The sequence below is a fragment of the Streptomyces sp. NPDC034086 genome (assembly GCF_055575515.1).
Genome location: NZ_JBVISM010000003.1, coordinates 1 through 113,842, shown reverse-complemented (window position 1 = coordinate 113,842; position 113,842 = coordinate 1). Strand labels below are relative to the sequence as shown.

At 73.4% G+C, this 113,842-nt stretch carries 104 protein-coding genes, 1 tRNA gene and 1 pseudogene (1 of these 106 cut by a window edge); 72 read left to right on the top strand and 34 right to left on the bottom strand.

The annotated features are described in order from the left end of the window. The 8 genes from ACZ514_RS10400 to ACZ514_RS10365 all read left to right on the top strand — a co-directional run. Positions 1-316 carry the final stretch of a DUF7059 domain-containing protein gene (locus ACZ514_RS10400; RefSeq protein ID WP_469124524.1) on the top strand. 1,199 nt of this gene lie to the left of the window's left edge, so 316 of the gene's 1,515 nt are visible here — the last part of the coding sequence; its start codon lies off the left edge, out of view; the stop codon is at positions 314-316. Positions 317-442: 126 nt separating this feature from the next. Next, positions 443-640: a hypothetical protein gene (locus ACZ514_RS10395; RefSeq protein ID WP_468163492.1), complete on the top strand. Its 198-nt coding sequence runs from the start codon at positions 443-445 to the stop codon at positions 638-640. Between the two features lie 267 nt (positions 641-907). Then, positions 908-3,766, top strand: coding sequence for a type I DNA topoisomerase (gene topA / locus ACZ514_RS10390; RefSeq protein ID WP_468163490.1), 2,859 nt, complete (start codon positions 908-910; stop codon positions 3,764-3,766). 194 nt (positions 3,767-3,960) lie between these two features. Then, positions 3,961-7,176: a dTMP kinase gene (tmk, locus tag ACZ514_RS10385; RefSeq protein ID WP_469124523.1), complete on the top strand. Its 3,216-nt coding sequence runs from the start codon at positions 3,961-3,963 to the stop codon at positions 7,174-7,176. Between the two features lie 121 nt (positions 7,177-7,297). Continuing rightward, complete coding sequence (locus ACZ514_RS10380; RefSeq protein WP_468163487.1) at positions 7,298-8,509, top strand: DNA polymerase III subunit delta'; 1,212 nt, start codon at positions 7,298-7,300, stop codon at positions 8,507-8,509. A 166-nt stretch (positions 8,510-8,675) separates the two neighbouring features. Beyond that, positions 8,676-10,208 (top strand): alpha/beta hydrolase, encoded by a 1,533-nt coding sequence (locus ACZ514_RS10375; protein WP_468163486.1) that lies wholly within the window; start codon positions 8,676-8,678, stop codon positions 10,206-10,208. Between the two features lie 105 nt (positions 10,209-10,313). Then, positions 10,314-10,387, top strand: a tRNA-Thr gene (locus ACZ514_RS10370). A 217-nt stretch (positions 10,388-10,604) separates the two neighbouring features. Then, on the top strand, positions 10,605-11,108 hold the full coding sequence (locus ACZ514_RS10365) for a GNAT family N-acetyltransferase (protein WP_468163480.1): 504 nt from the start codon (positions 10,605-10,607) through the stop codon (positions 11,106-11,108). A gap of 25 nt (positions 11,109-11,133) precedes the next feature. Here the strand turns inward: ACZ514_RS10365 and ACZ514_RS10360 are convergent, their stop codons facing one another. Next, positions 11,134-12,837, bottom strand: coding sequence for a bifunctional 3'-5' exonuclease/DNA polymerase (locus ACZ514_RS10360; protein WP_469124522.1), 1,704 nt, complete (start codon positions 12,835-12,837; stop codon positions 11,134-11,136). A gap of 850 nt (positions 12,838-13,687) precedes the next feature. On the opposite strand from ACZ514_RS10360, the gene ACZ514_RS10355 reads away from it, so the two are divergent. The 3 genes from ACZ514_RS10355 (at position 13,688) to ACZ514_RS10345 (ending at position 17,531) form a co-directional block, all read left to right on the top strand. Next, positions 13,688-14,863 (top strand): DUF2786 domain-containing protein, encoded by a 1,176-nt coding sequence (locus tag ACZ514_RS10355; protein WP_468163477.1) that lies wholly within the window; start codon positions 13,688-13,690, stop codon positions 14,861-14,863. Between the two features lie 159 nt (positions 14,864-15,022). Continuing rightward, positions 15,023-17,068: an FUSC family protein gene (locus tag ACZ514_RS10350; protein WP_469124521.1), complete on the top strand. Its 2,046-nt coding sequence runs from the start codon at positions 15,023-15,025 to the stop codon at positions 17,066-17,068. A 217-nt stretch (positions 17,069-17,285) separates the two neighbouring features. Next, on the top strand, positions 17,286-17,531 hold the full coding sequence (locus ACZ514_RS10345) for a DUF397 domain-containing protein (protein ID WP_388933576.1): 246 nt from the start codon (positions 17,286-17,288) through the stop codon (positions 17,529-17,531). 178 nt (positions 17,532-17,709) lie between these two features. On the opposite strand, the gene ACZ514_RS10340 is transcribed toward ACZ514_RS10345, so the two are convergent. Continuing rightward, a complete protein-coding gene (locus tag ACZ514_RS10340; RefSeq protein ID WP_468163473.1) occupies positions 17,710-18,216 on the bottom strand; it encodes an ATP-binding protein in 507 nt (168 codons plus the stop codon). A gap of 339 nt (positions 18,217-18,555) precedes the next feature. On the opposite strand from ACZ514_RS10340, the gene ACZ514_RS10335 reads away from it, so the two are divergent. The 5 genes and pseudogenes from ACZ514_RS10335 to ACZ514_RS10315 all read left to right on the top strand — a co-directional run. Continuing rightward, positions 18,556-19,434 carry a helix-turn-helix domain-containing protein gene (locus ACZ514_RS10335; protein ID WP_468163471.1) on the top strand — a complete coding sequence of 293 codons (879 nt, stop codon included), beginning with the start codon at positions 18,556-18,558 and terminating at the stop codon, positions 19,432-19,434. Between the two features lie 92 nt (positions 19,435-19,526). Next, positions 19,527-20,984 (top strand): aldehyde dehydrogenase family protein, encoded by a 1,458-nt coding sequence (locus ACZ514_RS10330; protein ID WP_469124520.1) that lies wholly within the window; start codon positions 19,527-19,529, stop codon positions 20,982-20,984. Positions 20,985-21,135: 151 nt separating this feature from the next. Continuing rightward, positions 21,136-21,648, top strand: coding sequence for a DinB family protein (locus tag ACZ514_RS10325; RefSeq protein WP_468163467.1), 513 nt, complete (start codon positions 21,136-21,138; stop codon positions 21,646-21,648). A 96-nt stretch (positions 21,649-21,744) separates the two neighbouring features. Continuing rightward, entirely contained in the window at positions 21,745-22,503 is a 759-nt protein-coding gene (locus tag ACZ514_RS10320; RefSeq protein WP_469124519.1) for a MerR family transcriptional regulator, read from the top strand. A 133-nt stretch (positions 22,504-22,636) separates the two neighbouring features. Further along, positions 22,637-23,311 (top strand): annotated as a pseudogene (locus ACZ514_RS10315) (DedA family protein); the annotation flags it as partial. A gap of 128 nt (positions 23,312-23,439) precedes the next feature. On the opposite strand, the gene ACZ514_RS10310 reads toward ACZ514_RS10315, so the two are convergent. After that, the gene (locus ACZ514_RS10310) at positions 23,440-25,080 is read right to left on the bottom strand and encodes a threonine/serine exporter family protein (protein ID WP_468699503.1); all 1,641 of its coding nucleotides are present in this window, start codon (positions 25,078-25,080) and stop codon (positions 23,440-23,442) included. Between the two features lie 212 nt (positions 25,081-25,292). Further along, entirely contained in the window at positions 25,293-25,787 is a 495-nt protein-coding gene (locus ACZ514_RS10305) for an inorganic diphosphatase (protein WP_361600844.1), read from the bottom strand. Between the two features lie 192 nt (positions 25,788-25,979). Between ACZ514_RS10305 and dacB the strand changes: the two genes are divergently transcribed. The 7 genes from dacB to ACZ514_RS10270 all read left to right on the top strand — a co-directional run bounded on the left by dacB (position 25,980) and on the right by ACZ514_RS10270 (position 33,802). Then, complete coding sequence (gene dacB / locus ACZ514_RS10300; RefSeq protein WP_469124518.1) at positions 25,980-27,419, top strand: D-alanyl-D-alanine carboxypeptidase/D-alanyl-D-alanine endopeptidase; 1,440 nt, start codon at positions 25,980-25,982, stop codon at positions 27,417-27,419. Between the two features lie 55 nt (positions 27,420-27,474). Continuing rightward, on the top strand, positions 27,475-28,620 hold the full coding sequence (locus ACZ514_RS10295; RefSeq protein WP_468163459.1) for a zinc-dependent metalloprotease: 1,146 nt from the start codon (positions 27,475-27,477) through the stop codon (positions 28,618-28,620). A 200-nt stretch (positions 28,621-28,820) separates the two neighbouring features. Beyond that, a complete protein-coding gene (gene tilS / locus ACZ514_RS10290) occupies positions 28,821-29,852 on the top strand; it encodes a tRNA lysidine(34) synthetase TilS (RefSeq protein WP_468163458.1) in 1,032 nt (343 codons plus the stop codon). 65 nt (positions 29,853-29,917) lie between these two features. Beyond that, entirely contained in the window at positions 29,918-30,478 is a 561-nt protein-coding gene (gene hpt / locus ACZ514_RS10285; protein ID WP_007264874.1) for a hypoxanthine phosphoribosyltransferase, read from the top strand. A gap of 206 nt (positions 30,479-30,684) precedes the next feature. Beyond that, positions 30,685-32,715, top strand: a complete 2,031-nt coding sequence (ftsH, locus tag ACZ514_RS10280; RefSeq protein WP_468699505.1) for an ATP-dependent zinc metalloprotease FtsH — start codon at positions 30,685-30,687, stop codon at positions 32,713-32,715. Between the two features lie 96 nt (positions 32,716-32,811). Next, on the top strand, positions 32,812-33,420 hold the full coding sequence (gene folE, locus ACZ514_RS10275) for a GTP cyclohydrolase I FolE (RefSeq protein ID WP_468163453.1): 609 nt from the start codon (positions 32,812-32,814) through the stop codon (positions 33,418-33,420). Positions 33,421-33,424: 4 nt separating this feature from the next. Further along, on the top strand, positions 33,425-33,802 hold the full coding sequence (locus ACZ514_RS10270) for a hypothetical protein (protein ID WP_468163451.1): 378 nt from the start codon (positions 33,425-33,427) through the stop codon (positions 33,800-33,802). Positions 33,803-33,810: 8 nt separating this feature from the next. Here ACZ514_RS10270 and ACZ514_RS10265 read toward each other — a convergent pair whose 3' ends face one another. From ACZ514_RS10265 to ACZ514_RS10240, 6 genes are all read right to left on the bottom strand, one after another. Continuing rightward, positions 33,811-34,296 (bottom strand): DUF3180 domain-containing protein, encoded by a 486-nt coding sequence (locus ACZ514_RS10265; protein ID WP_388933612.1) that lies wholly within the window; start codon positions 34,294-34,296, stop codon positions 33,811-33,813. Positions 34,297-34,339: 43 nt separating this feature from the next. Beyond that, positions 34,340-34,948, bottom strand: coding sequence for a 2-amino-4-hydroxy-6-hydroxymethyldihydropteridine diphosphokinase (folK, locus tag ACZ514_RS10260; RefSeq protein WP_468163449.1), 609 nt, complete (start codon positions 34,946-34,948; stop codon positions 34,340-34,342). Continuing rightward, the gene (folB, locus tag ACZ514_RS10255) at positions 34,945-35,304 is read right to left on the bottom strand and encodes a dihydroneopterin aldolase (protein WP_030010912.1); all 360 of its coding nucleotides are present in this window, start codon (positions 35,302-35,304) and stop codon (positions 34,945-34,947) included. The genes folK and folB overlap by 4 nt, the downstream gene beginning before the upstream one ends. Positions 35,305-35,435: 131 nt before the next feature. Beyond that, positions 35,436-35,879, bottom strand: coding sequence for a nuclear transport factor 2 family protein (locus ACZ514_RS10250; protein WP_388933618.1), 444 nt, complete (start codon positions 35,877-35,879; stop codon positions 35,436-35,438). Between the two features lie 43 nt (positions 35,880-35,922). Beyond that, positions 35,923-36,795 carry a dihydropteroate synthase gene (gene folP / locus ACZ514_RS10245; protein ID WP_468163447.1) on the bottom strand — a complete coding sequence of 291 codons (873 nt, stop codon included), beginning with the start codon at positions 36,793-36,795 and terminating at the stop codon, positions 35,923-35,925. Between the two features lie 423 nt (positions 36,796-37,218). After that, complete coding sequence (locus tag ACZ514_RS10240; RefSeq protein WP_468163445.1) at positions 37,219-39,072, bottom strand: phosphatidylglycerol lysyltransferase domain-containing protein; 1,854 nt, start codon at positions 39,070-39,072, stop codon at positions 37,219-37,221. Between the two features lie 152 nt (positions 39,073-39,224). Between ACZ514_RS10240 and ACZ514_RS10235 the strand changes: the two genes are divergently transcribed. Continuing rightward, positions 39,225-40,334: an alpha/beta hydrolase gene (locus ACZ514_RS10235; RefSeq protein ID WP_468163443.1), complete on the top strand. Its 1,110-nt coding sequence runs from the start codon at positions 39,225-39,227 to the stop codon at positions 40,332-40,334. 111 nt (positions 40,335-40,445) lie between these two features. Here ACZ514_RS10235 and ACZ514_RS10230 read toward each other — a convergent pair whose 3' ends face one another. Beyond that, positions 40,446-41,408: an ABC transporter ATP-binding protein gene (locus ACZ514_RS10230; RefSeq protein ID WP_468163441.1), complete on the bottom strand. Its 963-nt coding sequence runs from the start codon at positions 41,406-41,408 to the stop codon at positions 40,446-40,448. 160 nt (positions 41,409-41,568) lie between these two features. Between ACZ514_RS10230 and ACZ514_RS10225 the strand changes: the two genes are divergently transcribed. The 4 genes from ACZ514_RS10225 (at position 41,569) to ACZ514_RS10210 (ending at position 45,082) form a co-directional block, all read left to right on the top strand. Continuing rightward, on the top strand, positions 41,569-42,261 hold the full coding sequence (locus ACZ514_RS10225; RefSeq protein ID WP_468163439.1) for an ABC transporter permease: 693 nt from the start codon (positions 41,569-41,571) through the stop codon (positions 42,259-42,261). 4 nt (positions 42,262-42,265) lie between these two features. Further along, positions 42,266-42,931, top strand: coding sequence for an ABC transporter permease (locus ACZ514_RS10220; protein WP_468163437.1), 666 nt, complete (start codon positions 42,266-42,268; stop codon positions 42,929-42,931). A 64-nt stretch (positions 42,932-42,995) separates the two neighbouring features. Further along, positions 42,996-43,979, top strand: coding sequence for an ABC transporter substrate-binding protein (locus ACZ514_RS10215; protein WP_468699508.1), 984 nt, complete (start codon positions 42,996-42,998; stop codon positions 43,977-43,979). A 95-nt stretch (positions 43,980-44,074) separates the two neighbouring features. Next, positions 44,075-45,082: a hypothetical protein gene (locus ACZ514_RS10210; protein ID WP_469124517.1), complete on the top strand. Its 1,008-nt coding sequence runs from the start codon at positions 44,075-44,077 to the stop codon at positions 45,080-45,082. Between the two features lie 70 nt (positions 45,083-45,152). On the opposite strand, the gene ACZ514_RS10205 is transcribed toward ACZ514_RS10210, so the two are convergent. The 4 genes from ACZ514_RS10205 to ACZ514_RS10190 all read right to left on the bottom strand — a co-directional run bounded on the left by ACZ514_RS10205 (position 45,153) and on the right by ACZ514_RS10190 (position 47,978). Further along, the gene (locus ACZ514_RS10205; protein ID WP_469124516.1) at positions 45,153-45,485 is read right to left on the bottom strand and encodes a hypothetical protein; all 333 of its coding nucleotides are present in this window, start codon (positions 45,483-45,485) and stop codon (positions 45,153-45,155) included. A 127-nt stretch (positions 45,486-45,612) separates the two neighbouring features. Beyond that, positions 45,613-45,828, bottom strand: a complete 216-nt coding sequence (locus tag ACZ514_RS10200; protein ID WP_382637860.1) for a hypothetical protein — start codon at positions 45,826-45,828, stop codon at positions 45,613-45,615. A gap of 37 nt (positions 45,829-45,865) precedes the next feature. Beyond that, positions 45,866-46,744, bottom strand: coding sequence for an arylamine N-acetyltransferase family protein (locus ACZ514_RS10195; RefSeq protein WP_468163429.1), 879 nt, complete (start codon positions 46,742-46,744; stop codon positions 45,866-45,868). Between the two features lie 91 nt (positions 46,745-46,835). Continuing rightward, positions 46,836-47,978, bottom strand: a complete 1,143-nt coding sequence (locus tag ACZ514_RS10190; protein WP_468163427.1) for an NADH-quinone oxidoreductase subunit D — start codon at positions 47,976-47,978, stop codon at positions 46,836-46,838. 31 nt (positions 47,979-48,009) lie between these two features. Here ACZ514_RS10190 and ACZ514_RS10185 point away from each other — a divergent pair, with 31 nt between their 5' ends. The 17 genes from ACZ514_RS10185 (at position 48,010) to ACZ514_RS10105 (ending at position 65,217) form a co-directional block, all read left to right on the top strand. Further along, on the top strand, positions 48,010-48,501 hold the full coding sequence (locus ACZ514_RS10185) for a PH domain-containing protein (protein WP_469124515.1): 492 nt from the start codon (positions 48,010-48,012) through the stop codon (positions 48,499-48,501). Then, positions 48,498-49,871 carry a PH domain-containing protein gene (locus ACZ514_RS10180; RefSeq protein WP_469124514.1) on the top strand — a complete coding sequence of 458 codons (1,374 nt, stop codon included), beginning with the start codon at positions 48,498-48,500 and terminating at the stop codon, positions 49,869-49,871. The genes ACZ514_RS10185 and ACZ514_RS10180 overlap by 4 nt, the downstream gene beginning before the upstream one ends. A gap of 1 nt (position 49,872) precedes the next feature. Beyond that, positions 49,873-50,640: a hypothetical protein gene (locus ACZ514_RS10175; protein WP_469124513.1), complete on the top strand. Its 768-nt coding sequence runs from the start codon at positions 49,873-49,875 to the stop codon at positions 50,638-50,640. 122 nt (positions 50,641-50,762) lie between these two features. Next, entirely contained in the window at positions 50,763-51,095 is a 333-nt protein-coding gene (locus tag ACZ514_RS10170; protein WP_468163419.1) for a hypothetical protein, read from the top strand. Between the two features lie 19 nt (positions 51,096-51,114). After that, positions 51,115-51,423: a pore-forming ESAT-6 family protein gene (locus ACZ514_RS10165; protein ID WP_468699515.1), complete on the top strand. Its 309-nt coding sequence runs from the start codon at positions 51,115-51,117 to the stop codon at positions 51,421-51,423. A gap of 80 nt (positions 51,424-51,503) precedes the next feature. Beyond that, positions 51,504-51,884, top strand: a complete 381-nt coding sequence (locus tag ACZ514_RS10160) for a DUF6507 family protein (protein WP_388933665.1) — start codon at positions 51,504-51,506, stop codon at positions 51,882-51,884. Continuing rightward, positions 51,881-54,151, top strand: coding sequence for a hypothetical protein (locus ACZ514_RS10155; protein ID WP_469124512.1), 2,271 nt, complete (start codon positions 51,881-51,883; stop codon positions 54,149-54,151). Before ACZ514_RS10160 ends, ACZ514_RS10155 begins: the two co-directional genes overlap by 4 nt. Continuing rightward, a complete protein-coding gene (locus tag ACZ514_RS10150) occupies positions 54,132-54,791 on the top strand; it encodes a pentapeptide repeat-containing protein (protein WP_468699517.1) in 660 nt (219 codons plus the stop codon). Before ACZ514_RS10155 ends, ACZ514_RS10150 begins: the two co-directional genes overlap by 20 nt. Positions 54,792-54,795: 4 nt before the next feature. After that, on the top strand, positions 54,796-55,170 hold the full coding sequence (locus tag ACZ514_RS10145) for a hypothetical protein (protein WP_469124511.1): 375 nt from the start codon (positions 54,796-54,798) through the stop codon (positions 55,168-55,170). Further along, positions 55,167-55,898, top strand: a complete 732-nt coding sequence (locus tag ACZ514_RS10140) for a hypothetical protein (RefSeq protein WP_469124510.1) — start codon at positions 55,167-55,169, stop codon at positions 55,896-55,898. The genes ACZ514_RS10145 and ACZ514_RS10140 overlap by 4 nt, the downstream gene beginning before the upstream one ends. After that, the gene (locus ACZ514_RS10135) at positions 55,895-56,152 is read left to right on the top strand and encodes a hypothetical protein (protein ID WP_469124509.1); all 258 of its coding nucleotides are present in this window, start codon (positions 55,895-55,897) and stop codon (positions 56,150-56,152) included. The genes ACZ514_RS10140 and ACZ514_RS10135 overlap by 4 nt, the downstream gene beginning before the upstream one ends. Then, complete coding sequence (locus ACZ514_RS10130; protein WP_469124508.1) at positions 56,140-56,787, top strand: hypothetical protein; 648 nt, start codon at positions 56,140-56,142, stop codon at positions 56,785-56,787. Before ACZ514_RS10135 ends, ACZ514_RS10130 begins: the two co-directional genes overlap by 13 nt. A 127-nt stretch (positions 56,788-56,914) precedes the next feature. Then, entirely contained in the window at positions 56,915-57,157 is a 243-nt protein-coding gene (locus ACZ514_RS10125) for a hypothetical protein (RefSeq protein ID WP_468163402.1), read from the top strand. A gap of 22 nt (positions 57,158-57,179) precedes the next feature. Further along, a complete protein-coding gene (gene eccD, locus ACZ514_RS10120) occupies positions 57,180-58,520 on the top strand; it encodes a type VII secretion integral membrane protein EccD (protein ID WP_469124690.1) in 1,341 nt (446 codons plus the stop codon). Positions 58,521-58,545: 25 nt separating this feature from the next. Beyond that, positions 58,546-59,793 carry a hypothetical protein gene (locus ACZ514_RS10115; protein ID WP_469124507.1) on the top strand — a complete coding sequence of 416 codons (1,248 nt, stop codon included), beginning with the start codon at positions 58,546-58,548 and terminating at the stop codon, positions 59,791-59,793. Then, the gene (eccCa, locus tag ACZ514_RS10110) at positions 59,790-63,800 is read left to right on the top strand and encodes a type VII secretion protein EccCa (protein WP_469124506.1); all 4,011 of its coding nucleotides are present in this window, start codon (positions 59,790-59,792) and stop codon (positions 63,798-63,800) included. Before ACZ514_RS10115 ends, eccCa begins: the two co-directional genes overlap by 4 nt. Positions 63,801-63,804: 4 nt before the next feature. Continuing rightward, positions 63,805-65,217, top strand: coding sequence for a DUF6177 family protein (locus ACZ514_RS10105; RefSeq protein ID WP_469124505.1), 1,413 nt, complete (start codon positions 63,805-63,807; stop codon positions 65,215-65,217). Between the two features lie 10 nt (positions 65,218-65,227). Here the strand turns inward: ACZ514_RS10105 and ACZ514_RS10100 are convergent, their stop codons facing one another. Then, on the bottom strand, positions 65,228-65,905 hold the full coding sequence (locus tag ACZ514_RS10100; RefSeq protein ID WP_468163394.1) for a response regulator transcription factor: 678 nt from the start codon (positions 65,903-65,905) through the stop codon (positions 65,228-65,230). 33 nt (positions 65,906-65,938) lie between these two features. Continuing rightward, positions 65,939-67,141 (bottom strand): sensor histidine kinase, encoded by a 1,203-nt coding sequence (locus tag ACZ514_RS10095; RefSeq protein ID WP_469124504.1) that lies wholly within the window; start codon positions 67,139-67,141, stop codon positions 65,939-65,941. A gap of 107 nt (positions 67,142-67,248) precedes the next feature. Between ACZ514_RS10095 and ACZ514_RS10090 the strand changes: the two genes are divergently transcribed. Further along, the gene (locus ACZ514_RS10090; protein WP_469124503.1) at positions 67,249-68,235 is read left to right on the top strand and encodes an SAM-dependent methyltransferase; all 987 of its coding nucleotides are present in this window, start codon (positions 67,249-67,251) and stop codon (positions 68,233-68,235) included. Positions 68,236-68,318: 83 nt separating this feature from the next. Here the strand turns inward: ACZ514_RS10090 and ACZ514_RS10085 are convergent, their stop codons facing one another. Then, the gene (locus tag ACZ514_RS10085; RefSeq protein WP_469124502.1) at positions 68,319-69,869 is read right to left on the bottom strand and encodes a M28 family metallopeptidase; all 1,551 of its coding nucleotides are present in this window, start codon (positions 69,867-69,869) and stop codon (positions 68,319-68,321) included. Positions 69,870-70,038: 169 nt separating this feature from the next. After that, entirely contained in the window at positions 70,039-71,163 is a 1,125-nt protein-coding gene (locus ACZ514_RS10080) for a DUF5937 family protein (protein ID WP_469124501.1), read from the bottom strand. Positions 71,164-71,390: 227 nt separating this feature from the next. Here ACZ514_RS10080 and ACZ514_RS10075 point away from each other — a divergent pair, with 227 nt between their 5' ends. Then, positions 71,391-71,600 carry a hypothetical protein gene (locus ACZ514_RS10075; protein WP_468163384.1) on the top strand — a complete coding sequence of 70 codons (210 nt, stop codon included), beginning with the start codon at positions 71,391-71,393 and terminating at the stop codon, positions 71,598-71,600. Positions 71,601-72,992: 1,392 nt separating this feature from the next. Here the strand turns inward: ACZ514_RS10075 and ACZ514_RS10070 are convergent. Next, entirely contained in the window at positions 72,993-74,114 is a 1,122-nt protein-coding gene (locus ACZ514_RS10070; RefSeq protein WP_469124500.1) for a threonine aldolase family protein, read from the bottom strand. Between the two features lie 170 nt (positions 74,115-74,284). Here ACZ514_RS10070 and ACZ514_RS10065 point away from each other — a divergent pair, with 170 nt between their 5' ends. From ACZ514_RS10065 to ACZ514_RS10010, 12 genes are all read left to right on the top strand, one after another. Beyond that, positions 74,285-75,199 (top strand): Rossmann-like and DUF2520 domain-containing protein, encoded by a 915-nt coding sequence (locus ACZ514_RS10065; RefSeq protein WP_468175417.1) that lies wholly within the window; start codon positions 74,285-74,287, stop codon positions 75,197-75,199. Beyond that, positions 75,196-76,203 carry a pantoate--beta-alanine ligase gene (panC, locus tag ACZ514_RS10060; protein ID WP_468175414.1) on the top strand — a complete coding sequence of 336 codons (1,008 nt, stop codon included), beginning with the start codon at positions 75,196-75,198 and terminating at the stop codon, positions 76,201-76,203. The genes ACZ514_RS10065 and panC overlap by 4 nt, the downstream gene beginning before the upstream one ends. After that, positions 76,200-77,930 (top strand): L-aspartate oxidase, encoded by a 1,731-nt coding sequence (locus ACZ514_RS10055; RefSeq protein WP_468175411.1) that lies wholly within the window; start codon positions 76,200-76,202, stop codon positions 77,928-77,930. The genes panC and ACZ514_RS10055 overlap by 4 nt, the downstream gene beginning before the upstream one ends. Positions 77,931-77,932: 2 nt before the next feature. Continuing rightward, positions 77,933-78,901, top strand: coding sequence for a carboxylating nicotinate-nucleotide diphosphorylase (gene nadC, locus ACZ514_RS10050; RefSeq protein ID WP_469124499.1), 969 nt, complete (start codon positions 77,933-77,935; stop codon positions 78,899-78,901). Positions 78,902-78,904: 3 nt separating this feature from the next. Further along, positions 78,905-79,714, top strand: a complete 810-nt coding sequence (locus ACZ514_RS10045; RefSeq protein ID WP_467896161.1) for a type III pantothenate kinase — start codon at positions 78,905-78,907, stop codon at positions 79,712-79,714. A 155-nt stretch (positions 79,715-79,869) separates the two neighbouring features. Continuing rightward, positions 79,870-80,622, top strand: a complete 753-nt coding sequence (locus ACZ514_RS10040; RefSeq protein WP_468175409.1) for a GntR family transcriptional regulator — start codon at positions 79,870-79,872, stop codon at positions 80,620-80,622. Positions 80,623-80,759: 137 nt separating this feature from the next. Then, on the top strand, positions 80,760-80,951 hold the full coding sequence (locus ACZ514_RS10035) for a DUF397 domain-containing protein (RefSeq protein WP_468175406.1): 192 nt from the start codon (positions 80,760-80,762) through the stop codon (positions 80,949-80,951). Between the two features lie 87 nt (positions 80,952-81,038). Beyond that, on the top strand, positions 81,039-81,632 hold the full coding sequence (locus ACZ514_RS10030; protein WP_468175403.1) for a hypothetical protein: 594 nt from the start codon (positions 81,039-81,041) through the stop codon (positions 81,630-81,632). Between the two features lie 14 nt (positions 81,633-81,646). Then, a complete protein-coding gene (locus tag ACZ514_RS10025; protein ID WP_467896155.1) occupies positions 81,647-81,814 on the top strand; it encodes a hypothetical protein in 168 nt (55 codons plus the stop codon). A gap of 80 nt (positions 81,815-81,894) precedes the next feature. Next, positions 81,895-82,350 (top strand): BlaI/MecI/CopY family transcriptional regulator, encoded by a 456-nt coding sequence (locus ACZ514_RS10020; RefSeq protein WP_468175400.1) that lies wholly within the window; start codon positions 81,895-81,897, stop codon positions 82,348-82,350. 9 nt (positions 82,351-82,359) lie between these two features. After that, a complete protein-coding gene (locus tag ACZ514_RS10015) occupies positions 82,360-82,893 on the top strand; it encodes an amino-acid N-acetyltransferase (protein ID WP_468175397.1) in 534 nt (177 codons plus the stop codon). Between the two features lie 164 nt (positions 82,894-83,057). Next, complete coding sequence (locus ACZ514_RS10010; protein WP_469124498.1) at positions 83,058-83,396, top strand: histone-like nucleoid-structuring protein Lsr2; 339 nt, start codon at positions 83,058-83,060, stop codon at positions 83,394-83,396. On the opposite strand, the gene ACZ514_RS10005 is transcribed toward ACZ514_RS10010, so the two are convergent. Then, positions 83,375-83,956 (bottom strand): SCO3374 family protein, encoded by a 582-nt coding sequence (locus ACZ514_RS10005; protein ID WP_469124497.1) that lies wholly within the window; start codon positions 83,954-83,956, stop codon positions 83,375-83,377. The two genes, ACZ514_RS10010 and ACZ514_RS10005, sit on opposite strands and share 22 nt — an antisense overlap. 451 nt (positions 83,957-84,407) lie before the next feature. On the opposite strand from ACZ514_RS10005, the gene ACZ514_RS10000 reads away from it, so the two are divergent. Together ACZ514_RS10000 and ACZ514_RS09995 are read left to right on the top strand one after the other, a co-directional pair. Further along, positions 84,408-86,933, top strand: a complete 2,526-nt coding sequence (locus ACZ514_RS10000; protein ID WP_388944829.1) for an ATP-dependent Clp protease ATP-binding subunit — start codon at positions 84,408-84,410, stop codon at positions 86,931-86,933. A gap of 441 nt (positions 86,934-87,374) precedes the next feature. Next, on the top strand, positions 87,375-88,022 hold the full coding sequence (locus tag ACZ514_RS09995; RefSeq protein ID WP_469124496.1) for a M23 family metallopeptidase: 648 nt from the start codon (positions 87,375-87,377) through the stop codon (positions 88,020-88,022). A gap of 6 nt (positions 88,023-88,028) precedes the next feature. On the opposite strand, the gene ACZ514_RS09990 is transcribed toward ACZ514_RS09995, so the two are convergent. The 7 genes from ACZ514_RS09990 to ACZ514_RS09960 all read right to left on the bottom strand — a co-directional run bounded on the left by ACZ514_RS09990 (position 88,029) and on the right by ACZ514_RS09960 (position 94,380). After that, a complete protein-coding gene (locus tag ACZ514_RS09990) occupies positions 88,029-89,153 on the bottom strand; it encodes a LamG-like jellyroll fold domain-containing protein (RefSeq protein WP_468175385.1) in 1,125 nt (374 codons plus the stop codon). Positions 89,154-89,278: 125 nt separating this feature from the next. Next, positions 89,279-90,592, bottom strand: a complete 1,314-nt coding sequence (gene cseC, locus ACZ514_RS09985) for a two-component system sensor histidine kinase CseC (RefSeq protein ID WP_468175382.1) — start codon at positions 90,590-90,592, stop codon at positions 89,279-89,281. Between the two features lie 10 nt (positions 90,593-90,602). Beyond that, positions 90,603-91,316: a two-component system response regulator CseB gene (cseB, locus tag ACZ514_RS09980; protein WP_468175379.1), complete on the bottom strand. Its 714-nt coding sequence runs from the start codon at positions 91,314-91,316 to the stop codon at positions 90,603-90,605. Positions 91,317-91,350: 34 nt separating this feature from the next. After that, a complete protein-coding gene (locus ACZ514_RS09975; RefSeq protein WP_468175376.1) occupies positions 91,351-92,001 on the bottom strand; it encodes a hypothetical protein in 651 nt (216 codons plus the stop codon). Between the two features lie 38 nt (positions 92,002-92,039). Then, positions 92,040-92,600, bottom strand: coding sequence for a SigE family RNA polymerase sigma factor (locus tag ACZ514_RS09970; protein WP_468175373.1), 561 nt, complete (start codon positions 92,598-92,600; stop codon positions 92,040-92,042). Between the two features lie 242 nt (positions 92,601-92,842). Next, positions 92,843-93,748, bottom strand: coding sequence for an HhH-GPD family protein (locus ACZ514_RS09965; RefSeq protein ID WP_468175370.1), 906 nt, complete (start codon positions 93,746-93,748; stop codon positions 92,843-92,845). Between the two features lie 11 nt (positions 93,749-93,759). Then, positions 93,760-94,380, bottom strand: coding sequence for a phosphatase PAP2 family protein (locus ACZ514_RS09960; protein WP_468175367.1), 621 nt, complete (start codon positions 94,378-94,380; stop codon positions 93,760-93,762). Between the two features lie 160 nt (positions 94,381-94,540). Here ACZ514_RS09960 and ACZ514_RS09955 point away from each other — a divergent pair, with 160 nt between their 5' ends. After that, positions 94,541-95,344, top strand: a complete 804-nt coding sequence (locus tag ACZ514_RS09955; protein ID WP_469124495.1) for a hypothetical protein — start codon at positions 94,541-94,543, stop codon at positions 95,342-95,344. 28 nt (positions 95,345-95,372) lie between these two features. On the opposite strand, the gene disA is transcribed toward ACZ514_RS09955, so the two are convergent. Together disA and radA are read right to left on the bottom strand one after the other, a co-directional pair. Further along, entirely contained in the window at positions 95,373-96,497 is a 1,125-nt protein-coding gene (gene disA, locus ACZ514_RS09950) for a DNA integrity scanning diadenylate cyclase DisA (RefSeq protein WP_468175361.1), read from the bottom strand. Positions 96,498-96,796: 299 nt separating this feature from the next. Then, entirely contained in the window at positions 96,797-98,212 is a 1,416-nt protein-coding gene (radA, locus tag ACZ514_RS09945; RefSeq protein WP_388944863.1) for a DNA repair protein RadA, read from the bottom strand. Between the two features lie 548 nt (positions 98,213-98,760). Here radA and ACZ514_RS09940 point away from each other — a divergent pair. Next, entirely contained in the window at positions 98,761-100,314 is a 1,554-nt protein-coding gene (locus ACZ514_RS09940; RefSeq protein WP_469124494.1) for a BACON domain-containing protein, read from the top strand. A 36-nt stretch (positions 100,315-100,350) separates the two neighbouring features. On the opposite strand, the gene ACZ514_RS09935 is transcribed toward ACZ514_RS09940, so the two are convergent. Then, complete coding sequence (locus tag ACZ514_RS09935) at positions 100,351-101,148, bottom strand: DUF3109 family protein (RefSeq protein WP_468175355.1); 798 nt, start codon at positions 101,146-101,148, stop codon at positions 100,351-100,353. Positions 101,149-101,209: 61 nt separating this feature from the next. Between ACZ514_RS09935 and ACZ514_RS09930 the strand changes: the two genes are divergently transcribed. Continuing rightward, positions 101,210-102,136, top strand: a complete 927-nt coding sequence (locus tag ACZ514_RS09930; protein WP_468175352.1) for a Ppx/GppA family phosphatase — start codon at positions 101,210-101,212, stop codon at positions 102,134-102,136. 32 nt (positions 102,137-102,168) lie between these two features. Here ACZ514_RS09930 and ACZ514_RS09925 read toward each other — a convergent pair whose 3' ends face one another. Beyond that, a complete protein-coding gene (locus ACZ514_RS09925; RefSeq protein ID WP_469124493.1) occupies positions 102,169-102,915 on the bottom strand; it encodes a hypothetical protein in 747 nt (248 codons plus the stop codon). Positions 102,916-102,980: 65 nt separating this feature from the next. Here ACZ514_RS09925 and ACZ514_RS09920 point away from each other — a divergent pair, with 65 nt between their 5' ends. The 3 genes from ACZ514_RS09920 (at position 102,981) to ilvD (ending at position 106,392) form a co-directional block, all read left to right on the top strand. Next, entirely contained in the window at positions 102,981-103,805 is an 825-nt protein-coding gene (locus ACZ514_RS09920) for a sugar phosphate isomerase/epimerase family protein (protein ID WP_388944874.1), read from the top strand. An 8-nt stretch (positions 103,806-103,813) separates the two neighbouring features. Further along, positions 103,814-104,419 (top strand): TetR/AcrR family transcriptional regulator, encoded by a 606-nt coding sequence (locus ACZ514_RS09915; RefSeq protein ID WP_469124492.1) that lies wholly within the window; start codon positions 103,814-103,816, stop codon positions 104,417-104,419. A gap of 122 nt (positions 104,420-104,541) precedes the next feature. After that, a complete protein-coding gene (gene ilvD, locus ACZ514_RS09910) occupies positions 104,542-106,392 on the top strand; it encodes a dihydroxy-acid dehydratase (RefSeq protein WP_468175343.1) in 1,851 nt (616 codons plus the stop codon). A gap of 25 nt (positions 106,393-106,417) precedes the next feature. Here the strand turns inward: ilvD and ACZ514_RS09905 are convergent, their stop codons facing one another. Beyond that, a complete protein-coding gene (locus ACZ514_RS09905; protein WP_469124491.1) occupies positions 106,418-108,526 on the bottom strand; it encodes a serine/threonine-protein kinase in 2,109 nt (702 codons plus the stop codon). A gap of 107 nt (positions 108,527-108,633) precedes the next feature. Between ACZ514_RS09905 and ACZ514_RS09900 the strand changes: the two genes are divergently transcribed. The 5 genes from ACZ514_RS09900 (at position 108,634) to proC (ending at position 112,064) form a co-directional block, all read left to right on the top strand. Beyond that, positions 108,634-108,939, top strand: coding sequence for a peptidase (locus tag ACZ514_RS09900; RefSeq protein WP_468175337.1), 306 nt, complete (start codon positions 108,634-108,636; stop codon positions 108,937-108,939). Between the two features lie 91 nt (positions 108,940-109,030). Further along, entirely contained in the window at positions 109,031-109,549 is a 519-nt protein-coding gene (locus ACZ514_RS09895; protein ID WP_469124490.1) for a hypothetical protein, read from the top strand. Positions 109,550-109,622: 73 nt separating this feature from the next. After that, positions 109,623-110,417 (top strand): ABC transporter ATP-binding protein, encoded by a 795-nt coding sequence (locus tag ACZ514_RS09890; protein WP_468175334.1) that lies wholly within the window; start codon positions 109,623-109,625, stop codon positions 110,415-110,417. Then, positions 110,414-111,151, top strand: a complete 738-nt coding sequence (locus ACZ514_RS09885) for an ABC transporter permease (protein WP_468175331.1) — start codon at positions 110,414-110,416, stop codon at positions 111,149-111,151. Before ACZ514_RS09890 ends, ACZ514_RS09885 begins: the two co-directional genes overlap by 4 nt. A gap of 103 nt (positions 111,152-111,254) precedes the next feature. Then, positions 111,255-112,064, top strand: coding sequence for a pyrroline-5-carboxylate reductase (gene proC / locus ACZ514_RS09880; protein WP_468175328.1), 810 nt, complete (start codon positions 111,255-111,257; stop codon positions 112,062-112,064). Between the two features lie 56 nt (positions 112,065-112,120). On the opposite strand, the gene trpS is transcribed toward proC, so the two are convergent. Further along, the gene (gene trpS, locus ACZ514_RS09875; RefSeq protein ID WP_469124489.1) at positions 112,121-113,119 is read right to left on the bottom strand and encodes a tryptophan--tRNA ligase; all 999 of its coding nucleotides are present in this window, start codon (positions 113,117-113,119) and stop codon (positions 112,121-112,123) included. Positions 113,120-113,842 lie beyond the last annotated feature (723 nt).

The following is a 113,842-nucleotide window of genomic DNA, read 5'->3' as shown; positions in this document are numbered from 1 at the left end:
CGCCGCCCTCCTGGCCGGGTACTTCCGGCTGACCGCGGAGGTCGTCCAGGAGCAGGTCGGCGCGCCGGGCGCGGAGGACCCCGAGCACGTCGTGCTCCGGCAGAACCGGGGGATGCGCCGCGCCACCAAGGTGGACACGGTCGGCGCGGGCTTCGCCGGGGTGTGTGACGGCTCACTCAGCGCGGGCCGGATCCTCGACGCGATCGCGCAGCTGGTGGAGGAGGACCCGGTCGTCCTGCGGGACCGGACTCCGGAGGCGATCCGGATGCTGGTGGAGCAGGGGTTCCTGGAGCCCGTGCAGGGTCCGGTCCGGTAGCCGGCGGCCCTCCGGCACCGGGATGTAACCCGGGGTTCGCCCGCCGTACCCCCGCGGCTGGCAGGCTCCCGGGCAGCGGGGATCCGGGGGGATCCCCGGGCGGCCCGGGGGGACGAGGGGAACGGCATGGAACGCGGTCCGGCGATCTTCGCGGCGGCCGTGTTCCTGCTGTTCGGGGCCGCCCTGCTGGCCTGGACGGGGGCGCGTGCGCGGCGCGGCGCGCCGGTGGCCGAAGGCGTGCGCCCTGGGGTGGCCGTACCGGTGGCCGTACTGGCCGGGGCGGGCTCGGTGGCCCTCGGCGTCTGGTGTCTCCAGCGGTTCTGAAGCGGGCGTCGCGGACGATCTCCACCGGGGTGTGAAACCCGACGTCGGGGCGGGTGCGGATGCGGGGCCAGACGGCCCCGCGGCCACCCTGCGCGGTGACCGCGAGGGTCCCGGCGCGGCATCCGGGCGGCAGAAACGGCACTTGTCGGGTTACCGTTCGAGTGGCCGTTGCGGGCTTGTGCCGTTTGACACGGGGGCGGGTTGTACCGTCACACTCCGCAGCGTCGCCGTACCGCGACCGAGTGCCGACCGGAGAGAAGAGCCAAGTTGTCCCCGACTAGCGAGACCGCAAAGGGCGGCCGCCGACTCGTCATCGTCGAGTCCCCTGCCAAGGCGAAGACGATCAAGGGCTACCTCGGCCCGGGATACGTCGTCGAGGCGAGCGTCGGGCACATTCGCGACCTCCCCAACGGCGCGGCCGAGGTCCCCGACAAGTACACGGGTGAGGTGCGCCGTCTCGGCGTGGACGTCGAGCACGACTTCCAGCCGATCTACGTTGTCAATGCGGACAAGAAGGCGCAGGTCAGGAAGCTCAAGGACCTGCTTGCCGAGTCCGACGAACTCTTCCTCGCCACCGATGAGGACCGCGAGGGCGAAGCCATCGCGTGGCACCTCCAGGAAGTCCTCAAGCCCAAGGTCCCCGTCCACCGGATGGTCTTCCACGAGATCACCAAGGACGCGATCCGCGACGCCGTCGCCAACCCGCGCGAACTGAACCAGCGGATGGTCGACGCCCAGGAGACCCGCCGCATCCTCGACCGCCTCTACGGCTACGAGGTCTCGCCGGTGCTGTGGAAGAAGGTCATGCCGCGGCTGTCGGCCGGGCGTGTCCAGTCCGTGGCCACCCGCCTCGTCGTCGAGCGCGAGCGCGAGCGCATCGCCTTCCGCTCCGCCGAGTACTGGGACCTGACCGGAACCTTCGGCACCGGCCGCGCCGGTGACGCGTCCGACCCGTCGACGCTGGTCGCCCGCCTGAACACCGTGGACGGCAAGCGCGTCGCGCAGGGCCGTGACTTCGGCGCGAACGGGCAGCTCAAGAGCGAGGTGCTGCACCTCGACGAGAGCGGTGCGCGGGCGCTCGCCGCCGCGCTGGCCGAGACCTCGTTCGCCGTCCGCTCGGTCGAGTCCAAGCCGTACCGGCGCTCCCCGTACGCCCCGTTCCGCACGACGACGCTCCAGCAGGAGGCCTCGCGCAAGCTCGGCTTCGGCGCGAAGGCGACGATGCAGGTGGCGCAGAAGCTGTACGAGAACGGCTTCATCACCTACATGCGTACGGACTCCACCACGCTTTCCGACACCGCGGTGACGGCGGCGCGGGCGCAGGTCACCCAGCTCTACGGCGCCGACTACCTGCCGGAGAAGCCGCGCGTCTACGCGGGCAAGGTCAAGAACGCGCAGGAGGCGCACGAGGCGATCCGGCCTTCGGGTGATCGTTTCCGCACCCCCGCCGAGACCGGTCTGACCGGCGACCAGTTCCGCCTGTACGAGCTCATCTGGAAGCGGACCGTCGCTTCTCAGATGAAGGACGCGACCGGCAACTCGGTGACCGTGAAGATCGGCGGCCGCGCCGCGGACGGGCGGGACGCCGAGTTCAGCGCCTCCGGCAAGACGATCACCTTCCACGGCTTCATGAAGGCGTACGTCGAGGGCGCGGACGACCCGAACGCCGAGCTCGACGACCGCGAGCGGCGGCTGCCGCAGGTCGCGGAGGGCGACGCGCTGACGGCCGAGGAGATCACCGCCGACGGCCACTCCACCAAGCCGCCGGCCCGATACACCGAGGCCTCGCTGGTCAAGGAGCTGGAGGAGCGGGAGATCGGCCGCCCGTCGACGTACGCGTCGATCATCGGCACGATCCTCGACCGCGGCTACGTCTTCAAGAAGGGCACGGCACTCGTGCCGTCCTTCCTGTCCTTCGCCGTGGTCAACCTGCTGGAGACGCACTTCGGGCGGCTCGTCGACTACGACTTCACCGCCAAGATGGAGGACGACCTCGACCGCATCGCGCGGGGCGAGGCCCAGTCCGTGCCGTGGCTGAAGCGCTTCTACTTCGGCTCGGAGGAGGCCTCGGAGGTCGTACCGGCCGACGGCGACCACCTCGGCGGCCTGAAGGAGCTGGTCACGGACCTCGGCGCGATCGACGCGCGGGAGATCTCCTCCTTCCCGGTCGGCGACGGCATCGTGCTGCGCGTCGGCCGCTACGGCCCGTACGTGGAGCGGGGCGAGAAGGACGCGGAGGGCCACCAGCGGGCCGACGTACCGGACGACCTTGCCCCGGACGAGCTGACGGTCGAGTACGCGCAGGAGCTGTTCGCGAAGCCGAGCGGCGAGTTCCAGCTCGGCACCGACCCGGTCAGCGGCAACGAGATCGTCGCCAAGGACGGCCGCTACGGGCCGTACGTGACGGAGATCCTGCCCGAGGGCACGCCGAAGACCGGCAAGAACGCGGTCAAGCCGCGGACGGCCTCCCTCTTCAAGTCGATGTCCCTGGACACGGTCACCCTCGACGACGCCCTCAAGCTGATGTCGCTGCCGCGCGTGGTGGGCACCGACGCGGAGGGCGTGGAGATCACCGCCCAGAACGGCCGCTACGGCCCGTACCTGAAGAAGGGCACGGACTCGCGGTCCCTGGAGACCGAGGACCAGCTGTTCTCGATCACCCTGGACGAGGCGCTGGCGATCTACGCGCAGCCGAAGCAGCGGGGCCGGGCCGCGGCCAAGCCGCCGCTGAAGGAGCTGGGCACGGACCCGGTGAGCGAGAAGCCGGTCGTGGTCAAGGACGGCCGCTTCGGCCCGTACGTGACGGACGGCGAGACGAACGCGACGCTGCGGCGGGACGACGACGTCGAGACGATCACGCCGGAGCGGGGCTACGAGCTGCTCGCGGAGAAGCGGGCCAAGGGCCCGGCGAAGAAGACCGCGAAGAAGGCCCCGGCCAAGAAGGCCCCCGCGAAGAAGGCGACGGCGACCAAGGCGACGGCGACGAAGACCGCGGCCGCGAAGAAGACCGCGGCGAAGAAGACGACGACGGCGACGGCCGCGAAGAAGACGACCGCCGCCAAGAAGGCGACCGCCACGGCCAGGACGGCTGCGAAGAAGGCGGTGGCCGCCCCGGCGGACGAGTAGTCACCGCCCGCATCCCGGTGGGCCGAGGGCCCCGCGCGGTTGGCGCGGGGCCCTCGGCGTGCCCGGCTCACCCGCCGCGTCCGGGCGGCGCCCGCGGCGGCGCGGGCGACCGTCCGGGAAGGTGGGTGGCGGGTCACACCCGGCCTCGTCCACAGGCCTCCGCGGCGGCCGGGCGCAGCGGATAGGCTGGGCGGATGACGCGAGCCGAGCAGCCGACGGTCGTGACCGACTCCGAGAACACCGACAACACCCCCTACGACGAAGCCCTGGCCGCGGACTCCCGCGACCGAGCGGTGCGCGCCCTGCTGCGCACGCCCGGGCTGCGCCGGCTGTGGAGTGCCCAGCTGGTGAGCGGCATCGGTGACGCCCTCGCCCTGCTGGTCCTGGTGCTGCTGACCCTCCAGGCGGCCGTCACGGCCGGTACGGAGGGCCTCTTCGGCGGCGGCTACCGGGGCGCGGCCTTCGCCGTCGCCGCCGTGTTCGGGGTGCGGATCCTCGCCACCGTCCTGTTCGGGGCGGTCCTGCTCGGCCCGCTGGCCCAGCTCACCGCCCCCGGAGGCAAGCTGGACCGCCGCTGGACGATGGCCGGAGCCGACGCCCTGCGGATCGGGCTGTTCGTCGTCGCCCCGCTGTGGCTCGACTGGATCCCCGCGCACGCCACGACCGCGCTGCTGGCCACCGTGTTCGTCTCCGGTGCCGCCGAGCGGGTGTGGACCCTGGCCAAGGAGAGCGCGGCGCCCGCGCTGCTGCCGGCGCCGCCGCCGGAGGGGGCGACCGTACGGCCCCTCCCGGACCACCTCGACGCCCTGCGGCGGCTCACGCTGCGCACCGCCTTCGCGGCGATGCCCGTGGCGGCCGCCGCGCTGCTCGCCGCGACCCTGATCGGGCGGGCGCTGGGCCTGGGCGTGGACTGGTTCGCCGCGAACCAGGCGGCGCTGGGCTCGTACGTCGCCGCCGGCCTGTTCGCCGCGTCCGTCTCGCTGCTGGTGCCGCTGACGGTGCCGGCGGTCAAGACCCCGAGGCCGCGTTCCCCGCTGGAGGGCCTGCGGGCCCCCAGGGCGGGCGACCGGCCCGAGAAGGGCCGTACCGGCGCGATCCGGCTGCTCGTGGTCGCCTGCGCGGCCGTCGCCGCCGCCGTCGCCCTCGCCGCCTCCGTGTCCGTGCTGCACGCCTTCGACCTGGGCGGCGGCCCGTCCGCGTACGCCCTGCTGGTGCTCGCCCTCGTCGGCGGTACCGCCCTCGGCATCCGCGCCGCCCAGGCCGGCAAGGTGCTGCCCGCGCTGTCGCGACGGCGGCTGCTGGCCCTGGCCATGGCGGTGACCGGCATCGCGCTGCTGCTGACCGGGCTGGTCCCGGACACGGCGACCGTCCTGTTCCTGGCGCTGCTCGCGGGCACCGCCGCCGGCGTGGCCGCCAACACCGGGCACACCCTGCTCGACCAGGAGACCGAGGAGTTCCGCCGGGCCCGGGTCACCGAACACCTCCAGGCCGTGGTGCGGGTGGCCGTCGCCCTCGGGGCGGTCACCGCCCCGCTGCTGGCCGCGGCGATCGGCCCGCACCGGCTGGGCGGGGGCCAGGTCGTCCTCTCGCACGGCGGCGCCGCCTACGCGCTGATGGTGGCCGGTGCGCTGCTGCTGCCCGTCGCGGTGGTGGTCCTCGCCAAGGCCGACGACCGCAGGGGCGTACCGCTGCGCCGCGACCTGCGGGAGGCGCTGCGCGGCGGAGAGCCCGTGCAGGCCCCCGCCGCGACCGGGTTCTTCATCGCCCTGGAGGGCGGCGACGGGGCGGGCAAGTCCACCCAGGTGCAGGCGCTGGCCGACTGGATACGGAGCAAGGGCCACGAGGTCGTCGTGACCCGGGAGCCCGGTGCCACCCCCGTAGGCAAGCGGCTCCGCTCGATCCTGCTGGACATCTCCTCCGCCGGGCTGTCGAACCGCGCCGAGGCCCTGATGTACGCCGCCGACCGCGCGGAGCACGTCGACACGGTCGTCCGGCCCGCCCTGGAGCGCGGTGCGGTGGTCATCACCGACCGGTACATCGACTCCTCGGTCGCCTACCAGGGTGCCGGGCGGGACCTTTCCCCGACCGAGATCGCCCGTATCTCCCGCTGGGCCACCGGCGGTCTCGTGCCGAACCTGACCGTGCTGCTCGACGTGTCCCCGGAGACCGCCCGGGAGCGCTTCACGGAGGCGCCGGACCGGCTGGAGTCCGAGCCGACGGAGTTCCACCAGCGGGTGCGGGCCGGGTTCCTGACGCTCGCCGCGGCCGACCCCGGGCGCTACCTCGTCGTCGACGCCGGCCAGGACCCCGGCTCGGTGACCACCGTCGTACGCCACCGCCTGGACCGGATGCTCCCGCTCTCCGAGGCCGAGGTGGCCGCGCAGATCGAGGCCCGGCGGCTCGCGGAGGAGGAAGCCCGGCGCAGGGCCGAGGAGGAGGCCGCGCGCAAGGCGGAGGAAGCCCGGCTGAAGGCCGAGGAGGAGGCCCGGCTGGCAAGGGAGGCCGAGGAGGCCCGGCTGCGCGCCGAGGCCGAGGCGGCCCGCCGGGCGGAGGAGGAGCGGCTGAGGGCCGAGGAGGAGCGGCTGAGGGCCGAGGAGGAGGCCCGTGCCCGGGCCGAGGCCGAGCGGCTGCGCGTACAGGCCGAGGAGCGGGCGCGCGCCGCCGAACGGGAGCGGATCCGGCTCCAGGAGGCGGAGGAGGCCCGGCTGCGTGCCGAGGCCGAGGAGCGGCGGCTGGAGAAGCAGCGGCGCGCCGAGGAGGCCCTGCTGCGGGCGGAGGAGGCGCGTCGGCTCGCGGAGGCGTCGGCCGCGGCCGCCGCTGCGGCTGCCCAGGCGCCCGCCGCGCCGGAGCCCGCCGCGCCCGAAGCGCCCGCGCCGGAGCCCGCCGCGCCCAAGGTCGTGATGCGCAAGGAGCCCCTGCCGGACGACGACGCCGTCACGGTCGAGACGCCGGTGGTCCGCCGGGTCGTGCAGCCCGACGACGTGACCCAGACCGTCCCGGTGCCCAAGATCGACCCGCGCGCCCCGCGTCCCATGGACGAGACGGCGGTCCTGCCGTCCGTGCGGCCCGAGGGCCCCGCGCGGGACGCCGCCCGCCCGGACCAGCCGGGGCGGACCCGCCCGGCGGAGCGGCCCACGGCCCCCCACTCGCAGGAAGCCCCGGCCGACCGCGTGCCGCCGGGCATCTTCCGGGACTCCGGGAACGACGTGACCCGCGAACTCCCCGTCGTCGGCGACGACGGCCGCGAGCGCCGGGCCCCCTCCGACTGGGCCGAGGCCACCCCGATGGACGACCTGCCGACCCTGGCCGACGAACTGCTGGGCCCGCGCCCCGACGACGAGGACGGGCACGACGGGCACCACGGGCACGACGGCCCCGGCGGGGGCAGGCCGCGCCGCCGCCGTCGCTGACAGGAGCACGCGCGGTTCACCGTCCGTGATCACGGTCAGTGAGCACGGTCGGGGATTGTCAGTGGCGGGCGCCACAATGTGAGCAGGCAGTATCCACGGAGAGTGAAAGGCGGTGGGCGGCATGCCCGTGTGGGAAGACCTGGTCGGTCAGGAGCGCGTACAGACGCAGCTGGCCGCCGCCGCCCGTGACGCCGACGCCCTCGTCACCGCCATCGAGCAGGGGGAAGCGGCGCCGTCCGCTTCCAAGATGACCCACGCCTGGCTCTTCACCGGCCCGCCCGGCTCCGGCCGGGCCACCGCGGCCCGCGCCTTCGCGGCGGCCCTCCAGTGCGTCAGCCCGGACCGCGCCCTCGGCGGCGAGCCGGGCTGCGGATTCTGCGACGGCTGCCACACCACCATGGCCGGGACCCACGCCGACGTGGAATTCGTCCGCACCGACCTCCTGTCCATCGGCGTGAAGGAGACCCGCGACCTCGTCCGCCGCGCCCAGCTCTCGCCCGCCGTCGGGCGCTGGCAGGTCATCGTCCTGGAAGACGCCGACCGGCTCACCGAGGGCGCGGGGAACGTACTCCTCAAAGCCGTGGAGGAGCCCGCTCCGCGGACGGTGTGGCTGCTGTGCGCGCCTTCCCTGGAGGACGTGCTGCCCACCATCCGCTCCCGCTGCCGCCACCTGACCCTGACCACCCCGTCGGTGGCGGCGGTGGCCGACGTGCTGGTGCGCCGGGACGGCGTCGAGCCGGCCGCCGCCGCGGCCGCCGCCCGCGCCACCCAGGGCCACATCGACCGGGCCCGCCGGCTCGCCACCGACGAGGCCGCCAGGACCCGCCGCGCCGCCGTCCTGAAGCTCCCGCTGCGCGTCGACGACGTGGGCGCCTGCCTCAAGGCCGCGCAGGAGCTGGTCGACGCCGCCGCCGAGGACGCCAAGCAGGTCGCCGAGGAGGTCGACACCAAGGAGACCGAGGACCTGAGGGCCGCGCTCGGCGCCGGAGCGGGCGCCGGGGGCCGGCTGCCGCGCGGCACCGCCGGGGTGATGAAGGAACTCGAGGACCGTCAGAAGCGCCGCCGTACGAGGACCCAGCGCGACAGCCTCGATCTCGCCCTGACCGACCTCATCGGCTTCTACCGGGACGTGCTGGCCCTCCAGCTCGGCTCGGCCGTGGCCATCGCCAACGAGGATATACGGCCGGACCTCGACCGGATCGCGCGCGCCTCGGGCCCCGAGCGCACGCTGCGGCGCATCGAGGCGGTCATCGCCTGCCGGCAGGCCCTCGACCGGAACGTGGCGCCGCTCCTCGCGGTGGAGGCCATGACGATGGCCCTGCGCGCGGGCTGACCGTCCGCGCGCCGGTACCGACCCGGTTCACCCGTACGAGCGGTCCCGGCCGGGCGCCGCCGGGACCCCGGCCGGGCGGGACGCCAGGCCCGCGCACGGCCCGGAGGGCTTCCGCCCGCGTCCCGCGCGCCGGACAGGAGCCGCGCGCAGCACGTACGCTCGCCGCATGGACACCAGGCGCCTGCTGCGTACCGCCGGAACCGTGATCGCGGCCGCCGGGCTGCTGATCTCCGGGTGCACCTCCGGGGGGCCGGAGGTGGCGGCCTCGGCCGAGCCCTCCACCGTCCCGGACGCCCTGCGCCCGTACTACGACCAGAAGCTGAGCTGGCGCGACTGCGGTGTCCCCGGCTTCCAGTGCTCCACCATGAAGGCTCCGCTGGACTACGCGGCTCCCGGCTCCGGCCAGGACGTCGAACTCGCCGTGGCCCGCCGCCCCGCCACCGGCCCCGGCAAGCGGCTGGGCTCCCTGGTGGTCAACCCCGGCGGCCCCGGCGGTTCCGGGATCGGCTACCTCCAGGCGTACGCGGGCATCGGCTACCCCGCCCCCGTGCGTGCCCAGTACGACGTGGTGTCCTTCGACCCGCGCGGCGTGTCCCGCAGCAGCCCCGTCGAGTGCCTGACCGGCCCGGAGATGGACCGCTTCACCCAGGTGGACCAGACGCCGGACGACCAGGCGGAGCGGGCCGGGCTGGTGGCCGCGTTCAAGAAGTTCGCGGCGGGCTGCGAGACCCGCTCCCGTCGGGTGCTGCCGCACGTCTCCACCGTGGACGCCGCCCGGGACATGGACGTGCTCCGCGCGGTCCTGGGCGACGAGAAGCTGAGCTACGTCGGAGCCTCGTACGGCACCTTCCTCGGAGCCACGTACGCGGACCTCTTCCCGGCCCGGGTCGGCCGCCTGGTCCTGGACGGCGCGATGGACCCGTCCCGGCCGTCCCTCGACCTGAACCGCGACCAGACCGCGGGCTTCGAGACGGCGTTCCGCTCCTTCGCCAAGGACTGCGCCAAGCAGACCGGCTGCCCACTGGGCCAGGGCGGCCCCGACGCGGTGGCCCAGCGCCTGAAGGAGTTCTTCCGCAAGGCCGACGCCCAGCCGGTCCCCTCGGGCGACCCGGCCCGCCCCCTGGGCGAATCCCTGGCGACGACGGGCGTGATCGCGGCGCTGTACGACGAGAGCGCCTGGCCGCAGCTGCGCGAGGCCCTCACCGACGCGCTGAACGGTGACGGCGCCGGCCTGCTGGCCCTCGCCGACAGCTATTACGAGCGCGAGGCGGACGGCACGTACGCGAACCTCATGTACGCCAACGCCGCCGTGAACTGCCTCGACCAGCCGCCCGCCTTCAGCGGCCCCGAAGCGGTGGACGCCGCCCTGCCGTCCTTCGAGAAGGCCTCCCCGGTCTTCGGGGCCGGCCTGGCCTGGGCCTCGCTGAACTGCGCGTACTGGCCGGTGAAGGCCACGGGCTCGGCGAAACCGCTGAAGGCGGCGGGCGCGGCCCCGATCGTGGTGGTCGGCACGACCCGCGACCCGGCGACCCCGTACAAGTGGGCCCAGGCGCTGGCCGGCCAGCTGGACTCGGGCACGCTCCTCACGTACGACGGCGACGGCCACACGGCGTACGGCCGCGGCAGCGACTGCGTCGACACGGCGATCAACCGCTACCTCCTCGAGGGCCGCCCCCCGGCGGACGGCAAGCGCTGCTGACACCCTCCGCCGGCCCCGGTTCGGGGCACCCGGATTGACCCTGTAGACTTGGCGCCGCTGCTGATGAGAGCGTCCCTCCGAGGAAATTCTTGTCTTCCCAGCGGTGCCGCCTTAGCTCAGTTGGCCAGAGCAACGCACTCGTAATGCGTAGGTCTCGGGTTCGAATCCCGAAGGCGGCTCGGATCAGCCCCAGGACTCACTCGCCGTGACCTGGGGCTTTTTCATGCCCTGAGCGGTCGGGGGTGGAACGTGAGGTCCTCGCGGCCTGCTGCGTGCCCCTTGCGTGCCCACGCGGTTGCGGCTGGAACGGGCCGGGTGTGGTCCGGGCGGTCGTGTGGCCCTCGGCGGCTCCGCGCACAATGGAGCACGGCGCGCGAGTGGATCAAGGGGAGACGCATGTTCGGTCAGGTGGGAACGCAGGGCGGCACGGTCACGGACGAGGGCTCCGGTGTCGTCCTGCGCGTGGCGGGTGAGGCGGACCTGGACACGGCCGCGGAGCTGTTCCGCGGGTACCTCGACTTCTACGAGGTGACGGTCGAGGACCCGGGTGCCCCCAGGGAGTTCCTCGCGGAGCGCATCGCCAGGGGGGAGTCCCTGGTCCTGCTCGCCGACGCGCCCGGAGTCACCGGCACGGTCGGCTTCGCGCAGGTCTACCAGGCCTTCTCCTCCCTCACCCTGCGCACGGCGTGGATCCTCAACGACCTGTACGTGGCCCCGTCCGGCCGGCGTACCGGTGCGGGCCGGGCGCTGCTGCGCGAGGTGCTGCGCCGGGCGCGGGAGGCCGGGGTGGCGGGGGTGCAACTGGAGACCGCGTACGACAACCGGGTCGCGCAGGGGCTGTACGAGTCCGAGGGCTTCGTGCGCGAGGAGTTCCACGTGTACTTCCACGACCTCGGCTGAGGCGTCAGGGGCCGGGAGGACGCCGTCACTTGGCGTCGGCGTAGCACTCCACGACCGCCGTGGTGAAGGGGAAGCGGACGGGGGTGTCCCCGAAGGTGATCCGGCCGGCCCGGTCACCGGCGGTACGGATCGCCTCGGCGACGGCCTCCGCCTCCTCGGCGGGGCAGTGCACGATCACCTCGTCGTGCTGGAAGAACACCAGCTCCGCGCGCATCCCGGCGGTCGCCTGGCGCAGTGCGGCGAGCATCAGCAGGGCCCAGTCGGCGGCGCTGCCCTGGACGACGAAGTTGCGGGTGAACCGGCCGCGGGCGCGGGTGTTGGTGGAGGCGTAGGACGGGGTCCAGCCGGCGTCGTCGGAGTCGGCGCGCTCCTGTTCCTGCGGGATGCCGGCCTCGTCCGCCTCGGCGGCGCCGGCGGGCGGCGGGCAGGTGCGGCCCAGCCAGGTCCGTACGAGGCGCCCCTCCTCGCCCGCGCGGGCCGCGTCGTCGACGTACGCGACGGCGCGGGGGAAGCGGCGGCGGAGGGCGGCGAGGTTCTTGAGGCCGTCGCCGGAGGTCTGTCCGTAGACGGCGCCCAGCACCGCGATCTTGGCCTTGTCCCGGTCGCCGGAGAAGCCCTGGCGGGAGACGGCCGTGTAGAGGTCCTCGGGGCGGCCGGCCACCTCCATGAAGGCCGGGTCGCGGGAGATTGCGGCGAGGACACGGGGTTCCATCTGGTCGGCGTCGGCGACGACGAGCCGCCAGCCGGGGTCGGCGACGACCGCCCGGCGGATCACCTTGGGGATCTGGAGGGCCCCGCCGCCGTTGGTGACCCAGCGGCCGGTGAGGGTGCCGCCGGGGATGAACTCGGGCCGGAAGCGGCCGTCGCGGACCCAGTCCGCGAGCCAGGACCAGCCGTGGGCGGTGTAGATCCGGTACAGCTTCTTGTACTCGAGGAGCGGTGCGACGGCGGGGTGGTCGATCTCCTGGATCGCCCAGCGGCGGGTCGACTTGAGCTTGAACCCGGCCTCGGCGAAGGCCTTGATGACGTCGGCCGGCAGCTCGGGGCGCACGCGCCGGCCGAAGGCGGCGGAGATCCGGTCGGTGAGCTCGGCGAGGCGGCGGGGTTCGCCGCCGCCGGGGTAGCGCTCGCCGAGCAGCTCGGTCAGCAGGGCGCGGTGCACGTCGGCCCGCCAGGGCAGGCCCGCGTGGTGCATCTCGGCGGCGACGAGGAACGCGGCCGACTCGGACGCGATGAGCAGGCGCATCCGCTCGGGGTGGGCGGTGGCGGCCGTCCGGCGGGCCTGGTCGGCGTGGACGGCGAGGAGGGCCTCGAGGGGGAGGGGGGCGGCGGGCTGCGGGTCGAAGTCGAAGAGGGAGTCCTGCGCGGCGGCCCGGGCGGGCTCGGCGGCGCGCTGCGGGGGGTCCGGCGGGACGGGGGCGTTGTTGAGCCGGGCCCAGGCCGCCGCCGCCGAGCGGGGTTCGCCGGAGCGGCCCTCGTGGGCGAGGAGCAGCAGTTCGGCGTCCTCGATGTCGTAGCACCGCTCGACGCGGGTGCCGACGGCGAGCAGGCGGGGGTAGACGGCGGCGGTCGAACGCCAGATCCAGCGGGTGCCGGGGGGTGCGGAGCGGATCGCTTCCGCGGGGGTGGCGGTGGTGGTGGGCCGGGCGCCCGGGTGCAGGGGGGTGGCGTGCCACTGGCCGTCGGCGGCTTCGGCGAGGGCCCAGGGGGTGGTGGGGTGGTCGCTCACGGGTGCGAGTGTCCCACCGGGGTCTGACACCGGGCCCGCGCCGGGCCCGGTGCGGGTGCGCGGATCCGCGCGGGCCCGTCGCGCCGGGCGGGCGGGGTACGCGGACCCGCGCGGGGGGATCGCCCTGCCGGGCGGGGTGGGGGGGCGCGCGGATTCGCCCGGGGCGGGTGCTGGCGGGCGGGAAGTGAGGTGCGCGGGATCCGTGATGAGGGTTTGCCCGGCGGGGCTGCGGGTCTGTGCGGGAGCCCTCCTGCCGGGTCTGGGTATGCGGGCCCGTGCCGGGGCCGCCCCGGCGGGCGGGGTGGGGTGCTGGGGCTTCTTCGGGGGCGCACCCGCTCGGGTGGGTGCTCTGCGGGCGGGGTGCGGGATCCGGGGTGAGGGCGGGCCGGTCGGCGGGGTGTGGGTCTGTGCGGGGGCCTCCTGTCGGGTCGGGGTATGCGGGTCCTCGCTGGGGCCGCCCCGGCGGGCGGCGGTGGGGATCGCACCCGCCCGGGCGGGGTGTTGGCCCGGGGCCCGGGGTCCGGGATCGGCCCCGGGGGCGGGCGGCGGGTGCCCGGGCGGGGTGGGGGTGCGCGGGCCCTGGCTGCGCGTGCGGGGGCGCGCCGCGGCCACGCTTGCGTCCCCCGGGAGTTGTCCGCCGTCCCGCTGGGGGCTGCCTCTCCGTGGTTGGTTCCCCGCGGCACCGGCGGGGCTCGGGCCGCCGACTGCCGCAGTCGCCCGTTGTCCCGCACCGCGGCTCCCGGCGCCGCCGACCGCTCCGCACACGTCCGGCGTCGGAGAGGCCTCGTCCTGCTTCCGGCCCCTCCCGCCCCGGGCCGGGGCGGGAGGGGGAGCGTGTCAAGCTGAAGGGGTGAGTCAGTGTGCCGAGATCGTCGACCGGGCCTTCGCGGCCGCCCTCTACGCCCAGGACGATGCCGGGCTCGACACCGGCGCCTCCGTGCTCGCGGCCGACGGCGGGCTGTGGGGCGGGGTGGGGCGGGAGTTGCTCGGGCGCGGGGAGGCGTACGTACGGCAGGCCTGGGAGCGGGGGTGGCGGCCCGCGGACGTGCTGCGGCTGGTGCGGCGGGACCTGGAGGCCGTGCACCTCGGCATCGCCGGTGACGTGATCGCCGCCGAGGCCCGGCGGTACGCGCGCCTCCCCGAGCGGTGGGGCGCGCCGGAGGCGTGGTGGGGGGCCGACGAGGAGTACGCCGACGGGCTCGCGCGCCGTGAGAGGGCGGACCGGTTCACCCTGGCCACCGCCGTCCTGGAGCTGTTCCGGCTGCTGGTGCGGCTGCCGTCCGTCGAGCCGGTGGGGCCGGTCCCGGGGGACCCGGCCGGTGACGCCCTGGAGCACGCGCACATCGAGCCGCGCATGCTGGGCCGGATCCGGGCGCTGCTCGCGAAGGCCGAGGCGACGACCTACCCCGAGGAGGCGGAGGCGCTGAGCGCCAAGGCGCAGGAGCTGATGGCCCGGCACACGGTGGACGAGGCGCTGCTGGCGGTGCGCGGCGGCGCTCCGGCACAGGTGCCCGGCGCCTGCCGGATCGGGGTCGAGCCCCCGTACGAGGAGGCCAAGGCGGTACTGCTGGACGCGGTGGCCTCCGCCAACCGCTGCCGGGCGGTGTGGAACAGCGGGTTCGGGTTCTCGACCGTCGTGGGGTTCGAGAGCGATCTGGAGGCGGTGGAACTCCTGTACACCTCGCTGCTCGTGCAGGGCACGGCGGCGATGACCCGGGCCGAGGCCGCCCAGCGGGCCGGCGGGCGCAAGCGGACCAAGACCTTCAGGCAGTCCTTCCTGCTGGCCTACGCGAGCCGGCTCGGGCGGCGGCTCGCCGAGACCGCCGAGCACACGGCCACGGAGGCCCCCGACAACCTGCCGGCCCTGGTGGCCCGGGACGTGGCGGTCGGCGCGCGGGCCGACGAGATGTTCCCCCGGACCACGACCACCCGGCTGCGGGGGGCCACCGACCACGCGGGCTGGGAGGACGGCACGGCGGCGGCCGACGCCGCCCACGTGGGCGGCCGGCGCCCCGCGCTGCCCTGAAGCCCCCGCGCCGCGCTGCAACCGGGAGCCCCCCGCGCCGCGCTGCTGCCGGGAGCGCCCCGCGCCGCGCCGGGAGCCCCCCCGCGCCGCCCCGGAGTACCTGTCCGGCGTGGGCGGAGCAAAAGCGGAAAAAGCTGACGAACGGTTACGCTCGTCGCCATGAGCTGGCTCCGCGCGCTGAAGGACACCGCGCGCGCGGGCATGAGGGTCGAGCGGGCCCGTCTGGAGCCCCTCGTCGCCGTCCGGGCCGCCGTGGGGCTCGCGCTCGTCATCGGCGCCGCGCTCGCCCTCCTCGGGCCCGGCGCGGCGGCCAGTTCCGCGTTCGGGGCCTTCATGGCCGCGATCGCCACCTTCCAGCAGAGCTGGCGCCCGCGTCCCGTGCTCGCCCTCGCCTCCGGGCTGACGCTGGCGGTCTCCACCTTCACCGGCTACCTGGTCGGGTCGGCCGACGTCGGGCTGTTCCTGCCGATGCTCGCCGTCTGGGCCTTCGCGGCCGGGCTGTTGTGGGCCGCCGGGCCCACCGCCGGGATCATCGCCTCCGGCAACGTCGCGGTCATGCTGGTCACCGTCACCCTGCCGACCTCCGTCCCGCAGGCCGCCGGGCACGCCGCGCTGATCGCTGCCGGAGGGGTGGTGCAGGCGCTGCTCATCGTGCTGTTCCCGGTCCGCCGCTGGGGTGCCCAGCGCGACGCCCTGGCCGACGCCCTCGCCGCCGAGGCCGACTACGCCCGCCGGCTGCGGCACGACCCCGTCAGTTCCTTCGACCCCGTGCCGCTGATGAAGGCCCGGGACGCCGCTGCCGTCACCGTCCGGCAGGCCCGGCGGCGGCCCGCCGAGCTCCACGGGGCGCGGGGGCTGGCGGAGCGGGTCCGGCCCGTGCTGGCCTCGCTCGCCGACCCGGCCGTCGGCGCTCCCGCCGGGGGACCGGCCCGCGAGCGGGTGCGGGGGCTGCTGGACGCCGCCGGGGCGGTGCTCGACGCCGCGGCGCACGCCATCCGGCACGGGGATCCCGTACGCCTGCCCGCGCCGGCGCTGGCCGTGCTGAAGGCACCCGACCTGCCGGAGGTCCTCACCGGCGCGCCGCTGCGGGCCGCGCGCAGGCTCACCGCCCTGCTGGACGACGTACTGGAGACGGCCGAGCCGGGTTCCGGGCGCACCGCGGACCCCGCCGAGGCGAGGCTGCGGCCCACCGTGCCCGCCCTGGTGCCGCTGGTGCTGAAGGCCGTACGGGCCGAGCTGCGGCCCGGTTCGCCCGTGCTGCGGCACGCCGTGCGGGTGACGGGGGCGGCGTGCGCGGGGTACCTGGTCGGGCAGGTGCTGCCGTTCGGGCACGGCTACTGGGCGCCGATGGCCTCGGTGATGGTGATGCGGCCCGACTTCACCCAGACCTGGTCCCGGGCCGTCGCCCGCTTCGGCGGCACCCTGGCGGGCGTGGGGGTGGCCACCGCGATCGTGCGGCTGGCGCAGCCGGGGATGTACCTGTCGGGGCTGCTGGCGGTGGTCAGCGCGGGCCTGATGTACGTGCTGATGCGCACCGGGTACGCCGTCTCGCAGGTCTTCGTGTCGGCGTACGTGGTGTTCCTGCTCGGGATGGGCGGCGTCCGCTGGGACCAGACGGTGCCCGACCGGATCGCCCTGACCCTGGTCGGCGGGCTCCTCGCGATGCTGGCCTACGCGCTCTACCCGGCCTGGGAGACCCCGAGGCTGCGCACCCGCCTCGCCGACTGGCTCGCCGCCGACGGGCGGTACGCGGCCGCCGTGCTCGGGCAGTACGCCGACCCGGACGGGGCCCGGCGCGCGGACGTGCGGGAGGCGCTGCTGGCGGCCCGCGACGCCCGGATCGCCTGGCAGGAGGCGCTCGCGCGGGCGGAGGGGGAGCCGGTGCGGCACCGGGGGCTGTCCCGGGCGGCGGCCGAGGGCGCGGGGGACGCGCTGGCGGCGCTGGGCCGGACCGCGATGCTGCTGGAGGCGCACCTGCCGGACCGGGGTCATCCGCCGGTGCCGGGGGCCGCGGAACTGGCGCGGGTGCTGCGGGAGGCGACCGGGGCGGGCGCGAAGGCGGTGCGGGAGCGGAAGGTCCCCCGCTGGGACGGGGTCCGGGAGCTGCTGGCGGAGGGGGCGGCCCCCGGGCCGGGTGTGCTGCGCGGGGCGGCGGACCAGCTCCTGGCCGCGCTGGACGGGGTGTCGGAGGCGCTGCGGCCCTGACCCGGACGCCTCTGCCCTGACGGTGGGAGCGCTACGGCGCGGACGCCGGTGCGCCGTGACCGGCGGGAAACGGAGGGACAGGGTCCTGGACCGCCGCCCATGGTGATCAACAGTGATGGGTGCGGCACCCCGCGTGCACGTGCATCTGCCCATGCATGCGGTCATGAACACAGCTATGATCCGGTGGAGTTGACATCTGCACTATCGGGGGCTTCCTGTGGACCACGCGTACAACGGGATGGCAGCTGCAGAACTCACTTCCTTGTACGAGCTGACCTGGCAGAAGAGCAGACACAGCAACTCGCAGGGGTCCTGCGTGGAGTTCGCCAGGCTGCCCGGGGGCGACATCGCCATGCGCAACTCGCGCTTTCCCGAGGGACCGGCGCTCGTCTACACCCCGGCCGAGATCGAGGCGCTGCTGCTGGGCGTCAAGGACGGCGAGTTCGACCATCTGATCGGCTGAGCGGGCCGAACCGGCCGCGACGCAGCCGGGTGCCGGGCGACCGGGCGGAACGGCGCATCGATCAAGCCATGCACGTGCACCGGCCGGGACCGATCCCTTGATCGGTCCCGGCCGGTGCGTTACGACGGCGCGCACGGCACGGCCGCACCGTGCGTGGCAGCGCGTGCGGAGCGGCAGGTCAGTCCTGGAGCAGGAACAGCGCCCAGACCACCTTGCCGCTGAGGCGTCCCGCGAGGGGGTGCCAGCCCCAGCTGTCGCTGTAGGCGTCGACCAGGAACAGCCCGCGCCCCGACTCCAGGTCGCAGTTCTCGTCCGTGCGCTCCGGCGCGAAGGAACCGCCCGGCCGGTCCTCGCTGGGGTCCCGTACCGCGCACACCAGCCGCGTGCTCCACCGCATCAGGTGCAGCCGCACCGCCGCCTCCGGCCCGGCGGCCGGCCGTGCCTCGTCCGGCAGGGCGTGGCGCAGGGCGTTGGTGACGAGCTCGGAGACGACCAGGGAGACGTCGTCGAAGCGGTCGTCCAGGTCCCATTGGGACAGGGTCGATCTGGTGAAGGAACGGGCGCCGCGCACCGCTTCGAAGCGGGCGGGCAGAGCGCAGGAGGCGGATCCGGAGACAGCCGTGGGGTCGACCGGGGGCAGCCCCTGCCGTAACGGCTCGAGCACGGTCGATCCATTCGTCCCCATGCGAGGCACTCCCGGGATTCGCGGACGAAGCGGGCGGCTCCGTCCAAAGAGAACTGCGGGGTGGGTCCCGCGCCGGCGCGAAGAGCACGCAGGTGCGCGGCACCATCGTTCCGAAAGGCGAAGCCGGATGCAAGGGCAGATGCACGTGCACGCGCCCGACCCGTCCCCTCCCGTGACGGTTCTTGCTCATTTCTTCCTACGCATACTTACGGACTTCTTTTCCGGGACGCCGGATTCCGTTACAGAACGAGTACGGGCCGATGCGTTTTGGTGGCAGACTGCGGCCCGGGGTGCGGGGGCCCCGCCGAGGCACGCGCACACCACGCGCACACCATCGCGATGGGGAGGGCAGTACGAGTGACCGCAGAAGCCAGCGGTTCTGTGGTGCGCCGCATCCTCCTGGGCTCACAGCTCAGGCGACTCCGAGAATCCCGCGGCATCACCCGTGAGGCGGCCGGCTACTCGATCCGCGCATCCGAATCGAAGATCAGCCGCTTGGAGTTGGGAAGGGTGAGCTTCAAGGCCAGGGACGTGGAGGACCTCCTCACGCTCTACGGGGTCACCGACGGCGCCGAGCGGGAGTCCCTGCTCGGTCTGGTCCGCGAGGCCAACGCGGCGGGCTGGTGGCACAGTTACGGCGACGTGCTGCCCGGGTGGTTCCAGACGTACATCGGTCTGGAGGGCGCGGCGTCCCTCATCCGGATCTACGAAGTGCAGTTCGTCCACGGCCTGCTGCAGACCGAGGCGTACGCCCAGGCGGTCGTGCGCCGCGGGATGCCCGCTGCCGGCGCCGCCGAGATCGACCGCCGCGTGGCGCTGCGCCTGGAGCGCCAGAAGGTCCTGGTGTCCGAGAACGCCCCCGTGTTCCACGCGGTCCTCGACGAGGCCGCGCTGCGCCGCCCGTACGGTGACCGGGACGTGATGCGCGGCCAGCTGGAACACCTCATCGAGATCAGCCAGCGGCCCAACGTACGGCTCCAGGTGATGCCCTTCTCCTTCGGCGGCCACGCGGGCGAGAGCGGCGCCTTCACGCTGTTGCGCTTCCCCGAGTCCGACCTCCAGGACATCGTCTATCTGGAACAGCTGACCAGCGCGCTCTACCTGGACAAAGAAGAGGAAGTGGGTCAGTACGCGCGGGCGATGGAGCGGCTCCAGGCCGATTGCCCGGACCCCGGCCAGACCCGGGACCTCCTGCGCGGGCTCCTCCAACTGTCTTGACGCGCACGTACTATGACGTCGGATCAGTGCATGAAGACGACCGATCGGTCTCCGGTGCAGCGCAGGGGTGCGCGCTCGCAGTAAGGGATGGCATGTCCATATTCACCGACCTGGCCCACCAGTACATCGACGGCGAATGGCTGGCCGGCACCGGTTCGTGGGACATCATCGACGTCAACCCGTACAACGGGGAGAAACTGGCGGCCATCACCGTGGCCACCGTCGAGCAGGTCGACCGGGCCTACCGCGCCGCCGAGCGGGCCCAGCGGGACTGGGCGGCCACCGGCCCCCACGCGAGACGCGCCGTCCTCGAACGCGCCCTGCGCATCACGGAGGAACGCCAGAAGGAGATCGTCGAGGCGATGATCGACGAGCTCGGCGGGACCCGTCCCAAGGCCGAGTACGAGGTCCACCTGGCGATGGAGTTCCTGCGCGAGGCGGTGCGGCTGGCCGTCCGCCCCGAGGGCCGCATCCTGCCCTCGCCGGTCGAGGGCAAGGAGAACCGGGTCCAGCGCCTCCCGGTCGGGGTGGTCGCGGTGATCAGCCCCTTCAACTTCCCCTTCCTGGTGACCCTGAAGTCGGTGGCCCCCGCCCTGGCGCTGGGCAACGCGGTCGTGATCAAGCCGAACCAGAACGCCCCGGTGGCCGGCGGCGGGATCATCGCCAAGGTCTTCGAGGACGCGGGCCTGCCGGCCGGGCTGCTGAACGTGCTGGTCACCGACATCGCCGAGATAGGCGACGCGATCCTGACCCACCCCGTCCCCAAGGTCATCTCCTTCGCCGGCTCCGACCGCACCGGCCGGCACGTCGGCTCGGTCGCGGCGCGCCACTTCAAGCGGACCGTGCTCGAACTGAGCGGCAACAGCGCCCTGGTCGTCCTCGACGACGCCGACGTCGACTACGCGGTGGACGCCGCCGTCTTCAGCCGCTTCGTCTTCCAGGGCCAGGTCTGCATGGCGGCCAACCGGATCCTCGTCGACGCGAGCGTCGCGGAGGAGTTCACGGAGAAGTTCACCGCCCGCGTGCGCGCCCTGAAGACCGGCGACCCGCGCGAGGCGGACACCCACATCGGCCCGCTCATCAATTCCTTCCAGGCGGACGCGCTGACGGCGCTCGTGGACCGCGCCCTGGCGTCCGGGGCGCGGGCGCTCGTACGGGGGTCTACGCGCGGCAACCTGGTCGAGCCGACCGTCCTCGCCGGGCTGCCCGAGGACTCCCCGCTGCTCGGCCAGGAGATCTTCGGACCGGTCGCCCTGCTGGTGGTCTTCGACGGGGAGGAGGAGGCCGTACGCCTCGCCAACGCCACGCCGTACGGGCTCAGCGGCGCGGTGCACACCCGCGACGTGGAGCGCGGCGTCCGCTTCGCCCGGCGCATCGAGACGGGCATGATCCACGTGAACGACTCCACCATCGGCGACGAGCCGCTGGCCGCCTTCGGCGGCGAGAAGGCCTCCGGTCTGGGGCGGCTGGGGGGCGAGGCCACGGTGGAGGCCTTCACCACCCAGAAGTGGATCTCGGTCCAGCACGGCCGGACCCGGTTCCCGTTCTGACCGCCGCCTCCGGCCCGTCCCCGCCCGCCGCGCCGTGCGGCTCTTCCCGTCCTCGCGCGAGTTGCGGACAGAAGCTGACCGCAAGTCTCCGTAGCGTGGTCCTTGTCAGCGGGGGACGGCCCCCGCGCAGGGGACGAAGAGGTGGTTGGTCATGGCACAGATTTCCGGTGAGGTCCTGGGTGACGAGCGCGGCACCCTGCTGGCCTTCGTCGAGTCCCAGCGGGCCGCGATCCGCGAGGCGGCGGCGGGGCTGACCGAGGAGCAGGCCGCGAGCCGCCCGAGCGCCAGCGAGCTCTCGCTGTCCGGGCTGCTCAAGCACGTCGCCGAGGTGGAGCTGGGCTGGCTGCGGATGGCGCAGCAGCGGCCCAACGAGAGGGTGCGCACCCAGGAGGACTACGCCGAGGCCTTCCGGCTCGTCGGCGACGAGACCATGGCGTCCGTGCAGGCCTTCTGGGACGGGGTGAGCGCGGAACTGGCCGCCTTCGTCGCGGACCTGCCCGACCTGGACGGGACCTTCCCGCTGCCCCCGGCGCCCTGGTTCCCCGAGAACGCCAAGGTCTCCATGCGCTGGATGCTCCTGCACCTGATCGAGGAGTTCGCCCGGCACGCGGGCCACGCGGACGTCATCCGGGAGTCCCTGGACGGCACCAAGGCGATGGGCTGATCCTCTTCCCGCGGGCCCCGGGCGAACGGGGCTTGCACCTCACGTGGCGTGAGGAACCACAGTGGGGGGCGTACCCAACCAGAGGAGCGGAAAGCGATGGGCTACTCCGTGGGCCAGGTCGCCGGGTTCGCGGCGGTCACGGTGCGCACCCTGCACCACTACGACGAGATCGGGCTGCTCCGTCCGAGCGGCCGCAGCGGCGCGGGACACCGGCGGTACGACGACGCCGACCTGGACCGGCTGCAGCAGATCCTGTTCTACCGGGAGCTCGGCTTTCCGCTCGAAGAGGTCGCGGTCCTGCTGGACGATCCGCGTTCGGACCCGAGGGAGCAGCTGCGCCGGCAGCACGCCCTCCTGTCCGGCCGGATCGCCCGGCTCCAGCAGATGGCCAAGGCCGTTGAGCACGCCATGGAGGCGAAGAAGATGGGCATCAACCTCACGCCCGAGGAGCGGTTCGAGGTCTTCGGGGACGAGGACCCGGAGCGCTACGCGGAGGAGGCCGAGCAGCGCTGGGGCGGCACCGCGGCCTACGCGGAGTCGCAGCGCAGGGTCTCCACCTACACCAAGGACGACTGGAAGCGGATCCAGGACGAGGCCGCGGACTGGGGAGCCCGGTACGCGGCCCTGGTGGCGGCCGGCGAGCCGGCCGGGGGCGAGGCCGCGATGGACATGGCCGAGGAGCACCGCCTGCACATCGGCCGCTGGTACTACGACTGCCCGTACGAGATGCACACGTGTCTCGGTGACATGTACGTCGCGGACGAGCGCTTCAAGGCGTACTACGACGGGATGGGCGCGGGCGTCGCCGAGCACCTGCGGGACGCGATCACGGCGAACGCCCTGCGCAAGGCGTAGCCGGTCCCGCACCCGTACCGCCCCCTCCGGTCCCTGGAACCCGGCGGGGGCGGTGTGCGTTCATAATTGAGACCGCCTGCCTCGTCGCGTCCCCCACCGCAGACGTCCCCCTGATCCAGGAGAGCCCGGAAACGTGGAACCCCTCTACACGCTTGCCCTCGGCCCCGAGTGGCTGTCACCGGAGTACCTGATCGGGCATTTCGGCCTGATCGGCATCCTGGTCATCGTCTTCGCGGAATCGGGCCTCTTCGCGTTCCTGCCGGGCGACTCGCTGCTGTTCACGGCGGGTCTCTTCGTCGCCAGCGGTGACATCAGCCAGCCGCTGTGGCTCGTCTGCACGCTGATCGTGGCGGCCGCGATCATCGGTGACCAGGTGGGGTACCTGATCGGCAAGTACTTCGGCCCCAAGCTCTTCAACCGGCCGAACAGCAAGGTCTTCAAGCGGGAGAACCTGGACGCCGCGCACGACTTCATGGACAAGCACGGCCCCAAGGCGATCGTGCTCGCCCGCTTCGTGCCGATCATCCGCACCTTCGCCCCGATGGTCGCGGGCGCCGGCGCGATGAAGTACCGCACCTTCCTCACGTTCAACATCATCGGTGGCATCGCCTGGGGTGCGGGTGTCACCTGCCTCGGCTACCAGCTCGGCCAGTTCGACTTCATCAAGGACAACGTCGAGAAGATCTTCATCGGCATCGTGCTGGTCTCGGTGATCCCGGTGATCGTCGAGGTGGTCAAGGGGCGCAAGAACAAGAAGGGCGGCGCGGCCGCCCCGGCGCGGCCCGGTCAGCCGCGCGAGGAGCAGCCGCCGGCCTCCGGCCAGCGCGGCCGCCACGCCAAGCGCTAGCGTCACCACGGGCCGGCGCGCCCGAAGCTCCGTACGCCCCCGCAGACGGCCGTCTGCGGGGGCGTCGGCGCGTCCGGGGGCGCGCGGCCTCAGAACCCCCGGGTGCGCTTCGCCGCGGCCCGGCGCTTGGCCGCGCTGCGCGCCCCCGGGATCCGCATGAACAGCCGTGAGGTCTCGGAGCCGAGGTTGACCCCGATCGCGATGGCCAGGGCGATGGCGGCGGCGTTGGTGAGGGAGGCGAAGCCCGCGTCGAGCCGGTTCTCGGCGATCGAGAGCAGTCCGTAGTACGTGGCCGAACCGGGCAGCAGCGGCCCGATGGCCGCCGTCACGTACGGCAGGGCGGAGGCGAAGCGGTAGCGCGAGAAGAGCTGCCCGAACAGGCCGACCAGCCCGGCCGCGATGGCCGTGGACGGCACCGGCGGCAGTTCGGCGGCCCGCAGCGCGCCGAAGGTGACCCAGGCGACCCCGCCGTTGAGGGTCACGATCCACACGGTGGAGCGCTCCTGCTGGAGCAGGATCGCGAAGGTGAACACCAGGACCATCGAGGCGAGGATCTGCAGCACCGGGCGGTGCGGGATCTGGAGCACCTCGTCCGGGTTGGGCGAGGCGCCGAACTGGAGGCCCACGTAGATCACCACCAGGACGCCCACGATGATCCCGATGAAGAGGTACATGACCTCCAGCAGGCGGGCGGAGGCGGTGATGTAGTAGCCGGTCAGCCCGTCCTGCACGGCGGCGACCAGGGCCCGCCCGGGCAGCAGCGCGAACAGGCCGCCGGTGATCACGGCGGAGGCGCGGACGTCGAACTCGGCGATCTTCAGGGCCACCCCGATGGCGGCCGGAGGCATCGCGGCGACCACGAACTGGTAGAACTCGGGCAGTCCGCGCCCGGCGAAGTACCAGGCCAGGCGGTCACCGAGGACGGCGCCGAGGGCGGCGCAGAAGAAGACCGCCACCCCGCCGCCGACCAGCGTGGAGGCGGCCCCGGCGAGCAGCCCGGCGGCGGCGGTGAGCACCCAGGTGGGGTACGGGTGGCGGTTGCGCCGGATCACGGCGAGACGGCGGTAGGCCTCCTCCAGGGAGACCTCCACGTCGGGCGCGCAGATGTCGTCCACCAGCCGGAACACGGCGGCGAGGCGGGTGTAGTCGGTGCCGCGGCGCCGCACGATGCGGTTCGCGGAGACGGGGTCGTCCACCAGGGAGGGCTGGTGGGTGATCGACAGCAGGGTGAAGGTGACGGTGGGCTCGCAGCGGTCGAGCCCGTAGGAGCGGGCCACCGCGAACATCGCGGCCTCCACGTCCTCGGCGCCCTCGCCGCCCGCGAGCAGCAGCTCGCCGATGCGCAGGGTGAGGTCGAGGACGCGGCCCACGGCCGGGCCGGACTCGGTCTGCCGGTGCAGCGGTTCGGGGACGGGCCGGACGTCCACCGGCATGCGCAGCATCGTGCGCATCCGGTCCTGCCAGGGGGAGGAGGCGGGCAAGCCGGGGGCCGGCAGGGGGGTGTAGGCGGGCGGGGACTGGCTGGCGCTGTAGGTGGCCGGGGCGGCGAACGCGGAGCCCTCGGGGCCGGGGGAGAGGGTGGTCGCGCCCTCGGGGAGGGCGAACTCCGAGGTCGGCTGGTCCTCGTCCGGGATCTCGGGCTGCGTCCCGGGTGGGGGAGCGAACGCGCTGTGCGCCTCGTCGGACTTCGGCTTCCGGTCCTCGGGACCGTGCCCTTCGGCCTCCGCCACGCATCCTCCCACCCTTGATCACCTGGCGGTATCAGTATGCGGAATCGTTTCGTCCGTGGCGAAAGGAGTGCCGGAAGCGGCCCGTCGCGCCCCGGCCGCGCTCCCGCGGGGCCCATGGCCGCTCAGCCGGCCCCGGAAAACGCCGCCGCGGGCGGCTCCCCCGGGCGTGGGGGAGCCGCCCGCGGCGGTCAGGCGTTACCGAGCGGCGGAGCTCAGTGGTGGCCGCCCTGGGCCTCCAGGCGCTTGTACGAGGCCTCGATCTCGGCCTCGGCCTCGGTGCGGCCGACCCAGTTCGCGCCCTCGACCGACTTGCCCGGCTCCAGGTCCTTGTAGACCTCGAAGAAGTGCTGGATCTCCAGGCGGTCGAACTCGGAGATGTGGTGGATGTCGCGCAGGTGCTCGACACGCGGGTCGGAGGCCGGCACGCACAGCAGCTTGTCGTCGCCGCCCGCCTCGTCCGTCATGCGGAACATGCCGATCGCGCGGCACTTGATCAGGCAGCCCGGGAAGGTCGGCTCGTCAAGGATGACCAGCGCGTCCAGCGGGTCGCCGTCCTCGCCCAGGGTGTTCTCGACGAAGCCGTAGTCCGTCGGGTAGCTGGTCGAGGTGAAGAGACGACGGTCCAGACGGATCCGGCCGGTCTCGTGGTCCACCTCGTACTTGTTCCGCGAACCCTTGGGGATCTCGATGGTGACGTCGAACTCCACGTCCTGCTCCTCCATGATCAGCTCCGGCCTCGTGCCGAAGCTTGACTGCTTCGAGTGATAGCGCGTCCGGCCCAGCCCTCCCCGGCTACCGCTGGGAGTACCCCCAGCCGGGTGGGGTGCCATGCTCGCGGCAAGACGCAGTGGTTAAGTGTCCCTCACGCATATGTGTGATCGCGAAAGGGGCTGGTCGAGGTGCCATTGGTCAAGACGTGGCAGCTCATCGCGGGGTCAGCCGTCGCCGGCCTCGCCCTCTCGGCGGCGGTGGTGGCCACCGCCGGTCCGTGGGACTCCGGCCAGCGTAAGGCCGAGCGGGCGAGGGCCGCCTCCTGGGGCCGTACGGGTGGCGCAGATCACGCCGCCGGCGCCCTGCCGCGGGCCGCGCCCAGCGCCCCCGGAGTGCTGGCCGGCCTCGGCGCGCGCACGGCCGCCGACGGCGGGGCGCTCGCCGGGACGCTGGCCCCGCTGCTGGCGGACCCCGCGCTGGGCACCGCGCGCGCGGCCTCGGTGGTCGACACCGCGACGGGCCGGGTGCTCTACGAGTCCGGTGCGGGCGAGGCCATGACCCCGGCCTCCACCGTCAAGATCGCCACGGCGAGCGCCGCCCTGGCCGCGCTCGGCCCCGAACACCGGATCCGGACCACCGTGGCCCCCGGAGCCGCCCCCGGGGAGATCGTCCTGGTCGGCGGCGGCGACCCCTCCCTCACCGCCCGGAAGAAGAGCCCCGCCGGCTCCGGCGGCAGCCTCGTCGCGCTCGCCGCCGACACCGCCCAGGCCCTCAAGGCCGCGGGCACCGGCACCGTCACCCTCGGCTACGACGACTCCCTCTACACCGGCGCCGTCCGCCACCCGATCGGCCGCAACGACAACATCGCCCCCGTCACCGCCCTCACCGCCGACGAGGGCCGCCCCGGGAACACCTCCCAGGCCGGAGCCCCCGGGGCGGACGCCGCCGCCGGACCCGCCGCACGTACCGACGACCCCTCCGGGGACACCGCCCGCGCCTTCGCCGCCCTGCTGCGCGACCGCGGCATCAAGGTGAACGGCGAACCCGCCAGGGCGAAGGCCCCGGCCGGGGCGCAGCCGCTGGCCACCACCCTCTCCACCCCGCTCGCCGGGCTCGTCGAGCGGATGCTGACCCACAGCGACAACGACATCGCCGAGGCCCTCGCCCGCCAGACCGCCCTCGCCGCCGGCAAGCCCGCCAGCTTCGAGGGCGCCGAGCAGGCCGTCTCCGAGAAGCTGGCCTCCCTCGGCGTCGACCTCACCGGCTCCCGCTTCGCCGACGGCAGCGGCCTCAACCGCGCCGACAAGGTCAGCCCCCGCCTCCTGACCGGCCTGCTCGCCAAGGCCGCCGACCCCCGCCACCCCGAGCTGCGGCCGGTCCTCACCGGACTGCCCGTCGCCGGATTCACCGGGACCCTGCGCGCCCGCAACGCCGGGACCTCCCCGGCGGCCGGCCTGCTGCGGGCCAAGACCGGCACCCTGACCGGGGTGAACTCCCTCGCCGGGACCGTCGTCGACCCGTCCGGGCGCCTGCTCGCCTTCGCCTTCCTGACCGCGAACGCCCCCGACGGCCCCGCCGCGGAGAAGGGGCTCGACAGACTGGCCGCCGCCGTCGCGGCCACTTCGTAGCGCATCGGCCGCGCAGGGGGGTCCGCCGCGGCGCGGGTCCACGTACGGTTGACGCATGACGAGCATCGGTGGTGCGGAGATGGTCGACTGGAACCTCGCGGTGGCGACCGCGACCCGGATCGTACGGCCGGGTCCGGAGGTCAGCCGTGACGAGGCCCGGGCCGTGGTGGCGGAACTCCGCCGGCACGCCAGGACCTCCGAGGAGCACGTGCGCGCGTTCACCCGGATGATCCCCGAGGGCTCGCCCCTCCCCGACACGCCCGTCCTCGTCGTCGACCGGGCCGGCTGGGTCAGGGCCAACGTCGCGGGCTTCCGCGAACTGCTCGGCCCGCTCCTCGGGAAGATGCAGGACCGCCGCTCCGCCACCCCCGGCGGCGCCGTCATCGGCGCGGTCGGCGGCAAGGTCACCGGTGTCGAGCTGGGCATGCTGCTCAGCTTCCTGGCCTCCCGGGTGCTCGGCCAGTACGAGACCTTCGCGCCCGCCGGCCCCGACCTGCCGGGCGGCGCCGCCACCGGCGGCCGGCTGCTGCTCGTCGCGCCGAACATCGTCCACGTGGAGCGCGAGCTCGAAGTGGACCCGCACGACTTCCGGCTCTGGGTCTGCCTGCACGAGGAGACGCACCGCACCCAGTTCACGGCGGTGCCCTGGCTGCGGGCCCACCTGGAGGGCGAGATCCAGACCTTCCTCGGCGCCACCGAGATGGAGCCGGGAGCCGTCCTGGAGCGGCTGCGCGAGGCCGTCCAGTCCTTCGCCGGAGCCCGCGCCGAGGGCGAGCGGGGCGACGGCGCACCCTCCCTGGTGGAACTCGTCCAGACCCCCGAGCAGCGCGAGGTGCTCGCCCGGCTCACCGCCGTCATGTCCCTGCTGGAGGGCCACGCCGACTTCGTCATGGACGGGGTCGGACCCGAGGTGGTCCCCTCCGTCGCCGAGATCCGCGAGAAGTTCCAGCAGCGCCGGGCCAGCGGCGCGGGCCGCCTCGACGTCGCCCTGCGCAAGCTGCTCGGCCTCGACGCCAAGCTGCGCCAGTACCGCGACGGCGAACGCTTCGTACGGGCCGTCGTCGGCCAGGTCGGCATGGACGGCTTCAACCGGGTGTGGACCTCGCCGAACACCCTGCCCACCAAGGCGGAGATCGCCCGGCCCGCGGACTGGGTGACCCGCGTGCACGGCAAGGGGGGCGCGGGGAGCGAAGAAGGATGAAGCCGGAGGCGTAAACATGTCTCACTGGGGGAAGCAGCATCACCCTTCCGAGGGACCGTGAGGCGTGGAAGGGCGTGCGATGCTCAGGGAACGGCTCGGTTCTGTCACCATCGACGCACTCTGAGTGACATTCCGCATCTTGCCCCGCGCAACACCCGAAGCCTCCTCCGAGCATCCGAACTCCACGAAGGGCACCGGACATGGGTCCCCATCCTGCGGTCGCGGCGATACGCCTGGCGGTCCGCCGCGTACTCCACGACGTCCTCACCGGCCTCACCGACAGTCCCTCCCCCCGCGCCACGGCGGGCACCCCGCCGCTGGTCCTCGTCGCCTGCTCCGGCGGCGCGGACTCGATGGCGCTCGCCTCCGCCCTCGCCTTCGAGGCCCCCAAGCTCGGCATCCGGGCCGGCGGCATCACCGTGGACCACGGTCTCCAGGCCGGCTCCGACCTGCGCGCCGCGGAGGTCGTCACCCGCATGACCGCGCTCCGCCTCGACCCGGTGGAGTCCGTCGCCGTGCGCGTCGGCCGCGAAGGCGGACCCGAGGCCGCCGCCCGCGACGCCCGCTACGCCGCCCTGGACGAGGCCGCGGACCGGCTCGGAGCCTGCGCCGTGCTGCTCGGCCACACCCGGGACGACCAGGCGGAAACCGTCCTGCTGGGGCTCGCCCGCGGCTCCGGCATCCGCTCGCTGTCCGGCATGGCCGAAGTCAGCGGAGGCCCCGGCCGCACCCACCGCTACCGGCGCCCCTTCCTCCAGGTCGACCGGCAGACCGCCCGCAAGGCCTGCATGGTCCAGTCGCTGCCCGTCTGGGACGACCCGCACAACATCGACCCCGCCTACACCCGCTCCCGGCTGCGCCACGAGGGACTGCCCGCCCTCGAGAAGGCGCTCGGCAAGGGAGTGGTGGAAGCGCTCGCCCGCACCGCCCAGCTCTCCCGGGACGACGCCGACGCCCTCGACGCCTGGGCCGCCGACGCCGAGGCGGGGGTGCGCGACGAGGACGGCCGCCTGGAGTGCGCCAAGCTGTACGCGCTGCCCCCGGCCGTTCGCCGCCGGGTGCTGCGCCGGGCCGTGGTCGCCGCGGGCTCCCCCGCCGGCTCGCTCTTCGCCCGGCACATCGAGGAAGTCGACCGCCTCATCACCGGATGGCGGGGCCAGGGCGCCATCAACCTGCCCGGCCGCGTCGAGGCCCAGCGGCAGGGTGGCAGACTTGTCATCCGGCAGGGCTGATTGGTGCTGAAACACGGCTGAGTCCTCCGGGGACACCCCCGGAGCCCCGGCCGACAACGAAAGTGATGCGGGTGGACGAGAAGGACATGGGCAACGACCTCCAGTCGGTGCTCATCACCAAGGAAGAGATCGACGCGAAGCTGGCCGAGCTGGCCGCGAAGATCGACGCGGAGTACGCGGGCAAGGACCTGCTCATCGTCGGTGTGCTCAAGGGCGCCGTGATGGTGATGGCGGACCTGGCGCGCGCCTTGTCCACCCCGCTCACCATGGACTGGATGGCGGTGTCCTCGTACGGCGCCGGGACCCAGTCCTCGGGCGTGGTCCGGATCCTGAAGGACCTCGACACCGACATCAAGGACAAGCACGTCCTGATCGTCGAGGACATCATCGACTCGGGCCTGACCCTGTCCTGGCTGCTGTCGAACCTGGGCTCCCGCCAGCCGGCCTCCCTCAAGGTCGTCACGCTGCTGCGCAAGCCCGAGGCCGCGAAGGTCGCCATCGACGTCGAGTGGGTCGGCTTCGACATCCCGAACGAGTTCGTCGTCGGCTACGGCCTCGACTACGCGGAGAAGTACCGCAACCTGCCGTTCGTCGGCACCCTCGCCCCGCACGTCTACGGCGGCTGACCCCGTCCTCCGCGGACGTCGTCACCGGCGGCGCCCCCGGGGAACCCGGGGGCGGCCTCCGACGTTGGAGGGTGGGAAGGCGGGTCTGTCAGCCGTCCCACGAGGCCGCGGGTGACAATTCAGGGGTACATTCCGAAGAACAGTCTTTACTCACAGCAGCATTTACCTACGGGCAGGAGGGACGGGGTGCCCGGCACCCCGTATGGATGGACGTGAAGCGATACTTCCGTGGGCCGGTCATGTGGATCGTGCTGGCCGTCCTCGCCGTGGTCGTGTTGATGAACGTCGTCGGCTCCGGCGGCGGCTACAAGTCGGTGGAGACCAGCGAGGTCATCAAGGCGATCAACAGTGGCCAGGTGGACAGCGCCAAGCTGACCACCGGTGACAGCCAGATGATCAAGATCGAGCTGAAGAAGGGCCAGAAGCTCGGCAACAACAGCGGCACCAAGTTCCAGGCCAACTACATCGGGGATCAGGGCGTCCAGCTCGCCCAGAACCTCCAGACCAAGTTCGAAGCCGGTCAGATCCCGGACGGCTACTCCGTCACGCCGGACAAGACCAGCCCGTTCCTGAGCGTGCTGCTCTCGCTCCTGCCCTTCGTCCTCATCGTCGTCGTCTTCCTGTTCCTGATGAACCAGATGCAGGGCGGCGGCTCCCGGGTCATGAACTTCGGCAAGTCCAAGGCGAAGCTCATCACCAAGGACACCCCGAAGACGACGTTCGCCGACGTCGCGGGCTCGGACGAGGCCGTCGAGGAACTCCACGAGATCAAGGAGTTCCTCCAGGAGCCGGCGAAGTTCCAGGCCGTCGGCGCCAAGATCCCCAAGGGTGTGCTGCTCTACGGCCCGCCCGGCACCGGCAAGACCCTGCTCGCGCGTGCCGTCGCGGGCGAGGCCGGCGTTCCCTTCTACTCGATCTCCGGTTCCGACTTCGTCGAGATGTTCGTCGGTGTCGGTGCCTCGCGCGTCCGCGACCTGTTCGAGCAGGCCAAGGCCAACGCGCCGGCGATCGTCTTCGTCGACGAGATCGACGCCGTCGGCCGGCACCGCGGCGCGGGCCTCGGCGGCGGCCACGACGAGCGCGAGCAGACCCTCAACCAGCTGCTGGTCGAGATGGACGGATTCGACGTGAAGGGCGGCGTCATCCTGATCGCCGCCACGAACCGCCCCGACATCCTCGACCCGGCGCTGCTGCGCCCGGGCCGCTTCGACCGCCAGATCGCGGTCGACCGTCCCGACATGCAGGGCCGTCTGGAGATCCTCAAGGTCCACCAGAAGGGCAAGCCGGTCGCCCCGGACGTCGACCTCTCGGCCGTCGCCCGCCGCACCCCCGGCTTCACGGGTGCCGATCTGTCCAACGTGCTGAACGAGGCGGCCCTGCTGACCGCCCGCTCGGACAAGAAGCTGATCGACAACCACATGCTGGACGAGGCGATCGACCGCGTCGTGGCGGGCCCGCAGAAGCGGACCCGGATCATGTCGGACAAGGAAAAGAAGATCACCGCGTACCACGAGGGCGGACACGCCCTGGTCGCGGCGGCCTCCCCGAACTCCGACCCGGTCCACAAGATCACGATCCTGTCCCGCGGCCGGGCCCTGGGCTACACCATGGTCCTGCCCGACGAGGACAAGTACTCGACCACGCGCAACGAGATGCTCGACCAGCTCGCCTACATGCTGGGCGGGCGCGCGGCGGAGGAACTGGTCTTCCACGACCCGACCACCGGCGCCGCGAACGACATCGAGAAGGCCACGGCGACGGCCCGCGCGATGGTCACCCAGTACGGCATGACCGAGCGCCTCGGCGCCATCAAGTTCGGCGGGGACAACACCGAGCCGTTCCTGGGCCGCGAGATGTCGCACCCGCGGGACTACTCGGAAGAGGTCGCGGCGCTGGTCGACGAAGAGGTCAAGAAGCTCATCGAGACCGCGCACAACGAGGCCTGGGAGATCCTGGTCGAGAACCGGGACGTCCTGGACAACCTCGTCCTCGCGCTCCTGGAGAAGGAGACGCTGGGCAAGGAGGAGATCGCGGAGATCTTCTCCACGATCGTGAAGCGTCCGGCCCGCCCGGCGTGGACCGGTTCCTCCCGCCGTACCCCCTCCACCCGTCCGCCGGTGCTCTCGCCCAAGGAGCTCCAGCTGACGAACGCCGCGAACGGCACCGCGGCGGCCGCGGCCGCCGCCACGCCGGAGAAGGGCATCGAGGTGGCCCCGGAGGACCGCCCCGAGGCCTGACCCACCCGGAATGGAAGCCGCGCCCCCCAGGTTCTAGCCTGGGGGGCGCGGCACATTTGCACGAGGGCCGCGCGTGCGCACAGGAACGAGGATGAGATGACCGACCCAGTGACCCTGACCGGTGGCGAGGGCACGATCGGCGAGTTCGACGAGAAGCGCGCCGAGGCGGCCGTCCGAGAGCTCCTGATCGCGGTCGGCGAGGACCCGGAGCGGGAGGGCCTCCTGGAGACCCCGGCGCGCGTGGCACGGGCGTACAAGGAGATATTCGCCGGCCTCTACCAGAAGCCGGAAGAGGTCCTGACCACGACGTTCGACCTCGGCCACGACGAGATGGTCCTGGTGAAGGACATCGAGGTCATGAGCTCGTGCGAGCACCACCTGGTCCCCTTCCACGGCGTGGCCCACGTCGGTTACATCCCGTCCACCGACGGCAAGATCACCGGACTGTCCAAGCTGGCCCGCCTGGTGGACGTGTACGCCCGCCGCCCCCAGGTCCAGGAGCGGCTGACCACGCAGATCGCTGACTCCCTGATGGAGATACTGGACCCGCGCGGCTGCATCGTGGTCATCGAGTGCGAGCACATGTGCATGACCATGCGCGGCGTCCGCAAGCCGGGCGCGAAGACCATCACCTCGGCGGTCCGCGGACAGCTGCGCGACCCCGCGACGCGCAACGAGGCCATGAGCCTGATCATGGCCCGCTGAACCGGTGGCGGAACCCGCCGCCGCCTGGGAGCCGCTGAGCGAGGACGTACGGCGCACCCTGGAGCTGCTGCTCGAGGGCGGGAGCGACGTCCGGCGGGCCCTGCGGGCGCAGATCCCGTACACCGAGATGCGGGCCGGTGGCTGTGCCTGCCCCTGCGCGTACCTGCGGGTGGACACCACGGCGGTGGCGGCCGCGCCGACGGGCCGGCGCTTCGGCCCCGTCGCCGGGGCCTCCCTGATCGGCCCGGACGGCGGCTACGACGGCGAGGCGACCCTGTTCGCCTCCGAGGGCGCCCTGGCGGACCTCCAGTTCTGCGACTGGGAGGACCGCGGGCCCGGGGCGCGTCCGCTCTGGGAGTGGCTGGGGGACCGCCACGAGTGAGCCCCCGGTCAGGCGGTGGCCGGGGCCTTGCCCGGGTCGTCGTCCTCGGGGAGCTTCAGTACGTGCTCCAGGAAGAGCGCGGCGGCCACCACGGCAGCCCCCGCGAGGACCGAACCGCCCGCGTACCAGGCCTGGTCGCGGCGGGCGGGGACGTCCAGGGCATCGGTCAGCAGGAAGACGCCGACACCGCCGTACATGCCCGCCACCAGGGCCGCGACCAGGGCGCTCGCCTGGCCGAAGACCACGGCCCGGGCCGCCATCAGCGGCTCCACGCCCTTGGCCCCCGGCCGGCGCTCGCGCTGGGCCTTCAGGCGGGCGCGCATCGACAGGGCCGTCGCCAGCAGCACGGCGGCGATCACCGCCAGCACGATCGGCGCGGCCAGCGGGACGCCCGGCAGGGTGCCGTACGCGTTCCAGAGGCGGGCGCCCGCCCAGGACAGCACACCGGCGCTCGCGAAGATGCCCGCCAGGACCGCCGGCCTCAGTTGCTTCACTTGCACATCCCCACTCGGTGACTGGTACCGCACAAGCTAACGGCTATTCCGGCAGGCGGAGTTCCAGGTCGCGGCGTGCCGTGACACCGGTGAGCCCGATCGCCGCCAGCAGCTCGGCGACGGCGCCGCGGCCGGGCAGCCGGGCCCCGGCGTCGATGTCGTGCCAGGGGGCCAGCACGAAGGACCTCAGGTGCGCCCGGGGGTGCGGGAGGGTCAGCACCGGGTCGTCGGAGACCACCTCGGCGTACGTGACGATGTCGACGTCGATCGTGCGCGGCCCCCAGCGCTCCTCGCGGACGCGGTCGAAGGCCTCCTCGATGGCGTGGGCCCGCTCCAGGAGCGAGGAGGGCGGCAGGGTGGTCTTCAGGGCGACCACGGCGTTCAGGTACGAGGGCTGCGAGCCGGGCTCGACGCCCCACGGCTCCGTCTCGTAGACGGGGGAGACGGCCTTGACCCGCAGCCCCGGGGTGTCCCCGAGGGCGTCGATGGCCCCCTGGAGGGTGTCCAGGCGGTTGCCGAGGTTCGCGCCGAGCGCGACGACGGCCCACTTGGGGTTGGACAGGGTGACGTCCGCCGCGTCGACCGTCTCGACGACGGACGCGGGTACGGGCTGGACCGTGGGGTCGCTCTGGGCGTTCAGTCCGTTGTTCATGCGCGGCTCCGGGTGATCGTGATGGTCACGTCGTCGAAGGGGACGGTGATCGGTGCGTCCGGCTTGTGGACGACGACCTCCACTTGCGCCACGGCCTCGTGCTTGAGGCACTGCTGGGCGATCCGCTCGGCGAGGGTCTCGATCAGGTCCACGGGCTCGCCCTGGACCACGTCCACGACCTCCTCCGCGACGACCCCGTAGTGCACCGTCTTGGCCAGGTCGTCCCCGGCCGCCGCCGGGCGGGTGTCCAGGTGCAGCACGAGGTCGACGATGAAGGTCTGGCCCTCCTCGCGCTCCCGGGGGAAGACGCCGTGGTGCCCGCGAGCCTTGAGGCCGCGCAGCGCGACACGATCCACGCGAATCACTCCTGCTTTCGTAGGTTCTTCCGGTCCCGGGACTCCCCGGGGCCATGGGCCTACGCCGAGTGCGGTCGGCGTCGTCCACCTTCGAATTTACCTGCGGCGAACCCCGGGCCCCGCCCTTGGGGTCAGCCGGAGGCCTCTTCCTCCTCGTCATCGGAGTCCGTGAGCACCGGAGAACCGTGGTGGGACCAGAGGCGCCAGCCCTCCGGTGTGCGTCGGAACACATTCGTGGCGACGACCAGCTGGCCCACCAGCGGGCCCAGCTCCCCGGCCTCCTCGGCCGGGCCCCCGCTGAGGATGTTCTCGGTGCAGGTGACCAGGGCGGTGTCACCTATGAGGGCCACCTTGGTGTCGGTCAGGAAGAACTGGATGTACTCGGTGTGGGACATGATCAGCGCGTACGAGCGCAGCACCTCGCCCCGCCCCGAGAGCACCGGCCAGCCGGGGTGGACGCAGGAGATCTCGTCCTCGAGCCAGAGCGCCGACAGCGTGTCGAAGTCCCCCTGCTCCATGGCCGCGTAGAAGGCCGTGTTGGCCTCTTCGACGGCTTCGATGTCGGTACGGCTCACCGTGCCCCTTCCCTGTACGTCCGGCGGGTGTGCGTCCGGCGGGTCACAGAGCCCCTTCCACGGCGCGGGCCACCCGAACCGCGTCGGCGGTCGCCCGTACCTCGTGCACCCGTACGGCCCAGGCGCCCTGGTGCGCGGCGATGGCCGAGACGGCGGCCGTGGCGGCGTCCCGCTCGCGGGCCGGCGGCGGGGCGGCGTCGGGGGTGGCGGCGAGGACCCGGCCGAGGAAGCGCTTGCGGGACGCGGCGACGAGCAGGGGGAAGCCGAGGGCGCGCAGCTCGGGGAGGCGGGCGACCAGGGCCAGGTCGTGCTCGGCGTTCTTGGCGAAGCCCAGGCCGGGGTCGACGACGAGCCGCTCGGGGGCGATGCCGCCGGAGACGACGGCGTCGATGCGGGTGCGGAGCTCGGCGGTGACCTCGGCGAGGACGTCGTCGTAGACGGCGAGGCGGTTCATGCCCTCGCTGAAGCCGCGCCAGTGCATGACCACGAAGGGGACCTCGGCGGCGGCGACGGCGGGGATCATCCCGGGGTCGGCGAGGCCGCCGCTGACGTCGTTGACGAGCGCGGCGCCGGCCGCGACGGCCTGGGCGGCGACGGCCGCGCGCATGGTGTCGACGGAGACGGTGACCCCCTCGGAGGCCAGGCCCCGCACGACGGGGACGACGCGGCGGAGCTCTTCCTCGGCGTCGACGCGGGTGGCGCCGGGGCGGGTGGACTCGCCGCCGACGTCGACGAGGTCGGCGCCCTGGGCGACGAGCTCGAGGCCGCGCTTCACGGCGGCGGTGGTGTCGAACCACCGGCCGCCGTCGGAGAAGGAGTCCGGGGTGACGTTGACGACGCCCATGACCGCGCAGCGGTCCCAGTCGGGCAGCCCTGTGACGTTGCCCCTGGGGGCCGGCCCGAGGTTGCTGTTCATGGGCTCCAGGGTAGAGCCCTTGCCCTGGCCGGGCGGTTGCGCGGTGTACCCGGGGGCCGCCCCGGGCCCTGCTCGCCGGGCTCCGTCGGGGACGGCGTCCCCGCGCCGCCCCCGGCGCGGTGGGCGGAAGCCCCTCCCCACCCCTTCGCCCGTTCCGCTGGGCTGTGCCCCGGGGGCTGTCCGGTTGCCTCCGGGCCCGCGTGCCGACGGCTTCCCCTGCGCCCCTGGGCCCGTTTCCGCGGGCCCTGCCGCTGCCGGGGTGGCTCGTCGGCACCGGGGCGGGGGTTTCCCCGGGGGCCTGGAACGCCGAACGCCGGCGGGGCTGGGGGATCCAGCCACGCCGGCGTTCGAGGTGCGGGTCCGGGGGGAGCCATCCGCCCCGGCCCCCCCGGACGGGTCCGGTACGGCGGCGCGGGGCCGGGACTAGGCCACCTGGACCTCGCGGTCCTGCTGGGCCGGGACCTTCGCCGGGTGGATGGTGTGGGCGCAGGTGCGGACCGGCTTGGGCCGGCGGCGGCTGGCGAACAGGCGCGGCAGCGCCAGCGTCACGAAGCCCTCGGCCTGCATCACGGCGAAGCCGATGCGCGGCAGGTCGCGGTTGTGCCGGAAGACCATGAAGCGCGGCTCCCAGCGGGGGCGGAACTTCTCGTTGAACTTGTACAGCGACTCGATCTGGAACCAGCGCGAGAGGAAGACCAGCAGCCCGCGCCAGGCCCGCAGGACCGGTCCGGCGCCGATCTTCTCGCCGCGGGCGAGGGCCGAGCGGAACATCGCGAAGTTCAGGGAGACCTTCTCGATGCCCAGCTCGGGGGCCTGCTGGAGGGAGGCGACGATCAGCAGTTCGTTCATGCCGGGGTCGGCGCCCCGGTCGCGGCGCATCATCTCCAGCGACATGCCGTCCTTGCCCCACGGCACGAAGTGCTGGATGGCCTTGAGGTCGCCGAAGGGGCTGCTGTCGCCCTCCTCGACGCGGTGCGCGGTGGCGATGATGCAGTCACCGTCACCCGGGTCGCCGACGCGGCCCAGGGCCATGGAGAAGCCGCGCTCGGTGTCGGTGCCGCGCCAGGCCTCGGCGGCACCGCGTACGGCCGTCAGCTCCTCCTCGGTGAGTTCGCTGACCCGGCGGACCTTGGTGGTGTAGCCGTTGCGCTCGATGCGCTTGACCATCTGGCGGACGTTGCGCATGGGGCGGCCCGACAGGGAGAAGTCTTTGACGTCGACGATCGCCTCGTCGCCGAGCTCCAGGGCGTCCAGGCCGGTCTCGCGGGTCCAGACCTCGCCGCCGGTCTCGCTGCAGCCCACGACGGCCGGGGTCCAGGAGTGGGCCTTGGCCTCCTCCATGAACCGCTCGATGGCGCCGGGCCAGGCCTCGACGTCGCCGACCGGGTCGCCGGAGGCGAGCATCACGCCGGAGACCACGCGGTAGGTGACGGCGGCCTTGCCGCTGGGGGAGAAGACGACGGCCTTGTCGCGGCGGAGCGCGAAGTGGCCGAGGGAGTCGCGGCCGCCGTGCCGGGTGAGCAGCTCGCGCAGCTTGACCTCGTCGGCGGGGGTGAGCCGGGCGGCCGGGTGCTCGGGGCGGAAGGCCAGGTAGATCGTGGTGACGGCGGTCAGCATGCCGAGGGCGCCGAGGGAGTACCCGACGGTCCAGGAGACCCGGCCGGCGTAGTCGACGGGGCCCTCGAAGCCGAAGAGGCCGTAGACGACGTGGGTGATCTGCTCGTACAGGCTGGGGCGGCCGACGACCTTGCCCGGGTGCACGTTGACGATGACCAGGCCCAGGCCGATGGAGCCGGCGCTCATCAGGACGAAGTTGGCCAGGGCCTTCCAGCGGCTGCGCGGGTCCGGCAGGGCCTTGAACTCACGCTGGTGGCGTACCAGCAGCGCGAGGAGGACGGCCGAGATCACCACGCCGATGACGGAGTGGCGGTACGCGAACTGCGCGACGGCGCCGGCGGGCAGCAGGATGACGGCGGCCCGCCAGGCCCGCCGCTTGCGGCGCTTGAGACCGTGCGCGAGGAGCAGGATGAGCACGCCCGCGCTGATGGACAGGGCCGCGGCGAAGGGGCCCAGGGAACCGGGCAGCACCTCGGTGACCGCGTGGATCCGGCTGTGGCGGAATCGCGGGAAGACGCCCGCCGCGATGTCCAGAAGGCCGACGATCATGACGGCCGTACCTACGAGACCGGGCACCGACTCCGGCCGTGGTCCGCGGAAGATTCGCCGGACCGTACTCGGAACCTGTCCCGACTTATCGCCATCTATCCTGCTAGACATCGCTTCCCGTTGCTCCGCGAGAGATCATGTGGCCGAAGGCCGTGACGGCCTCCGGAGTGTGGTGCGTCCACTAGGACGACATCCGCGGGGAGCGGGTTCACTCTTCCGTCGGAAAAATCCAGTCCTGCCATCAGAAAGTCGACTGACTGCTCATGGGTCTCACCAGTAATACGGTTCTGGTCCTGGCCATCATCGCGGGCGTGGCCCTGTTCGCGGTCACGGTCTGGGCCTGGCCGAAGCTCTCGGGGCGCGGCGTGCGCGCGGTCCTCGGCCGGATCGGCCTGCTGCTCGCGACCCAGCTGGCGCTGTTCTCGGCAGTCGGTCTCGCGGCGAACAAGTCGTTCCTCTTCTACGGATCGTGGGCCGACCTGTTCGGCCAGGAGACCGCCGTCGGCAAGGTCGTCGACCACTCGATGAGCAGCAAGGACATCAAGGTCGTCGACAAGCAGAAGCTGGACGTGCCCGGCGGGGGCAAGCCCCAGGTCGGCGGCCAGATCCTGAAGGTCTCCATCACGGGCCAGAAGTCGAAGATAACGAGCCCCGGCTACGTCTGGCTGCCGCCGGAGTACTTCCAGCCGCAGCACAAGGACCAGAACTTCCCGGCGTCGATCGTGCTGACGGGCTACCCGGGCACCGCCGAGAACCTGATCAAAGGGCTGAACTACCCGATGACGGCCTTCAAGCAGGCCAAGGCGGGCAAGATGAAGCCGATGATCCTGGTCATGCTGCGTCCGACCATCGCGCCGCCGCGCGACACCGAGTGCGTGGACATACCCGGCGGCCCGCAGACCGAGACGTTCTTCGCGCAGGACCTGCCGCAGGCCATCCAGTCCACCTTCCGGGTGGGCAAGAAGCCGGAGAACATGGGCTTCATCGGGAACTCCACGGGCGGCTACTGCGCCCTGAAGATCGCCGCGCACCACCCGCAGACCTTCGGCGCCGCCGTGGGCCTGTCCGCGTACTACAAGGCGGCGGACGACGCGACGACCGGTGACCTGTTCCACGGCGACGACAAGCTGAAGGCCCGCGCGGACGTACTCCAGAGCCTCCAGGCGAAGAAGCCGACCGGTACGTCGTTCCTGGTGACGACCAGTGAGAAGGGCGAGGACAACCTGAACGACACCAGGAAGTTCCTCAAGCTGGTCAAGGGCCCGGACCGGGTCTCCTCGATCATCCTCGACAGCGGCGGCCACAACTTCAACACCTGGCGCCGCGAGATCCCGCCGATGCTGGTGTGGCTGAGCGGCCGCATCCAGGCCTGAGCCGCGCGCGGCGCTCAGGAGGTACGTGAAGGGCCCGGCTCCGGCCGGGCCCTTCACGCGTCCGTACGCGGCCGCGCGTCCGCGGGGGCTCCGGGACGCGGGCCACGGGCGTCAGGCGTCCTGGTGGCCGGCCCGGCGCAGCGCCCGGTGGACGCCGGCGGGGGTCAGTACGCCGGCCAGCGCGCCGGAGTCCGGGTCCGTGACGCCGATCCGGCCGGAGTCCTCCTGCAGCAGGGCGGCGAGGGCCTCGCGCAGCGACGCCCCCAGGGGCACGGAGGTGGCGGGGGCCGGGCCCTCGGCGGGCGTCACGTCGGCCGCTGAGACCGGGGTGACGGCGAGCCGCTTGAGCCCCCGGTCGGCGCCGACGAACGAGGCGACGTACGCGCTGGCCGGTGCGGCGAGCACGGCGGCCGGACGGGCGAACTGCTCGATGGTCCCCTCCCCGTACACCGCGATCCGGTCGCCGAGCCGGACGGCCTCGTCCAGGTCGTGCGTGACGAGCAGGATCGTCTTGCGGACGGTCCGCTGGAGGGCCAGGAACTCGTTCTGCAGCCGTTCGCGCACCACCGGGTCCACCGCGCCGAACGGCTCGTCCATCAGCAGGACCGGCGGGTCCGCCGCGAGTGCGCGGGCCACGCCGACGCGCTGGCGCTGTCCGCCCGACAGCTGCCGCGGGTACCGGCCCCCGTACACGGCCGGATCCAGCCCCACCAGTTCGAGCAGTTCGGCCGCGCGGGCGCGGGCCTTCGCCTTCGGGGTGCCGGTCAGCTGCGGCACGGTCGCCGTGTTCTCCAGCACCGTCCTGTGCGGGAACAGCCCGACCTGCTGGATGACGTAGCCGATGCGGCGGCGCAGCTCGACCGGGTCGGCGTCCGCGATGTCCTCGCCGTTCAGCAGGATCCTGCCCGAGGTCGGCTCGATCAGCCGGTTGACCATCTTCATCGTGGTCGTCTTGCCGCAGCCGGACGGGCCCACCAGCGTCACCAGCTCGCCCTCCGCGACCTCGAAGGACAGGTCCTCCACGGCCGTCGTGCCGTCGGGGTACCGCTTGGTCACTCGCTCGAATCGGATCACCCCGCCATCCTCCCCCAGCGGTCCGCCCGGATGGGCGAAGGGTTCGTCAGGGGAGTGTTGCGACTGTGCGAATAATTCCGGCCATCACGGGCACCGGGGGTTATGGTCGCTCGAGGGCCGGTCTCCGGCACACGCGTGCGAGGGGAAGGGGGTGGGCGGCATGGCCGGGCAGGGCTGCCTGGTGGCGAACGACTGGATCTGCTGGGAGTACGTCAGCTCCCGCTCCGCGGAACTCGCCGACGCCACGGTCGAGCACGTCTGGATCACCGCCGTGTCGGTGTCCATCGGCGTCGCCGTGGCCGTGCCGCTGGCGCTGCTGGCCCGCCGGGGCCGCCGCTGGGCGGCTCCCGTGCTGGGCCTGACGACCCTGCTGTACACGATCCCCTCGCTCGCCATGTTCTCGCTGCTGCTGCCCTTCTTCGGGCTGTCGGCGGCGCTCGTGGTGACGGGCCTGGTCCTGTACTCGCTGACGATCCTGGTCCGCAACGTCCTGGCCGGCCTGGAAGCCGTGCCCGAGGACGTGCGCGAGGCCGCGCGCGGGATGGGCTACGGCCCGGCCCGGCTGCTGTGGCAGGTCGAACTGCCGCTGGCACTGCCGGCGCTGCTCGCCGGGGTCCGGATCGCCACCGTGTCGACCGTGGCGCTGACCACCGTCGGTTCCATCGTCGGCAAGGGCGGCCTGGGCAACCTGATCGCTCCCGCCGTGAACAGTTCCTTCAAGGCCCAGGTGCTCACCGCCTCGGTGCTGTGCGTGCTGCTCGCGCTCGCCGCCGACCTGCTGCTGCTCGGCGCGCAGCGGCTGCTGACCCCGTGGACGCGCTCCGGCCGTTCCGCGAAGGCCGAGGGGGCGTGAGGGCATGGGCGTGATGGCGCGGGCCTGGGACTGGCTGGCCGACGGGGCGAACTGGTCCGGCGAGGCGGGGGTGTGGCACCGGCTGGGGGAGCACGTCTACGTCAGCGGCATCGCCCTGGCCATCGCCTGTGCGGTGGCCCTGCCGGTCGGGCTGTGGCTCGGTCACCTGGGCAAGGGCGGCACGCTCGCGGTGAACGTCTCCAACGCCGGGCGGGCCGTCCCGGTGTTCGCGGTGCTGGCCCTGTTCATGGTCTCGCCGCTGCGCAGCGCGGGCTACGTCCCCACCATCGCCGCGCTCGTGCTGTTCGCGGTGCCGCCGCTGCTGACCAACGCGTACGTCGGCATGCGCGAGGTGGACCGCTCGGTGGTCGAGGCGGCCCGCGGCATGGGCATGTCCGGCCGGCAGCTCTTCCTGCGGGTGGAACTCCCGCTCGCGCGGCCGCTGGTGATGACGGGGCTGCGCTCCGGCGCCGTGCAGGTCGTCGCCACCGCCACGATCGCGGCGATGGTCGGCCAGGGAGGCCTGGGCCGGATCATCACCGCCGGCTTCAACACGTACGACACCCCGCAGGTGGTGGCGGGCGCCGTGCTGGTGGCCCTGCTGGCCCTGGTGGTGGAGGGCGTCCTGGTGGCGGCGGACCGGCTGCTGCCGCGGGTCCCGTCGCGCTGAGGCGCGGCCGCCGTGCCGCGGCCCTCACCGGCCCGCGGCCCTTCCCTGATTCCTAAGGAGCATGATGAGCAAGTCCACGCGCATCCTCGGCGCGACCCTGGGCGCGGTGGCCCTGACCGTCTCGCTCGCCGCGTGCGGGGGCGAGAGCCTGGAGACGTCCCGTGACGGCGGCTCCTCCACGGCACCGGCCGGGGGCGGCAAGGGCAGGCTGGTCGTGGGGGCGGCGGGCTTCACCGAGTCCAACGTGCTGGCCGAGCTGTACGCGCAGTTGCTGAGGGGCGCCGGCTACGACACCTCCCTCACCACCGTCAACAACCGGGAGCTGTACGAGCCGTCGCTGGAGAAGGGCGAGATCGACGTCGTCCCGGAGTACGCGGCCACGCTCGCGGAGTTCCTGAACGCCAAGGTGAACGGCCCGAACGCGGCCAAGGAGAAGCCGGTCGCCTCCAGTGACGCGGCGGCGACGGTCGCGGCGCTGGAGAAGCTCGCGCAGCCGCTCGGGCTGAAGGTGCTGCCGGCGGGTGCGGCGGTCGACCAGAACGCCTTCGCGGTGAGCCGGGAATTCGCGCGGAAGAACAACCTCACGTCACTTTCCGATCTTGGAAAGTCGGGGCTGAAGGTGAAGATCGCGGCGGGTGACGAATGCGCCGTCCGCCCGTTCTGCGCACCGGGGTTGGAGAAGACGTACGGAATCCAGGTTTCCGGCATCGACCCCAAGGGAGTCGGCACCCCGCAGGCCAAGCAGGCCGTCAAGGACGGGGTGGACCAGCTGGTGCTGACCACGACCACCGACGCCACCCTCGACGCCTACGGCCTGGTCCTGCTGGAGGACGACAGGAAGCTCCAGAACGCCGACAACGTGCTGCCGGTCGTCAACGCCAAGGACGCCGGGGCTCCCGAGGTCGCGGCCGCCCTCGACGGGCTGACCAAGGTGCTCACGACCGCCGACCTCGTCGAGCTGAACCGCAAGGTGGACGCGGAGCGGGCGAAGCCGGCGGACGTCGCGAAGTCCTATCTCGACTCCAAGGGCCTTCTGCGGAAGCAGTAGTTCCGTGTTTGTTCGCCAATTGTGGGGTAACTGCCCGGGAACGGATTGCCGGGCGGGTACCCCACACGCCGCCCACGCCCTGTAAATTTCAGGCCATGCCCCGTGGACGCCACCGCAATCCCGAGCCCCTGCACCGACTTCTCACGCCGACGGCCGTCGCCGGGGTTTCCGTGGCCGGCGCCGGCACGGCGTGGCTGCTGGCGGAACCCCTCGCCCTGCGCCTGCTCGTGGCCCTCACGGCCGCCGCGGGCGTCGGCGGCGCGATCCTCATGCGCTCCTGGGACCGGGCGGCCGGCCGCCGGGTGGCGGAGCTGGCCCGCGAGCGGGTCAAGGACGAGTGGAAGACCGACGAGCGGATAGCCGCGCTCGAGTCCGACCTCGAGGAAGCACGCCTGCTGCGCGCCCGGCTCGACGCCAAACTGCGTGCCAAGCGCGTCGAACTGGCGGGCCTGCGCGGGGAGCACGCCGCGCTGCTGCGCCGGTACGCGACCGCCGAGACCGAGCGCGCCAGCGCCCTCGAGAAGCGCCGGCTGCTCGCCATCGAGGCCGCCTCGGCCCCGGCGGCGGGCCCCAAGGAACTTCCGGCGGTCTCCGCGGAGCGCACCGGTGCCGGCGCGCCCACCCCGGTCGGCTACGCCCGGGCCCACGCGGCGATGTCGGCCCTGGTCCGCACGGCGCAGGAACGGTCCGCCGTCGCTCCCGCCTCCGCCGTCGCTCCCGCCGGGGCCGTCGCGCACACCCGGCCGGCGGTGCCCGCCCCGGCCGCTCCCGCCCCGGCCCGCCGTCCGGCCGCGCCCGTGGCTCCGTACGCGGCCCAGCGCCGCACCGCCTCCCGCGTCGAGGGCGGCTTCGACTTCTTCGGCACCAAGAACGCCGCGCAGGCCCGCGCCGTGATCGAGTCCGTGCAGAACGAGGACCTGGCCGACGTGGTCGGCGCCGAGGCCCTCGCCGTCCACAAGGCGGAGACCGCGGGCGGCGGAACGGAGCCGGAGTTCAAGGCGGCCACCCCCGAACAGGAGGCGGTGGGCCAGGTCATCGACCTGACGGCGCACGACGAGACCGAGCCCATCGACGTGGTCCGGCTGCGCACCGCGATCTCGTAGGCCGGGCTGCGCGGCGCCCGCCGTCCTCCACGGCCTGTGCGCGACCCGGGGTCCGCCGGGTGCGCCCGGCTCAGGGGAAGACGAGCACCAGCCCCACGGCGGCCGCCTCCAGCACCAGTTGCGCGCCCAGCACCCGGCCGCGCAGCCGCTCCGGCGCGGCCAGGGCGAGCACCGCCGCCACCGCCGCCGCACCGCACAGCACCAGGAAGAAGACGCCGGGGAAGGGCGCGCAGCCGCCGTACATCAGGCAGCGGCCACCCGTCTCGGTGGACAGGACCAGGATCTTCGCCGCCACCAGCGCGGGCACGAACAGCGCGGCGGCGATCACCGCGCACACGCGGATCCGCCCCGCCCCGGCGGAGGGGGGCGCGGCGACGGTCGGGGGCTGAGGGCTCCAGGTCATGCGCCCATCCTGGCGCGGCGGCCGGCCGCGGGGATCCGTACGCGTACTCAGTCTTCCGGTCCCGGCCTGGTGCCGGGTACCCGGTACCAGGCACGGCGGTCGTCCGGGCGGCTCGGACCCGGGTGGCTCAGAACAGCGGCAGCTGGCCCGGATGCGGCCCGAGGACGAAGCCGTCCAGGGTCGGGGCGGAGGCGCCGAGCACCACGCGGGCCCGGGAGCCGGGGCAGGACACCAGATCGCCCCGGCCGCGCCCGGCCGGAGGGTCGTGGCGGGCGATCCGGCCGGCCGTCACCGCACAGTCGCGGCCGCAGGCGGGGCAGGCCCGTCGGGGGGAGTGGGACATGCCCCCAGTCTGCCCTGCCGCACCGACACCGAAGCCGTCAGGAGGCCGCCGGGGCCTGCGCCTGCGTCTGCGCCCTGGACGCCAGCCATGCCCGGTGCGCCTCGTCGACCCGGGCCCACAGGGCGTCCCGGTCGGCGGCCGTCAGGTCGTCGAGGCTCCGCCGGAAGGTGCCCGCCACGGTCTCGAAGAACTCCCGCCGCCCGGCCACCTCCCGCCGGCCGGTCTCCTTCCCGGCGGAGATCCGGGTCAGGACGCGGCCGCGCAGGACGTCGATGCCGTCGGCGTCGCGCCGGAGCAGCGCGAGGGTCCGTACGAAGGGGGATTCCGGGGAGGTCGCCAGCCAGGTGTGCGTCTCCTCGAAATCGGCGGTCGTGGCGGGCGCGTCGCGGAAGTTGACCCGCGGCGTGCTGCTGGCGGGGGACAGGAAGCTCCAGCCCGGGCCCTCGCCCTCCAGGGGCTCCAGCCGCTCCAGCGCGTAGCGGAAGCCGCCCTGCTCGTACGGGCCCTCGCGCAGCGGCAGCGGCTCGTACGGGCCGTCTCCGAGCCCGGCGTCCACCCAGTACGCCTCCCCGTCCACGCGGACCGTCAGGGTCAGGTGCTGCCCGTTGACCACGCGTGAGGCGGCATCGTCCTCCACGCCGCCGAGGTGGCGGGTCACGTCGTACCCCAGGTGTTCCAGGAGGGCGGCGAACGCGCCGTTGAGGTGGAAGCAGTAACCGCCGAAACCCGCCCCCAGCCGCCGCACCGACAGCGCCGGGTCGATGCCCGGCGGCCGGCCCGCGTGGATGTCGAGGTTGTCGTAGGCGATGTGCTCCAGGTGGGCGCGCTGGAGCGCGAACAGCCTTCCCGCGGAGGGGGTGCCGGGAGCGGTGACGCCGATCCTGCGCAGGTAGTCCGTGTACGTACCAGTGGTCATGGGGGCACCCTAGGACGCCCCGCCGACACCGCACCGGCCGCCCTGCGCCGGACCGTCAGGTCGGGCGAGGAGCGGAAGCCGGCGCTCCGGGCTACTTGTCGATGTCGCCGACCACGAAGAAGAGCGAGCCCAGGATCGACACCATGTCCGCGACCAGCTGCCCCGGCAGCAGCACCGCCAGCGCCTGGATGTTGTTGAAGGAGGCGCTGCGCAGCTTCAGCCGGTACGGGGTCTTCTCGCCCTTCGAGACCAGGTAGTAGCCGTTGATGCCGAGCGGGTTCTCCGTCCAGGCGTACGTGCTGCCCTCGGGTGCCTTCAGCACCTTCGGCAGCCGCTGGTTGACCGGCCCGGGCGGCAGCTCGGCCATCCGGTCCAGGCAGGCCACGGCCAGGTCGAGGGCGTTGTGCGTCTGGTCGAGCAGCACCTCGAAGCGGGCCAGGCAGTCGCCCTCGGTGCGGGTGACGACCTTCAGCACGTCTGCCAGCTCGCCGTACGCCAGGTACGGCTCGTCGCGGCGCAGGTCGAAGTCCACGCCGGAGGCGCGGGCGATCGGGCCGGAGACCCCGTACGCGTGCACCGCCTCGGGGGCCAGCACGCCGACGCCGCGGGTGCGGGCGCGGAAGATCTCGTTGCCGTGGACGAGCTTGTCGTAGACGTCCATGCGGGTGCGGACGTCGGCGATGGCGGCGCGGGCCCGGCCGAGCCAGCCGGCGGGGAGGTCCTCCTTGAGGCCGCCGACACGGTTGAACATGTAGTGCATGCGGCCGCCGGAGATCTCCTCCATGACGGCCTGGAGCTCCTCGCGCTCGCGGAACGCGTGGAAGATCGGGGTGATTCCGCCCAGTTCGAGGGGGTACGACCCGAGGAACATCAGGTGGTTCAGCACCCGGTTCAGCTCGGCGAGGAGCGTACGCATCCACACCGCGCGCTCGGGGACCTCCATGCCGAGCATCCGCTCGACGGCCATGACCACACCGAGCTCGTTGGAGAACGCGGACAGCCAGTCGTGGCGGTTCGCGAGCATCACGATCTGCCGGTAGTCGCGCGCCTCGAAGAGTTTCTCGGCACCCCGGTGCATGTAGCCGACCACCGGCTCGGCGCTGGCGATGCGCTCGCCGTCCAGGACGAGCCGCAGGCGCAGCACGCCGTGGGTGGAAGGGTGCTGGGGTCCGATGTTGAGCACCATGTCGGTGCTCTCCGCCGCACCGCCGATGCCGACCGTGGTCTCCGTCATGGGCGCATTGTCTCAGTCCTAGGGTGGGTGCATGGATACGGGGACGCAGGGTGAGACGGCCCGTCCGCGGTGGGTGGGCCTGCCGGGCGGACTGCGCCGGATCAGGCGGCTGCTGCTGGTGCTCTGGACGGTGCCGCTCGCGGCGGCCACGGGCGTGTCGCTGGGCCTGGCGTTCGGGCCGGGCTGGGCGGCCTGCGGGGCCCTGTGGCTCGCGGTCCTGACCTGGGGGTGGGTGCTGGTGGGGCGGAACTGGCGGTCCTGGCGGTACGCGGAGCGGGCGGACGACCTGCTGATCAGCCGGGGGGTGCTGTGGCGGGAGGAGACGGTGGTCCCGTACGGGCGGATGCAGCTGGTGGAGGTGACCTCCGGCCCGCTGGAGCGCCGCTTCGGCCTGGCCTCGGTCCAGCTGCACACGGCGGCCGCCGCGACGGACGCCAGGATCCCGGGGCTGGCCCCCGCCGAGGCGGAGCGCCTCCGCGACCGCCTGACGGCGCTCGGCGAAGCAAGGTCGGCGGGCCTGTGACCGGCCCCTCCGGGGGAACCCCGGGCGGGGACGGCCCGCCGCCGGCTTCCGCGCCCCCCGGCGCCCCCGCCCCGCGGGGGAGCGGGGAGCGGCGGCTGCACGTGCTGACCCCGCTGCGCCGCGCCTGGGTGCCGATCGCCGCCACCGCCGGTGTCCTCGTCCAGCAGGGCGACCGCGTCCAGGAGTGGATCACCGGTCTCACCCCCGCCGTGCGGCTGCTGGTCGTGGCCGGGCTGGTCCTCGTCTTCGGCACGTACGGCTTCCTCAGCTGGTGGTGCACCCACTACGCCGTCACCGACACCGAGCTGCGCATCCGCACCGGCCTGCTCTTCCGCCGCACCGCCCACATCCGCCTCGACCGCCTCCAGGCCGTGGACGTGACCCGCCCCCTGCCGGCCCGGCTCGCCGGGGTCGCCGCACTCCGCCTCGACGTCGTCGGCACCGAGAAGAAGGACGAACTCGCCTTCCTCGGCGAACGCGAGGCCGTCGCCCTGCGCGCCGAGCTGCTGGCGCGGGCGGCGGGCTTCGCACCCGCCGAGGCCGTCACCGTCGGCCAGGCCCCCGCGCGCGAACTGCTGCGCGTGTCCGCACGGGACCTGGTGGTCTCCCTGCTGCTCGGCCTCGACGTGTGGGCCGCGCTGGCCGCCGGGATCGTCGCCCCGGTGGTCGTCTGGCGGCTCAGCGACAGCGCCTGGGCGGCGGTGGTCATCCTGCTGCCGCTGCTCGGCGCGGTGTGGACCGGCAGCCTCGGCCGCTTCCTCACCGGCTACGGCTGGACCGTCGCCGAGTCCCCCGACGGGCTGCGCCTGGACCACGGGCTGCTGGACCGGGCCCACGAGACCGTCCCGCCGGGGCGCGTGCAGACCGTACGGATCGTGGAGCCGCTGCTGTGGCGGCGGCTCGGCCGGGTCCGGGTGGAACTGGCCGTGGCGGGCTCCGGGAACGGGGTGCTGGTGCCGGTCGCCACCCGCGCCGCCGCCCACGCCCTCATCGCCCGCGTGCTGCCGGGAGCGGACCCGGCGGTCCTGGAGTTCAGCCCGTCCCCGCGCACGGGCTCGCGGTGGGTGGTGCCGGTGTGGTGGAAGGGGTACGGCCTGGCCGTCTCGGAGGAGGTCTTCGCGACCCGGCGCGGACGCCTGTGCCGGCGTACGGAGATCGTTCCGCATGCGAAGGTGCAGAGCGTGCGCCGCTCCCAGGGCCCCTGGGAACGCGCCCGGGGGCTGGCCGACCTGCACGTGGACACCGGCGCGAACCAGACGGTCACCGCCCGGCTGCGCGACGCCGCCGAGGCCCGCGACCTGCTGCACGAACAGGCGGTCCGCTCCCGCACCTCCCGCGCGGCGGCCCGCCCCGACCGGTGGATGACCTGACATGGCGACGGCCTACGAGCGGCTGCTGGGCACCGGTTTCGACGGCGTCCCCACCGACGACCCCTACGAGGTGATCTGGGAGGGCGAGGACCGTCCCGCCCACCGCGACCGCGTTCCGGGCCTCACCGCCCTCGTCGACGATCCGTCCGCGACCGACGGCGAACGCCTCATGGCCCTCGTCGCCCTGGTCCACTGGGCGGAGCCCGCCGGGTACGGGGCCGTGGCCCGGGCCGCCACCACCGACCCCCGCGCCGCCTTCTGGTACGGCTGGTCCGTCGACCGCTGGTTCTCGGTGGACCGCAGCTACGGACTTTTCTTCGAAGTAGCCGTCGCCAGCCGCGAGTTGGCCGAGGCGAAGGGCACCTCGGCCCTGCGTGCCGAGACCCTCCGCGCCCTGGTCGGGCTGGCCGACCGGGAGGGCTTCGACGACCGGCTGGGCGACTGCCTGGACGCACGGGACGTACGGGACTGCCTGCCCGAGATCCGTACGTCCCTCGAGCGGGGCCTCGCCCGGATGCGGGCCGGCGAGTGCTTCCGCTTCGACGTGGAGACCCAACTCGTCGGGCTCGCCGGCGCGGTGACCCTCGTGGACGAGGAGGCGGCCGTGGAGCTGCTGCGGCGGCTCCTCGGCGACGCACCCTCCGGCCGCGCCCTCCGGCACGCCGCCGGCCCCGTCTCCCGCTGCCGCGGCCCGGCCGGCCGGGCCCTGGCAGCCCGGCTGTGGGACGCCGGGGACGACTACGTACGGGAGGTCCTGGGAGGGCGGTGACCGGCCGGCGGCGATTTCCGGCCAGACGTCGAGACCGTGTGAAACCGCGTTTGTGTTCGCAACGTCCCTTCGGTAGACAGGTACGCACGCAAGTGACGGCAGAACACGTCAGGGGTGGGCGCATGAAGTTCGACATGGGCAGCACGACGCTGTCCGACCTGGGCAAGGCCACGACCGGTTCCAGCGAGGACCTCGGCACGCTGATCAAGTTGCTGATCGCCGCGGCGGACCCGCTGGAGGGCAAGTTCAACGGCGTCGGCCGGACCGCGTTCGACTCGTTCAAGCGGCGCTCCGACGCCATCACCGCCGAGCTGAACGGATCCCTGCGGGCCATCCTCGGCGGTCAGGCCGGGATGGACACCTCGTTCACCACCGGTGACCAGGAGCAGGGCGACAACGCCCACCAGAACATGGGATCCGCCAACTTCGACGCCGCGCGCTTCGGTGCGCGCTGACACCGGGGGACTGTGAGACATGGCTAACCAGGACCGCACCTCGTACGACATCGCCGCCTCCGTGGAGGTCCAGGGCGGACTCGGCGGGATCATCGGCCGGCTGGAGCGGGTGCTCGGCGACCGTGACGCCGCGGTGAAGGCGGCGATGGCCGAGTTCACGGCCGACGGCGTCTCGGACGAGTACCACGGCAAGGAAGTCCGCTGGAACAAGGCGGCGAACGAGGTGCGCGACATCATCCGCCTCGTCCGCACCACGCTGGAGCAGAACGACGCGACCGCGCAGGCCACGCTGGCGAGGGCCAAGGCGGCCGTCGACGCCATCGGCTGACACCGGGCCGGACGGACGCGGGACGCGACGAGGGACGCACGAGGGACGCACGAGGGACGCGAAGGACACGGGGGTAGGGCATGGGCTGGGACATCAAGCCGTCGGGCGTGCAGGGGGTCGTCAACAAGACGATCACCGCTGCCGAGGGTTTCCAGAAGGCGGGCAAGACGCTCCAGACGGAGCTGCCGGAGGCGGCGAAGCACGCGGGCACGGTGACGCCGGGCGGCGGCACCGGCGGCGAGGGCGGCGGCATGGGCCCGATCGCCGGCGCGCTGGGCGAACTCATGAAATCCCACGAATACCGTCTCTCGTACATCGGAGCCCGTACGGAGGCCTCGATCAACGGCGTCGTCAAGGCCACGACGGCGTACGTGCAGGGCAACATCGAGCAGGCGCAGAACGCGCAGCGCGAGGCCCTGAAGGAGCCGAAGGTCGATCTCCCGGGGGCGGGTCAGAAGTGACGGACCACGTACCGATCAATCCGTGCACGATCCCGCAGTTCACGGGTGATCTGGACGCGCTGGAGCAGGACCGTACGGCTATCGCGGCGGCGGCGGGGACGTTCCGTGATGCCGGGTCGAACGTGGACAGGGAGTTCCAGGGTCTGTCGGCGTTCTACTCGGCGCCGGAGGCGGCGCAGTTGTTCGCGACGACGAAGCCGGTGAAGACGGACAGTGATTTCTTCGCGGATCAGCTGGAGTCGGCGGCGAAGGCGCTGGGCGAGTACGTGACCGAGGCGCGTCCGATCGTGGCGCGGCTGAAGGAGTTGCAGGCGAAGGCGACCACCTTCAGCAACAAGATCGCGGGGGATGAGCACTGGAAGGACGACGGGGACAAGATCGATGAGAACAACGATCTGATCCACGACGTCAACGCCGCCGTCTCCGCTTTCTGGGCGGCGGAGCGTACGTGTGCGAACAAGATCCGTGCGTTGTACTGTGCGCCGCCTTTGACGGCTGATGACGGTTCGCACGGTGCGAACATGTACGGCTACAAGGGTGAGGACCTCGACAAGGCGCAGGATCTGCCGTGGGGTTCGCAGCTGGAGGAGACCCACCGGGCGTGGGAGGTCGGCTACTGGATCAAGTCGTTCGTGTGGGACGGCCTGATCGTGGACGGCATCTGGGGCACGATCCGCGGCCTGGGCACGCTGGTGGGCGTGGATGGCGCGGACGCGGCGGGGCAGGCGTGGCTGGGCCTGGCGAAGCTGGCGACGGGTCTTGCGATCACTGTCACGCCGGGGGTGGGTACGGCGTTCTGGATGGCGGACGAGAAGGATCTGCCGGGCTGGCTGCGGGATTCGCGTACGGCGGTGAAGGAGACCGGCAAGGCGCTGGTGGCGTGGGACGAGTGGGGCAAGAACCCGGCGCGTGCGGCGGGTGCGGTCACCTTCAACGTCCTGACCACGGTGTTCACCGGTGGTGCGGGCACGGCGGCGAAGACCGGTGCGGTGGCCAAGGTGCTGTCGGTGGCGGGCAAGACGGGCAGGCTGATCGACCCGATCACCTACATCGGCAAGGCCGGCTCGCTGGCGAAGCTGAAGATCGGTGACCTGTTCGCGAACCTGGGCAAGGTCGACGGGGCGTTCCCCAAGCTGGACGACGTGGTGTGGAAGGACCTCCCCAAGGCCGACGCCCCGGGCATCACCTTCCCCCACCCCGACGACACGGTCCGCCTCCCGGACGACGCGCTCGGGCGGCCGCAGTACTACGACAAGACGACGAATCAGCTCCTGGACCACAAGGGCCTGCCCAAGCAGGACCTCACCTCGGTCCCCAAGGGCCCCGACCGCCCCCTGGCGGAAGTCCCCAAGCGCGAGGAAGCCCCGGTCGGTGTCGGCGCCCGCCCCGGGGACGTCACCGCCCATACCCCCGGCGGCACGGTCTCGCACACCCCGGGAGGCACGGCCGCCCGCACCCCCGGCGGCACGGTCTCGCACACCCCGGGCGGCACGGCCGACAACCTCCCGCACAACAGCCACACCGAACCCGGCGGCACCGCAGGCACGGGCCACGGAAACACGGACACCACTCCCACGGGCAGCGGCCACACGGACACCCCGCCCACAGGCGGCGGCCACGGCGACGGCCCCTCCACCGGCGGCGGCCACGGCGACGGCCCGACCGTCCCGCACCAGGGCGACCACGGCGGCACCCCGGGCGAACCGGAAGCCCCGAAAACGGACGAGCCGGGGTCCGGTACGCCTACAGAGCGGCCTGCTGGGCCCGCGCCCGCCTTCACTGCCGAAGAGAAGGCGGCGCACTGGACCCACCTCGACGAGGTCGAGGCGCGCCACCCGGAGAATTTCGACGAGCTCAAGCGGGATCCCGACAAGAACGGGGGAGTCAACGACAGCTCGATGGACGAGGCGCGCGTGGGCCTTGACCTCGTGGAGTCCGGCCGTCTCCCGGATGACATCGCCCGCCCGCACGCGGCCGACCACGGAGAGTTCTACTCGGAGACCACGGGGCGCTACTACGACATCAAGGGCGTCCACTCGGACTACCCGCCGTTCAACAACATCAAGAACAAGACCGGCCCGTTCAAGGGTGCCTACAATCCCGAACGGCACAGCGCCAAATGGGAAGAGAAACTGTCCGAGCAGATCGAGGCCCGGGAACGCATCGTGATTCTCGACATGCGCAATGCCGACCAGGTCGCCATTGACGACATCCGGGGCATCGTCGAGAGGAATGGCTGGGAGAATGATGTCATCTGGTACCCGTAAGGGGTGGAACCCGGGCGTACTACCTGTCGATGAGGTGGCCGCCGGCCGGCTGACGGAATGGCTCGGCGAGGAAAAGGGCGGAATCGACGTCATCGGTCTCGACCTGAGTGGGGCCGACCTGTCCGAGGCCGACTTCTCCGAGTCCTGGTTCACCGACGCCAAGCTCGTGAACACCCGGCTTGTCGGAGCGGAGTTCTACCGCTCCGATCTGGAAGGGGCCGACCTCACGGGAGCCGATGCCACCAACGCCTCCTTCGTCCGGGCCAATCTCGATGACGCGGTTCTCCGGCATGCCGTGCTCGACGGCGCGAACCTCGTCAAGGCGTCGCTCTACGAGGTGGACGCCTCGTACTCGCGGTGCCGGGGAACCCGGTTCATGGCTGCATCCCTGCTGAAGGTCGATTTCCGTGGGGCCGATCTCAGTAACGCCGTCCTCCAGGAGAACTCCTTCAAGGTCCGGCTGGACGCCGCCACCGTACTCACCGGACTCACCGGCACGATCTTCGGGCCGGTGGAGTTGGTCGACGCGGACGGCTCCCGGACCATCGCGGGCGCCGAGCTGGAGGAGTGGATCCGGGAGCGCGGCGGCGACGTACGCGTCCTGGAGCCTCGGGGGCGCAGAGCCAAGCAAGAGGGCTGAGCCCGTGATCACGACCGAGCGGGTGGGGGAGGTCAGGGACGTCCTGGCTTCCCTCGGGCTGGTCGGCGACGGCGGTACGGGCTGGGTCGAGGGGTGTGCGCTGTCGGCCAGGGGCCGGCCGGTGTTCGAGCGGCGCGATGTGCCGCTCGACGTGCTGGCCGGGCAGGCGTCCGGCCTGCGGTTGCTGTCCGACCAGCACCTGACGGTGGCTCTCCGGCTCGCCGGTGAGTGGCCGGAGTACGACGACTCCTGGGGCACGTTCGAGGTCCCCGCGCGCTGCCCCGGCCGTAAGGACATCGGGTCGGCCGTCGGAACGGCGGTGCACGGGGCGCCGTCACGGGACGCGCTCGAAGAGCTGTCGGGGAGGGGACGGGGGTGACGGCGTCGCTGGTGCTGGGGCGGCTGCGGGCCGTGGACTGGGACATGCGGTGGGACCTGGCGTCCGAGCGCAGCGGATCCCGGCGGGTGCTGATGTGGGAGTACCTGCGGCGGGCCGCCGTGTGGGCCAAGGCCTGCGGGGCCGAGGGAGCGTGGCCGTTCTACGACGTCACGGCGTACGTGGACCCCGGGTTCGAGCTCCCCGCCGGGCAGGCGGCCGAGCTGGAGGAGCTGCTCGCCGGGGTGCCCGGCGCGGAGCTGCGGCGGACCTGCGCCGGGGCCGTGCGGCTGGCGGCGCTGAGGGAGCGGAACCCGGCCGTGGTGGACGGGCTGCCGGATCCGTACGAGCCGCTCGTGCTGTTCTACGAGCGGGGCGGATCGTTCACCCGGGACTGTTCGGGCGTCTTTCTCGACCTGGTTGGGGTGATGTACCGCCCCGGCAAGCCGGAGGGCTACCTCGGCAGCCGGCCCGTGGGCGTGCTCGACGACGCCGTGCTCGACGCGCTGGAGGGCGAGGGGCGGCTCACCTACTACGGCGCGGAGGACGGCCGGGGGACGGTGCAGCGGCGCCGGGAGGCCGGGGAGGTGCTCACGGACGAGGTGTTCGGGTGGGACCTGCGCTGGCGGCCGGCGGACCTGCCGGCCGAGCGGGCGGGGCTGGTCGCGATCGACCGGCTGGAGGCGGCCCGGCGGCTCGGAGGGATCGTGTCCGCCGCCACCGCCGGATGATCCGCGCGGACGAGCTGGTCGCGCGGGTCACCGCGATCGACTGCCGGGCCGCGCTGAACCGGGGCTCGCCGGCCGACGAGGTGCTGGAGCGCTTCGGCGGGCTGCTGGATCCCTTCGCGCCGCTGGTCGGGGTGTGGGAGCGGGGTGGCGGCTTCTGGATCGAGAACGGGTTCGTGGACTTCGTCGAGTCCCGGGTGCGTCTGGCGACGTGGCAGGGGTACGCGCGGGAGGGGGACGGGCCGTGGCCGGGTTGATGCGGGCGCCGTTGGAGTGCGGGGCCTGGTACTGGGAGCTCGACGGGGCCGGTGAGGCCGGTGTCGGGGCCGCGCTGCGGACGGCCGCCGCCATGGCCGGCGTACTGGAGCGGCACGCGTTGCTGGAGCCCGTGGCGCTGGAGTGGTTCTGGGTGTTCGGGGACGGTGACGCCCGGCTCGGGCTGGAGGGCGTGCGGCTGGATGACGACCGCCTGCCCGGGCGGGTGGCGGCGCTGCGGCCGGCCGGGCAGGAGCGTGCCGAGCCCTCGTCCTTCCACGTGGTTGGCGACGGGGTCTGGTTCGACGGTGCCGGGCGGCGACGGCGCGAGCACCGGCTGGTCGAGCTGAGCGTGTCTCCCGACCCCGTCATGGGACTGTCGGCCGAGCTGGCCGTGCACCACGACGTGTGGGGGGCCTGTGACTTCCGGGGTGTTCCGCACCCCCGGGTGCACGCGTACAACGCGCCGCGCCTCGCCGCCGCGCTGCGGGAGCTCGACGCGCTGCTCGGCGTCGCGGCGCAGCCGGGGGAGCCCACGTACTTCGGAACGGCGGTGGGCCACGGGCTGCGGGAGCCGGACGTCATCGACGGGCTGGGGCCGGACCTCACCGACCTGTTGGAGCGGTGGAGCCGGTGAACGAGCGGCTCGAGGGTGCGAGAGCTACCGGCGCGGTACCGGCGCGGTGCCGAACCCGGCGCCGCCGGTTTCGGCGTCGTGAGGGGGCGTACTAGCGTGCGGGGCGACAGCGAGAAGGGAGGCCGGGGTGGCGGCTGAGGATTACGACAGCCAGTTGCTGGAGTCCGTCGCGGTGCGGCGGCGCAGGCTGCGCGATGCCGTTCTCTTCGGGGCGCAGCGCGGGCGGCGGAGGGCCGACGAGCGGATCGGGAAGGCCGTCGCCGGACTGGTGATCGCGGCCGTGCTGTGCGCCGGCTGCGTCGGCTGGTCGTTCATCTCCCACCGCCTCATCGGCAAGACGGGGACGCCCGGGCAGGTCAGTACTCGGTGATAGGTTCGAGCGCGTGGTGAGCATGGGCGCAATCAGCGGTACCGCCTTGAGCCGGATCACCCTGGTGGGCGAGCGGCGGCGGATGGACCTCGTACTGCCCTCCCAAGAGCCGGTCGGGCGGCTCCTTCCCGACGTCATACGGATGCTGGACGACCGGGTGGCCGCCCGGCCGATGCTGCGTCACCTGGTCACGGCCGACGGGTCGGTGATCGAGCACGGGATCTCCCTGGAGGAGGCCGGCGTCGCCGACGGGGCCGTGCTGCGGCTCGTACGGGTGCAGGACGTGCCGTCCGCGCCCGTGGTGCACGACGTCACCGACGAGGCCGCCGAGGACCTGGACGTACGGGCCTGGCGCTGGCGTCCTGCCGCGCGGCGGGTCACCGCCGGGGCCGGGATGGTGCTGTGGGCGCTGGTGGCGGGGTGGTTCGCCCGGCGGGAGTTCGCACCGGGCGCCGTGGCGGGCGCCCTGCTCGCGGCGGCCGCCGCTGCCGGGACCGTCGGGGCGCTGGCCGGGCGGCTGAAGCGGTCCGGGCTGGCGGCCGCGCTGCTGGCGTGTGCCGCCGCCGTCGGGGTGCTCGGGGCGTGGACCCTGGGCGACGCGCAGCACTGGGGCGCCATGGGCCGGCTCGCCGCCGTGGCGGGCGCGCTGGCCGTCGGGCTCGCGCTGCTGGGGTGGTTCACGCCGCTCGGGCGGGGCGGGTTCGTGGGCGCCGCGGCCGTGGTCGCGCTGACCGGGATGTGGGAGGCGACCGCCCTGGCGCAGGGGCAGGCGGGCGCCCGGACCGGGGCCGTGCTCGCCGTGGTCTCGGTGGTCCTGCTCGGGCTGCTGCCGCGTCTCGCGCTGGCGGCGGCCGGTCTGACCGGTCTGGACGACCAGCGGGCGCGCGGGGTTTCGGTGAGCCGGTACAAGGTCGCCACCGCCCTCGGGGCCACCCACCGGGGCATGGCGCTGGCCACCCTCGCCACCGCCGTCTCGGCGGGCGCGGCCGGGGTGCTCGCGCTGCGGGAACCCGACGTCTGGACGGTGTCCCTCGCCTCGGCGGTCGCCGTCGTGCTGTGGCTGCGGGCGCGGGCGTTCCCGCTCGTCGCGGAGGTGGTCGCGCTGCTGCTGGCCGGGGCCGCCGTCACCGTGGCGGCCCTGCTGGTCTGGGCCGGCCGGGCGGGTGCGGCCGGGCCGCTGGCGGTGCTGCTGGCGCTGTCCCTGGCGGCCCTCGGCGTCCTCGCCGTGCAGCCGCCCGAGCACGTACGGGTGCGGCTGCGGCGGTTCGGGGACACCGCCGAGTCCATCGGCGTCATCGTGCTGTTCCCGCTGCTCATCGGGGTGTTCGGTGTGTACGGGCGGCTGCTCGGCACCTTCGCGTAAGGGTTGCTACTCAGACATGTCAGACATGAGCATGAACCAGCGTGACGGACACCCCGGCCCCAACCACGGCCACCCCGGCCCCGGCCCCGGCCCCGGCTCCGGAGGCGCAGCCGGCCCCGCCCCCGCCCCCGCCGCCTCGCACGGCGACTGGCAGGCCGGAGTCCTCGGCGACCTGACGGGCACCGCCCCCGGAGCGGCCGCCGGCGCTCCCGCCGCCGCACCCCCGGGCCCGCTGCCGGTGCGGCCGCCCGCCCCCCTCCCGCAGCAGCAGCCCGCCCCCCTACCCCCACGGCAGGCGTACGCCCAGCAGCCCTACACCCCGCAGGCGCCGCAGGCCCGGGCCCCCGAGACCGTCCCGGTCCCCGGCTCCGAGGCCGCCGCCGGCCGCCCCCGCCACGGCGACCCCCTGACGCGCCGCACTCTGCGCACCCTGCGCGGAGTGCTCGGTTCCTCCGTCGCCAAGGCCGTCGCCGCCGAGACGGAACTCGCCACGCAGGTGCAGCAGCCCGTCACCACCGGCCGTCAGATCGTCGTCACCAGCATCCGCGGCGGCTCCGGCAAGACCACCGTCACCGCCCTCCTCAGCCGCACCTACAACCACTTCCGTCACGACCCGGTGCTCACCCTGGAGGCGGACGCCGCCCTCGGCACCCTCCCCGTGCGGCTCGGCGTCCAGTCCCTGCGCTGGACCTGCGCGGACCTCGCGCAGATCGTCCGCCCCTCCATGCAGCTCACCGACATCACCGGCTACCTCGTCCCGCTCGCCGACGGCGGCTGGCTGCTGCCCGGCAGCCAGGGCCGGATCGGCGCCCAGGTCGACGTCGCCACCTACCGGACCGTGATGGTCGCGCTGCGCCGCTACTTCGGGGTCACCGTCGTCGACTGCGAGACCCTCCCGGGCGAGGTGGCCCGTACCGCCCTCGACACCGCGCACGCCCGCGTGCTCACCGCCCCCGCCACCGCCGAGGGCCTGGTCTCCACCCACGCCGTCCTCGACTGGCTGGCCTCCCTGCCGGTGCCCGTGCTGCCCCGCACCGTCGTCGTGCTGACCGTGCAGTCCCCGCACCACGCCGTCGACCTCGGCAAGGCCGCCGAGAAGCTGCGCGCGACCGGCGCGGGGGTCGTCGTACTGCCCTACGACCGCCACCTCGCCTCCGGCGGCGCCGTCACCTCCGAACTCCTCGGCGCCCGCACCCGGGAGGCGGCCGTACGGCTCGCCGCCGAGGTGCTCCAGCGGGCCGTGGCCCTCCCGGCGCCGGGTGCCGCCCGGTGACCCAGCAGCTGATCCACCGGCCGGCCCGCGGCACCCTGCCCCCCGCCCCCGCGCACCCGCACGCCGTCGAGGCCCCGCCCAACCTGCCCGAGGGCAAGATCGGCAGCCCGGCGACCGCGCTGCTGCCGATGGCGGGCGTGATGGGCTCGGTGGTGATGATGACCGTCATCCGCAACAGCCAGTTCGCCGCCGTCGGCGCCATCGTGCTGGTCTTCGCCCTCGTCGGCGCCGTCGCCCTGTTCTGGTCCCAGCGCGGCAAGGCCCAGCGCACCCGCCGCGCCCAGCGCGAGCGCTACCTGGAGTACCTGGAGGAACAGCGCGAGGAACTCGGCGCCCGCGAGAAGGCGCTGCGCGACGAGGCGCGCCGCCTCAACCCGCCGCCGGCGGCCCTGTACGACCTCGTGCGCGACCCCGCGCGGCTGTGGGAGCGGCGCCGCACCGACCCCGATTTCCTGCGGCCGCGCCTGGGCACCGGAGCCGTCGCCGTCCAGGACCTCAGCCTCGCCTCGGGCGCCGGCGGCGTGCTCACCCCGCCCGACCGGTTCATGCTCAACGAAGCCGGCGCCCTCATGGCCCGCTTCGCCCGGGCCGGCGACTTCCCGCTCACCGTCCCCCTCGACCGGGCCGGCAACGTCAGCATCGTCGGCGACCGCGAGGGCGTCCTGCGGGTCGCCCGCGCCCTGCTCACGCACACCGCCGTCCTGCACGCCCCGGACGACGTGGCCGTGGCCCTCGGCGTGCCCGGGGACCGGCTCGCGGACTGGGAGTGGGCCAAGTGGCTGCCCCACGTCCTCGACCAGCAGGAGCACGACGGGCCCGTCGCCGCCCGCCGGATCGCCCCCAGTCTGCCCCAGCTCGCCGCCGGGGTCCTCGCCCCGGACCTGCGCCGCAGGGCGTCGTACGCGGCAGAGGTGCGCCGCGGCCTGTCCGACAAGCGCGCCCTGCGCCTGGCCGGCCGGCTCCTCGTGGTCAGCGACGAGTACGGGGAGAACGCCGTCGAACTGCCCCGCCCCGACACCGCGGTCGGCCTGGCCGACATGAACACCACCGTGCTGCACCTGCTCGCCGAGCAGGTCCACGAGCCCGACGAGGTGTCCGTACGGATCACCGTGGACGGCAGCCACGTCACCGTCCGGGACCTGCGCACCCCGCAGGGCCCCGCCGCCGAGGGCATCAGCGACGCCCTCGGCCCGGCCACCGCCGAGGGCCTGGCCCGCATGCTCGCCCCGCTGCGGCTGTCCGCCGAGTCCGTCGCCGAGGGCACCCCCGTCTCCGGGCCGGTCGACTTCACGGGCCTGCTCGGCATCTCCGACCCGGCCGCCCTCGACGTGGGCCGGATGTGGGCGCCGCGCGGGGAGCGGGACTTCCTGCGCGTGCCGATCGGCATCGACGACCGGCACGGCCCGGTGCTGCTGGACCTCAAGGAGTCCTCGCAGCTCGGCATGGGCCCGCACGGGCTGTGCGTCGGCGCGACCGGCTCCGGCAAGAGCGAGCTGCTCCGTACGCTCGTCCTCGCGCTGGTCGCCACCCACTCGCCCGAGGACCTCGCGATGGTCCTCGTCGACTACAAGGGCGGCGCCACCTTCGCCCCCTTCGCGAAGCTCCCGCACGTCGCCGGCGTCATCACCAACCTGGAGAACCAGGCCGGGCTCGTCGAACGCGTCCACACCAGCCTCGCCGGCGAGGTCAAGCGCCGCCAGCAGGTCCTCAAGGACGCCGGGAACGTCGCCGACATCGGCCACTACGCGGTGCTGCGCGCCGAGAAGCCCGAACTGGAGCCGCTGCCGCACCTGTTCGTCGTCATCGACGAGTTCGGCGAACTCCTCACCGCCAAGCCCGACTTCATCGACCTGTTCCTGTCCATCGGCCGCATCGGCCGCTCCATCGGCGTGCACCTGCTGCTCTCCAGCCAGCGCATCGAGGGCGGCAAGCTCAAGGGCCTGGACACCTACCTGTCCTACCGGCTCGGTCTGCGCACCTTCTCCGCCGACGAGTCGCGCACCGTCCTCGACACCACCGACGCCTTCCAGCTGCCCCCGCTGCCCGGGTTCGGCTACCTCAAGGTGGACACCTCCACCTACACCCGCTTCAAGGCCGGGTACGTCTCCGGCCGCTACCGGGGCCCGGCCGCCGAGCGCGACGGCGGCGAGCGCGGACCGCTCGCCCTGCCCTACCCCACCTTCAACACCCTCCAGGACAGCGCCGGTCCGGCCGAGGACACCGAGGAGAAGCCCACCGCCACCGCCCGCGAGACCGGGCCCAGCGTGCTCTCCGTCATCGTCGACCAGCTCGCCGGCGCCGCCCCGCCCGTACGCCGCATCTGGCTGCCGCCGCTGCCCGACGCGGTCCCCCTCGACGCCGCCGCCGGACCGCTGTCCGTCACCGAGCGCGGCCTCCGGCTGGGCACCGCCCGGCGGGCCCCGCTCAAGGTGCCGCTCGGCGTCCTCGACGACCCGGCGCGGCAGTGGCGCGGCCCCTGGGAACTCGACCTGACCGTCGCCGGCGGGCACACCGCCGTCACCGGCGGCCCCCAGTCCGGCAAGACCACCCTGCTGCGCACCCTGGCCCTCTCGCTGGCGCTGACCCACACCCCGCAGGAGGTCGCCGTCTACGGCCTCGACCTCGCCGGGGGCGGTCTCGCCGCGCTCGCCGGGCTCCCGCACGTCGGCGGCATCGCCGGACGCGCCGACCGCGAACGGGCCGCCCGTACGGTCGCCGAGGTACGGGCCATGCTCGCCACCCGCGAGGCCCTCTTCCGCGAGCACTCCATCGACTCCGTCGACCAGCTGCGCCTGCTGCGCGCGCAGGGCCGGCTCACCGAGCTCGCCTCCACGGACATCGTGCTGCTCGTCGACGGGTACGGGGCCCTGCGCGAGGAGTTCTCGGAACTCGACGACGCCGTCACCGACCTGCTCAAGCGGGGCGGCGGCTACGGCATCCACGTCGTCGCGGGCATGCTCCGCTGGAACGACGTGCGCATCGCCAACCAGTCCCTCTTCGGCGGCCGGGTCGAGCTGCGCCTGGGCGACCCCTCCGACTCGGCCATCGACCGCAAGCTGTCCGAGACGATCTCCCCGGACACCCCGGGCCGCGTCCTCACCGACGGCAAGCTCTTCGCGCAGACGGCCCTGCCGCGCATCGACTCCCGGGCCGGCAACACCGACCTGGCGGCCGCCCTGGAAGAGGCCGCGGGCACCGTCCGCGCCACCTGGCACGGCGAACTGGCCTCGCCGGTACGGGTACTGCCCGCGCGGCTGCCGGCCGACCGGCTGCCCACCGCCGACGAGGAGCCGTACCGGATCCCCGTCGGCGTGGACCAGGACGTCCTCGCCCCGGTGCTGCTGGACCTCTTCGGCCAGGACCAGCACCTGCTGGTCCTAGGCGACGACGAGTGCGGCAAGACCAACCTGCTCGCCCTCGTCGCCCGCCAGCTCATCGCACGCCACGGCGAGGAGGAACTGGTCTTCGCCGTCTACGACCCCCGGCGCGGGCTGCGCGGCGTCGTCCCCGAGCCCTACCGGGGCGGGTACGCGCACAACGCCAAGATCGCCGCCGCGCTGTCGGCCGGGATCGCCAAGGAACTCGACAAGCGGCTCCCGGACGACGGCATCGACCCGGACGCCGAGCCGGGCGAGGGCCCGGGCTTCGCCGGACCGCGCATCGTGGTCCTCGTCGACGACTACGACGTCCTCACCACCGCCGGGCAGCAGCCGCTCCAGGCGTTCGTCCCCTACCTGCCCTCCGCCCAGGACATCGGCCTGCACTTCGTGATCGCCCGGCGCGTCGCCGGCTCCTCACGGGCCCTGTACGAGCCGCTGCTGACCACCCTGCGCGAATCCGGTACGACGGCCCTCGTGATGAACGGCGAACGCTCCGAGGGACAGCTGTTCCCGCAGCTGTACGCGAGCGCCCAGCCGCCCGGCCGCGGCACGCTGGTCCGGCGCGGCCGCCCGCACCAGATCGTGCAGACCGCCCTCGTCGACTCCCCCCCACAGGAAGCGCCCTGACACCGTGACCAAGGACGTCATCGCCCTCACCGCCAAGATGCCCGACACCACCGCGCTGATGGTGGCCCTGACGGCGGGCGGCGCGGACCTCGACGCCCAGGCCGTCGGGGACGGCGCCGTGATCCAGCTGCTGGGCGCGGGCGGCCGGCCGCTGGTCTCCGTCGAGGCACCCGTGCTCGTGCAAGTGCCCGGCGAGGTGGAACGGCTCCTCGGGACGCCCTCGCCCACCCCGGTCTGGTGGACGGAGACCCGCGCCTCCACCGCCGTGCCCGAGGCGGCCCCCCTCGCCGGGGCCGTCGCCGGACGCCTCGCCGAGGTGCTCGGCGGCACCGTCTGGCCCGAGGGCGCCGGACACGTGGCGGTGGTGCCGGTGACCTCCGAGGCCTCGGCGGCCCCCGCGCCCGTCGGAGCGCTGCCGACCGTGGACGTGGTCACCGCATCCACCGCGGTGGTGCTCGCGGACCGCCCGGTGATCGGGCTGACGGCCTGGCTGTCGGACGTCCTGCGGACCACGGCCGGCTTCGGCGCGGCCCTGCACATCGTCACCCCCGACCACTGCCGGCTCAGCCTGCCGCTGCGCACCGCGCTGGCCGGGGCGCCGAACCGCTGGGTGGTGCAGGATCCCGAGGGCGGGTACTACGACGGCCTGTCCGGCGCGGTGCTGAGCTGGCAGGACGGCACCTTCGCCCCGGCCCGCGACGAGTCGGGCCGGCCGCGGGTGGCCGCCGCGTTCGGGCGGGCCGGGACGCCGGGCGGGCGCCGGCTGACCGTGCAGTTCCGTACGGAGCACCCGGCCGAGGAAGGGCTGCTGGTGGGCCGCTCGCTCGAGGCCGCCTGGCGCGCCCTGACCGGGGAGCCGCCCGCGGGCTGGGGCACCGCCGAGCCGGTGAACCTGCCGTGGTCCCCGCGCCAGCTCACCGACCTGGCCCGGGGCCGGGCGCCCGAGCCGACCCTGGTCATCGCCGTCGGATCGCCGGGGCGGCCCGCGCTGGCCACCGTCCGCGTGACCCGTACGGCCGCCGGGGTCGAGGAGGACGTCACGCTGTCCCTCGGGTACGGGCCCGCCGAGGAGGTGCCGCCGGCGGCGCTCGGGGCGCTGGCGGAGGAACTGGTGTCCGGGCACGGCCTGATCAGCATGCTGGCCTCCGTCGGCCCCGGACGGCGGGACCTGAGCCTGACCCCGCGGGCCCTCGCGCCGGCGGTGCCGGTGTCGTTCACCCTGGGCGGGGCCGGGGTGGCCGAGGCGACGCTGACCCGGGCACGGCGGCCCCCGCTGGAGGTCAGGCCCGTCCAGGTGGGCCCGCCGCGGAGGCCCGGGCTGCACTACCCGCTGGGCGACGGCGGCGACCCGGCGGCGTGGGACGCCCTGTCCACGCTGCTGGACCACCTGCGCACGGCGGTGCCGCCGCTCGCGTAGGCCGGGCGGGTCAGCCGGCGCCGCCGCTGCCGGCGCGCACCAGGCCCGTCTCGTAGGCCAGCACCACCACCTGGACCCGGTCGCGCAGGTTCAGCTTCGTCAGGATGCGGCCGACGTGCGTCTTGACCGTCGCCTCCGACAGCACCAGCCGGGCCGCGATCTCCCCGTTCGACAGGCCCTGCGCCACCAGCAGCATGACCTCCCGCTCGCGGTCCGTCAGCCGTTCGATCTCCTTGTTCTCCGGCTCGGCCGTCGTGCTCGGCAGCATCGGCGCGAACCGGTCCAGCAGGCGGCGCGTCGTCGAGGGGGCCACCACCGCGTCCCCGCTGTGCACCGACCGGATCGCGGCCAGCAGCTCCGCCGGGGGCACGTCCTTCAGCATGAAGCCGCTCGCGCCCGCCTTGAGGCCCGAGAAGGCGTACTCGTCCAGGTCGAAGGTGGTCAGGATGATCACCTTCGGGTGTTCCTCCGGCTCGCAGATGCGCCGCGTCGCCTCCACTCCGTCGAGCTTGGGCATGCGCACGTCCATCAGCACCACGTCGACCGCCGTGGCCCGCAGCACCTCCAGCGCCTCCAGGCCGTTGCCCGCCTCCGCGACGACCTCCATGTCCGGCTGGGCGGCCAGCACCATGCGGAAGCCGGTGCGCAGCAGCACCTGGTCGTCGACCAGCATCACTCGGATGGACATGCGTGACTACCTCAACCTCTTCTTGAGCGGGGGCTAACTCTTCTTGAGCGGGAGCAGGGCACTGATCCGGAATCCCCCGCCGGGACGCGGGCCCGCGTCCAGGGTTCCCCCGACCATACCGATGCGCTCCCGCATGCCGATCAGACCGTGTCCGGCGCCGTCCGCGCCGCCGTCCTCGTACAGTTCGTGCGCGGCGCCCCGCCCGTCGTCCTCGATGAGCAGGCCCAGCCCGTCGTCGAAGTAGACCAGCCGCACGGTCGCCTTCGCGTCGGGGCCCCCGTGCTTGCGCGTGTTCGTCAGCGCCTCCTGGACGATCCGGTACGCCGTCAGCTCCACGCCGCTCGGCAGCCTGCGGGGTGCGCCCTCGATCTCGAAGCCGACCGTCAGCCCGGCCGCCCGTACCTGCTCGACCAGCACCTCGATCTGCTCCACGTCGGGCTGCGGGACGTAGTCCTCGGACTCCTGCGGCTCGCCCGTGCGCAGGACGCCCAGCAGCCGGCGCATCTCGGCCAGCGCCTGGCGGCCCGTGCCGGAGATGGTCTGGAGGGCCTCCTTGGCCTGGTCGGGGGCCACGTCCATGACGTACGCGGCCCCGTCGGCCTGGACCACCATCACCGACACGTTGTGCGCGACGACGTCGTGCAGCTCGCGGGCGATCCGGGCGCGCTCGGCGGCCACCGCCACCTTGGCCTGGGCTTCGCGCTCCTTCTCCAGCCGCTGGTTGCGCTCCACGAGCTGGGCGTAATAGGCCCGGCGGGTGCGCAGCGAGTCGCCCGTCACCCAGGCGAGAGCGAAGGGCACCATCATGAACAGGGCGAAGAGGATCTCCTCGACGGTACTGGCGCTCTTGTCGATGCCGAAGCGCACGAAGTACAGCGGTGAGGCCAGCAGTCCGCAGGCCAGGGCGGTGCGCGACACCCAACGGGGGACGTCGGCGGCCGCCACCGTGAACAGGACGACGAGCATCGCGACGTCGCAGAACTGTATTTCCTGGCCGATGGCCAGCTGGTAGAGGCCCGCGCCCACCGTCAGCCAGAACATCGCCACGGTCCACTTGCGGCGCAGGGCGAGGGCGGCGGTCAGCGCGGCGACGACGGGCACGGTGGCCAGCCGCAGGGCGGTGCTCTGCCCCTCGGCCCCGGCCACGTTCATCATCGACATCCCGAAGAAGAGGACAGCCCAGAAGCTGTCGACGCCCGTCGGGTGTCTGCGGATGAAGTCGTAGAGGCGCTGCACGTAACCCAGCGTAGGGAAAGGAGATAGGTGCTGGAGTCAACCACAGGTGCGATCCCTGCGACAGGGGCGTACTCCGCAAGGTGGAGGGTCGGCTTAACCTGTGAGGGATGAGCGCTCAGGGTGAGGTCAGGGGGCCGGTCCGGTGGCGGGCCGCGATGGAGGCCGTGCTGTACGGGCCGGACGGTTTCTACGTCCGGCCGGGCGGGGCGGGGCCCGCGGGGCACTTCCGGACCTCCGTGCACGCCTCCGCCCTGTACGCGGGGGCCGTGGCCCGGCTGCTGGCGTGGGTGGACGGGGCGCTGGGCCGGCCGGAGCGCCTCGACCTGGTCGACATGGGCGCCGGGCGGGGCGAGCTGCTGGCCGGGGTCCTCGCCGCGCTGCCGGCGGAGACGGCGGCGCGGGTGCGCCCGTACGCGGTGGAGCGCGCGGCGGAGCCCGGGGGGCTGGACCCCCGCATCCGCTGGGTGGCCGAGCCGCCGCGGGGGACCACCGGGCTGCTGTTCGCCAACGAATGGCTGGACAACGTACCGCTGGAGATCGCCGAGGACGGCCGCTACGTCCTGGTCGCCCCCGACGGTACGGAGACCTCCGGCGGGCCGCTCGAGGAGGCCGACCGGCTCTGGCTGGAGCGCTGGTGGCCCGGGGCGGCGGGACCGGACGGCGGGCGGGCGGAGATCGGCCGGGCCCGCGACGAGGCCTGGGCGGCGGCGGTCGCCACCCTGGACCGAGGCCTGGCGGTGGCGGTCGACTACGCCCACACCCGCGACGCCCGCCCCCCGTACGGCACCCTCACCGGCTTCCGCGCGGGCCGCGAGACCGCCCCCGTCCCGGACGGGGGCTGCGACGTCACCGCGCACGTCGCGCTCGACGCCTGCGCGGGACCGGGCGCGGCCCTGTTCACGCAGCGCGAGGCCCTCACCGCGCTCGGGGTCCGCGGCGGCCGTCCCCCGTTGTCCCTGGCCTCCACCGACCCGGCGGCCTACGTCCGCGCCCTGGCCGCGGCGGGCGAGGCGGCGGAACTCACCGCGCGCGGGGGCCTCGGCGACTTCGGCTGGCTGGTCCAGCCGGTCGGCATCGGCCCCTGGCCGCGCTAGCGGGGCGGGGTGCGGACACGGCCGAGGGGCCGGCGTTCCTGGCGGAACCCCGGCCCCTCGGGCGTACGGCTGTGCTGCTGTTCCTACTGCTCGACGTCGTGGTCGTGGCCCGGGCGCAGACCGCCGCCGTTGCCGGAGCCGGTGGACGGCTGCGAGACGACCGGCTGCGTCAGCGGGGCCAGGTCCCAGGCGTAGTGGCCCACGGCGTTCGCGATGACGTCGACGTTGATGTCGAGCGCCTTCTGGTCGATGTTGGTGATGTCGTCACCCTTGCCGTGGTAGTTCGGGTCGTAGGCGATACCCGCCGTACCACCGAACTTCGCGGCCTGCGCCGGGGTCTTGATGCCCTCGGCACCGGTGTCCGTACCGCCCGACGGGATGCCGGCCTCGATGAACGGGCCGTAGTCCGAGCGGCCGGTGAAGTCGCTGCCCTCGTGCGGGATGTTCTGCGCGTCGAGGAAGTCGGTGATCTGCCTCTCCAGCTGCGCCGAACCCTCCGGGCCGGGGCCCGAGCCGACCTTGTCGGAGTCGTCGCCGTCGTAGACGAAGTACGCGGCGTTCGGCGAGGCGATCATGTCGAAGTTCAGGTAGAGCCTGATCTGCTTCTTCTGCTCCGGCGTCAGCGAGGCCACGTACGCCTCCGAGCCGAGCAGGCCGAACTCCTCCGCCGACCACCAGGCGAACTTGACCTTGTTCTTGATCTTCGACTGGCTGCTCGCGAGGCGCTGCGCGACCTGGAGGATGCCCGCCGAGCCGGAGCCGTTGTCGTTGATGCCCGGACCGGCCGCGACCGAGTCCAGGTGGGCGCCGAGGAAGACGGTGTTGTTCTCGTCCCCGCCCCGGGTCTCCGCTACGACGTTGTACGTCTTGCGGTTCTCGCGCAGCTCGCGGATGTCCAGGGTGACCGAGACCGGTCCGGCCGCCGCCTCGGCGGCGAGCTTCTCGCCCTCCTCCTGGCTGATTCCGCCCGTGGGGACCTTGCCGGCGTTCGCGTCGCCGAGGGTGCCGTTGAGGGCGCCCGCGGTGTTGTTGTAGATGATCGCGCCGACCGCGCCGGCCGCGGCCGCGTTCGCCTGCTTCGCCGCGAAGGTGCAGCCGCCGCGCTTGACCAGGGCGATCTTGCCGGTGAAGGCGCCGGCCGCGAAGTCGGTGGCCTCGCAGCCGTTGCTGCCGTCGGCGTCGACGGGGGCGACGGCGACGGGCGCGGTGATGCCGCCCTCCGGGCCGCTGGCGGTGTACGTCATCAGCTTGAGCGGGACGTCACGGCCGTTGGCCCCGTTGACCTTCAGCTTCTCGGAGATCGTCTCGACGTACACGAAGTCGAACTCGTGGCGCGAGACGTCGTACCCGGCGCCCTTCAGCACGGATTCGACGTACTGGGCGGACTGGACGTGCCCCTTGGAGCCGGCCACGCGGGTGCCGCCGTTGTAGTCGGCGATCGACTGGAAGACCTTCAGGTGGTTGTTGGCCCCCTTGCCCGTCGAGTCCTTGACCAGCTTCCTGGCCAGCGCGTCACCCCGGGCGGCATCGCTCTGCGGGCTCGTGGCGCCGGCCGGGCCGGCGAGGAGCAGCGGGGAGACGAGGGCAGCGGCCGCGAGGGCCGCGGTCGCTGTGGCTATACGGCGAGAGGGCATGAAGGTCCTTTCACAGCGGAAGAGCCTGTGGGGGAGTGGTGGACGCACGTTAGACACCAAGGGGCGCCCGTCGCCAGGGTTTTCACTGCTTCCGGTTTGTGAAATCCGGATATCGGCGCCTCCGGAAAGGGCGAAAACCGGCCACTGTCCGATGCCCGGGCGGATCGGCTCAGCGCAGGACGCCCTCGATGAAATCGGAACCTATTCGGGCGACCACGGACAGATCCAACTGGTGCTGGACGTAACGCCCCTGGCGCCTGGTCTGCATCAGCCCGGCCTTCCTCAGCACGGTCAGGTGCCGGGACACCTCCGGCGCGGATATCCCGTAGACGCGCGCCAGCTCACTGGTCGTGTACGGGGCCCGCGCCAGACTCCGGCACAGCCGCATCCGCATGGGGTGCGCCAATGCCTCCATCCGCCGCTGGAGCAGCTCCACCGAGCCCGGTACGGAGGCCAGCTCCGGCGAGTCCAGCGGGTAGTGCACCACCGGCCGCCAGCCCGGCGCGTGCAGCACCAGCAGGTGCGGCCAGCCGAAGTTCGTCGGTACGAAGACCAGCCCCGCCCCGATCCGCGGATCGGTCGCGGTGGCCTGCCCGTTGACCATCTTGTCGGCGGTGATCGTCGTCAGGCCCTCGTCCACGCTCAGCGCCGCCGACACCTCCCGCAGCGCCGCCGGCAGCCCCTTGCGGCGCAGCACCTCCGCCTTGTGGCGGGCGTCCGCGGTCTGCCGGGGCTCCACGCGCCGCCACGTCTGCGCCAAGAACGCCTCGTCGCAGTCCTCCAGCAGCCGCCGCATCCACACCCGCACACCGGCCGGGTCGTCCAGCAGCCGGACCGAGAACTCCAGCTGCCGCGGCCCGCGCGCGGCCGCCGTCTCCAGCGCCTTCGCCCGCGCGGCCCCGTCCTTGAGCGGATGCGGCCCGCCGCCCTCGTTGTAGAGCGCCAGCCAGCAGTGCTCCAGCGCCGCCATCACGAACCGCTCGTCGTCCATCCGGTCGAGCACGTCCAGCTCCCCGGCCAGCGTCGGCGCGGGCAGCCCGGTGCCGCCGGGAATGCCGGCGAACGCCATGAAGATGTCGGAGAAGGAGCTGCGCCACAGGAATTCGGCCTCGAGGAGCCGGTCCGCCAGGCAGGGGTCGAGCGAAGCCGTGGTGGACCTGGCCCATGACTGGAGCCCCGGGTGATGGGTCGGCTGCGAGAGCGCGTGCAGGGCCATGCAGAGCTCGGCGAGCGGTGACGGCGCGAAACCGATCCGCTCCTCGGGGAGCCCGGCGATGTCGATGGTGACGCTCATCGCCCCATCTTCTCCTCCTCTGCGCCCCCCGCACCGCCCGGCCCCGGAGGCGGCGCCGGGGAGCCGGGACGGAGGCGATGCACGCGGGCGCGGGGCTACGGGCAGCCGTGCGCCCGTCCGGGGGGTTCACGAGGCGCCGCGGGAGCATCGCCGCAGGTGGGAGGCGTCGATTGACGGGGAGCGTCAATCGACGAGCGCTCTGCGCCCAACGGGGTGAGGGTGGATCCATGACAGCGATCGAGCAGTACCTCGTGGACACCTACCGCGCGGCCCAGCACGGCACCCGCATGCCCCCGCCCCCGGGCCGCCACGACCTCGCCGCCCTGCGCGCCGTCCGCACCGAAGCCCAGTTCGACGCCGTCCTGGCCGGCCGCCCGGCCACCCACCCCTGGCGCCACACCCTGACCCGCATCCTGCACGGGGGGAGGGCGTGCTGATGGGGGGCGGGGGTGTTCCGGCGGGGCGGGGGCGTTGGTTTCGGCGGGGCGGGGCTGTTCCGGCGGGGCGGGGTTTCGGGGCGGGGTTTCGGCGGGGCGGTGTCACAGTCGGTTTGGGGGTTTCCCGTCAGTCCCATCGTCCTTCCGTGTCGGGCCGGTCCCTCAAGGGCGCTCCTGCGTCGCGTCGCTACGCGATGGCCTTCGGCCACCCTTGACCGACCGTCCCGCCCCGGAAAGACAAGGACTGCCGAGAACCCCCCAAAGAAACGGGACGGTCCAGAGGGGAAGCACTCCCGTATCAGCGATGAGACGGGGTGGGCGGGCCCTGACCGTGTCCGCATGCGGGCCCCCAAAGACCCTCGGCGGTCCACCCCCACGCACCAGATCGCTACGCGCTCCCGATGGCTTAGCGTCCGGCCCGCGTCATGGGCTGATACCTGCATGAAATGTCGATCAGAGCCCCTTTCGGGAGCGGTGGGCGCGTCAGATCGCTACGCGCTCCTCCCGGCTTAGCGTCCGGCCGCCGTCCTGGGCCGGTACCCGCGCCACATGACGATCAGAGCGCATTGGGGGGTGGTGGGCGCGTGAGATCGCCATGCGCTTCCGTCGGGGAGGCGTCTGCGGCCCCGCCTGTGGTCATGCGGTCCACCAAGGAGAGAGAATCACCCCTTTTACCCCCATTTGACGACCATGGGCGAGACCTGAAGGGCCTCTGTCGGAATCTGCCGTTGAAGAAGACAACGCCACGCTCCGACAGACGGTCGAAAGACCCGCGAAAGGCGCCCGGACAGCCGCATTTCTCCCTCAAAGCACCCCTGGCACCCTCGGGCTCCCGTCTCGAGGCCTCTCAGCCCCAGACGGCCATCAGCCGCCGAGAAATGGGAAGCGCGTAGCGATCTGACGCGCCCACCGCCCCCCAAGGGGGCTCTGATCGACATCGCGTGCAGGTATCAGCCCCGGACGGTCGCCGGACGCTAAGCCATGGGGAGCACGTAGCGATCTGGCGCGTGGGGGCGGACCGCCGGAGGGTCTCTGAGGGGCCCGGATGCCCGGCGGACCGACGCCCGCCCACCCCGCCTCATCGCTGATACGGGAGTGCTTCTCCTCTGGACCGTCCCGTTTCTTTGGGGGGTTCTCGGCAGTCCTTGTCTTTCCGGGGCGGGACGGTCGGTCAAGGGTGGCCGAAGGCCATCGCGTAGCGACGCGACGAAGGAGCGCCCTTGAGGGACCGGCCCGACACGGAAGGACGATGGGACTGACGGGAAACCCCCAAACCAGCCCTGATACCGCCCCGCAGAACCCCCGCCCCGCAGAACCCCCGCCCCGCAGAACCCCCGCCCCGCAGAACCCCCGCCCCCGAACCCCCGCCCCGCCAAGACCACCCCCGCCCCCCTACACCCGTGCCAGGAACCCCCTCGCCGCTTCGCGGACGTCCTCGCGGGTCCACGTCAGGCCCGGCTCCGTGATCTCCAGCTCCGTCACCGACAGCCCCGGCGGGCCGTCCGCCGACCAGCGGCGGAACAGGGCCGTGCCGGTTTCCTCCGCCAGGCGGGCACCCGCCTCCGTGAGGCGGTCCGCCTCGTACGGGAGCCACACCTGGAACTGGTGCGTGTGCGGCACCTCCGGGTGGATCCGGGACCAGGGCACCCCCGCCTCCGCGAACGCCTCCGCCAGCGCGGCGGCGACGGTCCGGGCCCGCTCCACGTACGCGGGGAGGCGCGGCAGCTCCCGTTCCAGCCCGGCCAGGGCCGCCAGGGCCTGGGGGAACTGGCGGAAGACCTGGCCGCCGTACCGGTGGCGCCACACCCGGGTCTCCTCCACGAAGTCCCGGGAACCGGCCAGGCAGGCTCCGCTCAGCCCGCGCAGCGACTTGTAGAAGGAGACGTACACGGAATCCGCGAGTCCCGCGATCTCCGGCAGGGGCCGGCCGAAGTGGACGGTGGTCTCCCACAGCCGGGCCCCGTCGAAGTGGACGACCGCGTCCCGCTCCCGGGCGGCGTCCACCAGTCCCTCGAGCTCCTCCCACGCGGGCAGCAGGAACCCGGCGTCGCGCAGCGGCAGCTCCAGCATCAGCGTGCCGAAGGGCTCGGGGTGCTCCCGGACCTCCTCCGGCGCCGGCTGGCGCGGCTCAGTCACCGGGTGGGTGGTCCGCAGCCCGGCCAGGGCGGTCAGGGCGCCGCCCTCCCACCGCTCCGGGTGGCTCATGGGGTGCAGGGCCACCACCGGGTTCCCGGTACGGCCCGCCCAGCAGCGCAGCGCGATCTGCTGGGCCATCGTCCCGGAGGGGAAGAACGCCGCGTCCTCGGTGCCGAGCAGCTCCGCGACCCGGCGCTCCAGGTCGGCGACGACCCCGTCGCCGTAGACGTCCGCCGGGGCGTCCAGGTCGTACGGGGCGTCGGTGAGCCCGGCCAGCAGCTCCCGGACGGTGTCCCCGCGGCCGCCGCGCGTCAGGGCCCGGCGGGCGCCCTTCCAGGCGGCCGCGAGCCGCTCCGTCCGCTCCGCGTCATCGGTCATGGCCCTGATCATCGCCGACGGCCCGCCCACCCCGCCCCGTAAGCCCCCGCCCCCCGAGGCCCCGCCCCCGCCCCGGGCGGGCCTGACCGGCACCGGGGCGCGGAAAGGGCCTAGCATGGCGACGTATCGTCCGGTACCCCCCGCGGACTGGAACGGAAGGCCCTCCCCGCGTGAACTCATCCCAGGAACCGCGTCCCGCCCGGCTCACCGTCGGAGTCGTCGGCGCGGGCCGTGTCGGCCCCGCGCTCGCCCGCGCCCTCCAGCAGGCGGGCCACCGTCCCGTCGCCGTCTCCGGGGTCTCCGACGCCTCCCGGCGCAGGGCCGACCGGATGCTGCCCGGCGTGCCGCTGGTGTCCCCGGCGCAGGTGCTGGAGCGGGCCGAGCTGGTGCTGCTCACCGTCCCCGACGACGCCCTGCCCGGCCTGGTCGAGGGCCTCGCCGGGACCGGCGCCGTGCGCCCCGGCCAGCTCCTCGTGCACACCTCGGGGCGTTACGGGACCGCCGTCCTGGACCCGGCGCGCCGTGCGGGTGCGCTGCCGCTGGCCCTGCACCCCGCGATGACCTTCACCGGTACCGAGGTGGACGTGCAGCGCCTGGCCGGGTGCTCCTTCGGCGTGACCGCGCCCGAAGAGCTGCGGCTCGCCGCGGAGGCCCTGGTCATCGAGATGGGCGGGGAGCCCGAGTGGATCGCGGAGGAGAGCCGCCCGCTCTATCACGCGGCCCTGGCCCTGGGGGCGAACCACCTGGTCACCCTGGTCGCCCAGGCGTTGGAGCTGCTGCGCACCGCCGGTGTCGAGCACCCCGACCGGATGCTCGGCCCGCTGCTCGGCGCGGCCCTGGACAACGCCCTGCGCTCCGGTGACGCCGCGCTGACCGGCCCTGTGGCCCGCGGCGACGCCGGCACCGTCGCCGCGCACGTCTCCGAGCTGCGCAAGCACGCCCCCGCCACCGTCGCCGGGTACCTGGCGATGGCCCGTACGACCGCCGACCGCGCCCTCGCGCACGGCCTGCTCAAGCCCGAACTGGCCGAGGACCTCCTCGGCGTGCTCTCGGACGACGCCGACCCGAAGGATGCCGAGCGATGACCGGCCCGCTCCAGCCGCTGAACACCGCCGAAGAGCTGCACGCGCTGCCGCGCGCCGGCCGCCGCGCCGTCGTGATGACGATGGGCGCCCTGCACGAGGGCCACGCCACGCTGATCCGCACGGCCCGGGAGGAGGTGGGGCCGCAGGGGCAGGTGGTGGTCACCGTCTTCGTGAACCCCCTCCAGTTCGGCGCCGGCGAGGACCTGGACCGCTACCCGCGCACCCTCGACGCCGACCTGCTGGTCTGCGAGGCGGCGGGCGCCGACGCGGTGTTCGCGCCCGCCGTGGACGAGGTCTACCCGGGCGGCGCCCCCCAGGTGCGGATCACCGCCGGCCCGATGGGCGAGCGCCTGGAGGGCGCCACCCGCCCCGGCCACTTCGACGGCATGCTGACCGTCGTCGCCAAGCTGCTCCACCTCACCCGCCCCGACCTGGCCCTCTTCGGCCAGAAGGACGCCCAGCAACTGGCTCTGATCCGGCGCATGGTGACCGACCTGAACTTCCCCGTGGAGGTGGTCGGCGTACCGACGGTCCGCGAGGACGACGGGCTCGCCCTGTCCTCCCGCAACCGGTACCTCGGCCCGGCCGAGCGCCGTACCGCGCTGGCCCTGTCCCGTGCCCTGTTCGCGGGCCGCGACCGGCTCGCCGCGCAGGCCGCGCTGTGCGCCCGCGCCGAGGCCGCTCCCGCCGGCGGCGGACGGGCCACCGCGCTGGCCCGGCTGGGCGAGATCCGGGCCTCCGCCGACGCCCACGCCGTGTCGGCGGCGGCCACCGGCGGCACCGGCCTGCCCGACGCCGTACGGGCCGCCGCGCGGCACGTGCTGGAGGAGGCGGCCCGGCACGAGCCGCCGCTGGTCCTCGACTACCTGGCCCTGGTGGACCCGCAGGACTTCACCGATGTCGGCCCCGACTTCACCGGACGGGCCGTGCTGGCCGTCGCGGCGAAGGTCGGCACGACCCGGCTGATCGACAACATCCCATTGGAGTTCGGAGCACACGCGTGAGCACCACAGGCAACCCGGGCGCCGCAGGCACCGGCATACGGCTGCACGCCCCCGCCCCCGGCTGGGCCCTCGACGCGGACGTCGTGGTCGTCGGCTCCGGCGTCGCGGGCCTGACCGCTGCGCTGCGCTGCGCGGCCGCGGGCCGCCGTACGGTCGTGGTCACCAAGGCGCGGCTCGACGACGGTTCCACCCGCTGGGCGCAGGGCGGCATCGCGGCCGCCCTCGGCGAGGGCGACACCCCCGAGCAGCACCTGGACGACACCCTGGTCGCGGGCGCGGGCCTGTGCGACGAGGCGGCCGTGCGGCTGCTGGTCACCGAGGGCCCCGACGCGGTGCGCCGGCTCATCGAGGCCGGTGCCGTCTTCGACACGTCCGCCGAGACGGGCGAGATCGAGCTGACCCGCGAGGGCGGCCACCACCGCCGGCGCATCGCGCACGCGGGCGGCGACGCCACCGGTGCGGAGATCTCCCGCGCCCTGGTCGAGGCGGTGCACGCGGCGGGCATCCGTACCGTCGAGAACGCGCTCGTACTGGACCTGCTCCAGGACGCCGAGGGCCGGACCGCGGGCGTCACCCTGCACGTCATGGGCGAGGGCCAGCACGACGGGGTCGGTGCCGTCCACGCGCCGGCCGTGGTGCTGGCGACCGGCGGCATGGGCCAGGTCTTCTCCGCCACCACCAACCCGGCCGTGTCCACGGGCGACGGGGTGGCGCTGGCGCTGCGGGCCGGCGCCGAGGTCTCGGACCTGGAGTTCGTCCAGTTCCACCCGACGGTCCTGTTCCTCGGCCCGGACGCCGAGGGCCAGCAGCCGCTGGTGTCGGAGGCGGTGCGCGGCGAGGGCGCGTACCTCGTCGACGCGGACGGGGTCCGCTTCATGGTGGGCCAGCACGAGCTCGCCGAGCTGGCCCCGCGCGACATCGTCGCCAAGGGGATCACGCGCCGCATGCAGGAGCAGGGCGTCCAGCACATGTACCTGGACGCCCGGCACTTCGGCGCCGAGATGTGGGAGAACCGCTTCCCCACGATCCTGGCCGCCTGCCGGGCCCACGGCATCGACCCGGTGACCGAGCCGATCCCGGTCGCCCCCGCCGCGCACTACGCCTCGGGCGGTGTCCGCACCGACCTGCACGGCCGCACCACCGTGCCCGGTCTGTACGCGTGCGGCGAGGTGGCCTGCACGGGCGTGCACGGCGCGAACCGGCTGGCCTCCAACTCGCTGCTGGAGGGCCTGGTCTTCGCCGAGCGGATCGCCGACGACATCGCCGCCCACCCGCCCGTGGGCGGCGGTCCGGGCGTACCCGTGCCCGCCACCGGCCCGCTCCAGCCGGCCGAGGCCCGGTACGAGGTCCAGCGCATCATGACGCACGGCGCGGGCGTGCTCCGCTCCGCCGGTTCCCTCGCGGCGGCCGCCGAGGCGCTGGAGAGCCTGTACACGACGGCCCTGGGCGAGCTGGAGAACCGGGGCAAGACCGCCGTGCCGGGCGTGGACACCTGGGAGGCGACCAACCTGCTGTGCGTGGCCCGCGTCCTGGTCGCCGCCGCCCAGCGGCGCGCCGAGACCCGCGGCTGCCACTGGCGGGAGGACCACCCCGACCGGGACGACGCCGCGTGGCGCCGCCACCTCGTGGTGCGGCTCTCGCGCACCGAGCGGCGGGCGCTGGTCGTCACCCCCACCGACTCCGCGGACTTCCCGTCCGTAGACCACCCCCTCAGCCTGGAGAAGTGACCGTGAGCACCCCCGAACTCCCCCTGATCGAGCAGAACGAAGGCGGCTGCGGCGACGACTGCGGCTGCGGCGACGGCGAGGAGAGCGGTCTCGACCCGGCGCTCGCCCAGCTGCTGGCGGACGCGGGCCTGGACCCGATCGAGGTCGAGGACATCGCGCACATGGCGCTGTCCGAGGACCTGGACGGCGGGGTCGACGTGACCACCGTCGCGACCGTCCCCGAGGACGCCGAGGCCGTCGCCGACTTCGTGGCCCGCGAGGCCGGCGTGGTGGCCGGTCTGCGGATCGCCGAGGCCGTGTTCTCCGTGGTCTGCACGGAGGCCTTCGAGGTCGAGCGGCACGCCGAGGACGGGGACCGGGTGGAGGCCGGCCGGCTGCTGCTGTCCGTCCGCTCCCGCACCCGCGACCTGCTGACCGCCGAGCGCAGCGCCCTGAACATCCTGTGCCGCCTGTCCGGCATCGCGACGGCCACCCGCCGCTGGGCCGACGTGCTGGAGGGCACCGGGGCCAGGGTCCGCGACACCCGCAAGACCACGCCGGGCCTGCGTGCGCTGGAGAAGTACGCGGTCCGCTGCGGCGGCGGCGTCAACCACCGCATGTCGCTGTCGGACGCGGCGCTGGTCAAGGACAACCACGTGGTCGCGGCGGGCGGCGTCGCGCAGGCCTTCAAGGCCGTCCGCGAGGCGTTCCCGGACGTGCCGGTGGAGGTCGAGGTCGACACGATGCACCAGGTCCGCGAGGTCGTGGACGCGGGCGCCGACCTGATCCTGCTGGACAACTTCACCGTCCCGGAGACGGAGGAGGCCGTGACCATCGTCGCGGGCCGCGCCGTCCTGGAGTCCTCGGGCCGGCTGACCCTGGAGACGGCCCGCGCCTACGCGGAGACGGGTGTGGACTACCTGGCGGTGGGCGCGCTGACGCACTCCTCGCCGGTCCTGGACATCGGCCTCGACCTGCGCGAGGCGGTGTAGGCCGTGCTGCTCACCATCGACGTGGGCAACACCCACACGGTCCTGGGCCTGTTCGACGGTGACGAGATCGTCGAGCACTGGCGGGTCTCGACCGACCCGCGCAGGACGGCCGACGAGCTGGCCGTCCTGATGCAGGGCCTGATGGGGATGCACCCGATGCTCGGCAGCGAGCTGGGCGACGGGATCCACGGCATCGCGATCTGCGCGACGGTCCCGTCCGTCCTGCACGAGCTGCGCGAGGTCACCCGCCGCTACTACGGCGACGTGCCCTCGGTGCTGGTGGAGCCCGGGATCAAGACGGGCGTGCCGATCCTGATGGACAACCCGAAGGAGGTCGGCGCGGACCGCATCATCAACGCGGTCGCCGCCGTCGAGCTGTACGGGGGCCCGGCGATCGTCGTGGACTTCGGCACGGCGACCACCTTCGACGCGGTGTCCGCGCGGGGCGAGTACGTGGGCGGTGTGATCTCCCCGGGCATCGAGATCTCGATGGAGGCGCTCGGTGTGCGCGGGGCACAGCTGCGCAAGATCGAGCTGGCCCGCCCGCGCAACGTGATCGGGAAGTCCACGGTCGAGGCGATGCAGTCGGGCGTGGTGTACGGGTTCGCGGGCCAGGTCGACGGGATCGTCAACCGGATGGCGCGGGAGCTGGCGGGTCCGGGAGGCGACCCGGACGACGTGCGGGTCATCGCGACCGGCGGGCTGGCCCCGATCGTCCTGGGCGAGGCGTCGGTGATCGACGACCACGAGCCGTGGCTGACGCTGATCGGTCTGCGGCTGGTCTACGAGCGCAACGCGCCCAACTTCGAGTGACGGTGCGGCCGGTGGGGTCCCGCGACGGCGGGCCCCGCCGGCCGGTAGCGGACCGTCAGGCGGAATCCTCAGCTTGAACCTGATCGGTTAGCTTGTCGGCGTCGGACCCACACCCTCCCGACGCGGCACAGCCGAGACGGTACAGGACGGCCCAAATGCCCCGTAAATCGCCTTACTTGCAGGTGGTCGAATCGCTCCGGAACCGCATCGAGGCGGGCGAGTGGGCGATCGGCGACAGACTGCCCTCGCGCGCCCGCTTCGCGGAGGAGTACTCCGTCGGGCAGGGCGTGACCCAGCGGGCCATGGAGCAGCTGATCATCGAGGGCTTCCTCGAGGGCCGGGCCGGCTCGGGCACCTACGTGCGCACCCCGCGGCGGCGCATGCGGATGCTCCGCACCCGCCGCCGCGTCCCCGGATCGGGCAACACCTTCCGCTCCGAGGCCGCCGCCCACGGCATCGCCGCGTCCTGGGACTCCAGGACGCTGCCGCAGGTCCCGGCGCCCGAGCGGATCGCCGCCCGGCTGGCCATCGAGCCGGGCTCGCCCTGCGTGATGACCCGCTACGAGTTCATGGCCGACGGCAGCCCCGCCGAGCTGTCCGAGTCCTGGGAGCCCCTCGCGATCACCTCGGGCACCCCGATCGTGCTGCCGGAGGTCGGCGAGCTGCGCGGAGCGGGGGTGGTGGCGCGGATGCGCGCGATCGGCATCACCGTCACCTCCGTGGTGGAGGTGCCGCGTCCGTCGCGGGCCAACCAGAACCAGGCCAACCTGCTGGGGATCAGCCTCGGCGCGCTGATCACCCAGATCGAGCGCACGTACCTCGATTCCGACGGCCGCCCCGTGGAGACCGCCGACCTGGTCATCCCCGACTCGCGCTACGAGATCGCGTACGCCTTCCCGGTGGAGTGACCGGTGGCGCGTAGGGTGGGCGGCCGTACTTTCCGACGGCCGGGTTTTTTTACCGGAACCGGCCGGAGCGTGCCTCTCGTGGCGATAGCGTCTCGCTCGAGAAGCACCGCGACCTCGTCCACTGCGGAGGAGACACCATGAACGCGACCGCTCGCCCCGACTGGCGCAAGTCGTCCTACTGCGGCGAGGGCGACGCCTGCGTCTACGTCGCCGCGGCGCCCGGCACCCTGGTGCGCGTCGCCGACCGGGCCGACCCGGCGCACCTGGTGATGGCCACCACCCACGCCGCCTGGGCGCAGTTCGTCGAGGCCGTCAAAGTGACCGGCTGATCCGTCCCGAGGGCGCGGCGCGGCCCCGCCGCGCCGCGATCCCGCACCCTCAGGGGATTTTGTCCGATTAGCGCGTATCTTCGCCCCATGCCCACGCCCTACGGATCCCGCGGCGGCATGGCGTTCAGCGCCGCTGAGCTGCACGTGCTCAGGCGCTCCCTCGCCCACGCCCTCCAGTCCTCCACGGCCCCGCTGACGGCCTCCGAGGTCCAGGACTGCCTGCGCCTCGCGGCGTCGGTGGACGAAGCGGTCCTGGAGGCGGGCCGGCTCAGAGCCTTCCTGCTCGACGACCTCGCCCGCTACCGGGGCGCCCTGCCCGGGAGCCTGTCGGGCTACCTGGAGCTGCTCCAGGACGCCCTGGCCGCCGGGTACGAGCCCGGACCCGACGACCTCGCCGCCCTGCGCGCCCTGCGGGCCCATCCGGTCGCGGCGGCGGTGCTGGAGCGGGCCCGGGCCGTCGCGGGGCGCTCCGTGCGCCGCAGGCTCGCGGCGGCGACCGCCCCGGCGCCCCGTACCCGCCTGCTGGCGCTCGCCGGCGGCAAGGAGCAGCCGTCCCCGCCGGAGCCCGCGCCCGCCCCGCCGAAGGAGCGGCCGGCCCGCCCGGTGCCCACCCCGGGCGAGGTCTTCCCGCCGCGCCGCGAGCCGGGCCCGCCCCCGGCGGCCGGGCGCGCGGCGGTATAGCTACGCTGGGGGGCATGGACTACGTCTCCGCGCTCGTGCCCCCCTTCGTGATGGCCGCGTTCTTCATCGCCCTCGTCGTGACGATCGTGAAGAGCCAGGGCGGCGCCAACAAGGCCAAGGAAGACGCGGCCGTCGACGCCGCGATCGCCCGCGCCGAGGCCGGCCCCCAGCAGCAGAAGTGACGTGACCCCCACCGGGTTTTCCACCGCGCGTTGCGGCGAATAGTCGGGCAATTCGCCGCAATCGGCACTATTCTGCTGCTGTGCCTCGCCCCTTGGGAGAACTCGAAGACGCAGTGATGACGCGGGTGTGGCAGTGGAACCGCCCGGTCACCGTTCGGGAAGTCCTGGAAGACCTCCAGCGGGAACGGTCCATCGCGTACACCACGGTCATGACCGTGATGGACAATCTCCACCAGAAGGGCTGGGTCCGCCGGGAAGCCGAAGGCCGCGCCTATCGATATACGGCGGTCTCCACCCGCGCCGCCTACTCGGCCGCACTGATGAACGAGGCCTGGTCGACCAGCGACAACCCGGCGGCCGCGCTCGTCGCCTTCTTCGGCATGATGTCCCCGGAACAGCGCGAGGCCCTCCGCGCCGCCGTGCACATCGTCCAGCACGACGAACCCGGCCCCGAGAGCGGCCCCGCCGGCGGGCCCCCCGAGGAGACCGCGGCGGAAGAGGACTCCGGCGCGCACCGGAGCGACCCGGGGCGATAGCGTCCGGGTATGGGAGAGCTTTCCACCACAGACGAAGCGAAAACCGTGACGATCCGCCGCGCGCGCACCGGTGATGTTCCCGCGCTGCGCCGCCTGCTCGACCAGTACGTGCAGCAGCGGATCCTCCTCGACAAAGCCCCCGTGGTCCTTTACGAGGACATCCAGGAGTTCTGGGTCGCGGAACGCGACTCCGACGGGCAGGTGGTCGGCTGCGGGGCCCTCCACGTCATGTGGGAAGACCTCGCCGAAGTGCGCACGCTCGCGGTCGACCGCGAGCTGAAGGGCGCCGGTGTGGGGCACCGGGTGCTCGACAAGTTGTTGGAGACGGCCCGCCGGATCGGGGTCAGCCGGGTATTCTGCCTGACCTTCGAAGTGGACTTCTTCGCGAAGCACGGCTTCGTCGAGATCGGCGAGACCCCGGTGGACACCGATGTCTACATGGAGCTCCTGCGTTCCTATGACGAGGGAGTCGCCGAGTTCCTCGGTCTCGAACGAGTGAAGCCGAACACCTTGGGCAACAGTCGGATGCTGCTGCACCTCTGATCGATCACGGCGGCTATTACGGGCCCGGTCCGGCGGTGGCCTATGTCCGAATCGCGCACGTTTCCCGCCTTGTTGAGGTCCTGAACCTCTCGACGGGGGTTTGTGTTTTCCAGGCAAAAGGGGTTTCCTTTCCGCGTACTGCATTTTCGATGAAAGGAAATCCGGTGGCACAGAAGGTTCAGGTCCTTCTTGTCGACGACCTCGACGGTGGCACGGCGGACGAGACCGTGACGTTCGCTCTGGATGGCAAGACCTACGAGATCGACCTCACCACCGCAAACGCTGAAAAGCTCCGCGGTGCGCTGGAGGAGTTCGTGAAGGCCGGCCGCCGCACCGGCGGGCGTGCCTCCACGGGCCGCGCCAAGGGCCGCGCCGCCGCTTCGCCCGGCAGCCCGGACACCGCCGAGATCCGCGCGTGGGCCAAGGCCCAGGGCCTCAGCGTCAACGACCGCGGCCGCGTCCCGGCCGAGATCCGCGAGGCCTACGAGAACGCCAAGGGCTGAGGCGTACGCCGCCCCAGGCGGGCGCGGTGGCATTCCGTCGCCGCCGCGGCCACCAGGCGTACGAGATCGGGCCCGGCCGGCTCCGCACAGGGCCCGGGCCCGCCGCCCCGCCCCGGAACGGGCAGGGCGGGCAGCGATGCCTCGCACCCCGGCTCGGGGGGCCGCAGCCACACGGCGGCCCCCCGAGGGCTTTCCCCCGCCGGCCCGGGAGGCACGGGCGCGGTGATCCTGCCGCCCGCGCCCAGGGCGGTCAGGTCCAGCGCCACCCCGCCCCACTCCAGCCAGTCGAGCAGCCCCTCCAGTTCCTCGGCCGCGCCCGGGGCGACCAGGAACCGCATCCGGCGTTCCATCACGGCCACCGGACCGGTGGCGACCCGGCGCCGCAGCACCGCGGTCCCGGCGTCCGAGGGCAGCTCCAGCACGTCGAACCGGATCCCGGTGACCAGCTGCGGGGGCGGCCCGCCCGCGCAGCTCCAGCCGAGCACGCGCTCGTACCAGGCGCGGGTGCCGTCCTCGGACGGGACGCGGGGCGAGGGGACGCTCACGGCGCTGGGGGACATGACCGGAGCAACTCCGGCCGGCGCCGGGGGGTTACGGGGCGCGTGCGCGCCGATGCGGAGCGTAAAGGCCGTGCGGGCGGAGTCCCACATTCGGGACGCGGGCTTGTTCGCCCGTAGCGGAGGGGACCCCGTCCGGCGGCATGGAGTGTCAGTCCTCGCGGGTAAGACATTCCTAGTGGATCGGGGCGACACGCTGATTCGAGCGTGTTCCGTTCGCCATCGGCGTACACCTGTGACGGGTATCTGCCTGGCCTGCGGGAACATCGTCTCGCACCATCGAGTTGGAGCAGTAGTCGGCTCTTACAGCCGGTTTTCCTCACCGACGTGGGGGTGAGCCGTGGACGGATGTCGGCAGTTGGAATGAGCTGTCCCGTCCCGCGGGACTAGCATGCGGAAGGACAGGGCGGGGACCGACCCCGAACTGCCCGACCGCTCTGAGGAGCGATAAACGATGTTCGAGAGGTTCACCGACCGCGCGCGGCGGGTTGTCGTCCTGGCTCAGGAAGAAGCCCGGATGCTCAACCACAACTACATCGGCACCGAGCACATCCTCCTGGGCTTGATCCACGAGGGTGAGGGTGTCGCCGCTAAGGCCCTGGAGAGCCTCGGGATTTCGCTCGAGGCTGTTCGCCAGCAGGTTGAGGAGATCATCGGTCAGGGGCAGCAGGCCCCGTCCGGCCACATCCCCTTCACCCCGCGGGCGAAGAAGGTCCTGGAGCTTTCGCTCCGAGAGGCCCTCCAGCTCGGCCACAACTACATCGGCACCGAGCACATCCTGCTCGGCCTGATCCGCGAGGGCGAGGGCGTCGCCGCCCAGGTCCTCGTGAAGCTGGGCGCCGATCTGAACAGGGTCCGGCAGCAGGTCATCCAGCTGCTCTCCGGCTACACCGGGGGCGGCAAGGAGTCGGCCACCGCCGGCGGCCCGGCCGAGGGCACCCCCTCGACCTCGCTGGTCCTCGACCAGTTCGGCCGCAACCTCACCCAGGCCGCCCGTGAATCCAAGCTCGACCCGGTCATCGGGCGCGAGAAGGAGATCGAGCGGGTCATGCAGGTGCTGTCCCGCCGGACCAAGAACAACCCGGTCCTCATCGGCGAGCCCGGCGTCGGCAAGACCGCCGTCGTCGAGGGCCTGGCACAGGCGATCGTCAAGGGCGAGGTCCCCGAGACCCTCAAGGACAAGCACCTCTACACGCTCGACCTGGGTGCCCTGGTCGCGGGCTCCCGCTACCGCGGTGACTTCGAGGAGCGCCTGAAGAAGGTCCTCAAGGAGATCCGCACCCGCGGCGACATCATCCTGTTCATCGACGAGCTCCACACCCTCGTGGGTGCGGGTGCCGCCGAGGGCGCGATCGACGCCGCCAGCATCCTCAAGCCCATGCTGGCCCGTGGTGAGCTCCAGACCATCGGTGCCACGACGCTGGACGAGTACCGCAAGCACCTCGAGAAGGACGCGGCCCTCGAGCGCCGCTTCCAGCCGATCCAGGTGGCGGAGCCTTCCCTCCCCCACACGATCGAGATCCTCAAGGGCCTGCGCGACCGCTACGAGGCCCACCACCGCGTCTCCATCACGGACGAGGCCCTCGTCCAGGCGGCGACGCTGGCGGACCGGTACATCTCGGACCGCTTCCTGCCGGACAAGGCGATCGACCTGATCGACGAGGCCGGTTCCCGGATGCGCATCCGCCGGATGACCGCGCCGCCGGACCTCCGCGAGTTCGACGAGAAGATCGCGGCCGTCCGCCGCGACAAGGAGTCGGCCATCGACTCCCAGGACTTCGAGAAGGCCGCTTCGCTCCGTGATTCGGAGAAGCAGCTGCTGACCGCGAAGGCCAAGCGCGAGAAGGAATGGAAGGCCGGCGACATGGACGTCGTCGCCGAGGTCGACGGCGAGCTCATCGCCGAGGTCCTCGCGACCGCGACCGGCATTCCCGTCTTCAAGCTCACGGAGGAGGAGTCCTCCCGCCTCCTGCGCATGGAGGACGAGCTCCACAAGCGCGTCATCGGCCAGAAGGACGCCATCAAGGCGCTCTCCCAGGCCATCCGCCGTACCCGTGCGGGTCTGAAGGACCCGAAGCGTCCCGGTGGCTCGTTCATCTTCGCCGGCCCGTCCGGTGTCGGTAAGACCGAGCTCTCCAAGACGCTGGCCGAATTCCTCTTCGGCGACGAGGACGCGCTGATCTCCCTCGACATGTCGGAGTTCAGCGAGAAGCACACGGTTTCCCGCCTCTTCGGTTCGCCCCCCGGCTACGTGGGCTACGAGGAGGGCGGCCAGCTGACCGAGAAGGTCCGCCGGAAGCCGTTCTCCGTCGTCCTCTTCGACGAGGTCGAGAAGGCGCACCCGGATATCTTCAATTCCCTTCTCCAGATCCTGGAGGACGGTCGCCTGACCGACTCCCAGGGCCGGGTCGTGGACTTCAAGAACACGGTCATCATCATGACGACCAACCTGGGTACGCGGGACATCTCCAAGGGCTTCAACCTGGGCTTCGCCGCCCAGGGCGACGTCAAGACCGGTTACGACCGGATGAAGGCGAAGGTCAACGAAGAGCTCAAGCAGCACTTCCGGCCCGAGTTCCTGAACCGTGTCGACGACACGGTCGTCTTCCACCAGCTCAGCCAGGAAGACATCATCCAGATCGTCGACCTGATGATCGCCAAGGTGGACGAGCGCCTCAAGGACCGCGACATGGGCATCGAGCTCAGCGGTGACGCGAAGCAGCTCCTGGCCAAGCGCGGCTACGACCCGATCATGGGTGCCCGCCCGCTGCGCCGGACCATCCAGCGCGAGATCGAGGACCTGCTGTCGGAGAAGATCCTCTTCGGCGAGCTGCGCCCCGGTCACATCGTGGTCGTCGGCGTGGAGGGTGAGGGCGAGAACGCCAAGTTCACCTTCCGCGGCGAGGAGAAGTCGGCCCTGCCGGACATCCCCCCGATCGAGGCCACGGGCTCCGGCCCGGACCTTTCCAAGGGCGCGTAACCGCCGGCGGCGCTCCGCCGCAGCGTAGGGGCGGCCCCGGGACCCACAAGGTCCCGGGGCCGCCCCTTTCGCGTGCCCGGCCACGGGACGGCGCCTGGACGGGCGCGGCCGGGCGCGGGGCGCGGGAGCGGCCCCCGCGGTGCTTGCGGTGCCGCGTCGGGGCCCGTGGGCCGGTGACAAGCCGCACAGGGCAAATCGGACCTACTAGGAACTCTCGTAGGTCTGGCTGCCCCGATTTGTCCCCGCGCTTGCCCAGTACGGACGGCGTCAAGGGCCCGGAGATCGACCGGGCGGCTACGAGCCGGGGTAGTAAAAGGGACGTTTGGGGAAGCCCGGGGGCACGGGTTACCAAGGTGGGGCAAGCCCGGCAGCAGCGGTTCGGTCCGCAGGCGCCGGGATCTTTCTTGCCACCGCTCCTGTCCCCGGCCCCGGAGGTCTCCCATGTCCGCGAAGCGCGTCAGCACCCGCCGCACCCGTACCGCCCTCGCCGCGACCGGTCTCGGCGCGCTGCTGGCTCTCGGGGCCGGGACGACCGCCGCCTTCGCCGACGAGGCCCCCGCCGCCGTGTCCGCCGAGGCCGCCGCCCTCCAGGCGCAGGCCGACGCGCAGGCCAAGGCGGCCGCGCGGGCCGAGGCCGCCGCGAAGGCCAAGGCGGCCGCCGCGAAGCCCGTCCTGTGGGCCAAGCCCGTCGTGAGCTACACGCTGTCCGCGACCTTCGGCAAGGGCGGCAGCATGTGGGCGCACAAGCACTCCGGCCAGGACTTCGCGGTCCCCACCGGCACCCCGGTCCGGGCCGCGGGCGCCGGCACCGTCGTGAAGGCCGGCCCGAACGGCGGCGGCGACGGCCCCGCGTACGGCAACGCCATCGTGATCAAGCACGCGAACAACACGTACTCCCAGTACGCGCACCTCTCGAAGATCCAGGTCCGGATCGGCCAGAAGGTCTCCGCCGCCCAGCGGATCGCACTGTCCGGCAACACCGGCAACAGCAGCGGCCCCCACCTGCACTTCGAGATCCGCACCACCCCGAACTACGGCTCGGCCGTCAACCCGGTGGCCTTCCTGCGCAACGCCGGCGTCTCCATCTGACCCCGGTCAGATCAGCCAGGAGTGGGTCGGCCTGGTCTTCCCGGTCTTGTTGTTCTTCAGGCCGGTGATCTGCTCCTGGCCCAGCGCCTGGTCGAAGATCCGGATGTGGTCCAGCGGCCCGTCCCACGCGGCGCTCCAGATCTCGTGGTGGCGGGCCCGGCCCAGCTGGAGCGGCCCGGGGCCCGGCCAGATGCCGGAGACCTGCGCCTGGCCGCCCTGCTTGTCGTCCACCCACAGCGCGATGGTCTTCTTCTCCGCGTCGTAGGTCCCCGTCAGCAGCACCCACTGCCGTGTGGTGTTCACGTTGTCCACGACCACCTGCTGGGCGGTCGCCGCCTGGCCCTTGTCACCGGTCTGCACCCGGAACACCCAGGCCTTCTTGCCGTTCACGACCTCGAAGCCCAGCTCGAAGGAGTACGAGACCCCGTCGCCCTGGCTCACCGCCATGCGCGAGCCGGTCTCGGCCACGTTGTAGGCGCGGGTGGAGACGGTGAAGCTCTTGGTGACGTCCACGGCCGGCTCGGCGCCCTGCGCGTAGGAGTCGGGCGTGCCCTTGAAACGGACCTCGGTCCGCTTGGCCAGCTCGCCCAGTGAGGCGCCGGGGCCCAGGGCTATGCCCATCTTCCCGCTGCGGTCGCGCAGCAGGTTCGGCTCGCCCGGCACGGTCGGGGAGTCGTCCTCGGGGGTCTTGCCGTCCGGGGACGGGGAGGAGCCGCCCGACGCGCTCGGCGAGCCCGAGGAGGCGACCGCCGGCGGGTTCTTCGGGTCGTCGCCGGAGCCGTTCAGTACGAAGTAGCCCGCGCCGCCCGCGACCAGGACGACGGCGAGCGCCCCGATGCCGATGGTCAGCCGCCTGCGCTTGCGCCGCTGGGCCTCGGTGGCGTCGGCCAGGGCCTGCCAGTCGGGCGTGGAGGGCGTGGAGGGCGGGGAGAACGGTTCGGCGCCACCGCCGCCGAGCGGGGCCTCCGTCCGGGGCTGCGCCGGAGGCGGTCCGAAGCCCCCGCCGGAGGGCTGTCCCTGCACGGGCCCCGGCTGGTAGGGGTTCGGCGTCTGCGGCGGGAAACCGTAGCCGCCGCTCCCGGGGGCGGGGCCGGGCTGGGGGCTGTTCGGGAGGTCCGTACCGTCAGTCATGGCACGGATGCTAGAACATCGCCCCGAACGGGGAGCGCCCGGCACCGGTCCCGTTCCCCGGCCCGCCCCGGACCCGGGCACCGGTCCCGGTTCCGGGCCCGGGCCCGCGGGGTGCGGAGCCCGGGTCAGCCCGGCAGCTGGACGACCGGGAAGCTGCCCGTCGCGGTCGGCGCGTGCTCGGGCAGCCACAGCACCGCCACCGCCCCGGCGGCGGCGCCCTCGTTCTCCGCGCCGCCCCGCGCCGCGACGTTGCGGAACGTCAGCCGCGCCCCCAGCACCCGGGCCTGGCCCTCCGCGATGGTCAGCCCGAGCCCGTGGCCCACCCCGGCGCGGTCCGTGGACCCGGTCCGGAAGCGGCTCGGGCCCTCGCGCAGCAGCGCCTCGGGGAAGCCCGGCCCGTGGTCCCGGACGCGTACGACCCGCCCCTCGACGTCGACCTGGATCGGGGCCCGCCCGTACCGGGAGGCGTTGGCCAGCAGGTTCCCGAGGATCCGCTCCAGCCGGCGCGGGTCCGTGCTGACGATCTCGTCCGCGACGACGCGTACCGAGGCCTCCGGCATCAGCGAAGCCACCCGCCGGCTCACGAACTCGCCCAGCGCCACGTCCTGGAGTTCCGCCCGCTCGGACGCGCTGTCCAGCCGGGCCACCTCCAGGACGTCCTCGACCAGGGCCCGCATCGCCTGCGCGCGGTCGCGCACCAGCTCCGTCGGCCGACCCGGCGGCAGCAGCTCCGCCGCGGTGAGCAGGCCCGTCACCGGGGTCCGCAGCTCGTGCGCGATGTCCGCCGTCACCCGCCGTTCGGCCTCCAGGCGCTGCTGGAGGGCGTCGGCCATGGCGTCCACGGCGTGCGCGAGGTCGTCCGTCTCGTCCCGCACGACACCGCCCACGGCGTCCCGTACGCGCACCTCGGGGTCCCCGTGCGCCACGCGCTGCGCGGCGGCGGCGGCCTGGCGCAGCCGGCGGGAGATCTGGCCGCCGATGAGCACGCCCATCGCCGAGCCGCCGATCACCACGGCCAGAGAGCCGACGACGAGGGCCCGGTCCAGGTCGCGCACCATGTTGGCGCTCTCGCGGAACGGGTGGTGCATGGAGAGCACCTGCCCGTTGCCGAGCGGTACGGCCGCCCACACCTCGGGGACCCGCCTGGGGGACTCGTGGATGTAGGTGCCGCGCCGCCCCGAGCGGGCCTTCTCGCGCAGCTCCGCGGGGAGCTCGGGGTCGTTGACCTTGGCGCCCCAGATCGGCTTGCGTCCGGCGTCGGGGGTGCGGGAGACGTACTGGACCCGTTCCAGCTCCTGCTCGCGGGCGCTCTCCAGCATCGACACGCGGGCAGCGCTGTGCACCACCAGGCTCAGCGCGAGCGCGGTGAGCGCGCCGACGGCCGCGATGGCGAGGGTGATCTTCCAGCGGATCCCCGTGCGGAGGGTGACGCGCCTCATGCGGTTCTACTCATGCCTTGAGCTTGTATCCGAAGCCGCGGACCGTCTCGATCCGGTCCTGCCCGATCTTGGTGCGCAGCCGCTGCACGTGGACGTCCACGACGCGGGTGTCGCCGCCCCAGTCGTAGTCCCACACGCGCTCCAGGAGCCGGTCGCGGGACAGGACGGTGCCCGGCGCGGAGGAGAACTCCAGCAGCAGCCGCATCTCGGTGGGGGTCAGGCCCACGGGGGCGCCGGCCCTGCGGACCTCCATGCCCTCCGTGTCGACCTCCAGGTCACCGAAGGACAGCACCCCGCGCTCGTCGGGGACGTCCGCGTCGGAGGAACCGTTCGCGCCGTTGCGGGTGCCGCCGGCGTGGCCGAAGCGGCGCAGCACGGCGCGGATGCGGGCGACCAGGACGGAGCCGTCGAAGGGCTTGGTGACGTAGTCGTCCGCGCCGGCCTCCAGGCCCAGGACCACGTCGATGCTGTCGGCGCGCGCCGACAGCATGATCACGGGGACGGTGGACTCGTCACGGATGCGGCGGCACAGGCTCACGCCGTCCATGCCGGGCACCATCACGTCGAGCAGGGCGATGTCGGGCCGGTGCGCCCGGAAGGACTCCAGGCCGGACAGTCCGTCGGGCATGGCGGTGACCACGAAGCCGTCGCGCTCCAGCGCCAGGGTCGTGGCCTCGCGGATGACGTCGTCGTCCTCCACGAACAGCACGTGGGTCTCGGCCATGCCCAGCCTCACTCCGGTTCTTCCGCTCGGTCGTTCAGTTCTTCGGGGAGACGGCCGGGGCCGGCTGCATCCCGGGGTTGTACACGTTGCTGTACTCCGAGTGGACCCGGTCCTGCTCGGTGAACCTCTCGCCGGTCCAGTGGTACGTGATCACGTCCTCGCCGGACGGTTCGGAGGGCGCGGCGTCCTGCCCGTACACCGGCTTGCTGACCACCAGGTCGCCCCGGTCGATCTCCGCGTAGACCGGCTTCTGCTCGTCCGCGAACACATTCTCGTACTTCCCGCCGTCCGAGCGGTACACGTACGAACCGCGCCCCAGCGCATCGGCGCAGGACAGGACGTTGACCACGACGTCGACGACGGTGCCGCCGGTGATCTTCCCGTAGCTCACGTCGATCGGGTACTCCTTGCCCGTGCAGGGCTTGAGGTCCCGCTTGATCTCGGCGCTGACCCTGGGGTCGGCCTTCAGCAGGGCCACCGGGTCGACCCGCTTGACCGGGCTGCCGGTGGACGCGGCGGGGGAGTGCCCCGGGGCCGGTGGCTTCGAGGCGCCGCCCGTGGGCTGGTTGCTGCGCGCCACCGACTCGGTGCGCGCGGGCCCGCCGTCGCGCAGGCCGGTGCCGCCGGTGGAGCATCCGGCCGCGAACAGCACGGTGCCGACGAGGACGAACGTCCCCGTCGACATGAGTACGAGCGAGCTCCTGCCCCTCAGAAGTTGGCCGTTCAGGCCGCGCACCGCTCCCGCCCCTCGTAGCGCGTGGTGTGGTCACCGCGTTCCAGGGCACGCATGTCCAGGTCCCGGCTCTCCAGCTCCTGTCGGAGCCTGGCCAGGGCGCGGTGCAGTGTGCTCTTCACGGTTCCCGCCGACATACCGAGCGCCGCGGCCGTCTCCTCGGTGCTCATCTGCTCCCAGTGTCGCAGCACCACGACGCTGCGCTGCTTGGGCGCGAGCACCTTGAGGACGTCCATCAGCAGGGCGCGGTCGGCGCGCTGGTCCGAGCCGTCCTCGACGGACGCGTCGGGGAGCTGCTCGGTGGGGACCTCGTCGAGCTTGCGGGCCCGCCACCACTCGGTCCGCGTGTTGATCATGACGCGGCGGAGGTAGGCGTCGGCCAGGGACTTGTCGGCGATGCCGTCCCAGCGGCCGTAGGTGCGCACGAGGGCGGTCTGGAGCAGGTCCTGAGCGTCCGTCGGGTCCGGGACCAGGCGTCGCGCGCTGCGCAGCAGGGCGTCCTGCCGGGTGCGTACGTACTCCTCGAACTCGAGTACCTCTCCGTGCGCCATGCAGACCGCCTCCACTGCGTCCCCGTTCCGCTGTCTTACGGGTCCGAAGGTACGGAGGGGTTGTCACGGCACTGTGCGGGTCAGCCTGCGGTGGGCGCACGGACACCCGTAGATTGTGTAACAACGCCCGTGAGCTGCGGTTTCCCCGCCCGAAACGGAATCTTCGAGTCAGCTTCGAGGGGGCTGAGGACCGGGGCCGGAGCACGGGCCCGCTCCGTCGGGCGGGCCCGCTCCGCCGGCCGTCAGCCCTGCGGCAGCCGGTACATCCCCTGTGCGAGGGGCTCCACCAGCCCGTCCGCCACGAGCCCGTCCAGCGCCCGGGCCCGCTGCACCGGCTCGTCCCAGACGGTGTCCAGCACCGCCTGCGGAACCGGGCCCACCGCCTCCCGGAGCACCGCCAGCAGCTTGCCGCGCACCTGCCGGTCCGTCCCGGCGTACGTCTGACCGCGCCGCGGCGGCCCGTCGTGCGCCGGCTTCCCCGCGAGCCGCCACGCGCACCGCGCCGCCACCGGGCAGCGCACGCAGTCGGGGCTCTTGGCGGTGCACACCAGGGCGCCGAGCTCCATGGAGGCCGCCGCCCAGCGCGCCGCCGTCGCCTCGTCCTCGGGCAGCAGCTCCCGCGCCAGCCGCCGCTCGGCGGCGGTGGTGGCGTTCGGGGGGTACTCGACCCCGGTCGCGGCGCGCGCGAGGACGCGGCGCACGTTGGTGTCCAGCACCGGGTGCCGCTGCCCGTACGCGAAGGAGGCCACCGCGGCGGCCGTGTACTCCCCGATCCCGGGCAGCGCGAGCAGCTGCGCGTGGTCGCGGGGTACGTCGCCACCGTGCCGTTCCGTTATGGCCGCGGCCGCGCCGTGCAGCCGCAGGGCCCGGCGGGGATAGCCCAGCCGTCCCCACGCCCGTACGGCCTCGCCCGGCGCCTCGGCGGCCAGGTCGGCCGGCCGGGGCCACCGGGCGAGCCACTGCTCGTACACCGGCAGCACCCGGCTGACCGGGGTCTGCTGGAGCATGAACTCGCTGACCATCACCCCCCAGGGGCCGGCCTCGGGGCGGCGCCAGGGAAGGTCGCGGGCGTGCTCGTCGAACCACGCGATGACGGGGGCGTGCAGCGGGGAGGTGTGTGTGGGAGATGCAGTCATGACAGACGGCATCCTGGCACGTTTCAGGGCCGGCGCGCGGGGCCCGGACCGGTGAACCAGAGGGCCGCGCGGTTGCCGCTGCCCTGGACGGCGGCGGTGACGCCGGTCATCGGACCGGTCAGCGCCGCCACGGCCACCACGGCCAGCGAGGCGCCCAGCAGCAGGCCCATGCCGACGTCGTGCGGGTAGTGCACGCCGACGAAGACCCGGGAGAAGGCCATCAGCAGCCCCATCGGCACGGTCAGCCACGCGAGCCGGGGGACGGCCAGCGCCAGCGCGACGGCGGCGGCGCCGGCGATGGCGGAGTGGTTGCTGGGGAAGGACCAGTCGCCGTACGGCGGGCACGGGATCAGGGAGGCGGCAGCACCGGCCACCGCCCGGCAGGGCCGTTCCTCGTCGATGGTGGACTTCACCAGCTCCGAGGCCACGTACACCAGCGCGGTGACCAGCGGCGCGAGCACCGCCAGCGCGAGGGCCCGCGGCTCCCCGCCGCGCCGTCCGCGCGCACGCCACCAGACGGATATGAAGAGCAGACCGAAGAGGAGGAGGCCGTACTCGGTCCAGACCTCGACCGCCGACCGCACCCAGGCGGGCGTGTCGTGGGCGAAGCCGGTGATGTCGCGGTAGAGGTCGGAGCTGTCCATGGTCACTGACCGTACTGGCCGCCCCGGCCGGGCCGTGCCGGGCCCCTGGCCGGTTATGGCCGGTCCCGGGTGATCCCGCAGGATGATCATCGGCAAAACCTGCCGGATGCGCGGCATGTGGGGCACGGAACGCGGCACGAGTTCTCGTAAGGTTCGGTGCGTGGGATCTCTGCGCAATCCGGTCGGGCCGCTCCCCTCCTCCATCTACTGGCGGCGGAGGGCCGTGCTGGCGTCCGTCGCCGCGCTCGTCGCGCTGCTCGCCGTATGGTTCGTCAGTTCCGGTGGCGGCGGCACCAGTACGAACGGCAAGGGCGGCGGCGACGGCTCCGGACCCGTGCGCACGATCACCCCCGGCCCCTCCGGTTCCGGTCCGGCGATCAGTCAGGCCCCGGGCGGACGCGCCGAGTCGGGCTCCGCCACCGGCGGCGGCAGCGGCTCGCAGGGCCCGGGCGGGAACGACGCCCCGGGCGGCCCCGGCGCGGCCTCCGGCGCGGGAACCTCCGGCTCCTCGGGCTCCTCCGGCTCCTCCCCCGCGCAGGTCCCGGCGGACTCCCCCCTGCCGACGTGCCCCGCGAGCGCGCTGCAGTGGGAGGTCAAGAGCGTGAAGAACGAGTACGAGACGAACGAGAAGCCCCGTCTCGAACTGCTCGTCCGCAACACCTCGGGCAGCACCTGCAAGTTCGGCCTCGGTCCGAAGCAGGCGGTCGTCACCATCTTCCAGACGACCGGCGCCAAGGCCGTCTGGTCCTCCGCCGACTGTCCGACGGGCGCGGCCAACGCCTTCTACCGGCTGCCGGCACAGGGCGAGACGAAGCAGACGGTGGAATGGGACCGCAAGCCGAGCGCGGCGGACCAGTGCCAGAACCCCCCGCAGGGCAACCCGCCCCCGGACACCTACGTGGTCGAGGTCAAGTCCCCCGGCCTCCCGGTGGCCCGCACGTCCTTCGTCCTGAAGCAGGACTAGGCCGGGCCGGAACCGCGCTCCCGCAGGGTTAGACGTACCGTTCCAGGATCGAGGACTCCGCCAGGCGGGACAGGCCCTCGCGGACGCTGCGGGCACGGGCCTCGCCCACGCCGTCCACCGTCTGGAGGTCGTCCACGCTGGCCGCCAGCAGCTTCTGCAGCCCGCCGAAGTGCTCCACGAGCCGCTCGATGATCGCCCCCGGCAGCCTGGGCACCTTCGCCAGCAGCCGGTACCCGCGGGGCGACACCGCCGAGTCCAGCGTCTCCGGGGAGCCGGTGTACCCCAGGGCGCGCGCCACGATCGCCAGCTCCAGCAGCTCCGGATGGGTCAGCGCGTCCAGCGCCGGCAGCGCTTCCTCCACCGTGCGGGAACGCTTCGCCGTCGGTTCCGGAACGTAGTCCCGGATCACCAGCTCCCGTTCCTGCTCGATGCCGACCGTCAGCTCGTCCAGCTGGAGCGACAGCAGTCGCCCGTCCGTGCCCAGTTCGACCACGTACTCGGCGATTTCCGTCGCGATCCGGCGGACCATTTCCAGCCGCTGCGCGACGGCGGTGACGTCGCGGACCGTGACCAGGTCCTCGATCTCCAGCGCCGACAGCGTGCCCGCGACCTCGTCCAGGCGCAGCTTGTACCGCTCCAGCGTGGCCAGCGCCTGGTTCGCCCGGGACAGGATGGCCCCGGACTCCTCCAGGACCCGCCGCTCCCCGTCCACGTACAGGGCGATCAGGCGCATCGACTGGGACACCGACACCACCGGGAAACCGCACTGCTTGGAGACGCGGTCCGCCGTGCGGTGGCGGGTGCCCGTCTCCTCCGTGGGGATCGAGGCGTCCGGCACCAGCTGTACGCCGGCCCGCAGGATCTTGGTGATGTCCTTGTCGAGGATGAGGGCCCCGTCGAGCTTGCACAGTTCGCGCAGCCGGGTCGCGGTGAACTCCACGTCCAGTACGAAGCCGCCGGTGCACATCGACTCGACGGTCTTGTCCATGCCCAGGACGATCAGGCCGCCCGTGTTGCCCCGGACGATCCGCTCCAGCCCGTCGCGCAGGGGCTGACCAGGCGCGACCGCGCTCAGCGAGGCGCGCATCAACGCCTCGTGCTTGGAGCTCGCGCCGGACTTCCCGGGTGCTGCTGCCCCGTCCTTGGCTGCCACTGCACTCCTCCGGTCGCGGGTTGCGCCGCCGCGTACGGCCGGGCGGACCAGCCCAAAGTCTACCGGCGCACGCTGTGCGCCCGCCGGGGCTTGGCCCGTACCGCCGCCAGGAGGCCCCGTGCGCGCCGTGTGCGCCGGCCCCCGGGGTGCCCCCGGCCGGGCGGGGCGTCAGGCTGCCGTCCGGCGCGCGTCCGCCCGCTGACCTGCTGCGGGACCCGCCTGCGGAGGCGTGGATTCCGCTGCGGTGCGGCCGCCGCCGCCGACGCCGTCGGCCGTTCCGCCGCCCGCTCCCGGGCCGGCTATTCCGCCGCCGCCCGCTCCCGGGCCGGCGTACGGGAACGCCCGCGCGGCAGGACCCGCAGCGCGTCCCCCATGTCCGCCACCTCGGTCACCTTCATCCCCGCCGGCACCTTCCCCGGGTCCGCCGGGACCAGCGCGTGCGTGAAGCCGAGCCGGTGCGCCTCGGCCAGGCGCCGCTGCACGCCGGTCACCCGCCGCACCTCGCCGGCCAGACCGACCTCCCCGATGGCCACCAGGTTCTTCGGCAGGGGCACATCGCTGGCCGCCGAGGCCAGCGCCAGCGCGATGGCCAGGTCCGCCGCCGGCTCCGTCAGCTTCACCCCGCCCACGGTCGCGCTGTAGATGTCCCGCTTGCCCAGCGCGGTGATCCGGCCGCGCTGCTCCAGCACCGCCAGCATCATCGAGACGCGCGAGGTCTCCAGGCCCGAGGTGGTCCGGCGCGGCGAGGGGATCTGCGAGTCGACGGTGAGCGCCTGCACCTCGGCGACCAGCGGGCGTTTGCCCTCCAGGGTCACGGTCAGGCAGGTGCCCGGCACCGCCTCGGCGCGCCGGGTCAGGAACAGTCCGCTGGGGTCGGCGAGCCCGGTGATGCCCTCGTCGTGCAGTTCGAAGCAGCCGACCTCGTCGGTGGCCCCGTAACGGTTCTTCACGCCGCGCACCAGGCGCAGCCGGGCGTGCCGGTCGCCCTCGAAGCTGAGCACCACGTCCACCAGGTGCTCCAGCAGGCGGGGGCCGGCGATGGCGCCGTCCTTGGTGACGTGGCCGACGAGGAGGGTGGCCATGCCCCGCTCCTTCGAGGCGCGGATCAGCGCGCCGGCGACCTCGCGGACCTGGGCCATGCCGCCGGGGGCGCCGTCGATCTCGGGGGAGGCGATGGTCTGTACGGAGTCCAGGACCAGCAGGGAGGGCCGCACCGCGTCGAGGTGGCCCAGCACCGCGGACAGGTCGGTCTCGGCGGCGAGGTAGAGGTGGTCGTTGAGGGCGTTGATCCGGTCGGCGCGCAGCCGCACCTGGCTGGCCGACTCCTCGCCGGTGACGTACAGGGTGCGGTGGTCGCCGGTGGCCGCCTTCGAGGCGACGTCCAGCAGCAGGGTCGACTTGCCGACGCCCGGCTCGCCCGCCAGCAGCACCACCGCGCCGGGAACGAGGCCGCCGCCCAGCACCCGGTCCAGCTCGTCCACGCCGGTGCTGCGGGCGGCCGCGGTCCTGCCGTCGACCTGGCCGATGGGGAGCGCGGCCGCGGAGACGCGACCGGCCGCGGTGGTCCGTACGGCGGGCGCGCCCATCTCCTCGACGGTCCCCCACGCCTGGCACTCGGGGCACCGGCCGAGCCATTTCGCGGTGGTCCAGCCGCACTCGGAGCAGCGGTAGGACGGCCGGTCCTTGGCGGATGAACGAGATGTACGGGCAGCCATGGCGCCCACCGTAGCCGCCGCCGCCGACAACGCCCGACGCGCTGGGCGCGCGGGCGGCCGCCGCGGTCACGGATCCGGGTGCGGCGGGGCCGGGCGTCAGGGCCGCTGTCAGCGGAGTGCCGATCTGTTCACCCGTAAGGGCTAAAACCCCGAAAGGCTTCCGGAGCGTTACCGGCCCGCCGCCTACGGTTCGCCGAGTGAACAGCAGCGACCAGGGAGAGTCCGTATCGCGCACCGGCGCACACCCCGCGCACGGGCGCACGCCCCGAGTGGGCTGGGCGGGCCCGGCGGGCGGTACGGGTGGTGCGGAGGTTACGCCAGTTGCCGGTGATCCTTCCTATGGGGGAGGAGCGGCGGCAGAAGCGGGTGATGCCGGAGGTGCGGCTGGTGCCGGTGGTGCCGGTGGTGCGGCTGGCACCGCCGGGACCGTCCGGCCCGAGGACCCGGTCCCCGGCGGGGAGCCCCCGCCCCTGCGGCACGAGCCCCACCTCGACGGCCTCTTCACGTACTGCCTGTCGGTCCTGTGCGACCACGACGCCGCCACCGAGGTGCTCGGCGACGTCCTCGCCGTCGCCGAGCGGTACCCCGGCCGGTGTCCCGACGAGGGCGACCAGCGGGCCTGGCTCTACGCGCTCGCCCGCTGGGCCTGCCTGCGCCGGCTGGCCGAGCGGCGGCGCGTACGCCAGGGAGCGCATTCCGCCCCGCGCACGCCGGAGCATGCGGACTCCGAGCGCGCGCCCCGGGCGCACCGCCCGCTCGACGTGAGCGCCTACCGCCGGACCGAACTGGCCCGCCTCGCCTGGCCCGAGGCCGCCGGGACCACCCCCCAGCAGCGCGAGGCCCTCGAACTCGCCGTCCGCCACCGCCTCGGCGTCACCGAACTCGCCGCCGTCCTCGGCACCGCCCCCGGCGCCGCCCGGGACCTGCTCTCCGGCGCGGCCTGCGAGGTCGAACGCACCCGCGCCGCCCTCGCCGTCGTCGAGACGGCCGACTGCCCGGCCGTCTCCCGCATCACCGGCGACGACGGCGACGGCCAGGTACTGCTGTCCACCACCCTGCGCGCCGAGCTCGTCCGCCACGTCGACGACTGCCCGCGCTGCCGCCGCGCCGCCGAACGCGTCGGCGCCGCGGCACCCTGGCCGGGCTCCGGCATCAGCGCCGTCCTCCCCCTCGTCCCCGCGCCCCGCCCCGCCGTCCACGCCGCGATGCTGCGCTCCGGCCGCCGCCGCGGCGGCCGCCCCGGCCCGCGCTTCGACCGGACCGGCTTCCCCATGGACCCCAGGGACCGCGCCGCCCGCCGCGACCGGCTCCGCGCCCGGGCGGTGACCACCACCGTCGTGGCCACCGTCGTCGCCGCGCCCGTACTCGCGCTGTGGGCCGCGTACCGGGGCGCCCCCTCCACCGGCGAGCCCGTCGGCGGCGACGGCACCCGCGTGTCGGCCAGCGAATCGAAGATCCCGCCCCCGTCCGCCGGGGGACACCCCTTCACCGGGTACGAGAACACCGGCAACACCACCCACACCACCGGGGAACCGGGCTTCGCCGCCGGCAGCGCGGCCCCCGACGTCTCCGTCAAGGTCATCAGCGCCGGAAGTCCGGCCGGCCCCGAGGCCGGTGCCCCCGGTGCCCCCGGCCGCCTCACCGTCGCCGCCGCCACCCGGGGCGCCACCACCCTGCTCACCCTCACCGCCTCCGGCGGGAGCCCCGTCGACTGGCGGCTCTGGTCGGACGCGCCCTGGCTGCGCGCGAGCCAGACGGCGGGCACCCTCGCGCCCGGAGAATCGGTCACCCTCCGGATCACCGTCGACACCGCGGCCCAGCCCGTCGGCGCCTGGACGGCCCGGGTCGGCGTCGACCCCGGCGGTGCGGTGGTCTCCCTCCAGGGCCGCGGCCGCCCGGCGCCCACTCCCGAGCCGACCGCGCCGGTCCCGGACCCCACCCCGACGCCCACGCCGACCCCGGAGCCCACGCCGACGCCGACCACGCCCGCCCCGGACCCCACGCCGACCCCGGAGCCCACGCCGACCCCGACGGACACGGCGACCCCGGAACCCCCCTCAGGAGGAACGGTTTCCCCCGACCCGGGGACACCCGCGGGCTGAGGCCCGGACCCTACGCCGGGCCGGCGGCCCCGGACCCTACGCGGGGTCGGCGGGGTGCGGGGCCATCGGCAGCAGCGAGGCCAGCCGCGCCTCGCACAGCTTCACCAGCTCCTCGTAGGCCTCCTTGCCCATCAGCTCCGTCAGCTCCGCCCGGTACGACACGTACACCGGCCGGCCGGCACCGTGCGCGGAGGTCGCCGACGTGCACCACCAGTGCAGGTCGTGGCCGCCCGGACCCCAGCCGCGCCGGTCGTACTCGCCGATCGACACCTGGAGGACCCGGGTGTCGTCCGGCCGGTCGATCCAGTCGTAGGTCCGCCGGATGGGCAGCTGCCAGCACACGTCCGGCTTGGTCTCCAGCGGCTCCTGGCCGCTCCGGAGCGCCAGGATGTGCAGGGAGCAGCCCGCGCCGGCCGGGAAACCGGGCCGGTTCAGGAAGATGCAGGCGCCGTCCCAGCGGCGGGTCTGCTTCTCCCCGTCGTCGTCGAGCTGGGTCCAGCCGGACTCGCTCCCGACGTCGTGGAACTGCCACAGCTCCGGCGTCAGGCGGGCGACGTGCCCGGCGACCCGCTTCTCGTCGTCCTCGTCGGAGAAGTGCGCGCCGAGGGTGCAGCAGCCGTCGGACGCGCGGCCCGCCTGGATGCCCTGGCAGCCGCTGCCGAAGACGCACGTCCAGCGGGAGGTGAGCCAGGTCAGGTCGCAGCGGAAGACCTGCTCCTCGTCGGCCGGATCGGGGAACTCCACCCAGGCGCGGGGGAAGTCGAGGCCCTTCTCGTCCGGCACCGCGGTCTTCTTCTTGGTCTCGCTCTTGCTGGCCTTCTTCGTATTTGGCACAAGCCCAGCCTAAGCGCCCCTTCCTCCACCGCTCCGCGTCCGGCCCAGTAGCGTTTCCCGCATGAGACTCGGTGTCCTCGATGTGGGTTCGAACACGATCCATCTGCTGGTGGTGGACGCGCACCCCGGCGCGCGCCCGCAGCCCGCGCACTCGCACAAGGTGCAGCTGCGGCTCGCGGAGCTGCTCGACGAGCACGGGGCGGTCAGCCCGGAGGGTGTCGAACGGCTCGTCGCGGCGATCGCCGGCGCGGTGCAGGCCGCCGAGGACAAGGGCTGCGAGGACGTCCTGCCCTTCGCGACCAGCGCGGTGCGCGAGGCCCCGAACGCGGACGCCGTCCTGGCCCGGGTCAAGGCGGAGACCGGCATCGAGCTGCCGGTGCTCAGCGGTGAGGACGAGGCCCGGCTGACCTTCCTGGCGGTCCGGCGGTGGTTCGGCTGGTCCGCGGGGAAGCTGATGGTCCTCGACATCGGCGGGGGCTCGCTGGAGATCGCGTACGGGATGGACGAGGACCCCGACGCGGCCGTGTCCCTCCCACTGGGCGCGGGCCGTCTCACCTCGGCGTGGCTCCCGGGGGACCCGGCGGACCCGGCGGACGTGAAGGCGCTGCGGCGGCACGTCCGGGCGCGGATCGCGCGGACGGTCGGCGAGTTCAGCCGCTTCGGGCGGCCGGACCACGTGGTGGCGACGTCGAAGACCTTCAAGCAGCTGGCCCGCCTCGCGGGCGCGGCCCGCGAGGCCGACGGGCTGTACGTGCAGCGCGAGCTGAGCCGCAAGTCCCTCGAGGAGTGGGTGCCCCGCCTGACGGTGATGACCACGACGGAGCGCGCCGCCCTCCCGGGCGTCTCCGAGGGCCGCGCCGCGCAGCTCCTGGCGGGGGCGCTGGTGGCGGAGGCGGCGATGGACCTCTTCGGCGTGGACGAACTGGAGATCTGCCCCTGGGCCCTGCGCGAAGGCGTCATCCTCCGCCGCCTGGACCACCTGCCGTAACCCGCCCCGGGACGCGCTCCCCGGCGGCGCCGTCAGGCCGCCGCCGTGGCCCATGCCTCCGGGGCGTGGCGGTGGTTGCGGTGGCCCGCCGTGAGGACCGCGCGGAGCCGGGGGAGGTGTTCCGTGGCCGGGGGGAGGGCGAGGCGGTCGAGGAGGGTGAGGGCCGCGGCGGGGTCCAGGTCGCCGTAGAGGTCGTGGTAGCCGGCGCGCAGCGCCCTGAAGAGGGGCTCGTGCAGGGCCGGGAGGCTGGCCGCCGTTTCGTACGCGGGGTGCTTGACCTCCCACGGGACCGGGCCCGAGTCGGCCAGGACGCGGGCGGCGCGGCGCAGGGCGGGCGGCGCCGGGGCGGCCACGATGGCGGCGATGTCGTTGCCCAGGACCTCGGCGAAGGCCGTGGCGGAGGTGGAGCGGTCCTCGAACCAGTCGACCCAGAGCGAGTAGCGCACGGGCTCCGGGTCCCGCTCCGCCTCCAGGCGCGTGCGGTAGCCCTCCCAGAGGGGGCCGGCGGGCAGCGGGCCGTCCGGGCCGTCGTGCGCGAAGCCGATCTCGCAGGTGACCCAGTACTCGTCGAGGAGGTCCAGCAGGCCAAAGGCCATCCGTACGGCCGCCGCCCCGTCGAGGTCCTCGTCCACGAAGACCTCGTACGCCCAGGAGTGCGCGATCTCGTTGGCGGTACGGGGAGCGCCGGGCCTGTCCGGGTCCGTCCAGCCCCCCGGCACCTGGACGACGCCGCGGTCGGCCAGCCACTGCCGGGCCCGCGCGCTCCCTTCGGTTTCCATCCGAAAAGTATGACGAGATGCCGCCGTGTGCGTCCCGCCGGGGAGGCGCCCCGTAATCTGTCACCGTGGCAGATCCACTCCGTATCCCGAGCAGCCGGACCCCGAAGGTCGCCCTGTCCACCGCCTCCGTCTACCCGGAGTCCACGGCGACCGCCTTCGAGATCGCCGCGCGCCTCGGCTACGACGGGGTGGAGGTCATGGTCTGGACGGACCCGGTGAGCCAGGACATCGACGCGCTGCGCCGTCTGTCGGACCACCACCAGGTGCCGGTCCTGGCCGTGCACGCGCCCTGTCTGCTCATCACCCAGCGCGTGTGGTCGACGGATCCGTGGACCAAGCTCCACCGAGCCCGGGCGGCGGCCGAGCGGCTGGGGGCGTCCACCGTCGTGGTGCATCCGCCGTTCCGCTGGCAGCGCCAGTACGCGCGGGACTTCGTGTCCGGGATCTGGCGGATGGCCGACGAGACCGACGTCCGCTTCGCCGTCGAGAACATGTACCCGTGGCGCTACCGGGACCGCGAGATGCTCGCGTACGCGCCGGAGTGGGACGTGACCAAGGACGACTACCGGCACTTCACCGTCGACCTGTCGCACACCGCCACCGCCCGCACCGACGCCTCCGCGATGATCGACCGGATGGGGGACCGGCTGGCCCACGTCCACCTCGCCGACGGCAACGGATCGGCGAAGGACGAGCACCTGGTCCCCGGGCGCGGTACGCAGCCCTGCGCCGAGCTGCTCGAGGGGCTGGCCCGGAGTTCCTTCGACGGGCACGTGGTGATCGAGGTCAACACGCGGCGCGCCATGTCCTCCGCCGAGCGGGAGGCGGACCTCGCGGAGGCGCTGGCCTTCACCCGCGCGCACCTCGCGAAGCCGGCCGGCCGCCGGTGACGGAGCCCGTGAAGCGGCGGCGCGGCCCCGGCCGGCCGCGCCAGGACGAGGCGGACGAGGGCCCCGGTACGCAGGAGCGCATCCGCCTCGCCGCCCGCGAGGTGTTCGCGGAGCGCGGGTACGACAAGACGTCCGTGCGCGGCGTCGCGAAGGTCGCGGGGGTGGACCCGGCGCTGGTGCACCACTACTTCGGCAGCAAGGACGACCTCTTCGCCGCGGCCATCGAGGTGAGCCTGGAGCCGGCCCTGGTGGTTCCGGCCATTCTCGGGGAGGGCCCCGACGGCATCGGGGAGCGGCTGGTCCGCTATTTCCTGGGGGTGTGGGAGAACCCGGTCACCCGGGTGCCGCTGCTGGCCGTGATCCGGTCGGCGCTCACGCACGACGCCGCCGCGAAGGTGCTGCGCACGCTGGTGCTGCGCCGGGTGCTGGAGCGGATCGCCGCCGACCTCGACGTCCCGGACCCGACGTTCCGCGCCGAGCTGGCCGCCTCGCACATGGTCGGGATCGCGATCCTGCGGTACGTGGTCCGGGTGGAGCCGCTCGCGTCGGCGGACGCGGAGGACATCGTGGCCCTCGTCGCCCCCACCCTCCAGCGGTACCTGACCGAGGAATGACCCCCGCGTCCCGGCATCCGGACGAGGTGTCCGGATCGCGGGCGGTGGGCGTAGCCTCGTAACCGAGCCATATCCGCAGTCGCGGCTGACCGTACAGCCGCACTCATGGGGAGTGAAACCGCATGCCCGAGCTGAGGTCCCGCACCGTCACCCACGGCCGCAACATGGCAGGCGCTCGTGCGCTGATGCGCGCGTCGGGCGTAGCGAGCGAGGACATCGGCAAGCCGATCATCGCGGTCGCCAACTCCTTCACCGAGTTCGTCCCCGGTCACACCCACCTGGCGCCGGTCGGCCGCATCGTCTCGGACGCCATCCGCGCCGCCGGCGCGATCCCGCGCGAGTTCAACACGATCGCGGTCGACGACGGCATCGCCATGGGCCACGCGGGCATGCTGTACTCGCTGCCCTCGCGCGACCTGATCGCGGACAGCGTGGAGTACATGGTCGAGGCGCACTGCGCGGACGCCCTGATCTGCATCTCCAACTGCGACAAGATCACCCCCGGCATGCTGATGGCCGCCATGCGCCTCAACATCCCGGTGGTCTTCGTCTCCGGCGGTCCGATGGAGGCCGGGCAGGCGACCCTGGTGGACGGCACCGTCCGCAAGCTGGACCTGATCGACGCCATGGTCGACGCCTCCAACGAGAACGTCTCGGACGAGGACGTCCTGCGCATCGAGGAGAACGCCTGTCCGACGTGCGGTTCGTGTTCGGGCATGTTCACGGCCAACTCGATGAACTGCCTGGCCGAGGCCATCGGCCTGGCCCTGCCCGGCAACGGCTCCGTCCTCGCCACGCACACCGCCCGCCGCGCCCTGTACGAGGACGCCGGCCGCACGGTCGTGGAGATCACCAAGCGCTACTACGAGGACGGTGACGAGTCCGTCCTGCCGCGCAGCATCGCCTCCCGCGAGGCCTTCGAGAACGCCATGGCCCTGGACATCGCCATGGGCGGCTCGACCAACACGATCCTGCACCTGCTGGCCGCCGCGCAGGAGGCGGGCCTGGAGTACGACCTGACGGACATCGACGCCGTCTCGCGCCGCGTCCCGTGCCTGGCCAAGGTCGCCCCGAACGTCGCGCCCGGCGGCACGTACTACATGGAGGACATCCACCGCGCCGGTGGCATCCCCGCCATCCTCGGCGAGCTGCACCGCGGCGGGCTCCTCAACAAGGACGTCACCACCGTCCACTCCACGGGCCTGGAGGACTGGCTCGCGAAGTGGGACGCCCGCTCCGGCACGGCGTCCGAGGAGGCGATGGAGCTGTGGCACGCGGCGCCCGGCTGCAAGCGCTCCGCCACCGCCTTCTCCCAGTCCGAGCGCTGGGAGACCCTCGACCTGGACGCCGAGGGCGGCTGCATCCGCTCGGTGCAGCACGCGTACTCCAAGGACGGCGGCCTCGCCGTCCTGCGCGGCAACATCGCGGTCGACGGCTGCGTCGTGAAGACGGCCGGTGTCGACGAGTCGATCTGGACCTTCGAGGGCCCCGCGGTCGTCTGCGAGTCGCAGGACGAGGCCGTCGAGAAGATCCTGACGAAGCAGGTCCGGCCGGGCGACGTCGTCGTGATCCGCTACGAGGGCCCGCGCGGCGGCCCCGGCATGCAGGAGATGCTCTACCCGACCTCGTTCCTCAAGGGCCGCGGCCTCGGCAAGGTCTGCGCCCTGGTGACGGACGGCCGCTTCTCCGGCGGCACCTCGGGCCTGTCCATCGGCCACGCCTCCCCGGAGGCGGCCTCCGGCGGTGACATCGCGGTCGTCGAGGACGGCGACCGGATCCGCATCGACATCCCGAACCGGTCGATCGAGCTGCTGGTCTCCGACGAGGAACTGGCCGCCCGGCACGCGGCCCTCGGCGGCGTGTACGCCCCGAAGAACCGCGAGCGCACCGTCTCGGCCGCCCTGCGCGCCTACGCCGCGATGGCCACCAGCGCCGACAAGGGCGCCGTCCGCGACGTGTCGAAGCTGGGCTGACCACCGCGGACCCCGCCGGTGCGGTTCACCAACCGGCGGGGTTCCGCGCGTCCACGGCGAAGACGGTGCCGTCGGGGGCGGAGGCGTAGACCCGGCCGCCGGTGACGACGGGGGCGGGGAGGGTGGCGCTGAAGGTGCCCTGGGCCGCCATGCGCGGCCTGGTCTGCCCCGCGAGCCGCCCGGCCGCCGCGTCCACGGCCAGCAGCCGGCCGTCGCCGGTCATCAGGAAGACCCGCCCGTCCGAGACGACGGGCCCCGATCCGCTGGCCGCCCCGGTCTCCAGCCGCCAGAGCTCCCGCTCCGCGGCGACCGCCACGAGCGCCCCGCCGCTGCCGAAGGCGTAGACGGTCCCCTCCGGCCCCACGGTCGCCTCCGCGTCGAACAGCGGTGCCGGCAGCTGGGTCCGGCGCACGGTCCGGGCCGCCACGTCCACCCTGACGATGCCGGCGGTCCTGGCCCCCGCGTCGCTGTCCAGCAGCTGTACCGCACCCCGCGCCACGCCGACCGGCCGCAGCTTCCCCGGGGCCCGCGTCTGCCAGCGCACCGCCCCCGTCGCCGGATCGACCTCCGCGAGCTGCGTCGACCCTCCGTCGAGGGCCGCGGTCGCCACGTACAGCACGGGCGCCCCCGCCGCCCCCGGGCCGCCCCACCACACGGACCCGGTGTCACCGATCCTGCGCGTCCAGCGCGCGGCGCCGCTCGCGGCGTCGAGGGCGGTGACCTCGCCGTTCGCGGCCACGGTGAGCGCGTACGGTCCCGCCGTCACCACGCGCGTGCCACCGGACAGCTTCCGCTGCCAGCGTTCCGCGCCCGTGCCGGGGTCCAGTGCCTGGAGCCGCTCGCTGCCGGGTGCCGTCACGAGGACCAGCCCGCCCGCGTGGAGCGGAGCACTGGCGGACGACAGGCCCTGGCCCGGGGGGTTCGCGCGCACCGTCCACGCCGTCGAGCCGTCCGCCGGGTCGAGGCGGGTGGCGGCCACGCCGCGGCCGGAGCAGTACAGTCCGCCGGCGTCCGCCGAGCAGGACACCGCCGGGGTGCCCGGTGCGGTCGACCAGGGGGAGAAGGCCTTGCCCGGCTTCCCGGAGGCATGGGCGACGGGCTGCTCCGGCGCCCCGGTGCCGGGCGCCCACCACAGGTAGCCGCCGACCGCCCCCGCGGCGAGCAGCACCCCGAGCGCGGCCGCCGGCAGCGCCCGCCCGCGGCGGCGGCGGGGCGGCGTCCGGTCCGTCGGGATCCGCTGCCGCCGGTGGGTGGCCTCCTCCTCCTCCGCACGCGGCCGGCGCGGCCGCGGGATGAAGGCCTGGGTGTCCTCGGACGTCGGGTACGCGACGGCGCGCATCTCGGCGATCAGCGCCTCGGCGGTCGGCCGCTCCGCCGGATCCTTCGCCAGGCACCGCGCCACGATCGGCACGAGCCGGGCGGGCAGCCCGGTCAGGTCGGGCTCGCTGTGCACGACCTGGTACGCCACCAGGTAGTGGCTGTCGGAGTCGAAGGGCCCGCGCCCGGTCGCCGCGTGCACCAGCACCGCGCCCAGCGCGAACACGTCGGCGGCCGTGCCCACTTCCCTCGGCCGCTGGAACTGCTCCGGCGCCATGAACGGCGGGGTCCCGATCAGCTTGCCGGTCTCGGTGCGCAGGTCGCTGTCGGCCGGGCGCGAGATGCCGAAGTCGATGACCCGGACGCCGTCCGGGGCCATCAGCACGTTGCTCGGCTTCAGGTCCCGGTGCACCACACCGGCCCGGTGGATGTCCCGCAGGGCCTCCGCCAGCCCGGCGGCGAGCCGGGTCAGCTCGACGGGGTCGAGCACGCGTTCCCGTACCCGCTCGGACAGGGTCGGCGCGTCGATGAAGAGGGTGGCCATCCAGGGCCGTTCGGCGTCGGGGTCGGCGTCCACGACGGGCGCGGTGAAGGCGCCGCTGACCCTCCGCGCGGCCGCGACCTCCTGACGGAACCGGGCCCGGAACTCCGCGTCCACCGCGTGCTGGGCGTGGACGACCTTGACGGCGAGTTTCAGCCCGGAGCTGGAGGTGGCCAGATGGACGACGCCCATGCCGCCGGAGCCGAGCACGGATTCGAGCCGGTACTGCCCGGCGTACTCCGGAAACCCGGCGTAGTCCGCGTGCAGTGACTGCACCGCTCACCACCCCCGCCGGAGCCTAGTCGATGCCCCGTGCGAACATCCAAGGGCTTGCTACCCTGCGCGCGTTGCGCAGAGGCAACACCCATGGGGGGAGTTCTCACATGTCCACCGACAACGTTTCCGGCCAGGCGCAGGGCCTCGCGGCCGCCGACTCGGGTTTCCAGTCCTACCCGACCGCGCCCGGCTACCGGGTCAACATCCGCAGCGGCCCCGGCACCAACTACCCGATCATCGACGCGGTACCCGTCGGCGGGTACGTCACGATCCGCTGCCAGTGCCCCGGCACCACCGTCTCGGGCCCGTACGGCACCACGGACCTGTGGGACTGCGTCGGCAACGGCCGCTTCGTCTCCGACGCCTACGTCCAGACCGGCGCCGACGGCTACGTCGCCGGCCGCTGCGGCTGACCGCGTCACCGCTTCGCCGGCCGGGACGCCCCCGGGCGGATCCGCCCGCCCGGGGGTCCTTCGGCGGCGGCCGGGGGAGATAATCGCTGCTGTGAGCGATGCGGAGCAGCGAGACCAGAGCACCCCCGGCACGCCGGCCCCCGGGCCGCGGCCCGAGCCGATCCGGTTCTTCGGCACCTCCTGGGTGGACCACGACAACGGCTACGCCCTGCGCCGCGCCGGTGTGGCCGCCGGCTCGCTCGCCGCCGCCGTCACCGGTGCCTTCCTCCTGCGCTTCGCCTACGAGGGCCTGGAGATCGGCGACGTCGGCCCGTTCCTCAGCATCTCCGTCGTGGTGCTCTTCGCGATCGCCAGCGCCATCTCCTTCGCCAAGACATGGGAGTCCTTCGGCCGCCGTCCCCGGCCGTCGTCCGACGAGGCCGCCCTCAAGGGCCTCAAGACGATCGGTTTCATCGGCTCGCTCGCCGCCTACTTCCTGCGCAGCCTGACCGAGGCCCCCGGGGAGAAGCTCCGCCGTGCCGAGTACGAGCGTGCCGTGTCCGAGTACGGCCGCCGCCGCAGCGCCCGTACGGGCAACCCGGCCGCCCGCCGCCCCAAGCGCAAGAAGTAGCGCGCCACCCCGCCGGCTCTCCCGAACCCGTGGTCCATTGACGGCCGGCACAGCCAGGAGCATTATTCATCACATGATGAATAACCAGCCGGAGGAGCCCCCTCCCGCCATCCACGCCCACGGCCTCACCGTCCGCCGCGGCACCGGACGCCACCCCCGCACCGTCCTCGACGGCATCGCCTTCACCGTTCCCCGCGGCCGCGTCACCGGCCTCCTCGGCCCCTCCGGCTGCGGCAAGTCCACCCTCATGCGCGCCGTCGTCGGCACCCAGGCCCACGTCACCGGCACCCTCGACGTCCTCGGCCACCCCGCCGGCCACCCCGGCCTCCGCTCCCGCGTCGGCTACGTCACCCAGGCGCCCTCCGTCTACGACGACCTCACCGTCCGCCAGAACCTCGACTACTTCGCCGCCGTCCTCGACCCCGGCCGCACCGCCGCCGGCCGACGCCGCGCCGCCGTCGAACGGGCCATCACCGACGTCGACCTCACCAGCCGCGCCACCGCCCTCGCCGGCGACCTCTCCGGCGGCCAGCGCAGCCGCGTCTCCCTCGCCGTGGCCCTCCTCGGCACACCCGAACTGCTCGTCCTCGACGAACCCACCGTCGGCCTCGACCCCGTCCTGCGCCGCGACCTGTGGAACCTCTTCCACGACCTCACCGCCCGCCGCGGCACCACGATCCTCGTCTCCTCCCACGTCATGGACGAGGCCGAACGCTGCCACGACCTGCTCCTCATGCGCGAGGGCCGCGTCCTCGCCCAGGACACTCCCGAAGCCCTGCGCACCCGCACCCGCACCGCCACCGTCGAGGAAGGCTTCCTCCGCCTCGTCGACGAAGCCGGCGCACGCGCGAAGGAGAACCACCGATGAACCGCGCCCGCACCCTCGCCACCGCCGCCCGCGTCCTGCGCCAGCTCCGCCACGACCCGCGCTCCATCGCGCTGATGCTGCTGGTACCCGTCCTGATGCTCACCCTGCTGCGCTACGTCTTCGACGACAGCCCCCGCACCTTCGACGGCACCGGCGCGTCCCTCCTCGGGATCTTCCCCCTCATCACGATGTTCCTCGTGACCTCGATCGCCACCCTCCGCGAACGCACCTCCGGCACCCTCGAACGCCTCCTCGCCATGCCGCTCGGCAAGGCCGACCTCATCGCCGGCTACGCCCTCGCCTTCGGCGCCGTCGCCGTCGTCCAGTCCCTCCTCGCCACCGGCCTCGCCCTCTGGCTCCTCGGCCTCGACGTCACCGGCTCCCCCTGGCTGCTCCTGCTCGTCGCCCTCCTGGACGCCCTCCTCGGCACCGCCCTCGGCCTCTTCGTCTCCGCCTTCGCCGCGTCCGAGTTCCAGGCCGTCCAGTTCATGCCGGCCGTGATCTTCCCGCAACTGCTCCTGTGCGGCCTCTTCACCCCGCGCGACACCATGCACCCCGTACTCGAAGGCGTCTCCGACGTCCTGCCCATGTCCTACGCCGTCGACGGCATGACCCAGGTCCTCACCCACACCGACATGACCGCCGACTTCGTCCGCGACGCCGTCGTGGTCGCCGCCTGCGCCCTGCTCGTCCTCGCCCTCGGCGCCGCCACCCTCCGCCGCAGGACCCCGTAGTCCGCCCCCGGCGACCACGGACCGGACACCCGCCCCGGCCGCACCCGCCCGGTGCGAGGATGAGCCCGTACGTCCCACGTTCGTTCGGCGAGGTGAATCGGGCATGACCCAGACAGTCGCAGTCCTCGGTACCGGCAAGATCGGCGAGGCCCTGCTCAGCGGGATGATCCGGGGCGGCTGGCCGGCCGCCAAACTGCTCGTCACCGCCCGCCGGCCCGAGCGCGCCGAGGAGCTCCGCACCCGCTACGGCGTCGAGGCCGTCACCAACGCCGAAGCCGCCAAGCGCGCCGACACCCTCATCCTCACCGTCAAGCCGCAGGACATGGGCAAGCTCCTCGAAGAGCTCGCCCCGCACGTCCCCGCCGACCGCCTGGTCATCAGCGGGGCCGCCGGCGTTCCCACCGCCTTCTTCGAGGAACGGCTCGCCCCCGGCACCCCCGTCGTCCGCGTCATGACGAACACCCCCGCCCTCGTCGACGAGGCCATGTCCGTCATCTCCGCCGGCAGCCACGCCACCGCCGCCCACCTCCAGCACGCCGAGGAGATCTTCGGCGGCGTCGGCAAGACCCTGCGCGTCCCCGAGTCCCAGCAGGACGCCGCGACCGCCCTCTCCGGCTCCGGACCCGCGTACTTCTACTTCCTCGTCGAGGCCATGACCGACGCGGGCATCCTCCTCGGCCTGCCCCGCGCCCAGGCCCACGACCTCATCGTCCAGGCGGCCATCGGCGCCGCCGTCATGCTCCGTGACAGCGGCGAGCACCCGGTCAAGCTCCGCGAGGCCGTCACCTCCCCCGCCGGCACGACGATCAACGCCATCGTCGAGCTGGAGAAGCACGGAGTACGCGCGGCCCTGATCGCCGCCCTCGAAGCGGCCCGCGACCGCAGCCGCGAACTCGCCACCGGCAACAGCTGACCCGCGCAGGAACGGCGGCCCCCCCGGTGCGGAGGGGCCGCCGTCCCCCTCGCGCTTCAGGGCGCCAGCAGCCCGATGGCCTCGTACGCCCGGTCCACCACCGGCCGGGCGAGGGCCCGCGCCCGCGCCGCCCCCTCGCGCAGGACCCGCTCCACCTCGCCCGGATCGGCCGCCAGCTCGGCGTGCCGCTCCCGCAGCGGCCGCAGCAGCTCCACCACGGCCTCGGCGACGTCCCGCTTCAGCGGCCCGTACTGCTCGTACTTCCCGGCCAGCTCCCGCGGATCCCCGCCCGTACAGGCGGCCAGGACGTCCAGCAGGTTCGCCACCCCGGGCCGCGCCGCCCGGTCGTAGACCACCCCGCCGTCGCCGCTGTCGGTCACGGCCCGCATCACCTTCCTGGTGATCACCGCCGGCTCGTCCAGCAGGTAGACGATCCCGGCGCCGTTCTCACTGGACTTCCCCATCTTCGAGGTGGGGTCCTGGAGGTCCATGACCCGCGCGCCCACGGCGGGCAGCGCCACCCGGGGCACGGTGAAGGTGTGCCCGTACCGCTGGTTGAACCGCACCGCCAGATCCCGCGTCAGCTCCACGTGCTGCCGCTGGTCCTCGCCCACCGGCACCTCCTCCGCCCCGTAGGCGAGGATGTCGGCGGCCATCAGCACGGGATACGTCAGCAGCGACAGCCGTACGCCCTGACCGGACGCCTCCGCCTTCGCCGCCTTCTCCCGGTACTGGATCATCCGCCGGAGCTCCCCGTCGGTGGCGGTGCACTCCAGCAGGTAGGACAGCCGGGTGTGCTCGCCGACGTGGCTCTGCACGAAGAGGGTGCACCGCCGCGGATCCAGTCCGGCGGCGAGGAACAGCGTCGCGGCCTGCCGGGTGAGGCGCCGCACCCGGGCGGGATCGTGCTCCACGGTGAGCGCGTGCAGGTCCACGACGCAGAACAGGGCGTCCGCGGGAGCGTGCTCGGCCGCGACCCACTGGCGCAGGGCCCCGAGGTAGTTGCCCAGTGTCAGGTGCCCGGACGGGGTGATCCCGCTGAAGATCCTCGTCATGTCTGCTGCTCTCCCTGTGAGTGGTGGTGTGGTCCCGCGGCCACCGCGCCGGGCGACCGAGCCACTCCCGGGAGGGGAGAAACAGAAACGGCCGCCGTGGCGGCGGCCGTGAGCGCATGCGTGCTCGCGTGGAAGGTCGGCCGCCGTCAGGCGGCCCACCAGCGGAGGCTGAGCGTGAGCGCATGCGTAGTCATGGGGGCAGCGTAGCCCCCGGAGGGCGGGACGCGCGGGAAGTTCGCCGACCGGCCGCCGCTGGTCAGCGGGCAGTTGACACGGGTGTGCCCGGTCCGTAAGGTTCTTCGAGTTGTCCGACGTGAGCGCCGACCCCGGTCGGTCCCCGGACAGCCATCCCGCACTACACATTCGAACGAACGACGCATCCCGTCGTCCCGTTTTCATGCGTATTTGCGAATGAGGAATCCGCGTTCCAGGACGCAGCCGCCGATTGGCTTCGGGGGCAAGGAATCCGCTACTGTCTCACTCGCCGGAAGGGCCCAACAGCCCGGAAGGCAAAACCCGCTGACTGGGAGTCAGGCCCGAAAGGATCTGATAGAGTCGGAACCGCCGGAAAGGGAAAGCGTGAAAGCGCAGGACCTCGAAAGCGCCGAGGAAATCGGACACGAAAGAGTCTGATAGAGTCGGAAACGCAAGAACGAAGAACGAAAGCCCGGAGGAAAGCCCGAGAGGGTGAGTACGAAGGAAGCGTCCGTTCCTTGAGAACTC

Bases quoted from the DNA above. Each gene is read 5' to 3' on its own strand.
- ACZ514_RS10395 (WP_468163492.1), top strand. From the start codon at position 443: ATGGAACGCGGTCCGGCGATCTTCGCGGCGGCCGTGTTCCTGCTGTTC.
- tmk (WP_469124523.1), top strand. From the start codon at position 3,961: ATGACGCGAGCCGAGCAGCCGACGGTCGTGACCGACTCCGAGAACACC.
- ACZ514_RS10380 (WP_468163487.1), top strand. From the start codon at position 7,298: ATGCCCGTGTGGGAAGACCTGGTCGGTCAGGAGCGCGTACAGACGCAG.
- ACZ514_RS10375 (WP_468163486.1), top strand. From the start codon at position 8,676: ATGGACACCAGGCGCCTGCTGCGTACCGCCGGAACCGTGATCGCGGCC.
- ACZ514_RS10365 (WP_468163480.1), top strand. From the start codon at position 10,605: ATGTTCGGTCAGGTGGGAACGCAGGGCGGCACGGTCACGGACGAGGGC.
- ACZ514_RS10350 (WP_469124521.1), top strand. From the start codon at position 15,023: ATGAGCTGGCTCCGCGCGCTGAAGGACACCGCGCGCGCGGGCATGAGG.
- ACZ514_RS10340 (WP_468163473.1), bottom strand. From the start codon at position 18,216: ATGGGGACGAATGGATCGACCGTGCTCGAGCCGTTACGGCAGGGGCTG.
- ACZ514_RS10335 (WP_468163471.1), top strand. From the start codon at position 18,556: ATGGGGAGGGCAGTACGAGTGACCGCAGAAGCCAGCGGTTCTGTGGTG.
- ACZ514_RS10330 (WP_469124520.1), top strand. From the start codon at position 19,527: ATGTCCATATTCACCGACCTGGCCCACCAGTACATCGACGGCGAATGG.
- ACZ514_RS10325 (WP_468163467.1), top strand. From the start codon at position 21,136: ATGGCACAGATTTCCGGTGAGGTCCTGGGTGACGAGCGCGGCACCCTG.
- ACZ514_RS10320 (WP_469124519.1), top strand. From the start codon at position 21,745: ATGGGCTACTCCGTGGGCCAGGTCGCCGGGTTCGCGGCGGTCACGGTG.
- ACZ514_RS10295 (WP_468163459.1), top strand. From the start codon at position 27,475: ATGACGAGCATCGGTGGTGCGGAGATGGTCGACTGGAACCTCGCGGTG.
- tilS (WP_468163458.1), top strand. From the start codon at position 28,821: ATGGGTCCCCATCCTGCGGTCGCGGCGATACGCCTGGCGGTCCGCCGC.
- hpt (WP_007264874.1), top strand. From the start codon at position 29,918: ATGCGGGTGGACGAGAAGGACATGGGCAACGACCTCCAGTCGGTGCTC.
- ftsH (WP_468699505.1), top strand. From the start codon at position 30,685: ATGGACGTGAAGCGATACTTCCGTGGGCCGGTCATGTGGATCGTGCTG.
- folE (WP_468163453.1), top strand. From the start codon at position 32,812: ATGACCGACCCAGTGACCCTGACCGGTGGCGAGGGCACGATCGGCGAG.
- folK (WP_468163449.1), bottom strand. From the start codon at position 34,948: ATGAACAACGGACTGAACGCCCAGAGCGACCCCACGGTCCAGCCCGTA.
- folP (WP_468163447.1), bottom strand. From the start codon at position 36,795: ATGAACAGCAACCTCGGGCCGGCCCCCAGGGGCAACGTCACAGGGCTG.
- ACZ514_RS10240 (WP_468163445.1), bottom strand. From the start codon at position 39,072: ATGTCTAGCAGGATAGATGGCGATAAGTCGGGACAGGTTCCGAGTACG.
- ACZ514_RS10235 (WP_468163443.1), top strand. From the start codon at position 39,225: ATGGGTCTCACCAGTAATACGGTTCTGGTCCTGGCCATCATCGCGGGC.
- ACZ514_RS10225 (WP_468163439.1), top strand. From the start codon at position 41,569: ATGGCCGGGCAGGGCTGCCTGGTGGCGAACGACTGGATCTGCTGGGAG.
- ACZ514_RS10220 (WP_468163437.1), top strand. From the start codon at position 42,266: ATGGGCGTGATGGCGCGGGCCTGGGACTGGCTGGCCGACGGGGCGAAC.
- ACZ514_RS10215 (WP_468699508.1), top strand. From the start codon at position 42,996: ATGAGCAAGTCCACGCGCATCCTCGGCGCGACCCTGGGCGCGGTGGCC.
- ACZ514_RS10210 (WP_469124517.1), top strand. From the start codon at position 44,075: ATGCCCCGTGGACGCCACCGCAATCCCGAGCCCCTGCACCGACTTCTC.
- ACZ514_RS10205 (WP_469124516.1), bottom strand. From the start codon at position 45,485: ATGACCTGGAGCCCTCAGCCCCCGACCGTCGCCGCGCCCCCCTCCGCC.
- ACZ514_RS10200 (WP_382637860.1), bottom strand. From the start codon at position 45,828: ATGTCCCACTCCCCCCGACGGGCCTGCCCCGCCTGCGGCCGCGACTGT.
- ACZ514_RS10195 (WP_468163429.1), bottom strand. From the start codon at position 46,744: ATGACCACTGGTACGTACACGGACTACCTGCGCAGGATCGGCGTCACC.
- ACZ514_RS10190 (WP_468163427.1), bottom strand. From the start codon at position 47,978: ATGACGGAGACCACGGTCGGCATCGGCGGTGCGGCGGAGAGCACCGAC.
- ACZ514_RS10185 (WP_469124515.1), top strand. From the start codon at position 48,010: ATGGATACGGGGACGCAGGGTGAGACGGCCCGTCCGCGGTGGGTGGGC.
- ACZ514_RS10175 (WP_469124513.1), top strand. From the start codon at position 49,873: ATGGCGACGGCCTACGAGCGGCTGCTGGGCACCGGTTTCGACGGCGTC.
- ACZ514_RS10170 (WP_468163419.1), top strand. From the start codon at position 50,763: ATGAAGTTCGACATGGGCAGCACGACGCTGTCCGACCTGGGCAAGGCC.
- ACZ514_RS10165 (WP_468699515.1), top strand. From the start codon at position 51,115: ATGGCTAACCAGGACCGCACCTCGTACGACATCGCCGCCTCCGTGGAG.
- ACZ514_RS10160 (WP_388933665.1), top strand. From the start codon at position 51,504: ATGGGCTGGGACATCAAGCCGTCGGGCGTGCAGGGGGTCGTCAACAAG.
- ACZ514_RS10150 (WP_468699517.1), top strand. From the start codon at position 54,132: ATGTCATCTGGTACCCGTAAGGGGTGGAACCCGGGCGTACTACCTGTC.
- ACZ514_RS10135 (WP_469124509.1), top strand. From the start codon at position 55,895: ATGATCCGCGCGGACGAGCTGGTCGCGCGGGTCACCGCGATCGACTGC.
- eccD (WP_469124690.1), top strand. From the start codon at position 57,180: ATGGGCGCAATCAGCGGTACCGCCTTGAGCCGGATCACCCTGGTGGGC.
- ACZ514_RS10115 (WP_469124507.1), top strand. From the start codon at position 58,546: ATGAGCATGAACCAGCGTGACGGACACCCCGGCCCCAACCACGGCCAC.
- ACZ514_RS10100 (WP_468163394.1), bottom strand. From the start codon at position 65,905: ATGTCCATCCGAGTGATGCTGGTCGACGACCAGGTGCTGCTGCGCACC.
- ACZ514_RS10090 (WP_469124503.1), top strand. From the start codon at position 67,249: ATGAGCGCTCAGGGTGAGGTCAGGGGGCCGGTCCGGTGGCGGGCCGCG.
- ACZ514_RS10085 (WP_469124502.1), bottom strand. From the start codon at position 69,869: ATGCCCTCTCGCCGTATAGCCACAGCGACCGCGGCCCTCGCGGCCGCT.
- ACZ514_RS10080 (WP_469124501.1), bottom strand. From the start codon at position 71,163: ATGAGCGTCACCATCGACATCGCCGGGCTCCCCGAGGAGCGGATCGGT.
- ACZ514_RS10075 (WP_468163384.1), top strand. From the start codon at position 71,391: ATGACAGCGATCGAGCAGTACCTCGTGGACACCTACCGCGCGGCCCAG.
- ACZ514_RS10070 (WP_469124500.1), bottom strand. From the start codon at position 74,114: ATGACCGATGACGCGGAGCGGACGGAGCGGCTCGCGGCCGCCTGGAAG.
- panC (WP_468175414.1), top strand. From the start codon at position 75,196: ATGACCGGCCCGCTCCAGCCGCTGAACACCGCCGAAGAGCTGCACGCG.
- ACZ514_RS10040 (WP_468175409.1), top strand. From the start codon at position 79,870: ATGCCCCGTAAATCGCCTTACTTGCAGGTGGTCGAATCGCTCCGGAAC.
- ACZ514_RS10035 (WP_468175406.1), top strand. From the start codon at position 80,760: ATGAACGCGACCGCTCGCCCCGACTGGCGCAAGTCGTCCTACTGCGGC.
- ACZ514_RS10030 (WP_468175403.1), top strand. From the start codon at position 81,039: ATGCCCACGCCCTACGGATCCCGCGGCGGCATGGCGTTCAGCGCCGCT.
- ACZ514_RS10025 (WP_467896155.1), top strand. From the start codon at position 81,647: ATGGACTACGTCTCCGCGCTCGTGCCCCCCTTCGTGATGGCCGCGTTC.
- ACZ514_RS10015 (WP_468175397.1), top strand. From the start codon at position 82,360: ATGGGAGAGCTTTCCACCACAGACGAAGCGAAAACCGTGACGATCCGC.
- ACZ514_RS10005 (WP_469124497.1), bottom strand. From the start codon at position 83,956: ATGTCCCCCAGCGCCGTGAGCGTCCCCTCGCCCCGCGTCCCGTCCGAG.
- ACZ514_RS10000 (WP_388944829.1), top strand. From the start codon at position 84,408: ATGTTCGAGAGGTTCACCGACCGCGCGCGGCGGGTTGTCGTCCTGGCT.
- ACZ514_RS09995 (WP_469124496.1), top strand. From the start codon at position 87,375: ATGTCCGCGAAGCGCGTCAGCACCCGCCGCACCCGTACCGCCCTCGCC.
- ACZ514_RS09990 (WP_468175385.1), bottom strand. From the start codon at position 89,153: ATGACTGACGGTACGGACCTCCCGAACAGCCCCCAGCCCGGCCCCGCC.
- cseC (WP_468175382.1), bottom strand. From the start codon at position 90,592: ATGAGGCGCGTCACCCTCCGCACGGGGATCCGCTGGAAGATCACCCTC.
- cseB (WP_468175379.1), bottom strand. From the start codon at position 91,316: ATGGCCGAGACCCACGTGCTGTTCGTGGAGGACGACGACGTCATCCGC.
- ACZ514_RS09975 (WP_468175376.1), bottom strand. From the start codon at position 92,001: ATGTCGACGGGGACGTTCGTCCTCGTCGGCACCGTGCTGTTCGCGGCC.
- ACZ514_RS09970 (WP_468175373.1), bottom strand. From the start codon at position 92,600: ATGGCGCACGGAGAGGTACTCGAGTTCGAGGAGTACGTACGCACCCGG.
- ACZ514_RS09965 (WP_468175370.1), bottom strand. From the start codon at position 93,748: ATGCCGTCTGTCATGACTGCATCTCCCACACACACCTCCCCGCTGCAC.
- ACZ514_RS09960 (WP_468175367.1), bottom strand. From the start codon at position 94,380: ATGGACAGCTCCGACCTCTACCGCGACATCACCGGCTTCGCCCACGAC.
- radA (WP_388944863.1), bottom strand. From the start codon at position 98,212: ATGGCTGCCCGTACATCTCGTTCATCCGCCAAGGACCGGCCGTCCTAC.
- ACZ514_RS09930 (WP_468175352.1), top strand. From the start codon at position 101,210: ATGAGACTCGGTGTCCTCGATGTGGGTTCGAACACGATCCATCTGCTG.
- ACZ514_RS09925 (WP_469124493.1), bottom strand. From the start codon at position 102,915: ATGGAAACCGAAGGGAGCGCGCGGGCCCGGCAGTGGCTGGCCGACCGC.
- ilvD (WP_468175343.1), top strand. From the start codon at position 104,542: ATGCCCGAGCTGAGGTCCCGCACCGTCACCCACGGCCGCAACATGGCA.
- ACZ514_RS09900 (WP_468175337.1), top strand. From the start codon at position 108,634: ATGTCCACCGACAACGTTTCCGGCCAGGCGCAGGGCCTCGCGGCCGCC.
- ACZ514_RS09890 (WP_468175334.1), top strand. From the start codon at position 109,623: ATGATGAATAACCAGCCGGAGGAGCCCCCTCCCGCCATCCACGCCCAC.
- ACZ514_RS09885 (WP_468175331.1), top strand. From the start codon at position 110,414: ATGAACCGCGCCCGCACCCTCGCCACCGCCGCCCGCGTCCTGCGCCAG.
- proC (WP_468175328.1), top strand. From the start codon at position 111,255: ATGACCCAGACAGTCGCAGTCCTCGGTACCGGCAAGATCGGCGAGGCC.
- trpS (WP_469124489.1), bottom strand. From the start codon at position 113,119: ATGACGAGGATCTTCAGCGGGATCACCCCGTCCGGGCACCTGACACTG.